This window comes from Amycolatopsis pretoriensis, from assembly GCF_900107925.1.
Classification (GTDB): Bacteria; Actinomycetota; Actinomycetes; order Mycobacteriales; family Pseudonocardiaceae; genus Amycolatopsis; species Amycolatopsis pretoriensis.
In genome coordinates, this window is record NZ_FNUJ01000005.1 from 443,404 (window position 1) to 553,752 (window position 110,349).

At 71.2% G+C, this 110,349-nt stretch carries 124 protein-coding genes and 1 pseudogene (2 of these 125 cut by a window edge); 81 read left to right on the forward strand and 44 right to left on the reverse strand.

The genetic code is table 11. The annotated features are described in order from the left end of the window. Together BLV96_RS23870 and BLV96_RS23875 are read left to right on the forward strand one after the other, a co-directional pair. Positions 1-425, forward strand: the 3' portion of a protein-coding gene (locus tag BLV96_RS23870; protein WP_086675660.1) for an SAM-dependent methyltransferase. It extends 424 nt beyond the left edge of the window; only the last 425 of its 849 coding nucleotides appear in the window; its start codon lies off the left edge, out of view; its stop codon occupies positions 423-425. Beyond that, entirely contained in the window at positions 422-1,027 is a 606-nt protein-coding gene (locus tag BLV96_RS23875; RefSeq protein WP_086675661.1) for a class I SAM-dependent methyltransferase, read from the forward strand. The genes BLV96_RS23870 and BLV96_RS23875 overlap by 4 nt, the downstream gene beginning before the upstream one ends. A 73-nt stretch (positions 1,028-1,100) precedes the next feature. Here BLV96_RS23875 and BLV96_RS23880 read toward each other — a convergent pair whose 3' ends face one another. Beyond that, positions 1,101-1,352, reverse strand: a complete 252-nt coding sequence (locus BLV96_RS23880; protein ID WP_086675662.1) for a hypothetical protein — start codon at positions 1,350-1,352, stop codon at positions 1,101-1,103. Between the two features lie 432 nt (positions 1,353-1,784). Here BLV96_RS23880 and BLV96_RS23885 point away from each other — a divergent pair, with 432 nt between their 5' ends. Next, complete coding sequence (locus BLV96_RS23885; RefSeq protein WP_086675663.1) at positions 1,785-2,039, forward strand: DUF397 domain-containing protein; 255 nt, start codon at positions 1,785-1,787, stop codon at positions 2,037-2,039. Positions 2,040-2,172: 133 nt separating this feature from the next. On the opposite strand, the gene BLV96_RS23890 is transcribed toward BLV96_RS23885, so the two are convergent. From BLV96_RS23890 to BLV96_RS23910, 5 genes are all read right to left on the reverse strand, one after another. Next, positions 2,173-2,718, reverse strand: a complete 546-nt coding sequence (locus BLV96_RS23890) for a hypothetical protein (RefSeq protein WP_086675664.1) — start codon at positions 2,716-2,718, stop codon at positions 2,173-2,175. After that, positions 2,711-3,853 (reverse strand): hypothetical protein, encoded by a 1,143-nt coding sequence (locus tag BLV96_RS23895; RefSeq protein WP_086675665.1) that lies wholly within the window; start codon positions 3,851-3,853, stop codon positions 2,711-2,713. The genes BLV96_RS23890 and BLV96_RS23895 overlap by 8 nt, the downstream gene beginning before the upstream one ends. Positions 3,854-3,867: 14 nt before the next feature. Further along, positions 3,868-4,260, reverse strand: a complete 393-nt coding sequence (locus BLV96_RS23900) for a FixH family protein (protein ID WP_086675666.1) — start codon at positions 4,258-4,260, stop codon at positions 3,868-3,870. Beyond that, a complete protein-coding gene (locus BLV96_RS23905) occupies positions 4,257-5,654 on the reverse strand; it encodes a hypothetical protein (RefSeq protein WP_208608306.1) in 1,398 nt (465 codons plus the stop codon). Before BLV96_RS23905 ends, BLV96_RS23900 begins: the two co-directional genes overlap by 4 nt. Positions 5,655-5,750: 96 nt before the next feature. After that, the gene (locus tag BLV96_RS23910) at positions 5,751-6,596 is read right to left on the reverse strand and encodes an alpha/beta fold hydrolase (protein ID WP_086675667.1); all 846 of its coding nucleotides are present in this window, start codon (positions 6,594-6,596) and stop codon (positions 5,751-5,753) included. 53 nt (positions 6,597-6,649) lie between these two features. On the opposite strand from BLV96_RS23910, the gene BLV96_RS23915 reads away from it, so the two are divergent. Continuing rightward, on the forward strand, positions 6,650-7,225 hold the full coding sequence (locus BLV96_RS23915) for a CGNR zinc finger domain-containing protein (protein WP_086675668.1): 576 nt from the start codon (positions 6,650-6,652) through the stop codon (positions 7,223-7,225). 88 nt (positions 7,226-7,313) lie between these two features. Here BLV96_RS23915 and BLV96_RS23920 read toward each other — a convergent pair whose 3' ends face one another. The 3 genes from BLV96_RS23920 to BLV96_RS23930 are packed head-to-tail and all read right to left on the reverse strand — an operon-like array spanning position 7,314 to position 10,101. After that, on the reverse strand, positions 7,314-8,183 hold the full coding sequence (locus BLV96_RS23920; protein WP_086675669.1) for an oxygenase MpaB family protein: 870 nt from the start codon (positions 8,181-8,183) through the stop codon (positions 7,314-7,316). Beyond that, positions 8,183-8,758, reverse strand: a complete 576-nt coding sequence (locus BLV96_RS23925) for a TetR/AcrR family transcriptional regulator (protein ID WP_086675670.1) — start codon at positions 8,756-8,758, stop codon at positions 8,183-8,185. Before BLV96_RS23925 ends, BLV96_RS23920 begins: the two co-directional genes overlap by 1 nt. After that, the gene (locus tag BLV96_RS23930; protein WP_086675671.1) at positions 8,725-10,101 is read right to left on the reverse strand and encodes an amidase; all 1,377 of its coding nucleotides are present in this window, start codon (positions 10,099-10,101) and stop codon (positions 8,725-8,727) included. The genes BLV96_RS23925 and BLV96_RS23930 overlap by 34 nt, the downstream gene beginning before the upstream one ends. A gap of 87 nt (positions 10,102-10,188) precedes the next feature. On the opposite strand from BLV96_RS23930, the gene BLV96_RS23935 reads away from it, so the two are divergent. Beyond that, positions 10,189-11,217: a D-cysteine desulfhydrase family protein gene (locus BLV96_RS23935; protein ID WP_086675672.1), complete on the forward strand. Its 1,029-nt coding sequence runs from the start codon at positions 10,189-10,191 to the stop codon at positions 11,215-11,217. Between the two features lie 81 nt (positions 11,218-11,298). On the opposite strand, the pseudogene BLV96_RS23940 reads toward BLV96_RS23935, so the two are convergent. Beyond that, positions 11,299-11,862: pseudogene (locus BLV96_RS23940) on the reverse strand (DUF998 domain-containing protein); the annotation flags it as partial. A gap of 35 nt (positions 11,863-11,897) precedes the next feature. Further along, entirely contained in the window at positions 11,898-12,683 is a 786-nt protein-coding gene (locus BLV96_RS23945) for a protein phosphatase 2C domain-containing protein (RefSeq protein ID WP_167379709.1), read from the reverse strand. A gap of 106 nt (positions 12,684-12,789) precedes the next feature. Between BLV96_RS23945 and BLV96_RS23950 the strand changes: the two genes are divergently transcribed. Both BLV96_RS23950 and BLV96_RS23955 read left to right on the forward strand, forming a co-directional pair. Beyond that, entirely contained in the window at positions 12,790-12,999 is a 210-nt protein-coding gene (locus tag BLV96_RS23950) for a sigma factor-like helix-turn-helix DNA-binding protein (protein ID WP_086675674.1), read from the forward strand. Then, the gene (locus BLV96_RS23955; RefSeq protein ID WP_086675675.1) at positions 12,999-13,526 is read left to right on the forward strand and encodes a Clp protease N-terminal domain-containing protein; all 528 of its coding nucleotides are present in this window, start codon (positions 12,999-13,001) and stop codon (positions 13,524-13,526) included. The genes BLV96_RS23950 and BLV96_RS23955 overlap by 1 nt, the downstream gene beginning before the upstream one ends. On the opposite strand, the gene yczE is transcribed toward BLV96_RS23955, so the two are convergent. Then, positions 13,523-14,143: a membrane protein YczE gene (gene yczE, locus BLV96_RS23960; RefSeq protein WP_086675676.1), complete on the reverse strand. Its 621-nt coding sequence runs from the start codon at positions 14,141-14,143 to the stop codon at positions 13,523-13,525. The two genes, BLV96_RS23955 and yczE, sit on opposite strands and share 4 nt — an antisense overlap. 61 nt (positions 14,144-14,204) lie before the next feature. Here yczE and yczR point away from each other — a divergent pair, with 61 nt between their 5' ends. Beyond that, positions 14,205-15,650, forward strand: a complete 1,446-nt coding sequence (gene yczR / locus BLV96_RS23965) for a MocR-like transcription factor YczR (RefSeq protein WP_167379710.1) — start codon at positions 14,205-14,207, stop codon at positions 15,648-15,650. Positions 15,651-16,148: 498 nt separating this feature from the next. On the opposite strand, the gene BLV96_RS23970 is transcribed toward yczR, so the two are convergent. Next, positions 16,149-17,387: a hypothetical protein gene (locus BLV96_RS23970; RefSeq protein ID WP_244180429.1), complete on the reverse strand. Its 1,239-nt coding sequence runs from the start codon at positions 17,385-17,387 to the stop codon at positions 16,149-16,151. 446 nt (positions 17,388-17,833) lie between these two features. After that, positions 17,834-19,000: a pyridoxal phosphate-dependent aminotransferase gene (locus tag BLV96_RS23975; RefSeq protein WP_086675679.1), complete on the reverse strand. Its 1,167-nt coding sequence runs from the start codon at positions 18,998-19,000 to the stop codon at positions 17,834-17,836. Positions 19,001-19,029: 29 nt separating this feature from the next. On the opposite strand from BLV96_RS23975, the gene BLV96_RS23980 reads away from it, so the two are divergent. Then, positions 19,030-20,328: a DUF445 domain-containing protein gene (locus BLV96_RS23980; RefSeq protein ID WP_086675680.1), complete on the forward strand. Its 1,299-nt coding sequence runs from the start codon at positions 19,030-19,032 to the stop codon at positions 20,326-20,328. A 307-nt stretch (positions 20,329-20,635) separates the two neighbouring features. Here BLV96_RS23980 and BLV96_RS23985 read toward each other — a convergent pair whose 3' ends face one another. Further along, positions 20,636-21,106, reverse strand: a complete 471-nt coding sequence (locus tag BLV96_RS23985; protein WP_086675681.1) for a CGNR zinc finger domain-containing protein — start codon at positions 21,104-21,106, stop codon at positions 20,636-20,638. A gap of 90 nt (positions 21,107-21,196) precedes the next feature. On the opposite strand from BLV96_RS23985, the gene BLV96_RS23990 reads away from it, so the two are divergent. The 3 genes from BLV96_RS23990 to BLV96_RS24000 are packed head-to-tail and all read left to right on the forward strand — an operon-like array spanning position 21,197 to position 22,548. Then, on the forward strand, positions 21,197-21,565 hold the full coding sequence (locus tag BLV96_RS23990; RefSeq protein ID WP_086675682.1) for a VOC family protein: 369 nt from the start codon (positions 21,197-21,199) through the stop codon (positions 21,563-21,565). 7 nt (positions 21,566-21,572) lie between these two features. Then, positions 21,573-21,932 carry a TFIIB-type zinc ribbon-containing protein gene (locus BLV96_RS23995; RefSeq protein ID WP_208608307.1) on the forward strand — a complete coding sequence of 120 codons (360 nt, stop codon included), beginning with the start codon at positions 21,573-21,575 and terminating at the stop codon, positions 21,930-21,932. Position 21,933: 1 nt separating this feature from the next. Next, on the forward strand, positions 21,934-22,548 hold the full coding sequence (locus BLV96_RS24000; protein ID WP_086675684.1) for a nucleoside/nucleotide kinase family protein: 615 nt from the start codon (positions 21,934-21,936) through the stop codon (positions 22,546-22,548). A gap of 33 nt (positions 22,549-22,581) precedes the next feature. Here the strand turns inward: BLV96_RS24000 and BLV96_RS24005 are convergent, their stop codons facing one another. Then, positions 22,582-23,721, reverse strand: a complete 1,140-nt coding sequence (locus tag BLV96_RS24005) for a methyltransferase domain-containing protein (RefSeq protein ID WP_086675685.1) — start codon at positions 23,719-23,721, stop codon at positions 22,582-22,584. Between the two features lie 146 nt (positions 23,722-23,867). Between BLV96_RS24005 and BLV96_RS24010 the strand changes: the two genes are divergently transcribed. From BLV96_RS24010 to BLV96_RS24035, 6 genes are all read left to right on the forward strand, one after another. Then, a complete protein-coding gene (locus tag BLV96_RS24010) occupies positions 23,868-24,293 on the forward strand; it encodes a helix-turn-helix domain-containing protein (protein WP_086675686.1) in 426 nt (141 codons plus the stop codon). After that, positions 24,290-24,979: a hypothetical protein gene (locus BLV96_RS24015; RefSeq protein WP_086675687.1), complete on the forward strand. Its 690-nt coding sequence runs from the start codon at positions 24,290-24,292 to the stop codon at positions 24,977-24,979. Before BLV96_RS24010 ends, BLV96_RS24015 begins: the two co-directional genes overlap by 4 nt. An 84-nt stretch (positions 24,980-25,063) precedes the next feature. Continuing rightward, positions 25,064-25,357, forward strand: coding sequence for a DUF2516 family protein (locus tag BLV96_RS24020; RefSeq protein ID WP_086675688.1), 294 nt, complete (start codon positions 25,064-25,066; stop codon positions 25,355-25,357). Between the two features lie 13 nt (positions 25,358-25,370). Further along, on the forward strand, positions 25,371-25,913 hold the full coding sequence (locus BLV96_RS24025; protein WP_086675689.1) for a YbaK/EbsC family protein: 543 nt from the start codon (positions 25,371-25,373) through the stop codon (positions 25,911-25,913). Further along, positions 25,910-26,917, forward strand: coding sequence for an ornithine cyclodeaminase family protein (locus BLV96_RS24030; RefSeq protein ID WP_086675690.1), 1,008 nt, complete (start codon positions 25,910-25,912; stop codon positions 26,915-26,917). Before BLV96_RS24025 ends, BLV96_RS24030 begins: the two co-directional genes overlap by 4 nt. Then, positions 26,914-28,338, forward strand: coding sequence for an aromatic amino acid lyase (locus BLV96_RS24035; protein ID WP_086675691.1), 1,425 nt, complete (start codon positions 26,914-26,916; stop codon positions 28,336-28,338). Before BLV96_RS24030 ends, BLV96_RS24035 begins: the two co-directional genes overlap by 4 nt. Here BLV96_RS24035 and BLV96_RS24040 read toward each other — a convergent pair. From BLV96_RS24040 to BLV96_RS24055, 4 genes are read right to left on the reverse strand one after another with little or no spacing between them, the layout of a single operon-like run. Continuing rightward, the gene (locus tag BLV96_RS24040) at positions 28,328-28,495 is read right to left on the reverse strand and encodes a DUF397 domain-containing protein (protein ID WP_086675692.1); all 168 of its coding nucleotides are present in this window, start codon (positions 28,493-28,495) and stop codon (positions 28,328-28,330) included. The two genes, BLV96_RS24035 and BLV96_RS24040, sit on opposite strands and share 11 nt — an antisense overlap. A gap of 15 nt (positions 28,496-28,510) precedes the next feature. Next, positions 28,511-29,347, reverse strand: a complete 837-nt coding sequence (locus tag BLV96_RS24045) for a helix-turn-helix domain-containing protein (protein ID WP_086675693.1) — start codon at positions 29,345-29,347, stop codon at positions 28,511-28,513. Between the two features lie 38 nt (positions 29,348-29,385). Next, the gene (locus BLV96_RS24050) at positions 29,386-30,099 is read right to left on the reverse strand and encodes an ABC transporter permease (protein ID WP_086675715.1); all 714 of its coding nucleotides are present in this window, start codon (positions 30,097-30,099) and stop codon (positions 29,386-29,388) included. Continuing rightward, positions 30,096-30,803 (reverse strand): ABC transporter permease, encoded by a 708-nt coding sequence (locus tag BLV96_RS24055; protein WP_086675694.1) that lies wholly within the window; start codon positions 30,801-30,803, stop codon positions 30,096-30,098. Before BLV96_RS24055 ends, BLV96_RS24050 begins: the two co-directional genes overlap by 4 nt. A gap of 139 nt (positions 30,804-30,942) precedes the next feature. Between BLV96_RS24055 and BLV96_RS24060 the strand changes: the two genes are divergently transcribed. Further along, positions 30,943-31,866, forward strand: a complete 924-nt coding sequence (locus BLV96_RS24060; protein WP_086675695.1) for an ABC transporter substrate-binding protein — start codon at positions 30,943-30,945, stop codon at positions 31,864-31,866. Here the strand turns inward: BLV96_RS24060 and BLV96_RS24065 are convergent. Further along, a complete protein-coding gene (locus tag BLV96_RS24065) occupies positions 31,863-32,639 on the reverse strand; it encodes a class I SAM-dependent methyltransferase (RefSeq protein WP_086675696.1) in 777 nt (258 codons plus the stop codon). The two genes, BLV96_RS24060 and BLV96_RS24065, sit on opposite strands and share 4 nt — an antisense overlap. A gap of 29 nt (positions 32,640-32,668) precedes the next feature. Continuing rightward, entirely contained in the window at positions 32,669-33,151 is a 483-nt protein-coding gene (locus tag BLV96_RS24070) for a MarR family transcriptional regulator (RefSeq protein WP_086675697.1), read from the reverse strand. 50 nt (positions 33,152-33,201) lie between these two features. Between BLV96_RS24070 and BLV96_RS24075 the strand changes: the two genes are divergently transcribed. Continuing rightward, on the forward strand, positions 33,202-33,636 hold the full coding sequence (locus BLV96_RS24075) for an SRPBCC family protein (RefSeq protein ID WP_086675698.1): 435 nt from the start codon (positions 33,202-33,204) through the stop codon (positions 33,634-33,636). 96 nt (positions 33,637-33,732) lie between these two features. Continuing rightward, positions 33,733-34,734 carry an NADP-dependent oxidoreductase gene (locus tag BLV96_RS24080; protein WP_086675699.1) on the forward strand — a complete coding sequence of 334 codons (1,002 nt, stop codon included), beginning with the start codon at positions 33,733-33,735 and terminating at the stop codon, positions 34,732-34,734. Here the strand turns inward: BLV96_RS24080 and BLV96_RS24085 are convergent. Further along, complete coding sequence (locus tag BLV96_RS24085) at positions 34,731-35,354, reverse strand: HAD family hydrolase (protein ID WP_086675700.1); 624 nt, start codon at positions 35,352-35,354, stop codon at positions 34,731-34,733. The genes BLV96_RS24080 and BLV96_RS24085 overlap by 4 nt on opposite strands. A 70-nt stretch (positions 35,355-35,424) precedes the next feature. On the opposite strand from BLV96_RS24085, the gene BLV96_RS24090 reads away from it, so the two are divergent. Then, entirely contained in the window at positions 35,425-35,757 is a 333-nt protein-coding gene (locus tag BLV96_RS24090; protein WP_086675701.1) for an ArsR/SmtB family transcription factor, read from the forward strand. On the opposite strand, the gene BLV96_RS24095 is transcribed toward BLV96_RS24090, so the two are convergent. Beyond that, entirely contained in the window at positions 35,726-36,340 is a 615-nt protein-coding gene (locus BLV96_RS24095; protein ID WP_086675702.1) for a pyridoxamine 5'-phosphate oxidase family protein, read from the reverse strand. The two genes, BLV96_RS24090 and BLV96_RS24095, sit on opposite strands and share 32 nt — an antisense overlap. Before the next feature lie 9 nt (positions 36,341-36,349). Beyond that, positions 36,350-36,964, reverse strand: a complete 615-nt coding sequence (locus BLV96_RS24100; protein WP_086675703.1) for a TetR/AcrR family transcriptional regulator — start codon at positions 36,962-36,964, stop codon at positions 36,350-36,352. Between the two features lie 90 nt (positions 36,965-37,054). Between BLV96_RS24100 and BLV96_RS24105 the strand changes: the two genes are divergently transcribed. After that, positions 37,055-38,104: an NAD(P)-dependent alcohol dehydrogenase gene (locus tag BLV96_RS24105; protein ID WP_086675704.1), complete on the forward strand. Its 1,050-nt coding sequence runs from the start codon at positions 37,055-37,057 to the stop codon at positions 38,102-38,104. A gap of 20 nt (positions 38,105-38,124) precedes the next feature. On the opposite strand, the gene purU is transcribed toward BLV96_RS24105, so the two are convergent. From purU to BLV96_RS24130, 5 genes are all read right to left on the reverse strand, one after another. Further along, on the reverse strand, positions 38,125-38,991 hold the full coding sequence (gene purU, locus BLV96_RS24110) for a formyltetrahydrofolate deformylase (protein ID WP_086675705.1): 867 nt from the start codon (positions 38,989-38,991) through the stop codon (positions 38,125-38,127). A 23-nt stretch (positions 38,992-39,014) separates the two neighbouring features. Then, positions 39,015-39,464 (reverse strand): maleylpyruvate isomerase N-terminal domain-containing protein, encoded by a 450-nt coding sequence (locus BLV96_RS50775; RefSeq protein ID WP_244180472.1) that lies wholly within the window; start codon positions 39,462-39,464, stop codon positions 39,015-39,017. Then, positions 39,361-40,062, reverse strand: coding sequence for a DedA family protein (locus BLV96_RS24120; RefSeq protein ID WP_086675706.1), 702 nt, complete (start codon positions 40,060-40,062; stop codon positions 39,361-39,363). The genes BLV96_RS50775 and BLV96_RS24120 overlap by 104 nt, the downstream gene beginning before the upstream one ends. A 63-nt stretch (positions 40,063-40,125) precedes the next feature. Then, entirely contained in the window at positions 40,126-40,920 is a 795-nt protein-coding gene (locus BLV96_RS24125; protein ID WP_086675707.1) for an SAM-dependent methyltransferase, read from the reverse strand. Continuing rightward, a complete protein-coding gene (locus BLV96_RS24130) occupies positions 40,899-41,405 on the reverse strand; it encodes a DUF2505 domain-containing protein (RefSeq protein ID WP_086675708.1) in 507 nt (168 codons plus the stop codon). Before BLV96_RS24130 ends, BLV96_RS24125 begins: the two co-directional genes overlap by 22 nt. 24 nt (positions 41,406-41,429) lie before the next feature. On the opposite strand from BLV96_RS24130, the gene BLV96_RS24135 reads away from it, so the two are divergent. From BLV96_RS24135 to BLV96_RS24165, 7 genes are all read left to right on the forward strand, one after another. Next, positions 41,430-42,485 carry a UDP-N-acetylmuramate dehydrogenase gene (locus BLV96_RS24135; protein ID WP_091389489.1) on the forward strand — a complete coding sequence of 352 codons (1,056 nt, stop codon included), beginning with the start codon at positions 41,430-41,432 and terminating at the stop codon, positions 42,483-42,485. Between the two features lie 159 nt (positions 42,486-42,644). After that, positions 42,645-43,820 (forward strand): L,D-transpeptidase, encoded by a 1,176-nt coding sequence (locus BLV96_RS24140; protein WP_086684664.1) that lies wholly within the window; start codon positions 42,645-42,647, stop codon positions 43,818-43,820. Between the two features lie 3 nt (positions 43,821-43,823). Then, positions 43,824-44,639, forward strand: a complete 816-nt coding sequence (locus BLV96_RS24145; protein ID WP_086684661.1) for an alpha/beta fold hydrolase — start codon at positions 43,824-43,826, stop codon at positions 44,637-44,639. A gap of 18 nt (positions 44,640-44,657) precedes the next feature. After that, entirely contained in the window at positions 44,658-45,962 is a 1,305-nt protein-coding gene (mshA, locus tag BLV96_RS24150) for a D-inositol-3-phosphate glycosyltransferase (RefSeq protein WP_208608308.1), read from the forward strand. Beyond that, positions 45,959-46,462 carry a type III secretion system chaperone family protein gene (locus tag BLV96_RS24155; RefSeq protein WP_086684658.1) on the forward strand — a complete coding sequence of 168 codons (504 nt, stop codon included), beginning with the start codon at positions 45,959-45,961 and terminating at the stop codon, positions 46,460-46,462. The genes mshA and BLV96_RS24155 overlap by 4 nt, the downstream gene beginning before the upstream one ends. A gap of 70 nt (positions 46,463-46,532) precedes the next feature. After that, positions 46,533-47,396: a DUF4349 domain-containing protein gene (locus BLV96_RS24160; RefSeq protein ID WP_086684655.1), complete on the forward strand. Its 864-nt coding sequence runs from the start codon at positions 46,533-46,535 to the stop codon at positions 47,394-47,396. A gap of 943 nt (positions 47,397-48,339) precedes the next feature. Beyond that, positions 48,340-49,089 (forward strand): phosphoglyceromutase, encoded by a 750-nt coding sequence (locus BLV96_RS24165; protein WP_086680221.1) that lies wholly within the window; start codon positions 48,340-48,342, stop codon positions 49,087-49,089. A gap of 63 nt (positions 49,090-49,152) precedes the next feature. Here the strand turns inward: BLV96_RS24165 and BLV96_RS24170 are convergent, their stop codons facing one another. Together BLV96_RS24170 and BLV96_RS24175 are read right to left on the reverse strand one after the other, a co-directional pair. Next, positions 49,153-50,028, reverse strand: coding sequence for a hypothetical protein (locus BLV96_RS24170; protein WP_086680220.1), 876 nt, complete (start codon positions 50,026-50,028; stop codon positions 49,153-49,155). Beyond that, the gene (locus tag BLV96_RS24175; protein ID WP_086680218.1) at positions 50,025-50,663 is read right to left on the reverse strand and encodes a helix-turn-helix domain-containing protein; all 639 of its coding nucleotides are present in this window, start codon (positions 50,661-50,663) and stop codon (positions 50,025-50,027) included. The genes BLV96_RS24170 and BLV96_RS24175 overlap by 4 nt, the downstream gene beginning before the upstream one ends. 67 nt (positions 50,664-50,730) lie before the next feature. Here BLV96_RS24175 and BLV96_RS24180 point away from each other — a divergent pair, with 67 nt between their 5' ends. The 8 genes from BLV96_RS24180 to proC all read left to right on the forward strand — a co-directional run bounded on the left by BLV96_RS24180 (position 50,731) and on the right by proC (position 59,541). Next, positions 50,731-51,594, forward strand: a complete 864-nt coding sequence (locus tag BLV96_RS24180) for an oxidoreductase (protein WP_086680216.1) — start codon at positions 50,731-50,733, stop codon at positions 51,592-51,594. A 145-nt stretch (positions 51,595-51,739) separates the two neighbouring features. Next, entirely contained in the window at positions 51,740-52,981 is a 1,242-nt protein-coding gene (locus BLV96_RS24185) for a sensor histidine kinase (RefSeq protein ID WP_167379711.1), read from the forward strand. Next, positions 52,978-53,667 (forward strand): response regulator transcription factor, encoded by a 690-nt coding sequence (locus tag BLV96_RS24190; protein WP_086680214.1) that lies wholly within the window; start codon positions 52,978-52,980, stop codon positions 53,665-53,667. The genes BLV96_RS24185 and BLV96_RS24190 overlap by 4 nt, the downstream gene beginning before the upstream one ends. 112 nt (positions 53,668-53,779) lie before the next feature. Continuing rightward, positions 53,780-54,763 (forward strand): Ppx/GppA family phosphatase, encoded by a 984-nt coding sequence (locus tag BLV96_RS24195; protein ID WP_086680212.1) that lies wholly within the window; start codon positions 53,780-53,782, stop codon positions 54,761-54,763. Between the two features lie 157 nt (positions 54,764-54,920). Next, entirely contained in the window at positions 54,921-56,546 is a 1,626-nt protein-coding gene (locus BLV96_RS24200; protein ID WP_091389492.1) for a hypothetical protein, read from the forward strand. 106 nt (positions 56,547-56,652) lie between these two features. Next, positions 56,653-57,465, forward strand: a complete 813-nt coding sequence (locus tag BLV96_RS24205) for a sugar phosphate isomerase/epimerase family protein (protein WP_208608309.1) — start codon at positions 56,653-56,655, stop codon at positions 57,463-57,465. Positions 57,466-57,599: 134 nt separating this feature from the next. Then, positions 57,600-58,427 carry a thioesterase family protein gene (locus tag BLV96_RS24210; RefSeq protein WP_086685241.1) on the forward strand — a complete coding sequence of 276 codons (828 nt, stop codon included), beginning with the start codon at positions 57,600-57,602 and terminating at the stop codon, positions 58,425-58,427. 304 nt (positions 58,428-58,731) lie between these two features. Beyond that, positions 58,732-59,541: a pyrroline-5-carboxylate reductase gene (gene proC / locus BLV96_RS24215; RefSeq protein ID WP_086677836.1), complete on the forward strand. Its 810-nt coding sequence runs from the start codon at positions 58,732-58,734 to the stop codon at positions 59,539-59,541. Here proC and BLV96_RS24220 read toward each other — a convergent pair. Next, positions 59,529-59,858 (reverse strand): winged helix-turn-helix transcriptional regulator, encoded by a 330-nt coding sequence (locus BLV96_RS24220; protein ID WP_086677837.1) that lies wholly within the window; start codon positions 59,856-59,858, stop codon positions 59,529-59,531. The genes proC and BLV96_RS24220 overlap by 13 nt on opposite strands. A gap of 39 nt (positions 59,859-59,897) precedes the next feature. Between BLV96_RS24220 and BLV96_RS24225 the strand changes: the two genes are divergently transcribed. From BLV96_RS24225 to BLV96_RS24245, 5 genes are all read left to right on the forward strand, one after another. Continuing rightward, entirely contained in the window at positions 59,898-60,458 is a 561-nt protein-coding gene (locus BLV96_RS24225) for a carboxymuconolactone decarboxylase family protein (RefSeq protein WP_086677838.1), read from the forward strand. Positions 60,459-60,640: 182 nt separating this feature from the next. Next, positions 60,641-60,856, forward strand: a complete 216-nt coding sequence (locus BLV96_RS24230; protein ID WP_013222402.1) for a helix-turn-helix domain-containing protein — start codon at positions 60,641-60,643, stop codon at positions 60,854-60,856. 155 nt (positions 60,857-61,011) lie between these two features. Next, complete coding sequence (locus tag BLV96_RS24235) at positions 61,012-61,113, forward strand: 30S ribosomal protein bS22 (protein WP_007030867.1); 102 nt, start codon at positions 61,012-61,014, stop codon at positions 61,111-61,113. 258 nt (positions 61,114-61,371) lie between these two features. Beyond that, positions 61,372-62,415 (forward strand): NAD-dependent epimerase/dehydratase family protein, encoded by a 1,044-nt coding sequence (locus BLV96_RS24240; RefSeq protein ID WP_086677839.1) that lies wholly within the window; start codon positions 61,372-61,374, stop codon positions 62,413-62,415. Further along, complete coding sequence (locus tag BLV96_RS24245) at positions 62,412-63,437, forward strand: lysophospholipid acyltransferase family protein (RefSeq protein WP_086677840.1); 1,026 nt, start codon at positions 62,412-62,414, stop codon at positions 63,435-63,437. Before BLV96_RS24240 ends, BLV96_RS24245 begins: the two co-directional genes overlap by 4 nt. On the opposite strand, the gene BLV96_RS24250 is transcribed toward BLV96_RS24245, so the two are convergent. The 3 genes from BLV96_RS24250 to BLV96_RS24260 all read right to left on the reverse strand — a co-directional run bounded on the left by BLV96_RS24250 (position 63,438) and on the right by BLV96_RS24260 (position 66,264). Then, positions 63,438-64,325: an HAD family hydrolase gene (locus tag BLV96_RS24250; protein WP_244180432.1), complete on the reverse strand. Its 888-nt coding sequence runs from the start codon at positions 64,323-64,325 to the stop codon at positions 63,438-63,440. A gap of 74 nt (positions 64,326-64,399) precedes the next feature. After that, the gene (locus BLV96_RS24255) at positions 64,400-65,458 is read right to left on the reverse strand and encodes a DUF5667 domain-containing protein (protein ID WP_086677841.1); all 1,059 of its coding nucleotides are present in this window, start codon (positions 65,456-65,458) and stop codon (positions 64,400-64,402) included. A gap of 113 nt (positions 65,459-65,571) precedes the next feature. After that, positions 65,572-66,264: a sigma-70 family RNA polymerase sigma factor gene (locus BLV96_RS24260; protein WP_086677842.1), complete on the reverse strand. Its 693-nt coding sequence runs from the start codon at positions 66,262-66,264 to the stop codon at positions 65,572-65,574. Positions 66,265-66,580: 316 nt separating this feature from the next. Here BLV96_RS24260 and BLV96_RS24265 point away from each other — a divergent pair, with 316 nt between their 5' ends. The 15 genes from BLV96_RS24265 (at position 66,581) to BLV96_RS24335 (ending at position 81,575) form a co-directional block, all read left to right on the forward strand. Continuing rightward, positions 66,581-68,092, forward strand: a complete 1,512-nt coding sequence (locus BLV96_RS24265; RefSeq protein ID WP_086677843.1) for a long-chain-fatty-acid--CoA ligase — start codon at positions 66,581-66,583, stop codon at positions 68,090-68,092. A 10-nt stretch (positions 68,093-68,102) separates the two neighbouring features. Then, on the forward strand, positions 68,103-68,339 hold the full coding sequence (locus tag BLV96_RS24270) for a glutaredoxin family protein (RefSeq protein ID WP_086677844.1): 237 nt from the start codon (positions 68,103-68,105) through the stop codon (positions 68,337-68,339). Positions 68,340-68,404: 65 nt separating this feature from the next. Then, positions 68,405-69,961, forward strand: coding sequence for a molybdopterin-dependent oxidoreductase (locus BLV96_RS24275; RefSeq protein WP_086677845.1), 1,557 nt, complete (start codon positions 68,405-68,407; stop codon positions 69,959-69,961). Positions 69,962-70,298: 337 nt separating this feature from the next. Next, positions 70,299-71,213: a redox-sensing transcriptional repressor Rex gene (locus tag BLV96_RS24280; protein WP_086677846.1), complete on the forward strand. Its 915-nt coding sequence runs from the start codon at positions 70,299-70,301 to the stop codon at positions 71,211-71,213. After that, positions 71,210-72,517, forward strand: coding sequence for a glutamyl-tRNA reductase (locus tag BLV96_RS24285; protein ID WP_086677847.1), 1,308 nt, complete (start codon positions 71,210-71,212; stop codon positions 72,515-72,517). Before BLV96_RS24280 ends, BLV96_RS24285 begins: the two co-directional genes overlap by 4 nt. Before the next feature lie 20 nt (positions 72,518-72,537). Further along, positions 72,538-73,467, forward strand: a complete 930-nt coding sequence (gene hemC / locus BLV96_RS24290; RefSeq protein WP_086677848.1) for a hydroxymethylbilane synthase — start codon at positions 72,538-72,540, stop codon at positions 73,465-73,467. An 87-nt stretch (positions 73,468-73,554) separates the two neighbouring features. Further along, complete coding sequence (locus BLV96_RS24295) at positions 73,555-75,087, forward strand: bifunctional uroporphyrinogen-III C-methyltransferase/uroporphyrinogen-III synthase (RefSeq protein ID WP_086677849.1); 1,533 nt, start codon at positions 73,555-73,557, stop codon at positions 75,085-75,087. A 162-nt stretch (positions 75,088-75,249) separates the two neighbouring features. After that, the gene (gene hemB, locus BLV96_RS24300) at positions 75,250-76,221 is read left to right on the forward strand and encodes a porphobilinogen synthase (protein ID WP_086677850.1); all 972 of its coding nucleotides are present in this window, start codon (positions 75,250-75,252) and stop codon (positions 76,219-76,221) included. Between the two features lie 17 nt (positions 76,222-76,238). Next, positions 76,239-76,775, forward strand: a complete 537-nt coding sequence (locus BLV96_RS24305; RefSeq protein WP_086677851.1) for a hypothetical protein — start codon at positions 76,239-76,241, stop codon at positions 76,773-76,775. Then, complete coding sequence (locus BLV96_RS24310) at positions 76,772-77,218, forward strand: hypothetical protein (RefSeq protein ID WP_086677852.1); 447 nt, start codon at positions 76,772-76,774, stop codon at positions 77,216-77,218. The genes BLV96_RS24305 and BLV96_RS24310 overlap by 4 nt, the downstream gene beginning before the upstream one ends. A 161-nt stretch (positions 77,219-77,379) precedes the next feature. Beyond that, entirely contained in the window at positions 77,380-77,718 is a 339-nt protein-coding gene (locus BLV96_RS24315; protein ID WP_086677853.1) for a hypothetical protein, read from the forward strand. A 62-nt stretch (positions 77,719-77,780) separates the two neighbouring features. Continuing rightward, entirely contained in the window at positions 77,781-79,079 is a 1,299-nt protein-coding gene (locus BLV96_RS24320) for an efflux RND transporter periplasmic adaptor subunit (protein WP_086677854.1), read from the forward strand. Further along, positions 79,076-79,795 (forward strand): ABC transporter ATP-binding protein, encoded by a 720-nt coding sequence (locus BLV96_RS24325; protein ID WP_086677855.1) that lies wholly within the window; start codon positions 79,076-79,078, stop codon positions 79,793-79,795. Before BLV96_RS24320 ends, BLV96_RS24325 begins: the two co-directional genes overlap by 4 nt. Beyond that, a complete protein-coding gene (locus BLV96_RS24330; RefSeq protein WP_086677856.1) occupies positions 79,792-80,994 on the forward strand; it encodes an ABC transporter permease in 1,203 nt (400 codons plus the stop codon). The genes BLV96_RS24325 and BLV96_RS24330 overlap by 4 nt, the downstream gene beginning before the upstream one ends. Positions 80,995-81,005: 11 nt before the next feature. Then, positions 81,006-81,575 (forward strand): DUF5666 domain-containing protein, encoded by a 570-nt coding sequence (locus BLV96_RS24335; RefSeq protein ID WP_167379713.1) that lies wholly within the window; start codon positions 81,006-81,008, stop codon positions 81,573-81,575. Here the strand turns inward: BLV96_RS24335 and BLV96_RS24340 are convergent. Next, positions 81,572-82,048 carry a TspO/MBR family protein gene (locus tag BLV96_RS24340; protein WP_086677857.1) on the reverse strand — a complete coding sequence of 159 codons (477 nt, stop codon included), beginning with the start codon at positions 82,046-82,048 and terminating at the stop codon, positions 81,572-81,574. The two genes, BLV96_RS24335 and BLV96_RS24340, sit on opposite strands and share 4 nt — an antisense overlap. Positions 82,049-82,108: 60 nt before the next feature. Here BLV96_RS24340 and hemL point away from each other — a divergent pair, with 60 nt between their 5' ends. The 7 genes from hemL to BLV96_RS24375 all read left to right on the forward strand — a co-directional run bounded on the left by hemL (position 82,109) and on the right by BLV96_RS24375 (position 89,787). Beyond that, a complete protein-coding gene (hemL, locus tag BLV96_RS24345) occupies positions 82,109-83,410 on the forward strand; it encodes a glutamate-1-semialdehyde 2,1-aminomutase (protein WP_086677858.1) in 1,302 nt (433 codons plus the stop codon). Then, positions 83,407-84,033 carry a histidine phosphatase family protein gene (locus BLV96_RS24350; protein ID WP_086677859.1) on the forward strand — a complete coding sequence of 209 codons (627 nt, stop codon included), beginning with the start codon at positions 83,407-83,409 and terminating at the stop codon, positions 84,031-84,033. Before hemL ends, BLV96_RS24350 begins: the two co-directional genes overlap by 4 nt. After that, on the forward strand, positions 84,030-84,593 hold the full coding sequence (locus BLV96_RS24355; protein WP_086677860.1) for a TlpA family protein disulfide reductase: 564 nt from the start codon (positions 84,030-84,032) through the stop codon (positions 84,591-84,593). Before BLV96_RS24350 ends, BLV96_RS24355 begins: the two co-directional genes overlap by 4 nt. Positions 84,594-84,978: 385 nt before the next feature. Then, positions 84,979-85,752, forward strand: a complete 774-nt coding sequence (locus BLV96_RS24360) for a cytochrome c biogenesis CcdA family protein (protein WP_086677861.1) — start codon at positions 84,979-84,981, stop codon at positions 85,750-85,752. Further along, positions 85,749-87,344 (forward strand): cytochrome c biogenesis protein ResB, encoded by a 1,596-nt coding sequence (resB, locus tag BLV96_RS24365; RefSeq protein ID WP_086677862.1) that lies wholly within the window; start codon positions 85,749-85,751, stop codon positions 87,342-87,344. The genes BLV96_RS24360 and resB overlap by 4 nt, the downstream gene beginning before the upstream one ends. Positions 87,345-87,347: 3 nt before the next feature. Then, positions 87,348-88,316, forward strand: a complete 969-nt coding sequence (gene ccsB, locus BLV96_RS24370; protein ID WP_086677863.1) for a c-type cytochrome biogenesis protein CcsB — start codon at positions 87,348-87,350, stop codon at positions 88,314-88,316. Positions 88,317-88,392: 76 nt separating this feature from the next. Further along, positions 88,393-89,787 carry a MinD/ParA family ATP-binding protein gene (locus tag BLV96_RS24375; RefSeq protein WP_086677864.1) on the forward strand — a complete coding sequence of 465 codons (1,395 nt, stop codon included), beginning with the start codon at positions 88,393-88,395 and terminating at the stop codon, positions 89,785-89,787. On the opposite strand, the gene BLV96_RS24380 is transcribed toward BLV96_RS24375, so the two are convergent. Both BLV96_RS24380 and BLV96_RS24385 read right to left on the reverse strand, forming a co-directional pair. Next, positions 89,784-89,966 carry a hypothetical protein gene (locus tag BLV96_RS24380; RefSeq protein WP_086677865.1) on the reverse strand — a complete coding sequence of 61 codons (183 nt, stop codon included), beginning with the start codon at positions 89,964-89,966 and terminating at the stop codon, positions 89,784-89,786. The two genes, BLV96_RS24375 and BLV96_RS24380, sit on opposite strands and share 4 nt — an antisense overlap. Positions 89,967-90,230: 264 nt before the next feature. Beyond that, the gene (locus BLV96_RS24385) at positions 90,231-90,443 is read right to left on the reverse strand and encodes a BldC family transcriptional regulator (RefSeq protein ID WP_033291096.1); all 213 of its coding nucleotides are present in this window, start codon (positions 90,441-90,443) and stop codon (positions 90,231-90,233) included. Between the two features lie 281 nt (positions 90,444-90,724). Between BLV96_RS24385 and BLV96_RS24390 the strand changes: the two genes are divergently transcribed. From BLV96_RS24390 to cds1, 3 genes are read left to right on the forward strand one after another with little or no spacing between them, the layout of a single operon-like run. Beyond that, positions 90,725-91,198: an Lrp/AsnC family transcriptional regulator gene (locus BLV96_RS24390; RefSeq protein WP_167379714.1), complete on the forward strand. Its 474-nt coding sequence runs from the start codon at positions 90,725-90,727 to the stop codon at positions 91,196-91,198. Positions 91,199-91,209: 11 nt separating this feature from the next. Further along, complete coding sequence (locus BLV96_RS24395; protein WP_086677866.1) at positions 91,210-91,497, forward strand: DUF4229 domain-containing protein; 288 nt, start codon at positions 91,210-91,212, stop codon at positions 91,495-91,497. Next, on the forward strand, positions 91,494-92,573 hold the full coding sequence (gene cds1 / locus BLV96_RS24400) for an L-cysteine desulfhydrase Cds1 (protein ID WP_086677867.1): 1,080 nt from the start codon (positions 91,494-91,496) through the stop codon (positions 92,571-92,573). Before BLV96_RS24395 ends, cds1 begins: the two co-directional genes overlap by 4 nt. Here the strand turns inward: cds1 and BLV96_RS24405 are convergent. The 4 genes from BLV96_RS24405 to BLV96_RS24415 are packed head-to-tail and all read right to left on the reverse strand — an operon-like array spanning position 92,570 to position 95,734. Next, positions 92,570-93,439 (reverse strand): 1,4-dihydroxy-2-naphthoate polyprenyltransferase, encoded by an 870-nt coding sequence (locus BLV96_RS24405; protein ID WP_086677868.1) that lies wholly within the window; start codon positions 93,437-93,439, stop codon positions 92,570-92,572. The genes cds1 and BLV96_RS24405 overlap by 4 nt on opposite strands. A 38-nt stretch (positions 93,440-93,477) precedes the next feature. Continuing rightward, positions 93,478-93,621, reverse strand: coding sequence for a hypothetical protein (locus tag BLV96_RS49970; protein WP_167379715.1), 144 nt, complete (start codon positions 93,619-93,621; stop codon positions 93,478-93,480). 51 nt (positions 93,622-93,672) lie between these two features. Further along, positions 93,673-94,809, reverse strand: coding sequence for an o-succinylbenzoate--CoA ligase (menE, locus tag BLV96_RS24410; protein WP_208608317.1), 1,137 nt, complete (start codon positions 94,807-94,809; stop codon positions 93,673-93,675). Position 94,810: 1 nt separating this feature from the next. Then, the gene (locus tag BLV96_RS24415) at positions 94,811-95,734 is read right to left on the reverse strand and encodes a 1,4-dihydroxy-2-naphthoyl-CoA synthase (protein WP_086677869.1); all 924 of its coding nucleotides are present in this window, start codon (positions 95,732-95,734) and stop codon (positions 94,811-94,813) included. A 51-nt stretch (positions 95,735-95,785) separates the two neighbouring features. Here BLV96_RS24415 and menD point away from each other — a divergent pair, with 51 nt between their 5' ends. The 3 genes from menD (at position 95,786) to BLV96_RS24430 (ending at position 99,586) form a co-directional block, all read left to right on the forward strand. Further along, on the forward strand, positions 95,786-97,462 hold the full coding sequence (gene menD, locus BLV96_RS24420) for a 2-succinyl-5-enolpyruvyl-6-hydroxy-3-cyclohexene-1-carboxylic-acid synthase (protein ID WP_167379716.1): 1,677 nt from the start codon (positions 95,786-95,788) through the stop codon (positions 97,460-97,462). A gap of 158 nt (positions 97,463-97,620) precedes the next feature. Then, on the forward strand, positions 97,621-99,132 hold the full coding sequence (locus BLV96_RS24425; RefSeq protein ID WP_086677871.1) for a M1 family metallopeptidase: 1,512 nt from the start codon (positions 97,621-97,623) through the stop codon (positions 99,130-99,132). Between the two features lie 16 nt (positions 99,133-99,148). Beyond that, positions 99,149-99,586 (forward strand): DUF3592 domain-containing protein, encoded by a 438-nt coding sequence (locus BLV96_RS24430; protein WP_086677872.1) that lies wholly within the window; start codon positions 99,149-99,151, stop codon positions 99,584-99,586. 471 nt (positions 99,587-100,057) lie between these two features. Here the strand turns inward: BLV96_RS24430 and BLV96_RS24435 are convergent, their stop codons facing one another. Further along, the gene (locus BLV96_RS24435) at positions 100,058-100,894 is read right to left on the reverse strand and encodes an inositol monophosphatase family protein (protein ID WP_086677873.1); all 837 of its coding nucleotides are present in this window, start codon (positions 100,892-100,894) and stop codon (positions 100,058-100,060) included. A gap of 177 nt (positions 100,895-101,071) precedes the next feature. On the opposite strand from BLV96_RS24435, the gene BLV96_RS24440 reads away from it, so the two are divergent. From BLV96_RS24440 to nuoF, 10 genes are all read left to right on the forward strand, one after another. Then, positions 101,072-102,142: a glycosyltransferase family 4 protein gene (locus BLV96_RS24440; RefSeq protein ID WP_279627548.1), complete on the forward strand. Its 1,071-nt coding sequence runs from the start codon at positions 101,072-101,074 to the stop codon at positions 102,140-102,142. Position 102,143: 1 nt separating this feature from the next. Beyond that, complete coding sequence (locus BLV96_RS24445; protein ID WP_086677875.1) at positions 102,144-103,247, forward strand: glycosyltransferase; 1,104 nt, start codon at positions 102,144-102,146, stop codon at positions 103,245-103,247. A gap of 23 nt (positions 103,248-103,270) precedes the next feature. Beyond that, complete coding sequence (locus tag BLV96_RS24450) at positions 103,271-103,960, forward strand: demethylmenaquinone methyltransferase (RefSeq protein WP_086677876.1); 690 nt, start codon at positions 103,271-103,273, stop codon at positions 103,958-103,960. Between the two features lie 10 nt (positions 103,961-103,970). Further along, positions 103,971-105,257 carry a geranylgeranyl reductase family protein gene (locus tag BLV96_RS24455; RefSeq protein WP_167379717.1) on the forward strand — a complete coding sequence of 429 codons (1,287 nt, stop codon included), beginning with the start codon at positions 103,971-103,973 and terminating at the stop codon, positions 105,255-105,257. Positions 105,258-105,725: 468 nt separating this feature from the next. Beyond that, positions 105,726-106,145, forward strand: a complete 420-nt coding sequence (locus BLV96_RS24460; RefSeq protein WP_003081861.1) for an NADH-quinone oxidoreductase subunit A — start codon at positions 105,726-105,728, stop codon at positions 106,143-106,145. Positions 106,146-106,149: 4 nt separating this feature from the next. Further along, positions 106,150-106,698 (forward strand): NuoB/complex I 20 kDa subunit family protein, encoded by a 549-nt coding sequence (locus BLV96_RS24465; protein ID WP_086678877.1) that lies wholly within the window; start codon positions 106,150-106,152, stop codon positions 106,696-106,698. Positions 106,699-106,702: 4 nt separating this feature from the next. Next, positions 106,703-107,452: an NADH-quinone oxidoreductase subunit C gene (locus BLV96_RS24470; protein ID WP_086678876.1), complete on the forward strand. Its 750-nt coding sequence runs from the start codon at positions 106,703-106,705 to the stop codon at positions 107,450-107,452. Then, a complete protein-coding gene (locus tag BLV96_RS24475; protein ID WP_086678875.1) occupies positions 107,449-108,828 on the forward strand; it encodes an NADH-quinone oxidoreductase subunit D in 1,380 nt (459 codons plus the stop codon). Before BLV96_RS24470 ends, BLV96_RS24475 begins: the two co-directional genes overlap by 4 nt. After that, positions 108,825-109,682 carry an NADH-quinone oxidoreductase subunit NuoE gene (nuoE, locus tag BLV96_RS24480; RefSeq protein WP_086678874.1) on the forward strand — a complete coding sequence of 286 codons (858 nt, stop codon included), beginning with the start codon at positions 108,825-108,827 and terminating at the stop codon, positions 109,680-109,682. Before BLV96_RS24475 ends, nuoE begins: the two co-directional genes overlap by 4 nt. After that, on the forward strand, positions 109,682-110,349 hold the 5' portion of the coding sequence (gene nuoF / locus BLV96_RS24485) for an NADH-quinone oxidoreductase subunit NuoF (protein ID WP_086678873.1). The gene runs 628 nt beyond the window's last position; the window shows 668 of its 1,296 coding nt (coding positions 1-668); its start codon is at positions 109,682-109,684; its stop codon lies off the right edge, out of view. The genes nuoE and nuoF overlap by 1 nt, the downstream gene beginning before the upstream one ends.

Below are 110,349 nucleotides of genomic sequence, written 5' to 3' on the forward strand. Positions count from 1 at the left end.
GGAAGCGCGCGCTCGACACCGGCGTCCTCGACCCGAACCGCCCGATCGGCCTGATCATCGTCGGCGTCCTGTACTTCCTCGGCGAGGACGAGCCGGTGGCCCAGACCATTCAGAAGTACCTGTCGCTGCTGCCGTCCGGCTCGTACTTCCTGTCCTCGCACCTCACGAGCGACGGCCTCGAGAACATGGCCGACTCCGAGAGCCGCGAGTCGATCATGGCGCAGTACAACAAGTCGAGCACGCCGCTGCACCTGCGCAGCCGCGCGGAGTTCACGACGTTCTTCGAGGGCCTGGAGCTCGTCGAGCCGGGCATCGTGTACCTGCCGGAGTGGCACCCGGAGGAGATGGAGTCCCGGGCGACGAAGAAGCTCGCGAACGACCCGGCGTTCGTCGGCCACATCTGCGGCCTCGGCCGCAAACCGTGACGGCGGCCTACGACGAGGTCGCGGTCCAGTACGCCGAGTTCGTCCGCGACCTCTGGGACGGCGACCCCCTGGACCGCGCGGCGTGGACGGCGTTCGCCGACTACGTGCGCGGCCACGGGCCGGTCGCCGATCTCGGCTGCGGGCCGGGCCACCTGACGGCGCACTTGCAGTCCCTGGGGGTCGACGCGTTCGGAGTCGACGTGTCATCTTCGATGATTTCGCTGGCGCGCGCGGCCTTTCCGGAGCTGCGGTTCGAAGTCGGGTCGATGGCGGCCCTGGACGTGCCCGACGCGTCGCTCGCGGGGATCCTGTCGTGGTACTCGGTGATCCACACGCCGCCTTCGGAGCTGCCAAGGTATTTCGCCGAATTCACCCGGACGTTGGCGCCCGGCGGTCACGTTCTGTTGGGGTGCTTCGAAGCCGGCGACGGCCCGGTGGCGGAGTTCGACCACAAGGTGACGACGGCTTACGTGTGGCCGCTGGAATCGCTGGTCTCGATGGCCGCCGAGGCGGGGCTGGTCGAGGTGGGGCGAATGTACCGCGAGCACGTCGAAGGGGAGCGGCCGTTGCGTCAGGGACGGTTGTTCCTGCGGAAACCGTAGTCCCGCAATGGCAAGAGCCCCGGTCCCATCAGGGAACCGGGGCTCTTCTGTGGTGGTGCGGCAGTTCAGGCTCTCAAGCCCGCGACCCGATCCGCCCGCGCAGCAGCGGGGTCAGGTCGATCGCGGTCTCCAGCGGGCGCGTGGTCCGGACCCCGTCCGAGTAGCGCTGCAGCGGGAGGTCCTGGTCCGTCGCCCAGGTCGTCGTCTTGCGCAGTGGTGCCTGGATCAGGCTGAAACCAAAGCGGTTCCGCAGCTCGTTCCCGATTCCCCGGCGGCCACGGTGCTCTTCTTCGCGGCGGAACAGCGAGTTCATTCGGACGGCCATCGGTTACACCCCCAGCTTTCGTCGCGGTGGCAGTGCCGGGGAAGGCGCTTCCCGGCATCGGCTTCGGACCAGCTCGTTCGTGCCGCGGTCGGCGCCCGGCCGGCGGGCGTGGCCCGCGCTGGGTGGCGCGCTGTCCTCGACGATCACGCTGATCCTCCCCCATGAGGTCCTGCGGTGGTGGTTTGTCGGTCGTCAGCCAGTGGCCTGCGTTCGGGGACCGCCCGCCGCATGCAGGCAGTCATTCACCGACGCCAGCGCCCCGGCCGATGCGATTAATCCTACTCCTGGAATAATCTTCATGTCGAGGCCGGACCTAGTTGATCACCCGCTTGGCCGTGCGGCGTACTCCATTGAGACACTGAGTAGCCGGACGCGGGTTACGTTCGACCAGGTCGCGGCCGCGCCCCCCATCGATCCTCGGAGGTACGACCCATGGCGGATTATCCGTCGTTCGCGGATTACGATCCGAACACGGCCGTGTCCCTGTTCGAAGAGGCGACCTGGGAAAAGTCCTTCGCCAGCGAGCCCAACGGCGGCAGCTGCGTCGAGGTCAACCTCGGCCGCGAGGGCCTGATCGGCGTCCGCGACACCAAGCTCGCCACCAGTCCCGTCTTCGTCTTCGACACCGCCGAATGGGAAGCGTTCCTGGTCGCCGTGAAGGCCGGGCAGTTCGACCTGCCCGCCTGAGTCCTCCCCTGTGCGGGTGATCATGATCACCCGCCCGTGCACTGAAATCGCGAAGGCCCCCTTCCCGCTCTCACGGTGAAGGAGGCCTTCGCGACGGCGCGGATACGCCTGAGTGCCGAATGTGAGGGTTATCTCACCCGATTGCCGGAAGCTCGCCGCCGCGCAGCCGGCTTCGGGTCCGGCGCCAGGCCACCACGACCAGCACCACGAGCCCGATCAACGGCAACGTGCTGATCGCCCAGCTCAGGCCCATCGGCGGCCCCGGCTGTTCGAGCACCGGCAGCGAACGCAGCTCACCGGTGCCGGACCCCGCCGGGCCGTTGACGGCAAAGCGGAACGTCCATTCACCCGGCCGCGGCATCGACCGGACGTCCAGGCCCCAGGCGTCCCGCTTGCGCGGGTGCCGGACCAGCGGCTGCTTCCGGTTCTGCCCGCCTTCGGGGTTGATCATCGTGAGCGTGCCGGACTTGTCCTCGATCCCGCCGTCGGGGATGAACGTGAAGTCCAGCGACTGCATGGCCTTCAGCGGCCAGGTGCTGAACCCGACCGTCAGCCCGTACGGCCCGGCCTGCACGTGCTCGGTGTGCACGATGTTGACCGGCTCGTAGGCGTTCGCCGGCGCCGCGGTCGCGAACAGGAGCCCGGCGACGGCCGCCAAGGCCAGAAGTGTCTTACGCATCAGCGGTTTCCCCCTTCTCCGCGGGCGCCAGCAGGCACAGCATCCCGCCGAACCGCCACCCGGCGAACCCGCCGAGCAGCCCGAACAGGCCGCTGATCACGGCCGTCGTCGTCAGGTACCAGACCGGCGGCAGGTGCGCGCCGGTGTAGAGCAGGGTGCGCTGGACCGGCAGGCTCAGCCCGATCAGCAGCCCGGCGATCCCGCCGACCAGCACGGAAACGCGGCCCGCGCGCCACCCCCGGCGCCGGCCGGCCAGGTACCCGAGCTCCATCAGCGCCGCCACCGGCAGCAGCGCCAGCGGCGTCAGCGACGGCATCTCCGGCACGCCGGAAATCGCGTCCCGCAGCGGCAGGTCGACCAGATCCGCGTACGCCTTCGCCGCCCACGGCGAGAACCACCAGAAGATCCCCTGCACGGCCAGGACGAGCGCCGCGGTGCCGGCCGCGCCCCCGGGCCGCCGCAGGAAACCCGCGCCGACCGCGACCAGCAGGACCGCCATCATCGAGCAGCCGATCGAGACGGCGTCGGCGTAGTCGTCCGGCACCTGCTGCAGCCCGAGCGCGAGCACCGGCCCGAACGTGAGCAGCACGGTCAACGACGCCAGCGTCCCGATCCGGCCCCAGCGGTGCTCGCGCGCCGCGGCGAACACCGCGGTCGTGCCGATCAGCGACACCGTGATCGCCAGCAGCAGCCCGATGTGCGGCGGCGAGTCGATGACCGCGTCGAAGCCGTAGAGCCCGTGCCACCACTGGTCCCACAGGCCGTACAGCAGGAACGTGGCCGCGCCGACGCCCGAGACCAGGTAACCCAGCGGCGCCGCGAACGTCTTGCCGAAGACGTTGACCACGCGCCCGCCGACCCGCGGGTCGACCGGCCGGCCCGCGCGCCGCGCCGCCGTCGTCAGCAGCACGACGGCGAGGCTCGCCAGGCCGACGACCGCGCTGCCCGCGTACAGGAACAGGTGCGGCAGCGTGAAGAACGTGTCCGGCCCGACGTCGCTGTGCCACTGGATGTCCCAGGTCAGCCCGACCAGTGACAACAGCGAACCGCCGAGCACGACGTTCGCCGGCAGCAACCCCGTTCGCGCCTGTTTCGCCACCGGCGTGGTGCGCACGCCGGATGCGGTGAGATCCATTCCCCCGAACCTTTCTACTTGACGAGCAACGGAAAAACGACTTGGGCGGGGCCGCCGGGACCGCGCAGCGACACCGTGATCTCCCACTGCCCGGACATCGGCAGCCCGACGCCGGTGGCGCGGAAGTGGCCGGGCCCGTCCGGGGCGGCCGGTACCGCCGGGAACGCGTGCCCCATCTGCGCCATGACCGGCGCGACCGTGACGGCCTCGGGCGCGGGCCCGGTGACGGCCACGCCGAACGTGTTGCCGCCGATGCGCGGCTCGCCGGCGGAGAACTGCACGGTGTACGGCCCCGAAACCGCCTGCTGCGTCGAGGCTTTCGCGCCGCCGCTCGGCCAGAGCAACCAGGTGGCGCCGGCCACGACGACCAGCGCGACCACGGCGATCAGCAACGTCGGGCGTTTCATCGGCCGGCTCCTGTCGTCGGGACGTCCACCACGGCGGGGATGGTGAGCACGCGGTAGCCGCGTTCGGCCTGCAGCCAGATCCGGTACCGGCCGGGCGCGGCGAAGGTGTAGGTGAAGCTGACGTCCGGGCCGTACGCGGCGACCGTCTCGTCCGGGCGGTCGAGCTGGCCCGCGACCGGCGGGATCATCGCGTGGACGTGCGCCCACGTCGGTGCCTTCGCGGCGCTTTCCCCGACGGGGCCGGTGATCGGCCCGGCGATGATGAGGTGCCCGAGCATGCCCAGCCACGGCTGGAGGTCCTGGGTCTTGAAGTGCGCCGTGATGGTGGTCGGCGTCCCGGGGGTGACGGTGAGGTCGACCGAGGTGCCGTCGACGGTCCGCGGCCCGGCGCCGGGTGGTTCGGGCGCGGGGGCGCCGGTGCCGGTCAAGTCCACAGTGGACCGGACGAGCTGGACCCCGCCGCCACGCCGGACCAGTTCGGCGGCGACCGCGTACGTGCCGGTTTCCGGATCGGTGACGCGGACGCGGTAGTCGCCGGGGCCGACGCGCACCGGGTGCAGATGGCTCATCCGCCCCGACGGCGAGACCAGGACGAGGTGCACCAGCGCGTTGTCGTGGATCAGCAGGTCGTCCACCGGGCGGCCGGTGGCGCCGTCGGTGAGGTTCAGCTCGAGCCCGCCGGGTTCCGCGTGTGCCGCGAGGTTCACCGGTGGACGCGAGTAGTCCACTGTGGACAACTGCGTGTTGGCGTACGGGTCGGTGACGTTGTCGTAGGTCGGGTCGAGCTGGCTGCCGGGCGCGGGCGGCGGGGGAGTGCTCGCCGACAGCAGCGCGCCGGTGACCGCGACGGCGATCGCGGCGACCGCACCCCCCGCCGGGACCAGCGCGAACGCCGTCCGCCTCGCCTTGACGCCGACGACCAACGCGAGCAGCAGGAACGCACCCGCGGCGACGAACCCGCCGTACGTCGCCTTCTCCCACGGCGGGACGACCCGCGCGGGGACGATGAACGGAATCGTCGCGGCCGGGCCGGTGCCGTCGCTCAGCGACAGTTCCCACGGTCCTGGCTTGTCGACTTGGAGATTTCCCGCGTACACCCCGGGTTCGGCGCCGAGTGTGACGTCGGTGCGGGCGCTCGGCACGCCGTCGGCCGCGACGGTCAGGTGCAGCGTGCCGGGCGGCGAACCCCGGTGCGTCACGACGTCGACCCGCAGCGGCGACGGCGTGACGTCGACCCGGCGGATGATCACGGTCAGTTCGCGCGCGCCGAGCGTCTGCGCGACCTGGACGTCGGTGCCGGCCGGTGCGCCGTCGGCGTGCGCGGTCCCGCCGCCGGCCGCGATCCCCAGCACGGCCAGCAGCATCAGCAACGCGAATTTCGGTTTGGTCCCCATCGTGGGTCCGAACCTAGCGACGGCCGCGGGTGGCGGGCGTCACGGCGGCGAGGGAATTCCGGTCCCCAGCGCGGGGGACCGGAGCCCCCGGGAGTCTCAGGGGCCGAGGAATTTCCGCAGGTGAGAAACCACTTCTTCCGGCTGTTCTTCGGGCAGGAAGTGTCCGCATTCGGCGAGGGCTTCGCCGGTGACGTCGTTCGCGTATTCGCGCCAGATCTCGAGCGTCGGCAGGGTGCCGAGCAGGCCGTTCGCGCCCCAGAGCGCGAGAAGTGGCTGGGTGACGCGCTTCCCGGCTTCGAAGTCGGCGTCGTCGAGTTCGGCGTCGTCCGGGAAGGAGGCGCGGTAGTCGTCGAAGCCGGCCCGCAGGGCGCCGGGCTGGGAGAACGCGCGGACGTACTCGGCTTGCGCGTCGGCGTCGAGCGCGTGGCGCTGGTAGGTCCAGCGTTCGAAGAAGTAGCCGAGGTAGGCGGCGATGTTCTGGCCGGCGAGCAGTTCCGGCAGGTCGGGCTGGAGGTGGAAGAGCCAGTGCCAGTAGGCCTTGGCGATGCCGGTGTCGAGGCGTTGCCACATCGCGCGGGTCGGGGCGATGTCCAGGACGGCGACGCGGTCGACCTGGTCGGGGCGGTCCAGGGCCCAGCGGTGGGCGACGCGGCCGCCGCGGTCGTGCCCGACGACGGCGACTCGCTCGAAGCCGAGGCGCTCGGCCAGCGCGGCGACGTCGGCGGCCATCGTGCGCTTGTCGTAGCCGGTCTTCGGCTTGTCGGTGCGGCCGTAGCCACGCAGGTCGGGGGCGATGACGGTGTGCGTCTCGGCCAGTGGTGCGAGGACCTTGTGCCAGCAGTGCGAGGTCTGCGGCCAGCCGTGGAGGAGGAACAGCGGCGGGCCCTCGCCGGCTCGCAGGTAATGCATCCGGAGTCCGTTGACGCTTTCTAACCGGTTCATAGGGTTAGAGGGTAGCTGTCCTTCTAACTGTCGGCAACGGTTAGAATGAAGGCATGGAGTGGGCATTCGACGGCGGACGGCCGTGTCTCGACCTGGTCAACACGCTGCGCGCGCGGTACGCGGCCGGGGTGGAAATGCTGACGGGACCGGACGCGCTGGCGGAATGGCTCTCGCTGGCGGGGTTCACGACGGGACCGGTGCCGGTGACGGCCGGGAACGTGCTGGCGGCAAAGGCGCTGCGGGAGGCGATCGACCGGGTGCTGCTGCCGCCCGAGGAGCCGGACAAGATGGACATCGAGCTGGTGAACAACGCGGCGGCCTCGGCCCCGGCACCGCCGCCGAGGCTGGTGCTGGTGGCCGGCCGGCTCCGCCGCGAGGTCCCGGCCCCGAAGGACCCGGTGGCGACGGCGTTCGCGGCACTGGCGGCGGACGCGATCGACTTGGCGACGAGCGACGCGGAGGTCCGGGTCTGCGCGGCGGACGACTGCGGAATCCGCTTCTGCGACGCGTCCCCGAGGCGCAACCGGCAGTGGTGCTCGATGTCCCGCTGCGGGAACCGGGCGAAGGCCCGAGCTCACTACGCGCGCACCGGTCCACAGGCAAAGCGAGATGTGGAAAACCCGGCCTAGCAGGCTCTGCGCCCCGGGTTTCCGTCGTAGGCGGCCGATACGCTGGAACCGGGGGGCGCCCCCGCGGGCCCGCACCCGCGATCGGCCTTCAGGCGCGGGGTGACGCCGAGCCGGGGCCCTGGCCGCCGATCAACCGCTCGTACACCTTCGGGTGCGCGCGCAACCACACGTTGAGCTTCCCGATCCACCGCATGTGCGCGGTCCGCAGCCCCGCCGGGATCGGTGTGGCGACAAGCCGCACGGCAGAAGCGAACCGCCTGAACCGCCGCTCGTCCCGGGAAGTCCACAGTAGACCGAGGCGTTCGCGGAACTCCGGTGGCAGCGTGGCCCGGAGCAGGAACAGCTGGATCCGGCCGTGCCACCGCCACCACGAGTCCGGCAGCCAACGCACCGGCTTCGGCACCGTCCGGATCGTCTCGAAGAGCTGCTCGATCGCCGGATTCATCGAAAACCCGGCCACCATCGAGTCGTAGTACCGCTCGAAAGCCGCCCAGTCCGGCGGCAGATCCCGCTCCCGCACCCCGAGCATCCGCCCGACGTCGCACATCTGCGCGTAGTACTCTTCAAGCTCCGAAGAGGACAGTTGACGCCCGAAAAACCGTTGCGCGTCAACCGGAACCTTCACAAGAGTTGCGTGCACCCATGCATACGCCAACGGATCCAAGGCGCTGTAACGGCGGCCCGACGCGACACCGGTGAACGACCGGTGCAAAGCACGCAACCGGGCCGCTTCGAAACGCGCGCCCGAAGCACCGCCGTAGACGTAGATCGACAGCGACGCCCCCGTCCGCATCAACCGCGTCCACGGGTCGGACGTGTAGTCCGAATGATCGCGCACCCCCGCCGCGACGACCGGGTGCGCCACCTGCAGCACCAGCACCTGGCCCGCCAGCAGCCCGTCGCGGAAGTCGCCGAAGTACTTCCACGCCGCCGTGCCGCGGACGATCGGCCGGGCCATCAAGCCCCGCGCAGCAGCATCATCAACGGCTCGGCCACCGGAGTGTCCGTCTCGCCCGTCGCCAGGCGCCGCAGCTGCAGCCCCGCGATCAGCGCGACCACCGGCCCGGCCAGCCGCCGCGGCTCCGGGACTCCCAACGCGGCCAGGATCGTCACGGCCAGCTCGTCGTACGCCGCGAAGCACCGCGAAGAAGCTTCGTGCAGCTCGGGATCCCGCGCGGACTGCAAGTACAGCTCGTGCGCGCCGAGCTCGTCGGCGCCGAACGGCAGCTGCGCGATCACGTGCTCGACCACCGACGCCGCCTGCTCGACGCTCAGCCCCTCGCAGCGGTAGCCGTCGACGATCGCGCCGAGCTTCGCCGTCTCCTCCTCGACGAACAGCAGCATCGCCTCGCGCAGCAACGCCGTCTGGCTGGGGAAGTGGTAGGTCAACGTGCCGAGCGAAACGCCGGCCGCGGCGACGATCCGGCGGTTGGTCAGCCCGCCGACACCGTGCTCGCCGACGACGGTCAGCGCGCCGCGCAGGATGGCGTCCCGGGTGCTTACCAGCTTGTCTCGGGATGCCGCTCCGGCCACCGTTCGACCTCTTCCAGTTGCGCGGCGAGCGAAACCAGCCGCTCCTCGGCGTGCGACGAGCCGAGCAGCTGGGCCCCGAGCGGGAGCCCGTCGGCCGTGAGCCCGGCCGGGACGTTGACCCCCGGCCAGCCCAGCACGTTCCACGGCCAAGCGTACGGGCACGCGGCGATCATGGCCTGGTCGGTCTCCCAGCCGGACAGCCCGTCGAACGTGCCGATCGGCGGCGGCGGGGTCGCGGTCGTCGGGGTCAGCAGGACGTCGACGCGGCCGAACACCGAGCCGATCCGCCGGTGCAGTCCCGGCTCCAGCGCGCGGGCCAGCCGCAGCGCCGGCCCGGCCAGCAGGCGGCCGTGGCCGGCGTTGCTGCGCGTGCGCTTGTCGAGCCCGGTGCGGTCGGGCACCCGCAACGTCCAGTCGCGGACGCCGGTGAGCGAGCGCGGCAGGAACGTCAGGCCGATCAGCCCGTAGTCCGGTTCGACCTCGACGATCTCGTGGCCCAGCCCGGCGAGCGACTCGGCGAGCCGGCGCACGGAAGCTTCGACGACCGGGTCGAGCCGGGTTTTGGTGGCGGTGAAGGGAATCCGCGTCGACAGCCCGATCCGCAGCCGGCCCGGTTCGCGCGCGGCGCCGGTGCGGAACGTGCTCCCGGTGTCCGCGACGACGTCCAGCAGCAGCGCGGCGTCCCCGACGGTCCGGGCGAGCGGGCCGAGCACGGTCAGGCCGTGGAACAGCTCGCTTTCGGTCGGGATCCGGCCGCGCTGGGTCTTGATGCCGACGAGCCCGGTCCACGCGGCCGGGATGCGCACCGAGCCGGCGCCGTCGGACCCGAGCGCGGCCGCGATGGCCCCCGACGCCACCGCGGCCGCGCTCCCGCCCGAAGAACCCCCGGGGGTGTGGCCGGGGTGCCACGGGTTGCGCGTCACGCCGAAGGCCGGGCCCTCGGTGAACGGCCACTGGCCCAGCTCGGGGGTGTTCGTCTTGCCGATGATGATCGCGCCGGCCGCGCGCAGCAGCGCGACAGCGGGCGCGTCGGTGGTCGCGCACGGGAACTCCCCGGCGCAGCCGAACGACGTGGGCAGGCCGGTGAGGTCGACGTCGTCCTTGATCGCGACGGGCACGCCGAGCAGCGGTTTCCGGTCGCCGGCCCGGAGCCGCTCATCCGCTTCGGCCGCTTCGGCGAGCGCCGCGTCGTCACGCAGGTGCTTGAACGCGTTGAGCGTGGGCTGGCTCGCGTGGGCGCGCCCCAAAGCCGTGGCGGTCAGCTCGGCCGAGGTGACTTCGCCGGCGGCGAGCTGCGCGGCCTGCGCGGCGAGACCGGTGAAGTCCAGGCTCGTGGCGGTCATGGGCACCTCCCGAGGGCTCTCGTTCGTTCGAACGAACGTTACCGGATACCGGCGGTTTTCGGCCACCCTTGCGGCAGACTGGGGCTCATGACGTTCGACTTCGCCGGCTTCCCCGACGCCGCCCTCGCCGCGATCCCCCGTGTCGACCTGGGCGGCTGGCCGACCCCGCTGCACGAGGCACCCCGGCTCGGCGAAGCGCTCGGCCTGCGGAACCTCTGGCTCAAGCGCGACGACGTCCACCCGCTCGGCGCCGGCGGCAACAAGCTCCGCAAGCTCGAATACCACCTCGGCGCGGCCAAGGCGGCCGGCGCCGACACCGTGATCACGTTCGGCGCGCTCCAGACCAACCACGGCCGCCAGACCGCCGCCGCGTGCGCGAAGCTCGGCCTGCGCTGCGAACTCGTCCTCACCGCGAAGGTCCCGCGCGACGGCGACGCCTACGAACGCGGCGGCAACATCCCGCTCGACAAGCTCTTCGGCGCGACCGTCCACGTCTGCGCGGACGGCGACGAAACCGGCCGCACGTACGACCGGCTCGTCGCCGAGGCGCGGAAGGAGGGCCGGAAGGTCTTCACCGTCCCGGTCGGCGGCTCCAACGACCTCGGCGCGCTCGGGTACGTCCGGGCGACGCTCGAACTCGCGAAGCAGCTCGAAGAACGCGGCATCGAGCGCGCCCACCTCGTCGTCCCGCACGCCAGCGGCGGCACCGCGGCCGGGGTGACCCTGGCCGCCGGGCTCCTCGGGCACCTCGGCGTCGGCATCGCCTGCGTCAGCCACCCGCTCGACGAAGCCACCGAGAACCTGCACGACCTCGTCGCGGGCGCGGCCAAGCTGCTCGGCGTCGAACCGCCGCCGCTCACGCACGCGAAGCTCGGCGACTCGACGCTCGGCCCCGGCTACGGCATCCCGACCGACGCGGTCTGGGACGCGCTACGGCTTTTCGGCCGCACCGAGGGCGTCGTGCTCGATCCCGTGTACACCGGCAAGGTGGCCGCCGCGCTGGTCGAATGGGCCGGCCACTTCGCCCCGGACGACCACGTGGTGTTCCTGCACACCGGCGGGATGCCCGGCCTGTACGGCTACGCCCCCGAATTCGCGGCGGCCGTCGAAGGCTGACTCGAGCCGGGTCGCGACCCGGAGCAGGGTGAGCAGCAGGACGACGTCGGCGAGCAGGAGCAGCCGCTGCGTGACGCCGATCGGGAACGCGTCCGAGATCTCCCGGAACGGCTCGACCCCGGCCTCGCTCAGCCGCACGAACACGAAGCTGATCGCGAACAGCCCGAACGCGACCGCGCTCAACCGGATCGCCGTCACGACGGCGGCGCGTTCGGGGCGGCCCCGCAACGATTCCAGCAGCGAGATCGCGGCGCCGGGCAGGCTGAGGAACGCGACCAGGCACGCGTAGAGGTGGATTTCGCCGCTCACCGGGTCGGGCGCCTCGGGGTAGCTCGCCGGGAACACCGCGGCCGCGGCCAATCCGAGCGACCACAGCGCGAGCAGCAGCCGGGTCGTGCGCGACATCGGCACCCCCGCCGCGTGCAGCGCGCCGAGCACCGCCAGCGAGCCGATGGCCAGCGACAACACGCTCGCGGCGAGCATGCCGTCGCCGCGGTCGGTCACGGTGTAGCTCGACAGCGTGTCGTACACCGGGTTCCGCGAGCTGATGATGTGCAGCACGACCGCCGTGAACAGCCCCCAGCCGATCGCGCCCAGCGCCACCAGCCGCCACGGTCTCGTGCGCTTCCCCTGTTCCGTCCCCATGCCATTCAGGTTCTCGAAGAACGGCACGGCCGTGATCAGGGAAGACCCTGAATTCCCCCGGATGCGAAGTCGATCAGCACCAGGGCTTGGTCGTCGTGGCGCTTCGGCCGCGGCCAGCGTTCGCCGTCCGGATCCTGCTTTTCGGCGGTCCGGACGGCGTCGAGCACGGCGTCCGGCCCGTCGGCGCGGGTGATCGCGAGGACTTCCCGCCAGTCGAAGAGTTCGTACTGGTCGACGCCGATGGAGACGCCGTCGCTGGCGAGCACGACGGCGTCGACCGTGGTTCTTCGCCAGCTTCGCCGGACTGCGTGCGCGGCGGCGCCCGGGTCGGCTTCGGCGACCCAGAAGCCGTCGTGGGCGTTGCGCCTCCGCCGGACGTCGGCGCCGGTCTGGAGCATGCCGCGCCTGCGCAGCCGCGCGAGCCGGTCGTCGGAGACGACGTCGACACCGAAGCCGCCGAAGCCGACGACGGGACTGTCGGCGAGCACGAGCGCGTCCACTCGGTTGTCGAGCCACCGCACGGCGGCGACCGTGCTCGACGGTGACCGCTGGGGGCGGAGGGCGTTCTCGCTGGTGACTTTGGCGATGGCGCCGGTGAGGGTGTCGGTGAGGTCGGCCTCGGGAGCCGCGCGGAGGTCGTCGGCCAGGCGCTGGGCCAGGCGTTCGGCGTACCAGCCGCCCGGGGGTTGCGAGGGGTCGGACGAGGTCGCGCCGTCGAGGAGGAGGACCGCGTTGTCCAGCACGACGACGTGGTCTTCGGTCGGGCGGGGGTGGCCGTCGGCGCCCACCCCGGCCCGCTCGGCGATCACGATCTCGGGCACCACCCGACTGTACGTCGGGCGTCGGCGACCTTCGCGCTGACGCAGGGAGTGGGCGGCCTGTCAACTCAGGTTGACAGGCCGCCCATGTCAACGTAGGTTGACAACCATGACGGAAGCGACGGACCTGGCCGCCCGGGCCGGCGACCGCGATCCCCGGGTGGGACTGCGTGCGGTCGCCGCGCTCCGGCGGCTGGTGGAACAACTGGAGGCCGTTCAGGTCCGCAGTGCGCGGATCGACGGCTGGTCGTGGCAGGAGATCGCCGCCGAGCTGGGGGTCAGCCGGCAGGCCGTGCACAAGAAGTACGGGAGGCACTGATGTTCGAGCGGTTCACGGCGGACGCGCGGCTCGCGGTCGTCGAAGCGCAGATGACGGCCCGGCAGTCCGGGTCGGTGGAAGTCGGGCCGGTGGACCTGCTGGCCGGCTTGCTCAAGACCGGGGTCCCGCTGCTCACCGAGCTGGGCGTCGCCACCGACGACCTGGCCGCCGAACTCGAACGGACGAGACGGCGGGGCGGGGTCAGCGACGCCGACGCCGAAGCGCTCACCGAGTTCGGCATCGACGTCGAGCAGATCGTGGAAAGCGTCGAGCGGACCCACGGCGAAGGCGCGCTCGCCGGGCGGCTGGGGCCGGCCAAACGCGGGCACGTCCCGTTCACGTCCCAGTCGAAGAAGACCCTGGAACTGAGCCTCAAGGAGGCCGTCCGGCTGGGCGACAAGCACCTCGGGCAGGAGCACATCCTGCTCGCGCTGGCCCAGCAGCGCGGCACCGACGACGTCCTCGCCCGGCGCGGCGCCGACTACCTGACGCTGCGCCGGGCCGTCCAGCAACGCAAAGCCGGCTAGCGCTCGCGCCAGGTCGTCAGCGGCAGCAGCGCCTGGGTCAGCGGGCCGATCGCCAGCGCGTAGAGCACGGTGCCGACGCCGACGGTCCCGCCGAGCAGGAAACCGGCGGCGACCACGGTGACCTCGATGCCGGTGCGCACCAGCCGGACCGACCAGCCGGTGCGCCCGGCGAGCCCGGTCATCAGGCCGTCGCGGGGACCCGGGCCCAGCCGGGCGCCGACGTAGGTGGCGGTCGCGACGCCGTTGAGCGCGACCCCGCCGGCCAGCAGGGCGATCTGCCACGCGAGGTCGTGCTGGTCCGGGAGGACCGCCCGCACGACGTCGACCATCACCGAGATGACCACGACGTTCGCGATCGTGCCGATCCCGGGCCGCTGGCGCAGCGGGATCCACAGCAGGAGCACGACCACCGAAATCAGGCCGGTGACCGTGCCGAAAGTCAGGCCGGTGTGCTTCAGGACGCCCTCGGCCAGCACGCTCCACGGCTCGAGGCCGAGGCCGGCGCGGGTGACGAGGGCGACGCTGGTGCCGTAGAGGGCGAGGCCGCCGAGCAGCTGGGCGCTGCGGCGGACGGGGTCGCGGGAGATCCGGACGGGCCGGAGGTCGATCTGAGCCACACTGGAACTATCCGTCCGGAGTGGCCTTGTAAACCATAGCCAATTCCAGGATATTGGCCTTATGGAAGCCGCAGTCCCACTGGGTGGACGCATCTCCGGACCGCGATTGGCCGTCATGCTGGGCTCCTGGCGGCAAGGCTCGCGGCAGGGGGCGGCCGACCTGGCCGCGGCGATCGAGCTGCAGGTGCTGGACGGCCAGCTCCCGCTCGGCACCCGGCTGCCCGCCGAGCGCGAGCTGGCCGACGCGCTCGGCGTCAGCCGGACGCTGATCGGCGCGGCCCTGGACCGGTTGCGGGAGAGCGGGTTCGTCGCGAGCCGCCGCGGGGCGGGCTCGTGGATCGCCGCGCCCGGACGCCGTCGCCGCGGCCCGCTCGCCCCGGCCGGCGACGGCTCGATCGACTTCACCCACGCGTCCTCGCCCGCCATCCCCGGCACGGCCGCGGCGGTCGACGCGGCCCGCGTCCGGCTCGCCGACCACCTCGGCGACCACGGCTACCAGGAACGCGGCCTGCTGAGCTTGCGCGAGAAGATCGCGCGGCGCTACACCGAGCGCGGGCTGCCGACGACTCCCGCGCAGGTCATGGTCACCAACGGCGCGCACCACGCGTTCGTCCTGGTCCTGCGGATGCTCGCCGGCCCCGGCGACCGCGTGCTGGTCGAGCAGCCGACGTACCCGAACGCCCTGGAGGCGATCCGGGCCGCGCACGCCATCCCGGTGCCGGTGGCCCTCGACCCGGGCGGCGGCCGCGGCTGGGACATCGCGGGCGTCGACGCGGCGCTGCGCCAGGCGTCCCCGCGGTTCGCCTACCTCGTCGTCGACTTCCAGAACCCGACTGGCCTGCGCCTGGACGCCGAAGGCCGCTCCCGGCTCGGCACCGTGCTGGCCCGCGCGCGGACGCCGGTCGTGGTGGACGAGACGCTCGTCGAGCTGGACCTGGAAGGTGACCCGCTGACCGGGCCGCCGCCGCTGGCCGCGTTCGCCGGCGACCTCGCGATCTGCGTCGGCTCGGCGTCGAAGACGCATTGGGGCGGGCTGCGGCTCGGCTGGATCCGCGCGTCCGAGGACCTGCTCGGCCGCCTGGTTTCGGCGCGCTACGCGGTCGACCTGGGCTCGCCGGTGTTCGAGCAGATCGTCCTCGGCGAGCTGCTGGACGACGACGCCGCGCTGAGCCGCCGTCGCGAGGAGCTGCGCGGCTACCGCGACGCGCTGGCCGGCGCGGTCCACCGGTACCTGCCGGACTGGACGTTCACGCTGCCGAAGGGCGGGCTCTCGCTGTGGTGCCGGATGCCGGAACCGGTCAGCTCACGGCTCGCGGTGGCGGCGGCGAGCCACGGCGTCCAGGTCGCGCCGGGCTCGCGCTTCGGCGTCCACGGCGGGTTGGAGCGCTGGATCCGGCTGCCGTTCTCGCTGCCGCCGGACCGGATCGAGGAAGCGGTCCGGCGGCTGAGCGCGGCCGAGGCGTCCGTCCGCGGCACGCCGGCGTCGCTGGACGCACCGATCGCATAAAAAACGAACCGGTGCGCTGGATGCGAGCCTGCTCCCAGGGATGGGCGGCGTTCGTGAGCATCCAGCGCACCGGTTCGTTGTTTCACACTCCCACGTCCGGGCGTGACCCCATCGGTGGGTGCCGCGGCTTCCCGGCACAGCCCCTCGACGTGCCGGGAAGCCGGCGGCTCAGACGTGCTCTTCGCGAGACGAGTCGCCGCTCGGCGCGGTGAGTGACGACTCCCGGAGCACGCCCGGTGTGGGTCCCGGCGCCACGGGGGCAGCGCGGCGCCGGGACCGGGATCCGACCCGGCCGGGCGCGGTCGGCCGGTCGGAAAGACTGTGGTTTCGCATGGCTTTCAGCCCCTGGGGTACGTCGGACGCGCGGGCGCGTCACGAGACGTGAAAGAGTCACGAATTTCGTACTGGAGCAGGGGAAACGTCACACTCTAACGGCGTGCGGTTGCGTCCTGTTGATCTTGTTTTGGACGCAGCTGTCCCCGGCTGCCCGGTTTCGGGTCAGTCGGGGGAGGTGGTCGGCAGGGCGGCTTCCCTGCCCGCGCCGTCGACCTCGTGGTCGCGGCTGGTGCCGATGAGCTTCAGCTGGGTGGTGGTGACGTCGTCGGTGTGGACGGCGAACGCGTGGCGGGCGCCGCCCGGGCCGTCGTGGCCGGGAGCCGCGGTCGGGGCCGGCGCGCTCGGGGCGCTGCTGCCACCGGGCAGGCCCGGGGTGCTGTCGCCGCCGCCGTTGCGCGCGTGGACACCGGAGTCGCGCGGCTGCTCCTGCTTGGCGGGCAGCGTGTTCTGCACCTCGACGAGGTGCACGACCGCGACCCGGGCGGTCTGCTGAGAGGTCGTCGTCGCGGTGGTTTCGGCGGGCGCGGTTTCGACGACCGCGGCGGCGGTCGCCGGCTGGGTGGCAGTGTCGGTGGTGACGCCGGGCACGGTGACCGTGACACCGCCGGAGTTCGAACTGCCGCCGAGGATCGGGTTCAGGACGTCGTCGAGCGGGAGCAGGACGGGCGCGTCCGGGTTGTCCGCGGGCGGCTGGGTGAGCGGCGCGAGAACGGTGTGGGACAGCGTGTTCGTCAGCGTGCTGACGGTGTCCAGCGTGCCGGACACGGTGGTGGTGACCGTGTTCAGCGTGCCGCCGACGACGTTCACGACGCCGCCGACGAGCCCGCCGAGCAGGCCGCCGTCGGACGCCGACGTGGTCTTCTTCGCGACGGGTTCGGTCACCGATTTGACCGTGCCGACGAGGCCGTTGAGCAGGCCGCCGGACGAGGTCGCCTTGGCGGCCGGTTCGGTCGCCGGCTCTTCGGCGGGCTGAGTGTCCTTCGTGGACTGCTCGGTCTCGGTGGTGCCGGCGTCGCTCGCGCCGGTTTCCGTCGTGTCGGCCGGCTGCGCGCAGGTGCCGGGTTCGCGGTGGCTCTTGCGGTGGTGGCCGTGCAGCAGGCCGCCGTGCTCCACAGTGGACGCGGCGGCGTGCGGGCAGCCGGCGGTCTCGGCGGCGGCCGCGGTGCTGCCGGAGAGCGCGCCGGTGAGCAGCCAGCCGGCGAGGGTCAGGCCCCCGGCGACGAGGATCTTGGCGGCGGGCCGCTGCAGCGCGGCCGCCCACGGGCGCGGCGTGCGCCCGCGCGTGCGAGAGGAATCCCGGGTGGGAAGCGGCTCACCAGCGGAAAGCCGCGGCCTCGGTTCACCCGCGGTGAGCGCAGGCCGCGCGGGAGCGCCGCGGCGTGCGTTCGCCGTGCTGCTCACCGCCACCACCACCGTCCGCGCCTGTGGCTCCAACGCTTCGCGCTCGAGTCCGTTCTTGCTGGGGTCTTTCTCCGGCCAGGTCGCAGTTCCCCCGGGGCTGCACTCTTTCTAGCACCGCTCGGGAGTCTTTCATCTCAACCGCGTTCGATCCAGCCCACAAGGCGGAACGGCCTGGCCCGGCAAGGCAACTGCGGCCGACGAGTTGATCACTCTCAGTGCCGTTCGGGGGTTTCTCTGCGGCCATTCGGACGAGTTCTGCAACTTGCACATTTGGGCGTTGACCTGATGTTTCGCGAATTCCGACCGCGAGCGGTGTCCGTTCGGTGGCGTTCGGTGGTCGTGAAAGAATTTTCGGCCAAGCGCTCGGAATGTGGAACGCCAGCCGCCGAGGTCCGTTTCGGGCCTCGCGGCACGCCGGCGGCCACCACCGAGCCGGATCTCGGTCGTCAGACCAGTTTGCGCAATCGGGTGACGCCCTCGTCGATGACGTCGTTGCGCTTGCAGAACGCGAAACGCAGCAGGTGTTTCCACTCGTCCGGGTGATCGGTGAACACCTTCACGGGCACCGCGGCCACCCCGACCCGCCCGGGCAGCTCCCACGCCAGGTCGGCGGCGTCGGTGAAGCCGAGCGGCCGCACGTCGACGCAGACGAAGTACGTGCCCGCGGTCGGCCGGACCGTGAACCCGGCGTCGGCGAGCCCGGCCGAAAGCCGGTCGCGCTTCTCCTGCAGCGACGCGCGCAGGCCGTCGACCCAGGGCAGCTCGTGGTCGAGCGCGTGCGCGACGGCCGGCTGCAGCGGCCCGCCGGAGACGAACGTGATGAACTGCTTCGCCGCTTTCACCGCCGCGACCAGCTCCGGCGTCGAGCAGACCCAGCCGATCTTCCAGCCGGTGCAGTTGAACGTCTTCCCGGCGCTGGAGATGCTCACCGTCCGCGGCCGCATGCCGGGCAGCGTGACCAGCGGGATGTGCTCGTTGCCGTCGAAGACGAGGTGCTCGTAGACCTCGTCGCAGATCGCGATCAGGTCGTGCTCGACGCAGAGCGTGGCCAGCGCCTCCAGCTCGGCGCGGGTGAAGACGGTCCCGGTCGGGTTGTGCGGCGAGTTGACCAGGATCGCCCTGGTCCGCGGGGTGACGGCGGCCCGCAGGCCCTCGACGTCGAGCCCGAACCGGCCGTCCGGGCCTTCGACGAGCCCGACGACCCGCCGCTCGGCACCCGCCATCGCGACCGCGGCGGCGTAGGAGTCGTAGTAGGGCTCGATGACGATGACCTCGTCCCCGGGCTCGGTCAGCGCGATCAGCGTCGCGGTGATGGCCTCGGTCGCGCCCGCGGTGACCAGGATCTCGGTGTCCGGGTCGTACTCGGTGCCGTAGCGCAGCCGGTGCCGCGCGATCGCGGCCCGCAGCTCCGGCCGGCCCGGCCCCGGTGGGTACTGGTTGGCCCCGCCGAACAGCGCGTTCTTGGCCGCGTCGAGCATGCCGGCCGGGCCGTCGGTGTCGGGGAAGCCCTGGCCGAGGTTGACGGCGTCGTGCTTCACGGCCAGCGCGGTCATCTCGGCGAAGATGGTCGAGGTGAACGGCCGGAGGCGGGGGACGAGAGCAGGTTCGCGCACGATCAGCCATCCTCACGGACAATGGTGATGTGGAGCAACTGACCCCCGCCAAGGTGACGCCCGCCGACCCGCCGGGCGGGCCCGCCGGCGAAGAGGAAAAGCGGCGCGCGCTGCGCAAGATGAAGCTGGTCGCGCTGTCGTTCCTGCTCGGTGCCACGCTCGTGTTCCTGCTCACGAGCTGGGCGCAGTCGGCGGGCTGGCCGGGCTGGGTCGGCTACGTGCGCGCCGCGGCCGAGGCCGGCATGGTCGGCGCGCTGGCCGACTGGTTCGCCGTCACCGCGCTGTTCCGCCACCCGCTCGGGCTGAAGATCCCGCACACGGCGATCATCCCGAACAAGAAGGACGCCCTGGGCAACAGCCTCGGCGACTTCGTCGGGTCGAACTTCCTGTCCGAGGAGGTCGTGCGCGACAAGCTCAAGCGCGTCGAGATCGCGCGCCGCCTCGGCGGGTGGCTGGCCCAGGAGGAGAACGCCGAGCGCGTGACGTCCGAGCTGGCCACGGTGGTCCGGGCGGCGGTTCGCGTGCTGCGTGACGAGGACGTCCAGGCGATCATGGAGCAGGCGGTCGCGCGGCGGATCATCGACAAGCCGTGGGGCCCGCCGCTGGGCAAGATCCTCCAGGGCGTCTTCGCCGACGGCGCGCACCACAAGCTCGTGGATCTGATGTGCGACCGCGCGTACGAGTGGGTCCGCGACAACCACACGACGATGCTGCGCGTGGTGTCCGACCGGGCGCCGAGCTGGTCGCCGAAGTTCGTCGACGAGATGCTCGCGGACAAGGTGTACGGCGAGGTGCTGTCGTTCGCGTGGGCGGTGAAGACGGACGTCAACCACCCGATGCGGCTCGCGCTGGACAAGTTCCTCGGCGAGTTCGCCCAGGACCTGCAGACCGACCCCGACGTGATGGCCCGCGCCGAGCAGGTGAAGGGCCAGATCGTGCACCACGAGGAGGTCCAGCGCCTGATCGGCTCGGCGTGGAGCACGGCGAAGGAGATGCTGCTGACGGCGGCGGAGGACCCGTCGAGCGAGCTGCGTCGCCGGGTGCGCTTGGGCTTGGTGTCGCTGGGTTCGCGGCTGGTTTCGGATGATCAGCTGCGCTCGAAGGCGGATGGCTGGGTCGAGGGCGCGGCCGCGTACCTGGTGAAGAACTACTCGCGCGAGATCACGACGATCATCACCGACACGGTCGAGCGCTGGGACGCCGAGGAGACGTCGCGGAAGATCGAGCTCCAGGTGGGGCGCGACCTGCAGTTCATCCGGATCAACGGCACGGTCGTGGGTGCGCTGGCCGGGCTGGTCATCTACGCCGTGGCGGAGCTGCTGTTCTGAGGGGCTGAGTCGTATACCACATCTGGGGGAGCCTCAAACGAGTTGTCCACAGGAAGCTGAGTTATCCCCGGGGTTATCCACAGGTTTTCACGGTGATGGCCTAATCGCTGTCCACAACGTGTGGGGGCTCGGGTGTGGGTGGCGTGGATATGTGGGGCTCGGACCTCGAGTTGTCCACAGCTGGTTGGGGGTCCGCCGCTCGGATGAGAGCCCCGGCCGCACGTCATGAACGACTCTTTCAGGGCGTCGGACGCGGTGAACGACTCTTTCATGACGTCCGAGGGTGGCCGGCGCCAGGCTTGGGGGGTCAGCCGGCCGCAGTCTCCGCCGCCCGGGCTCGCCAGCCGCGGGCCTTCTCGCGGTTGCCGCACACCCTCATCGAGCACCACGTCCGCGACCGGTTGCGGGACTCGTCGTAAAACGCCCACAGACACGTGTCCGCCGGGCAGATCTTCAGCCGGATCCAGTCGCCGCGGACCACCAGCCGGGCGCACGCCGCGAACACCGCGCCCACCACGTCGTCCGCCACCAGGGCCGGGCCGGCGTCCGTGAGGGAAATCCGCGTGCCCACGTCCAGGCTCCCGCCCGGCAACCTCGGGTCGCCGATCGCCGCGCGCAGTGCGTCCCGGGCCGCTCGGGCCTCGGGGGCCGCGTTGGGGGTCAGTGACCGGGCCACCGCCCACTCCCGCCACTGCCCGGGATCTTCGAGCAGGTCAGTGCCCTCTTCGACGTTGACCGTGTTGAGGAACTCCACGACGAGTGAGGCGTCGGTGTGCACCGAACCAGTGTACGGCGACCGGTGGTTGCCCTGGCTCGCGCTAACCCACATAATCCGATAGCTGGTTACTCGCGATCGAAGGGAGCGACGATGAGTGCGGTACCGACGCTGGGTGTGGTGGCCCTCGACTGCCCCGACCCCGTGGCGCTGGCCGGGTTCTACCGGGCCGTGCTGGAGTGGGACGAGCCCGAAGTCGCCGACGACGGCCACTGGGTCACCCTCGCCAACCCGGCCGGCGGTGCCGGGATCGCCTTCCAGCGGGTGCCCGACTACCGGCCGCCTTCGTGGCCGTCCGCGGAGAACCCGCAGCAGCTGCACCTGGACCTGAACGTCACGGACCTGGAAGCGGCGCACGAGCGCGTGCTCGGCCTGGGTGCGAAGCTGCTGGACGACGCCCCGAAGACCTTCCGCGTCTACGCCGATCCGGTGGGGCACCCCTTCTGCCTGTGCGCCTGCTGACCGATTTGTGCGTAGTCTCGCATGTGTGATTTGTCCGAAGTGTCAGAACCAGATGCGGACCGTGGACAAGAACGGCGTCCACATCGAGCAGTGCGACGGCTGTCGCGGGATCTTCCTGGACCGCGGTGAGCTCGAAGCGATCGCCGGTGCGGAGAGCTCCTTCTACGGCCACCAGCCGCCGCCCTACCGAGGTCACTCCGACTCGCCGCGGCCCTACCGCGGCGGCTACCAGGACTCGCCCAAGGCCTACCGCGGCGGCGGTTACGCGGACTCGCCGCGGCCGCACCGCGGGTACTCGGACTCGCCTCGTCCCTACGGTCACAGCGGCCACCGCAAGCGCGGCTTCCTCGAGAACCTCTTCGACTGAGGTGGGTCTCGACCTGCGGATCTGCCCGGCGTGCGGCGACCGGGCGGACCGTCCGCTCGTCGCCGGGGCCGTCCTCACGTGCCGCGAGTGCCGGCACGAGTGGCCGTTCCGCAAGCTGCCGCTGTTCGCGCTGACCGGTCCGAGCGGCGCCGGGAAGTCGACCATGGGGCCGCTGCTGGCCGAGCGGTTCGGCGGTGACGTCGTCGTGCTGGAGCAGGACATCCTCTGGATCGACGCCCTGCACGACGACGTCGCCGCGTTCCGCGCGGTCTGGCTGCGGATGGCGGCCGTGCTGCACCAGAACGGCCGCCCGGTCGTGCTGTGCGGCACGGTCGCGCCCCCGGAGTTCGAGCCGCTGCCGGAACGCGCGTTCTTCAGCGACATCCACTACCTGGCGCTGGTGAGCACGCCGGAGTCACTGGGCCGCCGGCTTCGGGCGCGCCCGGCGTGGCGGGAGTGGGACGAGCCGCGGATCGAGGAGATGCTGGAGTTCAACGACTGGCTCCAGAAGTCCGCGGACGAACTGGGTGTCGGTCTCTTCGACACCACGGACGTCTCGACGGCGGCCACGGCCGACCACGTCGAGAAGTGGATCCGCGACCGGCTGCCGGGTTGAGCCGAAGCGGCACTTTCACGTGAAAGTGCCGCTTCAGGCGAGGGGCCAGGTGCGGCCGTCCGGCTCGTCGAGCCAGAACTCCTGACGCTCTTCGGTGACCGTCACGCCGAAGCGGTCGCGGTCCGGCTTGCCCAGCTCGCACCACTCGACGTAAGCCGCTTCGACGAGTTCCCACAGCGCCCGCGGGCCGCCCTGGGCCACCTCGTCCGCGCCGCCGCGCTTGCGGTGGCGGACCCACGAGCCGTCCGGGTGGGTGAGCGAGACGCTGTCGTCCGCGGCATCCCGCACCGGCCGGACGCCGGGCAGGGCCAGCCCGGCGAAGAACTCGAACTGCTTGCGCGGCTGGAGCACCGCCGACATCGGCAGCCGCGTCTGCTCCCAGTCGTCCCGCGACGGCATCGGCAACCGGTCCGCTTCCGGCAGCCGATGCGCGCGCAGCGGCATGAACCGGCCGTCGCGCGCGAGGACGTGGCCCTGGCCGGTGCCGTCTTCGCCGGCGACGAGCCGGACCAGCCCGGCGCCGATCGGCCGGTTCAGCGTCGTCACGATCAGGCCGCCCGGCACGGTCTGCGCCAGCCACGCGGGCGGGATCGACGACACCGACGCCGTGCACAGCACCCGGTCGAACACGGTGCCGGCCGGGAAGCCGAGCGCGCCGTCGCCCTCCGCGCACGCCGGGCGGTAGCCCGCTTGCGCCAGCCGCTCGCGCGCCTCGCCGACGAGCACCGGGTCGATGTCCACTGTGGACACCTGACCGGCGCCGCAGCGGTGGCTCAGCAGGGCGGCGTTGTAGCCGGTGCCGGTGCCGATCTCGAGGACGCGCTGCCCGTCGCGGACCCGCAGCTCCTCGAGCATGATCGCCATGATCGACGGCATGCTCGACGAGCTCGTCGGCGTGCCCGCCACCGGCCCGGTGCGCCGGGCGAGCTCCCAGCGGTCCGGGTCGTCGTCCAGCTGCGTGACCAGCACGTCCCGCGAGTAGACGGTCTCCAGCCAGCCCGGGTCGTCCCGGTCGACCGCCGCCCACAGCCCGCCCGCCGGCGCGAAGAAGCGCGGCAGGAAGACGTGGCGCGGCACCGCGCGGAAGGCGGCGATCCATTCGGGCGCGTGCAGGACGTCCTCGTCGAGCAGGTGCTCGACGAGCCGCCGCCGCAGCCGGGCCGAGCGCGTCATGCGACCACGTTAGCGGTGAGGACCACCACAGCAACTGTTGCAAGCAGGGTGCTTGCAACAGCTAGCACTCGCGCGTACCGTCGAAGGTGTCGCGAGGAGGTGACCGGATGACAGAGACCGGTGGGACGCCAGGATCCGGCAGTCCCATGGAGAAGGTCGCGGACATCGCTTCCGACATCGGCGAGTACATCCGCCAGCAGCGCAACACCGCGAAGATCTCGTTGCGCCAGCTGTCGAAGCTCGCCGGCGTGTCCAACCCGTACCTGAGCCAGATCGAGCGCGGGGTCCGCAAACCCAGCGCGGAGATCCTGCAGCAGATCGCCAAGGGCCTGCGCATTTCGGCGGAAGCGCTGTACGTGCAGGCCGGGATCCTCGATCTGCCGACGGGCGGGCCGGTGGGTGACGCGATCCGCGCCGACGCCGAGCTGACCGAACGGCAGAAGCAGGTCCTGCTCGACGTCTACGAATCCTTCCGCCGGGAGAACGCCGCGGCACGGCCGGCCGCCGGGTCCGCTCCCACCCCAGGCACCACAGACACCGCGCAAGCCGCAGACACCAAGGAGTCAGCATGACCACCCCCAAGACCGAAGACGTCAAGAAGGCCGTCAACACCGCCCTCGACCAGGTCCGCACCCCGCTGCTCGCCGCGCTCGGCGCCGGCAACCTGGCCGGCCAGGCCGTCACCGACGCCGTGGCGAAGGCCCGCGAGAACGTGACCAAGGGCAGCGAGACCGCCCGCAAGAACCTGCAGGAGCTGCCGACCGACGTCGAGAGCCTCCGCGAGAAGCTGGACCCGGCCGAGCTGCGCAAGGTCATCGACGAGTACACCGAGGCCGCGCTCAAGCTGTACAACAAGCTGGCCGAGTCGGGCGAGCAGGCGTGGGACAAGTTCTCCGCGCAGCCGCAGGTCAAGAAGGCCATCGAGCAGCTCGAGGAGGCCGTGGCCACCGCGCAGGGCCAGGTCGAGGGCGTCACCAGCGAGGTCCGCGAGCGCGTCGACGGCGTGCTGGGCACCTTCACCAAGCGCACCCGCTCGGTGGGCGAGAAGACCGCCCGCAAGGTGACCGAGGTCGCCGGCGACGCCGCCGAGGCCATCGAGGAGCTGGGTGACGACGTCGCCCACGAGACCCGCTCCGCGAGCCGCAAGGTCGCGAACAAGACGGCCCCGAAGACGGCCACCCCGGCCCGCCGCACCACCGGCGGCACGACCACCAGCGCCGCCGCGAAGAAGCCGGCCGCGCCGAAGACCGACAAGTAAAGACGCCGTGAACCCTTCGGCCCCGCCACCGGACCCCGGTGGCGGGGCCGGGGTCGTTCGGGCGGTTTGCCGTAAGCTGTCGCTGTGCTGGTTGCCATCTGGATCCTCGAAGTCATCCACTGGGGCAGCGCGCTGGTCGGGCTCTTCGCCTTCGTGCACGCGCTGCTTCAGCGCGCCGACGCCTATTCCGCGGCGGACCGCAAGACGAAGCCCGTGTGGATGCTCATCACCGGTGGCGCGACGCTCGCCATGGTGCTGTTCCCCGTGATGGGGCCGGGGATGATCTTCTACGTGCCCGCGATGGCGGCGGCTCTGGTCTACATAGTGGACGTCCGGCCGAAGCTGATCGAGGTCCAGCGCGGCGGCCAGAGCTGGTAGCTAGGCTGGCGAGGTGACCTGGACCATCGCCGGGAGCCTCACCGTCGTTCCCGCACCCACGCGTACTGACCTGCTCGCCGAGCCCGTCGCCAAGGCGCTCGCCGCCCTCGTCGAACCGGATGGCGTCGGCGTTGCCGAGATCGATCCCGCGCTGGCCGATACCGCCGCCTTCTGCGAGACCTACGGTTCGCCGCTCGAAGCCTCCGCCAACTGCGTTGTCGTCGCCGGCAAGCGCGCCGGGGAAGTCCGGTTCGCGGCCGCGCTCGTGCTCGCCACCACCCGCGCCGACGTCAACGGTGTCATCAAGCGCCGCCTCGACGTGCGCAAGGCCTCCTTCGCGCCCATGGACGAAGCCGTTTCGCTCACCGGCATGGAGTACGGCGGCATCACGCCCGTCGGCCTGCCCGCCGACTGGCCGATCCTCGTCGACCAGCGGGTCGCCGACGCGCCCGAGCTCGTCATCGGCAGCGGGATCCGCGGCAGCAAGCTGCTGATCTCCGGCGCCTCGCTCGCCTCGCTGCCCGGCGCCGAGGTCATCGAGGACCTCGCCAAGTGACGTCCGTCTGGCTCCGGTACCTCACCGGTGCCGACATCGACTCGCTCGGCGTCACCGACGCCGACATCGTCGGCGCGGTCGAGGACGTGCTCGCCGACCACGGCCGCGGCCAGGTTGTCTTCGAGCCGCGTACGCACCTCGTGCCCGACAACGGCGGCAAGGGCCACTTCAACATCCTTCGCGGCCACCTCTCCGCGAAGCAGGTCAGCGGCGTGAAGGTCGTCGGTGACTTCGTGGGGAACTTCGAACGGGGCCTCCCTTCGGAAATGGCGCTGATCCTGCTGCTCGACCCGGACACGGGCATGCCGCGGGCCATCGTCGACGGCACGATGATCACCGAAGCCCGCACCGGCGCGATGACCGCCGTCGGCGCGAAGTACCTGGCGCGCCCGGACTCCCGGGTGCTCGGGCACATCGGTGCCCGCGGCACCGCCTGGTGGAACGTCGTCCTCCTCGACTCGTTGTTCGACTTCGCCGAAATCCGCGTGACCAGCAAGCGCCCGGAGTCCCGCGAGGACTTCGGCCGCCGGCTCTCCGAACGGCTCGGCAAGGACGTCCGCGTCTGCGCCACGGCCGAGGAGACCCTGGACGGCGCGGACATCCAGGTCGAGGCCTCCCGGCTGGTCGAACCCGAACCGCTGGTGCGGCGCGAGTTCCTCCGGCCGGGCACCTTCCTGGTGCCCTACGGCACGATCAGCGCCCTGGAGCTCACGCTGCTCGACGACATCGACAAGCTCGTCGTCGACGACTGGCGCGAATCGCAGTCCGGCAACCCGCGGTTCGGCGCCCTGCGCCCGCAGCTCAACGCCGGCCTCCTCACCGCGGACGGGGTCCACGCCGAGATCGGCGACGTCGTGGCCGGGAAGAAGCCGGGCCGCGAGCACGACGCCGAACGGATCCTGTTCTGGCACCGCGGACTGTCCACAACGGACGTAGCGGTGGCGAACATGATCCTCGCCCGTGCCGAGGCTTCCGGCGTCGGAACAATGTTGCCGTACCGATGATCACCGACGGAAGCGAGTTCGCCGACGGTGAACGGTTGGTTCTGGACAAAGCCCTGGTCACAGCGCTGAGGGAGCGCCGGAACGAGCTCTTGACGGCCCTCGAAAGCCGCGAAAAGCCCGTCTACGGCGTCAACACCGGCATGGGCCGGCTGGCGGGTGTCGCCCTCGACGCGCGGCAGCAGGCGGAGCACCAGCGCAACCTGCTCATCGGCCGCGCGGTCGGCGGGCCGCCGTGGCTCCCGCCCGAGGACGTCCGCGCGCTGCTTCTGGTGCGGCTGCGCGACTTCCTGCAGCCGTGGTCGGGCGTCAGCGCCGAACTGGTGCAGTTCTTGGTGGACCGTCTGAACGACGGCTTCACGCCCGCCGTCCCGCGCGGCGGGCTCGGCAGCTCGGGCGAGATCATCCCGCTGTCGCACGCCTTCCAGACGTTCCTCGGCATCGGCACGGTCCTCGATGACGGCGTCGAGACTCCCGCGGCGGACGCGCTCGCTCGCCGAGGTGCCGAGCCGTACGTGTTGGGGCCCAAGGAAGGCGCTTCGCTGCTTCAGGGTTCTCCGCTGGCCGTGATGCACGCGAACCGAGGCTGGACCGAAGCGCGGCAGCTCATCCAGCTGCAGACGCTCACCGAAGCGATGGCGATCGACGTCCTCGGCGCCCCGCGCGAGGTGTTCTCCCCGGTCATGGCGGGCGGCGACGACCACCTGCGGCGCCTGCTGGAGGCGCTGACCGGGATGGTCGGCGACGGGCCGGTGCGTTCGGAAGTCGTGCAGGCGCCGCTTTCCGTGCGGGTGGCGCCGCGGGCGCTGGCGCACGCCTCCCGCGTGAACACCGAGCTGCACGAGACCGTGACGCGCTGGCAGACGATGCCGGGGGACTCGCCGTCGTTCGTGGACGGGGACTTCCTCCCCGGGACGGCGTACCACGCGGTGGACCTCGGCCTGCGCATGGACGCGGTGACGGCCGCGCTCGCCCACCTCGGCGAGCTCTCGGTCCAGCGCACGCACCGCCTGCTCGACGAGCGCTTCAGCGGCCTCCCGCCGCAGCTCACGGCCGATCCCGGGCCGCGGGCGGGGCTCGTGCCGCTGCACAAACGGGCGGTCGGCGAGCTGCACGCGCTGCGGCGGCTCTCGACGCCCGCCACGCTCGGTTCTCTGGATACGTCGGCAGGTCAGGAGGACGTGCAAGCGTTTACGTGGGCCGCGGGGGAGCAGCTGCGGGCGGCCGCGACGCACCTGTTCGCGATCACGGCGTGCGAGCTGGTCACCGGCTCTCAGGCGCGGCACCTGGCGGCGGACGGGGTGCCGGGACTGGGCGCGGCTTACGAGTGGGTGCGGTCGGTGGTGCCGCCGGTCGAGGAGGACCGGCCGCTGGGGCCCGAGGTGGAACGGCTGATCGAAGCTTGCCGCTCGTTCAGCGGGTGATTTCGCCGATGTGGCGCCAGGTTTCGGGTGACACGGTCAGCGTGCCGGACGTCGGTGCCTTCGAGTCCCGTACCGCGACCGCGCCGGGCGTGAAGGCGACCTCGACGCAGTCACCTTGGTTACCGCCGGAGCTGTAGCTGCTCTTGCGCCACTGCACGATGGTCGCCTCCTGTCAGGTTTCCGCGATCACCCGCCGGATCAGTGCGATCGAATCCGGTTCGTCCAACGCGAGATCGGCAAGATGGCGGAAAATCAGCCTAGCAGCGTTGACGTCCTTGGACTTCTCGAACTGAAGTGAGCCGAAACCGTGCTCCACGTAAGCGATGTCGGGCTCGGCGAGCCGCGGGTAGCTGAGGATGGTGAAGCTGCCGTCCCGGCCGTTGTGGAGGCCGTGGTGGAACGGCACGACCTGCACGGTGACGTTGGGCAGCTGCGCGCGCTCGATGATGTGCTCCAGCTGCGCGCACTGCTCGTTGGGCAGCAGGTCGGCGCGCCGGAGTGCGGACTCGTCGATGATCGCGTGCAGCAGGAGGGGCGGATCGTCGGTGAGCCGGGTCTGGCGGCGCCGGCGGACGGCGACCGCGTTCTCCAAGCGGCGACCGGACATCGGGTCGCGCGTGCCGCCGAAAGCCGCGCGCATCCAGGGCTCCGTCTGCAGCAACCCGGGGATGAGACCGAGCTGGTAGGTGCGGACCTCGTCGGCATCGGCTTCGAGGGGGACGTAACCCAGGTCGTTCAGGCCGTAGCCGTGCCACCAGCCCTTCTCCCAGGCGCGGTCGTACTGGCTGATCCACTCGTCGTAGTCCGAGACGATCACGCCATAGCGATCGAGGAGCGCCAAGAAGCCGTTGTAGTCCGGCAGATGGCCCAGCTCGATCCGGCTCATCTTGTTCTTGTTGAACCGCATGGGCTCACCGGCCTCGACCTGGGTGAGCCCGGCGTCCTCACGGAGCCGTCTGAGCTTGTTCGCGAGCAGGCGCTTGCGGGCGTTGGGCTTCGGCCGATCCATGCACGGATGGTAAGGCGTGACTGCGCAGGGTGAGATTCCTACGACTCGCGGCGGGCGTTCTGCAGGGCCAGACCTCGGGGTGTGGCCAAACGGGTGATGAGCGCGAAGACGCCGTCGCAGGCCAGCGCCAGGACGACCGCCGCCAGACCGCCGGCGAAGATCTCGCCGTAGCCCGACGCTCCCAGGGCGAAACCGTCGACGATGTAGCGGCCGAGGCCGCCGCCGTCGTTGACGATCGCGCCGATCGCGACCGTCGCGATCAGCTGCAGGAACGCCACCCGCGCGCCCGCCAGGATCACCGGGGACGCCAGCGGCAGTTCCAGCCGGAACATGATCTGCCCCTCGCGGTAGCCCGTGCCGCGGGCCGCGTCGACCGTCTCCTGCTCCAGCGACACCACGCCCGCGTACGTGTTCGTGAACAGCGGTGGCATCGCCAGCGCGACCAGGGCGAGCAGCAGCGGCCAGAACGTCGTGTCGACCTCCCAGCGGCTGGCCAGGAACCAGAACAGGATGATCAAGCCGAAGCTCGGGATCGCGCGGCCGATGTTCACCGCGCTGCTCGCGAGGAACGCGCCCTTGCGGTAGTGAGCCAGCCACAGCGCCGCCGGGATCGTCAGGACGGCCGCGATCACCAGGGCCAGCAACGAAAACCGGAGGTGTTCCAGCGTCCGGTACGGGATGCCGGCCTTGTCCGTCCAGCTCCAGCGGTTGGGGTCCGCGAGCCACGCGTTCAGCTGGTCGAGGAAGCTCATCGCGCGCGCACCTTCCGCGTCCACGGCGCCAGCAGGCGCTCGCTGAACCACAGCAGGAGGTCGACGATCACCGCCAGCACCACCGACAGCACCACGCCGACGATGATCTCGGTCGGGTTGGGCGTCGCCGTCTGGATGCCCGCGCGGATGAAGTAGCCCAGGCCGCCGAGGCCGAGCATCGAGGTGACCGTGACCAGGCCGATCGTCGTCACCGCGGCGACGCGCAGCCCGGCGATCACCACCGGCAGCGCGAGCGGGAGCTCGATCTGCCAGAGCAGCCGGCCGCGCGTGTAGCCCATGCCGACCGCGGCTTCGCGCACTTCGTTGGGCACCTGGTCGACGCCGGTGACGATGTTGCGGACCAGGATCAGCAGCGTGTAGGTCGCGAGCGGGATCATCGCGGTGAGGAACGTCAGCCCGAAGAACGGCACCAGCACGGCGAACGCGCCCAGGCTCGGGATCACGTACAGCGCGCCGGTCGCGCTCAGGATGACGCCGTACGACCAGCGGTACCGCAGTGAAAGCACCGCGAGCGCGATCGAGACGACCAGTCCGACGCCGAGCGCGGCCGCGGTCAGGGAGATGTGTTCGCCGAGGCGCTGGACGATGTCGTCCGCGTTGCGGTCCACCCACTTCCACTGGAAGATCGGGGGTCCGACATCGCCACTGTCGGCGGCCAGCGGGGTCACCGCGGTCACGTGCACCTGGCGACCCTACCCCGTTTGGTGGGAGCTCATTCCGGAGTTTGGGAATTCGAGGGGTTTTCTCTCAATATGTGGGCGCTTGTCGGTGGGCGGCGCTAGGGTCCTTTCGTCTGTTCGAGTGACGAAGGAGTGGGGATTCGTGCGCTGGTTCCGGAACGCGTCCGTGGTGGCGGTGGCCCTCGCGGCGACGCTCGGCTTGGCCGCCTGTGGTGGTGGCAGCGACAGCGGTGACAAGCCCGCCGCGCAGAGCAAGGGTGGCGCGCCGATCGTCGTCGCGTCCTTCAACTTCACCGACAGCCAGATCCTCGCCGAGATCTACGCGCAGGCGCTGGAAGCCAAGGGCTATCCGGTGACGCGCAAGCTGAACCTCGGGTCGCGGGAGCTGATCTACCCGTCGCTGAAGTCCGGTGAGCTGCAGTTCATCCCGGAGTACCAGGGCGCGGCGATCACGACCGGCTTCGGCAAGGAGGCGGGCAAGACCGCGCAGGAGGAGCACGACCAGCTGGCCAAGCTGTTCGAGCCCAGCGGCGTCGGCCTGCTGAACTTCGCCGCCGCGGAGGACAAGAACACCTACATCATCAAGTCCGACCTGGCCAAGGAAAAGGGCATCGCGTCGATCAGCGACCTGAAGAAGCTCGACAAGGTCGTCATGGCGGGGCCGCCGGAGTGCGAGAAGCGGCTGCCGTGCTTCCAGGGCTTCAAGGACGTCTACAAGCTGACGAACGCGACGTTCCAGACGATCCAGGAAGCCGGGCCGCGGGTCGAGCAGCTCAAGTCGGGCGCGGTCACGGTGATCCCGGTCGACTCGGTCAGCCCGCTGACCGGCGACTCGAACTACACGGTGCTCAAGGACGACCTGAACATCGTCCCGACGGAGAACGTCGTGCCGGCGGTGAACAAGAAGGTGCTCGACGAGCGCGGCGCCGACTTCGCGACCGCGGTGAACGCCGTGAGCGCGAAGCTGACGACGGACGTGATGCGGGACCTGAACAAGCGCGTCGACTCCGACGGCGAGAAGGCCGCCGACGTCGCGAAGGACTGGCTGGCGCAGGCCGGTCTCTAAGCGGTCCCGCGCACGACCCAGGCGCTCGCCGAAAGCGGGATCGAGCCGTCCGGGTTGGTCGGCAGGCGGCTGCGCAGGAGTTCACGGATCTGGTTCCGGCGTGCCTCGGGAAGAGTCGCGAGGTACGCCGGGGCCGGGCCCTGGGCGCCGAGGAACGGCCGCCAGTAGTCGTCGAAGTTCCGGAACACCGTCGGGATCTTGATCTCGCCGACGCTCACGTCGGCGAGGCCCGCCTCCGTCCACAAGCGACCCATCGGCTCCGGGCGGCACAGCGGGAACCGGCGGCCTTCGTGCCGGTCCGCGGTCCCCGGGTCCAGCTCGGTGGCGGTGTCCCAGAAGAGGCGGATCAGCTCCATCCCCTCCGCGAGGTCCCACAGGTACGCGGCCGCGAGTCCACCCGGGACGGTCACCCGGGCGATCTCCGCCGCCGCGGCGGCCGGGTCCGGGACGAAGTTCAGCACCAGCCCCGAGACCGTCACGTCGAAGCGGTCGTCGGGGAACGGCAGCTCGCGCGCGTCGGCGACCTCGAACGTCGCTCGCGGGTCCGTCACCGACTCGCGGGCCGTTTTCAGGAAGCCTTCCGACGGGTCGACGCCCACCACCTCGGCCGGGTCGGCCGCCGTCAGGACCGCCGACGTCAGCGCGCCCGTGCCGCAGCCGACGTCGAGCCAGCGCCGGCTCGCCGGGACGTCGAGCCGGCGGACGAACGTCGCCGCGATCCGGCGGCTCCACCGGCCGATGTAGGCCTCGTACGCGTCGCCTGACTGCCACATACGCTGAGTACAGCACAGAAAACCGCTGGTCAGCCGTTAGCGAGATCACCCGTCGCGGTGTTGCCCGCTGACGTCGCGCGCCGCAGGAACCCGGCGATCAACGCCAGCTCCTCCTCGCTGTAGTCCGCGCACAGCTCGTCCATCGCGGTGTTCATGCCCGCGTAGAGCCGGAACAGCTCGCCGTTGCGGCCGCGGACCGCGCGCACCGCGACCGCTCGCCGGTCCGCCGCTTCCGGGTCGCGCTCGCGGACGATCCAGCCGCCCTTCTGCAGGCGGTCGAGGATGCCGGTCATCGTCGCCGGGTGCAGCCCCGCGCGGCGGGCCAGGGCGCTCGGGCTCAGCGGGCCGTGGTGGGCGATCAGCTCGAGGCAGTCCAGGTCGACGTCCTTGAGCGCCAGGTGGGCGCTGACCTGGTGGTTCAGCAGGGAAAGCTGGTTGCGCAGCTCGCGCAGCGACTCCTTGACCTCGACCGTCGACCGGCGCCGTCGGGTGGCGTCCGGGGTGGCGGTCATGGACGTCAGCCTACTGTGGTCACGATCGGTACCCCGGGCAAAGGAGTGAAATGGGAAAGGTCACGGCCACCGCGGAGCGCACCATCGACGCCCCGGCGGACAAGGTGCGCGCGCTCGTCGCCGACTACGCCGAAACGCGTCCGAAGCTGCTCACCGAGCACTACCGCGACTACCAGGTGACCGAGGGCGGTGTCGGCGCCGGGACCAAGGCGAGCTGGAAGCTGCAGGCGACGTCGAAGCGGGTGCGGGACGTGGCCGCGACCGTCAGCGAGCCCCGGCCGGGCACGCTGGTCGAGACCGACGCGAACTCCAGCATGGTCACCACCTGGACGGTCACCGAAGCGGGTGAACGCAGTGTCGTGAAGATCGAGACTTCGTGGGACGGTGCCGGGGGTATCGGTGGCTTCTTCGAGAAGACGTTCGCGCCCGGTGGGCTCAAGAAGATCTACGACGGCGTCTTGGGAAAGCTCGACGAGATCGTGTGACCAGTCACAATCGGAATGTGCGCCCCGGTTAGCTGGTTGACTCGGAAGGAATCCGGGGCGCTTGCCCCGCTTCGACAGAGTTGAGGAGTTTCGACGGTGACCGCAGCGACCGAAATCAGGCTGGCTTCCCGCCCGCACGGCGTCCCGACGCACGACAACTTCGACGTCGTGGACACCGAGGTCCCCACCGCGGGCGAGGGCCAGATCCTGGTGCGCAACCTGATCATGAGCGTCGACCCGGCCATGCGCGGCCGCATGCGGGACGTGAAGTCCTACGCGCCGCCGTTCGAGGTCGGTGAGGTCATGTCCGGCGGGGCGGTCGGCGAGGTCGTCGAGTCCCATGTGGACGGTGTTTCGCCGGGTGACCACGTTTTGCACCAGGCCGGCTGGCGCACCCACGCCGTCCTCGACGACAAGCGGTTCGTCAAGGTGGACGCGTCCGCCGCGCCGCTGTCGACCTACCTCGGCGTGCTCGGCATGCCGGGCCTGACCGCGTACGCGGGCCTGCTGGAGTCGGCGGAGTTCAAGCCGGGCGACACGGTGTTCGTCTCGGGCGCGGCCGGCGCGGTCGGCTCGCTCGTCGGGCAGCTCGCGAAGCTGAAGGGCGCCAAGCGCGTCATCGGCTCGGCGGGTTCGCCGGAGAAGGTCCGTCACCTGATCGACGACCTCGGCTTCGACGCCGCCTTCAACTACAAGGACGGCCCGGTCGCTTCTCAGCTCCACGAAGCGGCGCCGGAGGGCATCGACGTCTACTTCGACAACGTCGGCGGCGAGCACCTCGAAGCGGCGATCGACGCGATCAACCTGCACGGCCGGATCGCCGTCTGCGGCATGATCTCGCAGTACAACGCCACCGAGGCGACGCCGGCGCCGCGCAACCTCGCGCAGATCATCGCCAAGCGGCTCACCATCCGCGGCCTGCTGGTGCTCGACCACTGGGGCCTGCAGCAGCAGTTCGTCACCGAGATCGCGCCGCTGGTGAAGTCCGGTGAGATCAAGTACTCGGAGACGTTCGTCGACGGCATCCGCAACGCGCCGGAGGCGTTCCTCGGCCTGCTGTCGGGCGCGAACACCGGCAAGATGCTGGTCCGGCTCTAAAGCAATTCGGCAAGCTCCGGCAGGGTCGACGCGGTGTAGGTGGGCGCGGGCGAGCCGGGCAGCGGGTGGACCCCGGGACGGGTGAGCAACGCCGTCTCGAGCCCCGCGGCCTGGGCGCCCGCGATGTCCCAGTCGTGCGCCGCGATCATGACCGCTTTCTGTCCGGGGTAGGCGGCGGTGACCTGGTGGTACGGCTCGGGCGCGGGCTTGAGGCGCCCAACCTGCTCGGCCGAGAAGATCCGGTCGAGCAGCGGCGCCAGCCCGGCGTTCTGCAGCTGGGCTTCGGCGGTGGCGAGCGGCGAGTTCGTCAGGGCGACGAGGGTGTGGCCCTTTTCGTGCAGTTTCGCCAGGCCGGGCTCGACGTCCGGGTGGGCGGGCATCGACCGCAGGCCCGCGGCGACCTTCGCGAGGTCGACGTCCCGGCCGTGCCGCGCGGCGACCTTCACGGCGGCCGCGCCCGCGATGCCCGCGAAGTCCTGGTAGCCGCCGGTGGCCGTGACGGTCAGGACCGTGTGGATGGCGAGGCCGAACCACTCGCGCCGCAGCTCGGGGCCGCCGACCAGGGGATCCATGGCGGCGAGGTCGAGCAGGGTCTCGTTGACGTCGAAGACGCACAGCATGCGGGACTCCGGAGGTTCGAAGGTGCTCGTACCTCGTCGAAGGTACGACAGCTGCCGTACCATGTCCAGCATGCCTGGTGACCTGCCCACCCCGGAGCTGGCCGACGTCGACCTCGGCACGGCGCTGTCCGCCCTCGCCGACCCGCACCGCCGCGCGGTGGTGCTGGAGCTCGTGGCCGGGGACGGCGGCGAGCGGGCGTGCTCCTCGTTCCCGCTGCCGATCGCCAAATCGACCCGCACGCACCACTGGCGCGTGCTGCGCGAGGCCGGCCTGGTCCGCCAGCGCGACGCGGGCAACGGCACGTTCGTGCGGCTGCGCCGGGACGAGTTCGACGCGCGGTTCCCCGGTTTGCTGGACGTGGTCGCCGGGATCAGTACTGCTGGCTCAGCGACCTTTCGTTGAGGTCCGCGTCCAGGTCTTCCGCGGAAACCGGCAGCGCCAGCTGGTCGCGCAGGATCGTGCCCAGCGTCGGCAGGGTCGAGCGCTCCGGCCACGTCGACGGGTCCCACAGCGACGACCGCAGGAACGCCTTCGCGCAGTGCATGTAGAGCTCTTCGACCTCGACGACCACCGCGAGCTTCGGCCGCTTCCCCCGCACGACGAGGTCGTCGAAGAACGGTGCGTCCGACAGCAGCTTCGCGCGGCCGTTCACACGGAGCGTCTCGTTCATCCCCGGCACCAGGAACAACAGCCCCGCGTGCGGGTTGTCGATGATGTTCCGGAAGCTGTCGATCAGCTTGTTGCCCGGCCGGTCGGCGAGCACCAGCGTCTTCTCGTCGAGCACCAGGACCGAGCCCGCCGGGTCGCCGCGCGGTGAGACGTCGCAGCCGCCGTCCGGGGCCGAGGTGGCCAGCAGCACGAACGGCGAGTGCGCGATCAAGGTCCGCGCGTGCTCGTCGATGTGGTCGATGATCTTCCGCCGCGTGGTCGGCTTCGCTTCGCCGATCAGCTCCCGCAAGGCCTCGTGTGAGTCGATGATCCCCATGCGTCCACGCTAGCGGTGGTCACCGACAATCCGGCGGCCCGCGATCGCGACCCGCGCGGCCTCCGACGACTTCTTCACCACCAGGTCCACCGGATACCCGTGCTTCACGAAGACCCCGTCCAGCTGGAACGTGCCGTAGCCGTGGGCCTGGGTGAACAGCTGCTCCATCAGCTCCAGCGCCGTCGCCGGGTCGGGCGCGACCACCAGGCAGCGCAGGAGGAACTCGTCGGTCAGCCGCCGGGTCTGCTCGTGCAGCGTGACGTGCTCCGGGCCGTGCAGGCCCTCGGCGTAGATCACGTTCATCCCCGCCCGGCGCTCGATCAGGTAACGCGTGTACGCGCCCGCCGCCGCGGCCAAGGCGTCCACCGGGTCTTCGTGCTCGCCCGCCGCCGAAGCGACGCGCTCGGCGAGCTGGCACGCGATGTTCGCCGCGACCTCGGCCAGCAGGCTCTCCCGCGTGGGGAAGTGCCGGTAGGGCGCGCCAGGACTGACCTTCGCCCGCCGCGCGACCTCCGCGACCGAGAAGCCGGCCAGACCCTGCTCCGCGATCAGGTCCAGGGATACGCGCACGAGCTCGCCGCGGAGATCGCCGTGGTGGTACTTGCCGCCCATGACCTGGATCACATCTCTCGTTCGAAATATGTAAGAGGGCTCTTACGTAGACCATGTAAGAGGCCTCTTACGAGGCAACGGTACTTGAAGTTGGAGGGTTCCATGAGCACCACCACGCACGCCATCGCCGCTCCGGCGCCGGGCGCGCCGCTGGCGCCGACCACGATCGAGCGCCGTGACCTGCGTCCGGACGACGTGCTGATCGACATCGCCTTCGCCGGCATCTGCCACAGCGACATCCACCAGGCCCAGGAGGACTGGGGCCAGGCGATCTTCCCGATGGTCCCGGGCCACGAGATCGCCGGCGTCGTCGCCGCGGTCGGGTCGGACGTCACGAAGTACCAGGTCGGCGACCGCGTCGGCGTCGGCTGCATGGTCGACTCCTGCGGCGAGTGCGAGTACTGCCTGGCCGGCACCGAGCAGTTCTGCGTCAAGGGCAACGTCCAGACGTACAACGGCGTCGGCTTCGACGGCGAGAACACCTACGGCGGCTACAGCAACCAGATCGTCGTGAAGGACGCCTTCGTCTGCCGCATCCCGGAGGGCATCGACCTCGACGTCGCCGCGCCGCTGCTGTGCGCGGGCATCACCACCTACTCGCCGCTGCACCACTGGGGCGCCGGCCCGGGCAAGAAGGTCGCCGTGATCGGCCTCGGCGGGCTCGGCCACATGGCCGTCAAGATCGCCGCCGCCATGGGTGCCGAGGTGACCGTGCTGAGCCAGAGCCTCAAGAAGCAGGAGGACGGGCTCAAGCTCGGCGCCACGGAGTACTACGCGACCAGCGACGAAGCCACGTTCGACGTCCTGCGCGGCAAGTTCGACGTCATCCTCAACACCGTGTCGGCCAAGCTGCCGATCGACAGCTACCTCGGCCTGCTGAAGGTCGGCGGCGCGATGGTGAACGTCGGCGCGCCGGGCGAGCCGCTGAACTACAACGCGTTCTCGCTGCTGGGCGGCAACAAGGTGCTGGCCGGCTCGATGATCGGCGGCATCGCCGAGACCCAGGAGATGCTGGACTTCTGCGCGAAGCACGGCATCGGCGCGGAGATCGAGACGATCTCGGCCGACAAGGTCAACGAGGCCTACGAGCGCGTCGAGAACTCCGACGTCCGCTACCGGTTCGTCATCGACGCTTCGACCATCGGCGCGTGATCGAAGGCACGGCAACCGCGTCAGAACACGACGGTGCGGTTGCCGTGCACCAGCACGCGGTTCTCCAGGTGCCACCGGAGACCGCGGGCCAGCGTCACCTTCTCGATGTCGCGGCCCTTGCGGACCATGTCCTCGACCGAGTCGCCGTGGTCGACGCGGATGACGTCCTGGTCGATGATCGGGCCCGCGTCGAGGTCCGCCGTCACGTAGTGGCACGTCGCGCCGACCAGCTTCACGCCGCGCGTGTGGGCCTGGTGGTACGGCTTCGCGCCGATGAACGACGGCAGGAAGCTGTGGTGGATGTTGATCGCCCGGCCGGCCCACTCGCGGCACAGGTCGGCCGGGAGGATCTGCATGAACCGGGCCAGCACGACCGCGTGCGGCTCGTGCTCGTCGACGAGCTTGCGGACGTGCTCGAAGGCCTCGGCCTTGCCGTCGGCCGGGAACGGCACGTGGTGGAACGGGATCCCGTGCGCGCGCGTGATGTCGGCCAGGGACTCGTGGTTGCCGATCACCGCGGCGATGTCGACGTCCAGCTCGCCGGACGCGACCCGGCCGAGCAGGTCGTAGAGGCAGTGCCCGGCCTTCGACACGAGGACCACCGCGCGGCGCCGCTCGCCGGTGTCGCTGACCTGCCAGCTCGACTCGGCGGAGAGGTCCGCGGCCACCTCGCCGAAGCGGGCGCGCAGCTCGGCGGCGTCGAAGGGCAGTGAGTCGGCCCGGACGACCTGGCGGGTGAAGAACCAGCCGGTGTCCGGGTCGGTGTGGTAGGCCGCTTCGACGATCCAGCCGCCGTGCTCGGCGAGGAACCCGGAGATCCGGGCGATGATGCCGGTGCGGTCGGGGCAGCCGAAGGTGATGACGTAGCGGCGTTCGGGAGCGGTCACGACGGCATTCTCCCCCGCGCAGGTCAGACGGCCGGGAGCCGGTCCCCGCTGCCGCACCCGGCCGAACCCGGCAGTACGACGGCGCAAACCATGTCGTCGGCCCCCTGGGCGAACTCGGGGGACAGGCGCGCCGGCACGGGCCGGGCGAGGGCGGATTCGGCGTCGAGGCGGTGGATCGCCGTGGCGTGGGCCAATCGGCCGGTCCACGGCGATCCGGGGTCTCGCACCAGGGCTTCGCGCAGAGCGAGTCGCTGCCCATCCCACCACCCGAGCACGTCTGCCCACTCCAGTGGCGGCGACGGTGCCACCGGCCGGTCCAGGACCAGGCCGACCGCGGCGCAGTGCACGGAAGCGACGTGCGTCACCAGGTCATGGACAGTCCACTTCGGACAGTTCGGCACCCTCGCCGCCGGACCCGCCTTCAGCGCCGCCCGCTTCAGCGCGTCGGCGTGGACGTCGATCGCTTCGAGCATGGGCCGACCGTAGCCGCCTTCCCGTCTCGATGGCGAAAATTAGGCCCAGGCCGAGGCTGGACGACAGCAGCAGGCCCTTCACCGGCTCGTCGGCGAACGCGGCTCCGCCCGCCAGGCCGATCAACACGCTGTACACCGCCCAGATCGCCGCGCCGGCCAGGTCGAGCGGGACGAACCGGCGCAGCGGGTAGCCGAGGCTGCCGTTCGCGAGTGCGCTGGCCACACGGCCGCCCGGCAGGTACCGCGCCGCCACGATCAGCAGGCCGCCGTTGCGCCGCACCTGGTCACGGGCCCATTCGTAGCGCCGGTGCCCGTCGCCCCCGCGCTGCAGCCGGGCGATCGCCCGCGGCCCGGCGAGCCGGCCGACGGCGTACCCGAGGCAGTCGCCGGCCCACGCGCCGGTCGCGGCGACCACGGCGAGCAGCGTCAGGTCCGCGAGGTCGGGGCCGAGCAGCACCGCGACGGTCACGACGGTCGTCTCGCTGGGCATGAACGGCAGCAGCGCGTCCAGCCCGGACACGGCGAAGACGAGCACCCACAGCCACGGCGAACCGAGCGCGCCGCGCAGCAGCTCGGTGACGTGCCCCAGGAGTTCCACGGTTCCATGGTGATCACCGCAGGTCACTTCGGGGTGACGCAGTGGGGGTGGACCGGTGAACGTTCAGGCGGGAGCCACCGCGGACCACGGAATCGTCAGCTCGCCCGGCCGGATCCGCGGGTCCGGCACCGGCCAGCCGCGTGCGGCCAGGAGCCGGACCGTCTCCAGCCAGCGCGAGCGGACGCCGAACCCCTGGTGCGGCGCGGCCGTCGCCCAGCAGGTGTCGAGCGACGTCAGGAACGCGTGGATCCGCTCGCCCGGGACGTTCCGGTGGATCAGCGCCTTCGGCAGCCGCTCGGCGATCGTCGACGGCTTCTCCAGCCCCGCCAGCCGCATCGACAGCGTCAGCGACACCGGGCCGTCGGAGGACACGAGCACCCACGTCGACAGCCGGCCGATCTCGTCGCACGTGCCCTCGACCAGCAGGCCGCCCGGCGCCATCGAATCCAGCACCAGCGCCCACGCGCCACCGACCTCGTCCTCCGCGTACTGGCGCAGCACGTTGAACGCCCGGACCAGCACCGGCCGCGTCCCGGCCAGCTCGAACCCGCCGCGGCGGAAGTCCAGCGACGGCGGCGACGCGGCCGGCAACGCAGCAGCCACCCGCACCGGGTCCAGCTCCAGGCCCAGCACCCGGACGTCCGGCCGGACGCGCCGCAGCCACCGGGCCAGCTCGACCGTCGTCACCGGGGAAGCGCCGTACCCCAGGTCGACGACCAGCGGTGATGTGCCCGCGCGCAGCAGCCGGGTCGTCGCGGGGGAGTACGTGATCCAGCGGTCGACCCGGCGGAGGCGGTTCGGGTTGGTCGTGCCGCGGGTCGGCGCGCCGACCGGGCTCAGTTTGCTTCGGTGAGCCACTTCGCCGTGAACTCGCCTTCGCGCTCCAGCAGCTTCGTGACCTGCTCGGCGATCACGGCCTCCAGCTTCTTGCCGAACAGCGGGACCCGCATGGTCACCTCGCCGCTGGTCCGGAACACCGTCTTGCCGTCGCCGGCCAGGAGCGCCGTCCGCGCGGAGATCTCGCCGGGGACCCCGCCGACCTCGACGGTCGCGTTGCCCTGGCGGCCGGTCCCGTCGTTGCTCACGCGCCAGGTCTGCGTGCGGGTCACCATCAGGTCGCCCTTGTGCAGCGCCCGGACCGCCTGCGGGAGGTTCTCCGCCCGGATCCCCTGGCGCAGGGTGTAGCGCAGGTCCGTGCCGGACTCCTCGTACGACAGCAGCGCGGCACCGTGCCCGCCGAGCTGCTCGAGCCGCGCGCGCAGGGCGGCTTCACCGGCGACCGCCGCGTACGTCGCGGCGACGTCGGCGGAGTACTCAGCGCGGTGCTCGATCCGGGATCCCATGAGCCGGACAGTACCGTCAGACGCGTGAACACCGCCCGTACTCCCGCACCGCCGAAGCTCTCCGCGTACACGACGCTGCGCCTCGGCGGCCCCGCCCGCCGGTTCGTCAGCGCCGTGACCAGCGAAGACCTCGTCGCGGCGGTCCGCGAGGCCGACGCGGCCGGCGAGCCGGTGCTGCTGCTCGGCGGCGGCTCCAACCTGGTGGTGGCGGACGCGGGGTTCGACGGCACGCTCGTCGAGGTGGCCAACACCGGCTGGCGCCGCGACGGGGACGTCGTGGAGGTCGAGGCCGGCCAGAACTGGGACGCGTTCGTCGCCGGCCTGGTCGAAGCGGGCCTGGGCGGGCTCGAATGCCTCTCCGGCATCCCGGGCAGCGTCGGCGCGACGCCGATCCAGAACGTGGGCGCGTACGGCTGCGAAGTCGCGGAGTCGATCGTCTCGCTGGAGCTGTACGACCGCCGGACGCGCGAAGTGCGCACGCTCAAGGCCGACGAGCTCGGCTTCGCCTACCGCACCAGCGTCCTGAAGGGCACCGACAGCGGTGTCGTCCTCTCGGTCCGCTTCGAGATCCGCGAAGACGGCCTCTCCGCGCCTATCCGCTACGCCGAACTGGCGCGCACGCTCGGCGTCGAGATCGGCGCCCGCGTCCCGGCGGCCGACGCGCGCGAAGCCGTGCTGAAGCTGCGTCGCGGCAAGGGCATGGTGCTCGACGCGGACGACCACGACACGTGGAGCGCGGGCTCCTTCTTCACCAACCCGATCGTCCCGTCGGCTTCGGCCGAAGCGGTCCTCGCCCGGATCGCCGAGACCGTCGGGACGGACGCGCCGCAGTACCCCGCCGACGGCGGCGTCAAGCTGTCGGCGGCCTGGCTGATCGAGCGCGCCGGCTTCGCCAAGGGTTACCCCGGTCCGGGGAACCGCGTCTCGCTGTCGACGAAGCACACCCTCGCCCTCACCAACCGCGGCGACGCGTCGACGGACGACCTGCTGGCCCTGGCCCGCGAGATCCGCGACGGCGTTTTCGCCCGGTTCGGCGTCGAGCTGCACCCCGAACCGCTCTTGATCAACTGCGTCATTTGAGCCGAACCGGGCAACCTGGACGTGTATGGGACGTCTTTGTCGACAAACGCGTAACCACCTGATCGGATGGTCTTCACCTTTCGGGAGGTAACGTCGGGCGGGTCACCAGCGCTATGGGCGTGGGCTCGCTGGTCGGCGGGGGAAACTCGGGAGGTTTCGGTGATCGAACGGCGCACGGTCTTCAAGGCCGCTCTGGCGGCGGGGGCCGCCCTGGTCGCCGCGGCGTGTTCGAGCACGAACGACGGCACCGCGCTGCCCACCGGCGCGGCCGGTGCCGACGGCGGCGGGGCGCAGCCAGTGGCGAAGATCACGGCCGAGCCCGCCGTCAACGCCAAGGACGCTTCGGTCCTCACGCCGGTAACCGTCAAGGTCGCCGACGGCAAGCTCACCGAGTGCAAGGTAACCGCCGACGGCGGCAAGGCCGTCAAGGGCGACACCGCACCGGACGGGCTCACCTGGACCAGCTCCGAGCCGCTCGGCTACGGCAAGACCTACACCTACGCGGCCAAGGCCACCGGCAGCGACGGCAAGCCGGTCGAGCTCACCGGCACGTTCACCACGATCAACCCGGCCAAGCAGGTCCGCGCCACGCTCAACCCGGCCGACAACCAGCAGGTCGGCGTGGCCATGCCGATCAGCGTCAAGTTCGCGTCGCCGGTCAAGGACCGCAAGGCCGTCGAGAAGGCCCTGTCCGTGAAGACGGACAAGGAGATCGAGGGCGCCTGGGGCTGGCTGTCGGACAGCCAGGTCGACTACCGGCCGAAGGAGTACTGGCCGCAGAACATCACCGTGAGCGTCGAGGCGAAGCTCTACGGCGTCGAGCTCGGCGGCGGCGCGTACGGCAAGGCCGACGTCACCACGAAGTTCAAGATCGGCCGCAACCAAGTGGTCAAGGTCAACACCCCGGACCACCAGATGCACGTCTACCGGGGCGGCTCGCAGGTCAAGAGCTACCCGTGCGCGAACGGCCTGGACGCCGAGGTCGACCGCAACACCCCCAACGGCACCTACATCATCATGAGCAAGGAGCCGACGGCCGTCTTCGACAACGCCCGCTACGGCTACACGAACGTCAACAAGAAGTGGGCCTGCCGGTTCTCCAACCACGGCGAGTACATCCACGAGAACCAGGACAACGCGGCCAACATCGGGAAGAACAACAACTCCCACGGCTGCGTCAACCTCCTGGAAGCCGACGCCAAGGATTACTTCGACTCCGCGCTGGTCGGCGACCCGGTCGAGATCACCGGCTCCCAGCTGGGCGCGCCGATGGCCTCGGACGTCAAGGACTGGAACTACAGCTGGTCGGCCTGGAAGTCGCTGGGAGCGAAGTAAGCCGTGCGCACCGAAGTCGTCGGGCACGGCGGGGTCCGGCTCGGCCTGCGGGTCGAGGGAGCCGAGAACAGCAGGCCGATCGTGTTCGTGCACGGCTGGGCGCAGTCGGGCGCGTGCTGGGCGGCGCAGCTGGCCGACCCGGCGCTGACCGAGCGGTTCCGGCTGGTCGCGATGGACCTGCGCGGCCACGGCGCCTCCGACGTCCCGGCGGCCGGCTACGACGACCCGGTGGCCTGGGCCGGTGACCTCGCGGCGGTGCTCGACTTCGCCGGGCCGGGCGCGATCGTCGTCGCCTGGTCGTACGGCGGCCTGGTGCTCGCCGACCACATCCGGGTGCACGGCACCGCACGCCTGCGCGGCGTCGTGCTCGTCGGCGCCATCACCGAGATCGGCCGCGACCGGCCGGGCGGGCGCGTCGGCCCGCTGATGCGCGAGCACATGCGCGCCATGCTTTCGGACGATCCGGACATCGCGGTCCCCGCCCTGACCGAGTTCAGCCGCGGGATGGTCGCCCGTCCGGTACCCGGAACACAGGCCCAAGCCCTCCTCGGCGCTTCTTTGAGCGTGCCTCCCGCGGTGCGTTCGGCGCTGTTCCGCCGGGACGTCGGCAGCGAAGACGTGCTGGTCAGGCTGGACAAACCCACCCTGGTCGCGCACGGGACGGCCGACCGCGTGATCGAGCCGTCGACGGCCGAGCACTCCCTCGGGAAGATTCCGGGCGCTGTCGGGCGTTGGTTCCTTGACGGGGGGCATGCGCCCTTCGCCGAGTCCGCGGACGAGTTCGACGCGGTACTGCGGCAGTTCGCCGAGGAATGCTGACGCGGGAGACGTGACCAGGTGACCAGCTACACCCGGGGGTACAACGCTGCCCCTCGCCGGATCGCCGTGTTATCCGTGCACACTTCGCCGCTCGAGCAGCCGGGCACCGGCGACGCCGGCGGGATGAACGTGTACATCAGCCAGACGGCGACCGAAATGGCCCGCCGCGGCGTCGAGGTCGAGGTGTTCACCCGCGCGACGGCGTCCGGCCAGCCGCCGGTGGCCGAGCTGGCGCCGGGCGTGACCGTCCGGCACGTCCAGGCCGGGCCGTTCGAGCCGCTGGGCCGCGACGAGCTGCCCGCCCAGCTGTGCGCGTTCACCTCCGGCGTGCTGCGCACCGAGGCGTTCCACGAACCCGGGTACTACGACCTCATCCACTCGCACTACTGGCTCTCGGGCCAGGTCGGCTGGCTCGCCCGCGACCGCTGGTCGGTGCCGCTGGTGCACACCGCGCACACGCTGGCGAAGGTCAAGAACGCCGCGTTGGCCGAGGGCGACAAGCCCGAGCCGCGGCTGCGCGTGATCGGCGAGGAGCAGGTGGTCGCCGAGGCCGACCGGCTCGTCGCGAACACCGCGGTCGAGGCGCGTCAGCTCGTCGACCTCTACGACGCCGCGCCGGAGGCCGTGCACGCCGTGCCGCCGGGAGTCGACCTCGACCGCTTCACACCGGGCTCCCAGGCTGCCGCGCGCGCTTCTCTCGGTCTCGCCGACGACGACGTCGTCCTGGCGTTCGCCGGGCGGATCCAGCCGCTGAAGGCACCGGACGTCCTGCTGCACGCCGCCGCGGCCCTGCTGCGCCGGCGTCCCGAACTGGCGCCGCAGCTGGTCGTGCTGGTCGTCGGCGGGCCGTCGGGCACCGGGCTGGAGCAGCCGCAGGCCCTGCGTGAGCTGGCCGTTTCGCTCGGCATCGAGCGGCAGGTGCGGTTCCTGCCGCCGCAGCCCGGGGAAGCGCTCGCCCGCGTGTTCCGCGCCGCCGACGTCGTCGCGGTGCCCAGCTACAACGAGTCGTTCGGCCTGGTCGCGCTGGAGGCGCAGGCCTGCGGGACGCCGGTGGTCGCGGCCGAGGTCGGCGGGCTGCCGGTCGCCGTGCCGCACGGCGTGTCCGGCCTGCTGGTGCCCGGCCACGGCGCCGACGAGTGGGCGGACGCGCTGGCCGCGGTCGCCCTGCGCCCGGACCGGCGGGCCGAACTGGGTGCCAACGCCGTCGTGCACGCGCGGCGGTTCTCCTGGCGTCGCACGACGGACGCGCTCCTGGACATCTATGCTCAGGCGACGAGCGCGTTCTCCCGCGCGCTGGACCTGCGCGCGGAGGTGGCGGTGTGAGCCTGGACCAGCTGATCCAGTCTACTTTGGACTCTGCCGAGCTGAAGTACGACAAACGCGGTCCCGGCAAGTACTTCGTCACGCTGCCCGGCACGAAGAAGCTGCAGACGAACGCGTGGCTCGTCGACGGCGACCACGCGTTCTCGGTGGAGGCCTTCGTCTGCCGCCGTCCCGATGAGTCCCATGAGGACGTTTACCGGTTCCTGTTGCAGCGCAACGCGAAGCTCTACGGCGTGCACTACACAGTGGACAGTCTGGGTGACATCTACCTGGTCGGCCGGTTCGGCAAGGAGACGATGTCCGCCGACGAGCTGGACAAGGTCCTCGGCCAGGTCCTGGAGGCCGCCGACGGCGACTTCAACACGCTGCTGGAGATCGGCTTCGCGACGTCGATCAAGCGCGAGTGGGACTGGCGCGTCTCCCGCGGCGAGTCACTGGCCAACCTGCAGGCGTTCAAGCACCTCGCGGAGCCGCGCGAACCGGGCTTGACCGAGTCGTGACCCGAGCCGTGCAACGGCCCTGAACCGGACATCCGTCTCACCGCCAGTCGAAACTGGAGGGAGACGCAGGATGCGGACTCGATGGAGAGCGGGGCTTGCGGGCGTCGCGGTGCTTGTCGCCCTGGCCGGGTGTTCGGCGGCGGAGAACGGGGCTTCGTCCACGGCGGACAGCGGGGGTTCCGGGCGGGTGCCCGCCGCGCCGCAGCAGGGGACCGGGGGAAAGGCCGATTCGAAGGTCGCGGCTCCGCAGCCTGGGGCTACCGAGCGGAAGTTGTCCCGCAGTGCTCGGTTGGAGTTGACCGCTACCAAGGTTGTCGATGTTGTCGCTCAGGCTCGGGGGATCGCGCTGGGTGCTGGGGGTTACACCGGGCAGGAGAGTACGGGGGATCAGTCGGCGACTTTGTCGCTGGCCGTGCCCGCGGAGCGGTTGGATCCGGTGCTGGATCAGCTGTCGCATCTGGGGTCTTCGCTGGTCAAGCGGGAGTTGAACACCCAGGATGTGACTGAGCAGGTTGTTGATGTCGAGGCGCGGTTGACGACTCAGCGGAAGTCTGTTGAGCGGATTCGTGCCTTGCTTTCGCAGGCCACTTCGGTGTCGGACATCACTTCTATCGAGAGTGAGCTGACGAGCCGAGAGGCGACTTTGGAGTCGCTTGAGCAGCAGCGGAACTCGCTTGCTGGGAGTGTCGCCATGGCGACTGTTTCGATGAGCATTCGGAGTGTTGCTGCTCCGGCTCCGCCTTCGGAAGACCGGAGCGGGTTTCTCGGGGGACTGGCTGGTGGGTGGGACGCGTTCTTGACCTTCGGGGGCGGGCTGCTCACCGTTTTGGGGGCCGTGGCGCCGTTCTTGCTGATCGTGGGGCCGTTGGCTTGGGGCGCTTGGTGGCTGAACCGGCGTCGGCGGGCTTCGCGGCCTTCGCCTGTTGAGAGCTGAGTTTCCCCCCGCTCCTCGTCCTTTGATTGTTCAACACCGGAAACCCGGCCTCAAGGGCGCCTTCGGCGTCGCTTCGCGATGAGCTTCGCTCACCCTTGACCCCGGTTTTCCGGTGCTGACTGCGGCTGGGACGAGGGGCGGGGGAGGTGTAGGGCGGTCCCCTGTGGGGCGGCTGCTGTGCGGCGGGCGGGCTGCCGTAAGGCGGGCGGCCCCTGTCGGGCAGGCCCCTGCGGGGCAGGCCTCTTCAAGGTGCGCCCCTGCGGGGCGGACCTCTGTAGGGCGGCTGCTGTGTGGCGGGCGGGCCGCCTTAAGGCGGGTGGGCCCCTGTAGGGCGGGCCCTGCGGGGGCGGGCCTCTTCAAGGTTCGCCCTGCGGGGGGCCCTCCTCACCAGGCAAAACCCCGCCACACCCTGGGGGCGTGCCCTGTTCCAGTCTATCGGCGAGGGGCTTCACGAAGGGGTGGTGCCGCGAATCTGTGGATAGCCGGAGCCGTTGTGGACAACTCGGCCCGGACACCTGAGCGGGGCAGGCGGGACGGCTCGAGGGAGGGGGGAGTCGCGATCTCGAGCCGCCCCGCTGAAGTTCCCGCCGATCAAGGACCCGGTGACGAGGGGGGTGTCATCGGGGCCGGCGGGCCGCGGCTCGGCAGGGGGGAGACGAGCCGCGGTCGGAGCCCGAAACCGGCCGGGGAGTGCGTGGAATCCGGCCGCTCGGGACGTAAGCAAACCTGTCAGATCTCGACCTGTAATCACAAGACTACTCACTAGTCCGTTCGAGTGGACTTCGCGCGCGGCGATAACGGTGTGCAGTTTGACGCGGGGATTTTGCGCGTTGTTGGCAGTCGGACTTGTCGAAGGGTGAGGTGTTACTCCGTGGTAACACACTCTGTGTAGGACGTGAGGTCACCAGTCGGTCAGCTGGTCCGTCATGGCAGGCTGGGACCCATGGCCGAGATTGGGACTTTGGTGCTGCTGCGGCACGGGCAGAGCACGTGGAACGCGGAAAACCTGTTCACCGGCTGGGTGGACGTGCCGTTGTCGGAACAGGGCGAAGGCGAAGCCCGCCAGGGCGGGCAGCTGCTCGCCGACTCGGGGCTGCTGCCGGACGTCGTGCACACCTCGCTGCTGCGTCGCGCCATCTCCACCGCGAACATCGCGCTGGACGCCGCCGACCGGCACTGGATCCCCGTGAAGCGCGACTGGCGCCTCAACGAGCGCCACTACGGCGCCCTGCAGGGCAAGAACAAGAAGCAGACCCTCGACGAGTTCGGCGAGGAGCAGTTCATGCTCTGGCGCCGCTCCTACGACACCCCGCCGCCCGCTATCGACCCCAAGGACGAGTGGAGCCAGGCCGGCGACCCCCGGTACGCCAACCTCGGCGACTCGGCCCCGCTGACCGAGTGCCTCAAGGACGTCGTCGAACGGCTGCTGCCCTACTGGGAGTCCGAGATCGTTCCCGACCTGCGCGCGGGCAAGACCGTGCTCGTCGCCGCGCACGGCAACTCGCTGCGTGCGCTCGTCAAGCACCTCGACGGGATCTCCGACGCCGACATCGCCGGCCTCAACATCCCCACCGGCATCCCGCTGCGCTACGACCTGACCGCCGACCTCAAGCCGGTCAAGGCCGGGGGCGAGTACCTCGACCCCGAGGCCGCCAAGGAAGCCGCCGCCGCGGTCGCCAACCAGGGCCGCTGAAGCCCAAGTCCGTGAATGGCACATTGAGGGACGCTAAGTCCCTCAATGTGCCATTCACGGCTTTCAGGAGGCGGTGACCGTCCTGACCGCGGTTGCCTTCCAGCCCGGGCCGACGCGGAGCAAGTCCAGCTCCGTGGTGAACGGGCGGTCGGCGGCGCCGGTCGGGCCGGTCACCTTCAGCGTCGTGAAGAACAGCACCGTCGCCGTTCCGCCGGTCAGCGCGGTGACGCCGGCCAGCGGGTCCGGCCCGAGGACGACCTTCGTGCCGCTCTGGCGGATCGCCTCGACGTAGGTCGCCTTCTTCGCGCGGTAGTCGCTCAGCAACGGCTCGGCGACTACCGCTTCGGCCCGCGCGTAGGAGCCTTCCGGGTCGCCGCTGTCGGTCGCCAGCAGCGCCGCGGCGGCCGCCCGGGCCCCGGCCAGCGCCGAGTCGCGCAGGCCGGCGAGGGTGCCGTCGTCCGGGTGCGGTGCGGGCGAGGGCTGCGCCGGGTTGATCGCGGTGTCCGAGATCCGCCAGCGCCCGGCGGATTCGAGGGCGGTGAACGCGACCGTCGCCAGGCCCTTCGACGTCCCGTTGACCTGCTCCAGCACCGCCAGCTCGCGGATCCGGCCGCCGGTCAGCTCCAGCGCCGCGTTCCGCACCACGCGGGTGGTCAGGTGGACCGGCTGCGGGCTCTTCCGGATCGTGTCGAACAGCTTCGTGAGCTGGTCCTTCGCCGCCCCGGTGACGTTCGCGGCCACGGCCTGGTCGAACGCCGCCGGGTTCGCCGAGTCGTAGCTGAACACCGCTTCCGCGGCCTTCCCGACCGCGTCGAGCGCGGCGGCCGTGCCGGGGCCGTTGACCAGCGCGAGGTTGCCGGTCAGCGGCGCCGCCGTGCCGGAGACGGCCGAGGAGCACGCCGACGTCAGGAGAACGAGCGCCAGCAGCGCTCGCTTCACAGGAGCCCGGCTTCGCGCGCCCGCGCTCCGGCCTGGAACCTCGACGACGCGCCGAGGACGTCCATCAGCTCCGCCACCCGCCGCCGGTAGGTCCGCAGGCCGACGCCGAGGGCACGCGCCGCCGTCTCGTCCTTGCAGCCGGACGCCAGCTGCTCGAGGATCTCCCGCGCGCCCAGCTCGGTGAACCGGGCCTGGTACGCCTCGAGGTCGGTGCCGCCGGCCCAGGCCGCCTCGAACAGCGACTGGATGCCCTGGACCAGCTCCGGGCTGCTGACGACGGTGTAGCTGCGGACCCCGCCGACGTGGTCGCCGGCCACGATCGCGATCCGGCGGTCCAGCAGGATCGTCTCGTTGACCTCGCGCTCGGTGATCCGGATGCGCGCGCCGTGCGTCGCCATGAACCGCAGGTGCCCGGCCAGTGCCGGGTCGAACAGGACCGCGGGCAGGTACATCTTGCGCACCGACGTCGTGCGCACGGCCTGCTCGCGTTCCGGCGCGGTCGGGTGCGCGACGGACCAGGTATGCAGGTCGCGGGCCGCGCACGAGATCTCCGTCGCGGTCGCGAACAGGTGGGCCGTGCGCTCGAACAGCTCGGCCTCGCCGCGCACCACGACGACGTCACTGACTCTCTCCACGCATTCCAGTGTGGCAGCAAGATGCCAAACGCGGTGGTCGCGCAGGGTGCGCCGGAAAGCTGGAGCCATGACCACGAACACCACCCTCCCCGCCGCCGCGGCGGGCACCTGGCAGCTCGGCTCCTTCGAAGTCAACCGGCTCGGCTTCGGCGCGATGCGCCTGATGTCCACTTCGGACGGTGGCATCCGCGCCCGCGAGACGTCGATCGCCGTGCTGCGCCGCGCGGTCGAGCTCGGCGTGAACCACATCGACACCGCCGTCTTCTACTTCGCCGGCCCGCGCTCGGCGAACGAGCTGATCAACACCGCGCTCGCGCCCTACGACGACCTGACGATCACCACCAAGGTCGGCCCGGGCCGCGACTTCACCGGCGCGTTCTACACCGCCCGGCCCGACCAGCTGCGGGCCCAGGTCGAAGAGAACCTCCGCGAGCTGGGTCTGGACCACCTCGACGTCGCCAACTACCGGATCGGTGAAGGTCTGGACCGCGGCGAAGGTTCGCTCGCCGACGGTTTCGGCGCGCTCGCCGAGCTGCGCGAGGAAGGCCTGATCCGCGAGCTGGGCATCTCCAACGTCGCGCCGCACCACCTGACCGAGGCCCTCGCGATCGCGCCGGTCGTCTGCGTCCAGAACCAGTACGGCCTCACCGCGCGCCGCGAAGACGACGAGATCGTCCGGATGTGCGCCGAACACGGCATCGCCTTCGTCCCGTTCTTCGCCGTCGCGAGCGGGACGGGCGAGGACGCGCGCGTCGCCGAGGTCGCCCGCCGGCACGACGCCACCCCGGCCCAGGTGCGGCTCGCGTGGACCCTCCACCAAGGACCGCACGTGCTCGCCATCCCGGGCACCGGCGACGTCGCGCACCTCGAGCAGAACGTCGCCGCGGCGGCTCTGGAGCTCACCGCCGAAGATCTCGAAACCCTCGGGTGATTCACCCGGAATGTCTCGCCGCGGAATCGATCGGGTGAACGCAGCCTGAAGCACCGGCGAACATGTCCTCGCCAGGTGTCGCGGTGCTCACGACTAGGCGGACAACGCTAGGCCGAAGGGCCACTTCTCAGCTTACGATCGGCCTGTGACCACGCCTGTTTCCCTCGCACTGGCCATCGGGGCACTGGTGGCCGGTGCGGTGGTCGGCTACCTCCTCGCACGGGCGCGATCCCGCCGCGAAGACGCCCGGCCGCCGGGCCCGACCGTCGCCGAGCTCCTCGAACGGCTGGTCCGCTCGTCCCACAACGGCGTCGTCGTCCTCAACAAGTTCGGCGACATGGTGCTGCACAACCCGCGCGCGTACGAGCTGGGCCTGGTGAAGGTCAACCAGGCCGACCCGCGGGCGCGCAAGGCCGCCGAGCAGGTCGTCGAGACCGACGAGCCGCTGGAAATCGATCTCTCGCCGCTCGAAGCGCGCGGCCGGCAGCCGGAGGCGGTGCTCGGCCAGGTCCGGCCGCTCGGCGACGGCTTCACCGTCGTCGAGGCCGTCGACCACTCCGAGGCCATCCGGCTGGAGGCCGTGCGCCGCGACTTCGTCGCCAACGTCAGCCACGAGCTCAAGACCCCGGTCGGCGCGATCGCGCTGCTCACCGAGGCCGTGCTCGACGCCGCCGAGGACGTCGAGGAGGTCCGCCGCTTCGGCGGCAAGATCCTCCGTGAGTCCACGCGCCTGGGCCAGCTCGTCACCGAGCTGATCGCGCTGTCGCGGCTGCAAGGCGCCGAGCGGCTGCCGGACCTCAACGTCGTCGAGGTCGACGCCGTCGTCCGCGAGGCGCTCGGCCGCACGACGCTCTCGGCCGAGTCGGCCGACATCCGGATCACCAGCGACACCCCCAGTGGCCTGCTCATCGAGGGCGACCGGACGCTGCTGGTCACCGCGCTGTCGAACCTGCTGGAGAACGCCGTCGCGTACTCGCCGGCCGGCAGCCCGGTGTCGATCAGCAGGCGGCTCGCCGACGGGATGGTCGAGGTCGCCGTCACCGACCGCGGCATCGGCATCGCCGAGGACGAGCAGCAGCGCGTGTTCGAGCGCTTCTACCGCGCCGACAAGGCCCGCTCGCGCGCCACCGGCGGCACCGGGCTGGGCCTGGCGATCGTCAAGCACGTCGCGGCCAACCACGGCGGCTCGGTCGGGCTGTGGAGCCGGCCGGGCACCGGCTCGACGTTCACGCTGCGCATCCCCGCGCACGTCAGCCCCGAACCGGCTCCCGAGCCGGCGCGGGCCGCCAAGACCTCGCCGGCACCACGGCAGGAGAAGACCCCCGAGCGCACCCCGAGGCTCGTGGTTACCGGGCAGGACAGCCCAGATCATGGAGGAAACCTGTGACCAGGGTTCTCATCGTCGAGGACGAGGAGTCGTTCGCCGACCCCCTCGCCTTCCTGCTGCGCAAGGAAGGGTTCACCGCGGCCGTCGCCGGGACGGGCCAGGCCGCGCTGGAGGAGTTCGACCGCAACGGCGCCGACATCGTGCTGCTCGACCTGATGCTGCCGGGGATGAGCGGCACCGACGTCTGCAAGCAACTGCGCCAGCGTTCGGCCGTCCCGGTGATCATGGTGACGGCGCGCGACAGCGAGATCGACAAGGTCGTCGGCCTGGAGCTCGGCGCGGACGACTACGTGACGAAGCCGTACTCGGCGCGCGAGCTGATCGCGCGGGTCCGGGCGGTGCTCCGCCGCGGCGGCGAGCCGGGCACGGACGGCGAGCTGGCCCCGCTGGTGCTTTCGGCGGGCCCGGTCCGGATGGACGTCGAGCGGCACGTGGTGACGGTGGACGGCGCGGAGGTGTCGCTGCCGCTCAAGGAGTTCGACCTGCTGGAGTACCTGCTGCGCAACGTCGGCCGGGTGCTGACCCGGGGGCAGCTGATCGACCGGGTGTGGGGCGCGGACTACGTGGGCGACACGAAGACGCTGGACGTCCACGTGAAGCGGTTGCGGTCGAAGATCGAACCGGACCCGGGCTCGCCGCGGCACCTGGTGACGGTCCGGGGCCTGGGCTACAAGTTCGAGACGTAAGTCCCTTTTGGGCGGTACCGCTCCGCGTGGAGGCGCGCCGGGGCGGTACCGCACCGAGTGTTTTCGGTTACAAGTTCGAGACCTGACGCTGGGGCCGGTACCCTGGACCCCCGTGCGCCTAGGGGTACTCGACGTCGGTTCCAACACCGTCCACCTGCTCGTGGTCGACGCCCACCGTGGCGCCCACCCGACGCCGATGCATTCCGAGAAGTCCGTGCTCCGCCTGGCCGAGCAGCTCACCCCGAGCGGCGAGCTCAGCAAGGCCGGCGCCGACGACCTCGTCACCGCCGTCGAATCCGCGAAGGACGCCGCCGCGCGGCTCGGCTGCCAGGAAGTCATGGCCTTCGCCACTTCCGCCGTCCGCGAAGCGAAGAACTCCGCCAAGGTCCTCGCCCGCGTCGCCGACAAGACCGGCGTCGACCTGCAGGTCCTCTCCGGTACCGACGAAGCCCGGCTCACCTTCCTCGCCGTCCGGCGGTGGTACGGCTGGTCCGCCGGCCAGCTGCTCGTGCTCGACATCGGCGGCGGCTCGCTGGAGGTCGCGATGGGCCGCGACGAAGAGCCCGTCCTGGCCGAATCGCTGCCGCTGGGCGCGGGCCGCACCACGCGCACCCGCTTCAAGCACGACCCGCCGACGCGCTCCGAGCTCGTCGCCACGTCCGCGTGGCTCGACGACCAGCTCACCGACCTCACGCGGAAGGTCACCAAATGGGGTGAACCCGACCGCGTCGTCGCGACGTCGAAGACGTTCCGGTCGCTCGCCCGGCTGACCGGCGCCGCCCCCTCGGCGGCGGGCCCGCGCGTGCGACGTACGCTCTCGGACACCGCGTTGCGCCAGCTCCTGGCCTTCATCTCGCGGATGCCGTCGGCCGATCTCGCGCAGCTCGAAGGCGTCAGCTCGAGCCGGTCGCACCAGCTCGTGGCGGGCGCGCTCGTCGCGCAGGCCACGATGCGGGCGCTCGGTTTGGCCGAACTCGAGATCTGCCCGTGGGCTCTGCGAGAGGGTGTCATCCTGCGGCGGCTGGACCATTCGAACGGCGCGGATGAGACTGGAGCCGCCCTCGTGGCGCGCTTCGGCGCACAGGAGGACCGGTGAAAGCACGCGGCTGGACTTCCCGGACGGACAACGGGCACGGTGGAGAGGTGACGGACATGCAGAGGTCGGCGTACAGCGCGCGCGACGCCGCCGGCGTGCCGTCAGGTACCGCTTCGCCGAGTGCCGAGAACCCAGAGCGCGCAGGGGACGACCAGGTATGACGGACCAGACCGGAGGCGACCAGCCGCAGAAGACCGTGGCCGAGCTGCTCGCCCAGCACGGTGCCCAGGTCGACGGCGGTCGCCGTCGCCGCCGCCGCGCGGCCGATGACGACGACGAGCCCGCCACCCCGGAGACCCCGGGGCCGACGGGTTCGCACCGCCGTCCGGGCGTGGGCGACACCGGCCCGCAGGCGATCATCGACCGGGTCGCCGGCGAGGGCACGCCGCCCCCGCCGAACCGGCCCACCGGACGGCGTCGCGCCGAACCGCCCGCCCCGCCGCCGCCCGCGCCCCGCGCGGTCCCGCAGGACTCGCAGCCGCGGCCGGTCCCGCCGCCCCCGCCCGCGCGGCCCGCGCCCGGCGGCGCCGAGTCCGGCCAGTACGCGCGCCCGCCGCAGCAGGAGCCGACCCAGTTCACCCGGCCGCCACAGGAGTCCGGGCAGTTCTCGCGCCCGCAGGAGTCGGCGCAGCTACCCGTGCCGCCGCGCGCGCCGCGGCGCCAGCCGCCGCCCCCGCAGCCGTCGCAGCAGCTGCCGACCCCGCCGCCGCAGCAGTCCCAGCAGCTGCCGACGCCGCCGGCGGCCGACGAGACCCGCGGGGCCGTCCCGCCGGTCCGGCGCCGGCCCGCGCCGCCCTCGCAGCAGCTGCCGGTCCCGCCGCCGCAGCAGTCCCAGCAGCTGCCCACGCCGCCGCCGTCCGGCGGGCCCCTGTCGGCCCGGCTCGACGGCCTCAACGGCACCCCGGACGCCGACGTCGACGTCCCGCCGCCCCCGATGGCCGGCGGCACGTTCTCGACGCCGCCGGCCGCGCCCGGCCGGCCGCGCCGGGGCCCGGCGCGCCGCCCGCAGCCGCAGCAGGAGGCCTACACCGAGCAGTTCGACGCGGTCGCGCACGAGCAGCCCCCGCCGCCGCCCGCCCCGCCGGCGAAGCCCGACGAGCCGGTGCCGCCGGGCGGGCTCGCGAACTGGCGCAAGCGCCGCCAGAAGGAGCAGCTGGAGGACACCGAGATCGGCGTCATGCCGGTGGTGCCCACCGAGTCCCCGGACGACGGCTACCCCGAGGACGACTTCGAGCCCGACGGCTTCGCACCGGAGAGCAGCGGCTACCAGGCCGCGTACGACGCCGGGCCGCCCACCGGGGCGTACCCGCCGCCGATGCCGTTCGCGCCCGGCGACCGGGCGTCGCGGGCGCCGATCCCGGACGACCTGGCGCCGTACGAGCGCGAGTTCGCCGACGGCTACCCCGACGGCGGCCCGGACTTCGAGCAGGACGACTACGGCTACGAGCAGGCCGACGGCTACGAGGACGACGAGTACGACGACGCGCCCGAGCCGGCCGCCGAGCCGGAGCCCACGGCCTCGCCGGGTAAGGCGTGGCTGGCCCTGGCCGGCCAGCTGGCGATGGGTGTCGTCGGCGGCGCGGCCGTGTGGCTCGGCTTCAACTGGCTGTGGGTGAACATCCCGGCCGCCGCGCTGGTGGCGGCGCTGCTGGTGGTCGTCGCGCTGGTCTGGATCGTGCGGAAGATCCGCCGCGCCGAAGACCTGCAGACGACGGTGCTCGCGGTGCTGGTCGGCCTGGTCGTGACGGTCTCGCCGGCGGCGTTGCTGCTCGTCGGCCGCTGACGTGTGCGGAAGGGCACCTTCCTCGCGTGTGACGCGAGGAAGGTGCCCTTCACTCCGTCACATGTGATGAAGGTGCCCTTCAGCCGTCGTCAGGTGACGAGGCAGGATGGCGCGCGTGACAGACGAGCAGCCGGTCCCCCTCGGGCTCAGCACGGCGTCCGTGTGGCCCCTCAAGGCCGGGACCGCCTTCGAGCTCGCCGCCGAGCTCGGCTACGACGGCGTCGAGGTCATGGTGTGGGCCGACGCGGTCAGCCAGGACGTCAGCGCCCTGCGCCGGTGGTCGCGCCGGACCGGGGTGCCGGTGCTGTCGATCCACTCGCCGTCACTGCTGATCACCCAGCGGATCTGGTCGCCCGACCCGGTCGTGCGGCTGCGGATGTCCGTCGAGGCCGCGCAGGAGCTCGGCGCGCGGACCGTCGTCGTGCACCCGCCGTTCCGGTGGCAGCGGCGCTACGGCGACGCCTTCGGCGATCTCGTCGACGAGCTGGAGGAGTCCAGCGGGATCGAAATCGCCGTCGAGAACATGTTCAAGGTGCGCCCGCCGGGTGGTTCGAAGAATTCGCGCGTCTCCGCGTTCCGGCCGTCGATCGACCCGACGGACGTCGGTTTCCGGCACTACACGCTCGACCTGTCCCACACAGCGGCAGCCCGGATGGACGCCCTCGCGCTGGCCGAGCGGATGGGCGAAGGGCTCTCACACGTCCATCTGGCGGACGGCACCGGCCTCCCGAAGGACGAACACCTGGTGCCCGGGCGGGGTGGCCAGCCCTGCGCCGAACTGCTGGAGAAGCTGGTCAGCAGCGGTTTCGGCGGCCAGATCGTGCTGGAGATCAACACGCGGCACGCCGTCACCGGCGCCGAACGGGTCCGTGATCTGGCGGAGGCATTGCTGTTCGCGCGATTCCACCTCGGGCAGTAATTGCGCACGTTCACCACGGACACGACTAGTCCCGGGTCCATTTACCCGGGTCGAACACGTAAAGTTCGGACCGTGAAACCGTCGCGCTCGTTGATCGTCACCTGCCCGGATTTGCCCATTGGCACGGCGCGTTCGTGAGCGGAACGGACGGCACCGCCGTGTCCTTCGACACGGCGAGTGCGGCGCGGTCGCTGGGGGACGGCACCTTCACCGCGGTGCTGCGTGCGGAGTGGGCCATCGGCTCGCACCCGCACGGGGGTTTCCTGCTGGCCCTGCTGGCCCGCGCGGCGATCGCCGCCCTCCACGAGCGCGGTGAGCCGCACGCGGAGCCGCTGGTGGTCAGCGCGGAGTTCCTGCACGCGCCCGCGCTGGGCCCGGTGCTGCTCCGCACGGACGTCCGCAAGGTCGGCCGCCGCGCGACGGTGGTCGAGGTCCGCCTGGAGCAGCGCGGCCGCAGCTGCGTCGAGGCGCGCGTGACGACCGGCCGGCTGCCGCTGCGGCGGCCGGAGTGGACGGACGTGCCGTCGATGCCGGCCGAGCCGTCCCCGGGCGCGATCGCGATGGCGGAGAGCACGGAGGGGCCGTTCAACCTGGCCAAGGGGTGCGAGGTCCGGCTGGACCCGGCGACGGCGGGCTACCTGGCCGGGCGCACGGGCGAGCCGCCGCGGATGCGGTTGTGGGTGCGGCCGCGGCACGGGCTGGTGGACCCGTACTTCACGCTGCTGGCGTCGGACGTGAACCCGCCGGTGGTGATGAACCTGGGACGCATCGGCTGGGCCCCGACGGTCCAGTTGACGGCGTTGCTGCGGACCCGGCCGGCGCCGGGGTGGCTGCGGGTGGTGGTGGAGTCCCGGTCGGTGCACGAGTCGTGGTTCGACTCGGACGCCACGGTGGTGGACTCCCAGGGGCGGCTGGTGTGCCAGGCCCGGCAGCTGGGGCTCGCCCCGGCTCCGGGCGGCTGAGGCTCGTCCGGCGGGCCACCGGACCTCCGCCCGCGCCCCGGCACTGGAGCGGAGACCTTCGGCATGTCATGAACGACCCTTTCATCGCGTCTGGCGCGCTGAAAGGGTCGTTCATCGCGGGCGGGGTGCGGGCGCGGCCAGCCGGGCGGGGGCTCCGGCCGGCGTCGCGAATGACTCATTCGGGTCTTCGGAGGTCTGGAATGAGTCATTCGGGACCGGGAGCGCCCGGCGGCACCCAAGGGCGGGGACCTCCGCCCGCGCCCCGGCACCAGGCTCCTGAGGCGCGTTTGGCACGCTTTACGCCATGACGGTCATCGCGGTGCTGGGTGCGGGAAAGATCGGCGAGGCGTTGCTCTCGGGGCTTCTGCACGGCGGCCACGAGCCGGGCGACCTGCTCTTCACCGAGCGGTACCCGGCGCGCGTCGAAGAGCTCACCGCGCGCTACGGCATCCAGGGCGTCGAAGTCGAGGACGCCGCCAAACGGGCCGATGTCCTCGTCGTCGCCGTGAAGCCGCAGGACATCGAGCCCGTGCTCGATGAGCTCGCGCCGCTGCTCGGGCCGAACTCGCTCGTCGTCTCGCTGTGCGCCGGCCTGCCCACCTCGCTCTACGAGCGGCGGCTCGCGGACGGTGTGCCCGTCGTGCGGGTCATGCCGAACACGCCGATGCTGGTCAACGAGGCCATGAGCGCCATCTCCGCCGGCCGGCACGCCACCGCCGAGCACCTCGCCGTCGTGCGGGACCTGCTCTCGCACGTCGGGCAGGTCGTCGAGGTGCCCGAGGCGCAGCAGGACGCCGTGACCGCCCTCTCCGGCTCCGGGCCGGCCTACTTCTTCTACCTGGTCGAGGCCATGATCGACGCCGGGATCCTGCTCGGCCTGCCGCGCGCGCTCGCCGGGCAGCTGATCATCCAGTCGGCCGTCGGGGCGGCGAAGATGCTCGCCGAGTCCGAGGAGCACCCCGTGCTGCTGCGCGAGGCCGTGACGTCGCCCGCCGGGACGACCATCAACGCCATCCGCGAGCTGGAGAAGCACGGCGTCCGCGCCGCGCTGCTCGCCGCCATCGAGGCCGCGAAGGACCGGTCCGTGGAGCTGGGCAAGGCTCACGAAGGCTGACGCGGCCGCCAGTCCGCCGCCCACGCGTCGAGCTGGACGAGCGTCCCGAACAACGAACGACCCTGCTCGGTGAGGGTGTAGCCCTCGGCGTGGCCGACCAGGTCCGCCTCGCCGAGTTCACGCAGCCGCGTGGCCAGCACGCTCGACGACACCCCGTCGCAGCGCTGCTGGAGCACGCGGAACGTCAACGGCTCGTCGTCGCGCAGCTCCCAGAGGATCCGCAGCGTCCACCGCCGGCCGAGCAGGTCGAGTAGCGCCATGATCGGGCGGCCCGTCGTCGAACCGCGGACCGGGTGGCCAGGGAGTGGCGTCGTCATTGCTTTCCTTTCCGAAGCGCCGATGTTAGCGTGTCCGATATGCCTCTGAAATCGAAGCAGCCGCGGATCGCGCCCCTGAAGCCGCCGTTCGACGCCGAGACCGCCGAAGCGCTCGACCGGCTGGGCCCGCCGATCGCGCTCTTCCGCGTCTGGGCCCGCCGTCCGGAGCTGGCCAAAGGGGTCGCGGGCTGGGGGCGGTACTACTTCTCGCGGGAGTCGGCCCTGACCGTCCGGCAGCGCGAGCTGGTCATCGACCGCACGACCGCGCTCTGCGGCGCCGACTACGAGTGGGGCGTCCACATCGCGACCTTCGCCGAGAAGGCCGGCCTCCGAGAAGAACAGATCCGCTCGCTCGCCGCCGGCAGCCCGGATGACGTCTGCTGGGACGCGGGGGACCGCGCGATCCTGAAGGCCGTCGACGAACTCCACGTCACCCACGACCTGGCGGACGGTACCTGGGCGGATCTCGAAACCGCCGTCGGCGAGGACGGTGTCCTCGATCTGCTGCTCGTCTGCGGGTGGTACCACGCGATCTCGTTCACCGTCCGGGCCCTGCGGCTGCCCCTCGAACCCGGTACCGCGCGCCCGGATTCGCCGTAATGGGCGATTCCCGCGGTCTTGCACGCGCGGGTGGCTGTGCGTTAGCGCTGGTAGGAGCCCATCTCGGTGACAGGCGTCGCATTAGTCCCACCAGTCCCGCTACTCTCGATAGAGCACGTGCGTGTCGATACCACAGGTGGGGAAGCCTCGTGGCGCGACACGTGTCGAAGGACGCGGTAAACATGTCGCCGAACAAGAAGGAGGATCTGCCGGCTGTCGGGCAGGTCCAGTTCCTGACGGTCGCCGAGGTGGCCACGCTGATGCGGGTCTCCAAGATGACCGTCTACCGTCTCGTGCACTCGGGTGAGCTGCCCGCCGTCAGGGTCGGGAAGTCCTTCCGGGTGCCGGAAAAAGCAGTGCACGAGTACCTCCAGGGCGCGTACTACGACGTGGGGTGATCCACGCCGCGGCCGGCGGCACGTCGCCTTACGACGTGCCCGCCGACCGGTGCGCACCGGGTGCCGGGTAACCTGGAAAACCGCTCGTGCCTGTGCGCTCCACCCGTTGGACGCTGCGCCGGGCAGCGTGACCGACGACGACCTAAGGAGCGCCCATGGGCTCTGTGATCAAGAAGCGCCGCAAGCGCATGTCGAAGAAGAAGCACCGCAAGCTGCTTCGCCGCACGCGAGTGCAGCGTCGTAAGGCCGGCAAGTAAGACCCAGCCGTGCGTAGCCGTGGCCCGTCCAGTCTCTGGACGGGCCACGTCCATGTGGTGGGCCGGTTCCCCCCGTTCGAGTGAGGCGTTCGTCGCTTTCCGAGGGGAAAGCGGTTAATAGCACGTAAGACGCCCCGGGCCTACCCCTGAAGAGCGGTAACATCTCAACGGTGTCCGCGCGATGCTTCCAGTGAGTGCAGGCCCGCGCACTCCGGGTGATCGTCCACCCCCACCACGCCCTACGCCGCAGGGAGTCGCATGCCGTCGAACATCGTGCTCGTCACCGGGGTAGCCGGCGAACTGGGCGGGAAACTGCTCGCCCGGCTGGGCAACAACCCCGATTTCGAGCGGGTCATCGGCGTCGACACGGTGGCGCCGGACAAGACGGTGCTGCAGCGCATGGGCCACGCCGAGTTCGTCCGCGCGGACATCCGGAACCCGCTGATCGCCAAGGTGATCAGCACGGCCGAAGTGGACACTGTCGTGCACGCGTCGTGCACCGCGCACCCCGCCGGGCCGGGGCGCCGCACCGCCATCAAGGAAGTCAACGTCATCGGCACCATGCGGCTGCTCGCCGCGTGCCAGCGCTCGCCGCTGGTCAAGAAGCTGGTGGTCAAGTCGACGGCGGCGGTCTACGGCGCCGGCGCCCGCTCGCAGGCGGTGTTCACCGAGGACTCCGAGCTGATCCCGACGTCGTCCAGCGGGTACGCGAAGGACGCCGTCGAGATGGAGGGGTACGTGCGCGGCCTGGTCCGGCGCCGGCCCGACATCACCACGACGTTGTTCCGCTTCGCCAACATCATCGGCCCCGAGACCGACACCGTCCTTTCGCGCTACTTCGCGCTGCCGGTCGTGCCGACGGTCTTCGGCTACGACGCCCGCATCCAGCTGCTGCACTCTTCGGACGCGCTGGCCGTGCTGGAACGCGCGACCCTGACCGACAAACCCGGCGTGTTCAACGTCGGCTCGGAGGGGGTACTCACCCTCTCGCAGGCGATCCGGCGAGCGGGCCGGGTCGAGCTGCCGATGCCGCGGAGCGTGGTGCCGTCGGTGGGCAAGGTCCTGCGCGGCGCCCGCGTCGTGGACTTTTCCGCCGACCAGGTCCGGCTGCTGAACTTCGGCCGGGTCGTCGACATCGCGAAGCTGAAGGACGAGTTCGGCTACATCCCGCGGTGGACGACGCGTGAGGCGTTCGACGACTACATCGCCGGACGCGGGTTGAGGCCGGTGCTCGACGGCGGCAAGCTGGCGGGCCTGGCCGGCAAGGTGCTCGTCGCCGCGGCGACGGGGCAGTCCCGATGAGCAGGCCGTACGACCTGGGAAGCGAGGCGGAGACGGTGGGCGGTGCCGAAGCGCAGGTCATCCCGCTGCACGGACCGGGCCGGGAGAAGCCGGCCGCTCAGCCGGGCGGCCGCCGGGAAGAAGCCGCGCGGGTCGACGCACCCGTCGTCGCCTTCCCCGGCGCCGAGCGGGAGGAGACACCCGAGCCGCTCTCCGACGCCGCGCGCTCGGCGCTCGGCTTCATCCGCGACCGGCTGACCGGCGACTACACGGTCGACGAGTTCGGCTTCGACGCCGAGCTGACCGACGCGGTGTTCCTCCCGCCGCTGCGCGCGCTGTACAAGAAGTGGTTCCGCGTCGACACCCACGGCGTCGAGAACCTGCCGCTCGAAGGCGGCGCGCTCCTGGTGTCCAACCACTCCGGCACGATCCCGCTCGACTCGCTGATGACGGCGGTCGCCGTCCACGACGAGACGGGCGGCCGGCACCTGCGCGGCCTCGGCGCGGACCTGGTGTTCCAGGTGCCGCTGGTGGGGTCGTTCGCCCGCAAGTCCGGCCAGACGCTCGCCTGCAACGCGGACGCGGAACGCCTCCTGCGCGGCGGTGAGCTGGTCGGCGTGTGGCCCGAGGGGTTCAAGGGGGTCGGCAAGCCGTTCTCGTCCCGGTACAAGCTGCAGCGCTTCGGCCGCGGCGGGTTCGTGTCGGCGGCCCTGCGCGCGGGCGTCCCGATCATCCCGGTGTCGGTGATCGGCGCGGAGGAGATCTACCCGAAGCTGGGCGACATCAAGGTCCTGGCGCGGATGCTCGGGCTGCCGTACTTCCCGGTGACGCCGTTCTTCCCGATGTTCGGGCTGCTGGGCGCGATCCCGCTGCCGACGAAGTGGAGCATCGAGTTCGGGACGCCGATCGCAACGGATTCCTACGGCCCGGAGGCGGTGGAGGACCCGATGCTGGTGTTCCAGCTGACGGATCAGGTGCGGGAGTCGATCCAGCAGACGCTGTACCAGCGGCTTTCGCAGCGGAAGTCGGTCTTCCGGGGCTGATCAGCGGCGGCGGTAGGCCATTCCCGCCGCCACCGCGCCGGCCAGCGCCCCGGCGCCCAGGACTGAGGGGACGCCGATCTTCGCGGCCTTGCGGCCGGTCCGGAAGTCGCGGATCTCCCAGCCGCGCGCCCGGGCCACGTCCCGCAACCCGCCGTCCGGGTTCACCGCCACCGCGGTGCCCACCGCCGACAGCATCGGGATGTCGTTGGCCGAGTCCGAATACGCCGTGCAACGCTTGAGGTTCAGTCCCTCGCGGGACGCCAGCGCCCGCACCGCGTGGGCCTTCGCGCGGCCGTGGAGGAGGTCGCCGACCAGGCGGCCCGTGTACACACCGTCGCGGGTTTCGGCCACCGTTCCCAGCGCGCCGGTCAGTCCGAGCCGGCGGGAGATGATCGCCGCCAGCTCGATCGGGGTTGCCGTCACCAGCCAGACGCGCTGGCCCGCGTCCAGGTGCATCTGGGCCAGCGCGCGCGTGCCGGACCAGATCTTGTCCGCCATCAGCTCGTCGTAGATCTCTTCGCTGATCGACGTCAGCTCGGCCACCGTGCGTCCGGCCACAAAGGACAGTGCGCGCTCGCGGTGGGTCTTGATGTCTTCCTTGTTCTCGCGGCCGCCGAGGCGGAACTTGACCTGGCCCCAGACGAAACCGGCCAGGTCCGACGACGTGAAGAACTTGCGCGCCGCCAGCCCGCGGGCGAAGTAGAAGATCGACGCGCCCATCATCATCGTGTTGTCGACGTCGAAGAACGCGGCCGCGGTCAGGTCCGGCGGGGCGGGCGGGGCCGGGGGCTCGGACAGGGCGTGCGCGGCCTCGGCCGACGCCTCGCCCGCCAGCGCGGCGAGCCGTTCGAGCTCCTGACTTCTGTCCTTGCCACGCCAAGCTGACACGTACACCGCCTCCACGTCTCCTTCGCACAGCGTAGCGAGCCGCCCACGGCTTCGTCGCAGGTGTGGCCCGGACCTCAGCCGATCACGATGGGCGGCAGACCCGGCAGCAGCGGCGGGATCGAAATCAGCGGCGGCGACGGCGTGGTCGAGGTCACCGGCGGCGGCTGCGTGGTCGTCGGCACCTGGCCGTACACCGGCGGCGGCGTGACCCCGCCGGTCGGCGCGGGCAGGCCCGGCGTCGACGCGGCGTTCGACGGCGGCAGCTGCGTGCCGGTCGCCACCGGGGCGGTGCTCTCGGTGGACGACTGGGGCGACGAAGACGTCGGCTCGCCACCGGACGACGGTGCCGGCCGCTGCGTGCACTCGCCGGTCGCCGGGATCAGGCCCAGGTCGTCGGACGACCCGGTGGTGATCTGGTAGCAGTTCATCCGCGCCGCCAGGCCGCTCGTGCGCTCCTGGACCTTGCCGAGCAGGTCGCGGACTTCGCCGAGCACGGGAGCCGCGCCGGCCGGCAGCGCCGCGAGCCGCGCCTCCTGGTTGCGGGCCCACAGCCGGACGTCGGACAGCGCCTGCGCGCCACCGCCGTCGCTGGTCGCCACGGTCGCCATCTGGGCGACGCCGGCCTTCAGATCGGCCGCGAAGTCGTCGTAGGCCGTCCGGTAGTCGGCGTCGCTCGCGCCTTCCGAAGCCAGCTCGCCCAGCTCGGTGACGCGGTTGGTCGCGAACTCCAGGTGCTTGCGGGCCTTGGCCTCGTCACCGAAGGTCAGGCCCAGCGCCGTCGACTCCCCGGCGCGCTTGACGCCGTAGAGCGGGTCGCCCGGCAGCGCGTTGCGGGAAAGCACCAGCGTCAGCCCGGAGAGGACGAGGAAGAGGAAGAGCGCGGCGGCCACCAGGTCGGCGGTCCGCGGCCGCCACCTCCGACCGGGGGTGGCCACCGCCGTCTCCAGGCGGCCCGCGATCTCCGCGCGGATCCGCTGCCGGGTTTCCAGGTCCGGGGCCCCGGCCGCCCCGAGTTCGCGCAGGGCGCCGACGAGAGCCAGCTCGTCGGCGAACTCGCCGTCCCGGCGTACCGGGGACGGCTCCAGGGCACGCGCGAACCGATCGATCTCGGCTCGCTCACGCGCAAACCTCACTGCGCAGCTCCATCTCGGGCCTTGACCGGTCCTGACACCGGTCTGGCAGGAGTAACGATTAAGAAGCCGCCAGGGTTACCGGATCCGGTCGACGGACCGAAAAGTTCGCGGGATCAGCGCAATCCGGTGGGCAGAAGTTGTGCCAATCGGCGTACGGCGCGGTGCTGGAGCGCCTTGATCGCACCCTCGTTGCGGTTCATGATCTGCGCCGTCTCCGCCACCGACAGGCCCTGCAGGAACCGCAGGATGATGCATTCCCGCTGGTCATCGCCCAGTTCGGCGACGCAGCGCAGCAGCTCGGTGCGGGTCGCGCGGCTGATCGCCTCCTGCTCGGGACCGGCCTGGACGCTCGCGCCGACGCTGAACGGCGCCGAACCCGGCTCGGTCACCTCGTCGGTGACGACCTCGAGGCGGAACCGGCTCGACTTCACGTGGTCGAGCACGAGGTTGCGGGCGATGGTGACGAACCAGGCGCCGACGTCACGCCCCTGGTAGCTCACCGACGTGATCCGGCGCAGCGCGCGCAGGAACGTCTCGCTGGTGACGTCCTCGGCCAGGTCGCGGTCGCCGAGCCGGAACAGCACGTACCGGTAGACGACGTCGACGTAGCGGTCATAGAGCCGGCCGAACGCGGAGGTGTCGCCCTCCTGCGCGGCGCGCACGAGGTCCCACGCCTCGGCCTTCGCCGCTTCGGCGCGTTCGTCGTCGGACGCCTGCCTGCTCACCGGCACGGACGCCGAGCGTCCGAACACGCGCTCGGCGAACATGAAGACGGGCCCGCGGCTCACGGCGGTCGGCACGGTCATCGGGCGGCACCTCCGGCGGCGAAGCTGGCCCAGCAGCGGGCCACGGTACCCCCGGAACCCCGGCGAGCAGGGGCCGGCCGGCTCGCGTGCCCCACGACTTCGTGGGCAAGCAAGTTCGTCACGGCGACTCCCTCTCTCCGGTCGTAGCGGTGATCAACACCACCCCACGACGCAGTGCAGCATACGTGTAGTTACCGCGAAGTAGGTAGTGGCTCCGGGGTTGTGCAGACGCGACGCTCGCGGTCAGCACCCATGACGTCGCTCCGAATGACAGACTTGCAACGGTTTGGGCCGGGCGAGGAGAGGTGGATCGCGCGTGAGTGCTCCAGAGGGGACGCAGCCGGGGGTCGGCGGGCTGCTCACACGGGCCGCGACGACGTGGCCGGACCACCCGGCCGTGCGCGAGACCGGCACCGGGCGCGGCCTGTCCTACCGCGAGCTCGAGGCCGTGGTCCAGGCGCAGGCCGGGCGGCTCGCGGACGCGGGTGTCGAGCCCGGCGACCGGGTCGCGCTGCGGCTGCCGACGTCGGTGGACTTCGTGGTCGCGTTCTTCGGCGCTCTGCGCGCCGGCGCGATCGTCGTGCCGCTCTCGCCGCAGGCGCCGGGACCCGAGCTCGAGAAGCTCCTCGAGCACAGCGGTGCCAAGGTTGTCATCACGCGCGACGCCGACGAGGAGCTCCCCGACGGCGTGACGGGTCTCACTCCGGAATCCGACCCGGATGGAGCAGTCGAATCCGTCGATGCGGGCCGCGCGGGCGAGGACATCGCCGTCGTCTCCTACACCTCGGGCACCACCGGACCGCCCCGCGGCGTGATGCTGTCGCACCGCGCGCTGCTGGCGAACCTGGCGCAGATCAGCGGTGTCGAGGGCGCGCTGGAGCACGACGACCGCGTGCTGATCACCATCCCGCTCTTCCACGTCTACGGCCTCGGCCCCGGCCTGCTGCACGCGGTCGAGGTCGGCGCGACCGCCGTCCTGTCCGAACGCTTCGAGGCGCAGCGGACGCTGGACGACTGCGCCGAGCACGGCGTCACGACGATCACCGGCGTCCCGACGATGTACACGGAGTTCGCCGCGCTCGGCACCGATGAGCTGCGCGCGAAGCTGACGACCGTCCGGCGGATGACCTCGGGAGCCGCGCCGCTGCACCCCAAGGTGCTCGGCGCGATCCGCGAGGCCACCGGCCTGGACGTCTTCGAGGGCTACGGGCTCACCGAGTGCGCGCCCGTGGTGACGTCGACGCTGGTCACGGGCTACCCGAAGCCGGGTTCGGTCGGGCGGCCGCTGCCCGGGATCGAGCTGCGGCTGGTCGACAGCGACGGCACCGACCAGGCCGTGCCGCTCGACCCGGACGACGTCGACGACGTCTTCGAGGCCGAGGGCGAGACCGGCCTGGTGTCGATCCGCGGCGCCAACCTGTTCTCCGGCTACTGGCCCGACGGCGGCCACGGCCCGGACGCCGACGGCTGGTTCCGCACCGGCGACGTCGGCTACCTCGACGTCGACGGCGACCTGCACCTGGTCGACCGGGCCAACGACCTGATCATCGTCAACGGCTTCAACGTCTTCCCGCACGAGGTCGAGGAGGTCATCGGGCAGCTGCCCGAGGTGACCGAAGCCGCGGTCGTCGGGGTCGTGGACGAGCGAAGCGGCGAAGCGGTGAAGGCGTTCGTGGTGCCGACGGCCGGGGCGTCGCTGTCGGAGCAGCAGGTCGTCGACCACTGCGCGGCCCACCTCGCGGGGTACAAGGTGCCGCACGCGGTCGAGTTCGCCGAGTCGCTGCCGCATTCGGCGACCGGCAAGCTGCGCCGCGTCCGGTTGCGGTAGGACTGACGGCATGGCGCACGAAGTGACGGTCATGGGCCGCGACGGCTGCCACCTCTGCGAGGTCGCGGAGGCGGAGGTCGCCCGGATCTGCGGCGAGCTGGGGGTCCCCTGGCGCGCGGAGGACGTCGACACGGACCCGGAGTGGCGCGCGGAGTACGGCGACCGCGTCCCGGTCATCCTGGTCGACGGCGCCGAGCACGGGTACTGGCGCGTCGAGGAGGACCGGCTGCGGAAGGCGCTCGGCTGAAGCCGTAACCGGCTCGTAAGGGGGATCGAGCAGCCGCTTCACGCTTCCGCTCCGAAGATGGAGGCGTGAGCACTCTGCAGGAAGCGCCGCCCGAAGCGCCCCGGCGGCTTTCGCTGCCCGTCGCGACCCTCATCGGGCTGCTCGCGCTGGCCGCGGCCCTCGGTGTCGGGCACCTGGTCGCCGGGTTCGTCGGCTACACGGCCTCGCCGTTCATCGCGGTGGCCAACTACGTCATCGACCACAGCCCGACCCCGATCGTGAAGTGGGCCGAGCGGACGCTGGGCACGTGGGACAAGCCGGTCCTCAAGCTCGGGCTGGCCGTCGTGCTCGTGCTGTTCGCGCTGCTGGCCGGGCAGCTCTCGCGCCGGACACCCCGCGCCGGGCAGGTCCTCGTCTTCGTGCTCGGCGCCGCCGGCGTCGCGACCGTGTACGCGCGCAGCGACCTCGGGCAGGTCTCGCTGCTCGCCCCGGTCGCCGCGCTCGTCGCCGGGCTGGTGGTGTTCACTCAGCTCCACCGGCTGGCGCTGCCGCCGGACGTCGTCCACGACCGCGGGTTCGACCGGCGGAAGTTCCTCCGGGCCGGCGTCGGGGTCGTCGCGGGCTCGGGGGTAGCCGCCGTCGTCGGGCAGGTGGCCGGGACCAGCTCGAACGCCGAGGACTCGCGGGCCGCCGTCGGGCCGCTCGTCCCCGCGCGGACCGCGCCGGCACTGCCCGCGGACGCCGACTTCGCGAAGCTCGGCTCACCGCCGTTCATCACGCCGAACGGCGACTTCTACCGCATCGACACCGCGCTGGTCGTCCCGCAGATCCGCACCGAGGACTGGAGCCTGAAGATCCACGGGATGGTCGATCGCGAGGTGACCTTCTCCTACGCCGACATCCGCAACCGGCCGCTGGTCGAGCGGCGCGTCACGCTGACGTGCGTGTCCAACGAGGTCGGCGGCCCGCTGATCTCGAACGCGACCTGGCTCGGCGTCGACCTCGTCGACCTGCTCGACGAGGCGGGCGTGCACGCGAGCGCCGAGCAGATGTACGCGACCAGCGTCGACGGCTGGACGTGCGGCACCCCGGCGAACGTGGCGCTGGACCCGCAGCGCGGCGCGATGCTGGCGATCGGCATGAACGGCGAGCCGCTGCCGATCGAGCACGGCTTCCCGGCGCGGATCGTGATCCCGGGGTTGTACGGGTACGTGTCCGCGACGAAGTGGGTCGAGTCGCTGGAGTTCGCGAAGTGGGACGACCGGCAGGCGTACTGGCTCAGCCGCGGCTGGGCCGAGCAGGCGCCGATCAAGACGGAGTCCCGCATCGACACCCCGACCGGCTTCGCGAAGGTCAGCGCGGGCAAGGTCCGGCTGGCCGGGACGGCGTGGGCGCAGCACACGGGCATCGCGAAGGTCGAGGTCCGGCTGGACCAGGGCGCGTGGCAGCCCGCGGTGCTGTCGGCCGAGGTGAGCAAGGACACCTGGCGCATGTGGTGGATCGAGCTGGACGTGCCGAAGGGGACGCACCAGGCGTTCGTCCGGGCGACCGACCAGGACGGCTACACGCAGACGGAGAACCGCGCGGACCCGGTCCCGGACGGTGCGACCGGCTGGCACTCGGTGAGCCTCGACGCGAGCTGACGGCGACCAGCCCGCCGAAGCCGTTCACCGCGCCCGGTGGCCCGCCTGCCGCGCCGCCGGTGCGGGTCCGCGATCACGCCCGGCGCGCGCCGGTGGGCGGAAGTGCCTGGCGGGCAAGGATTCTGACACCGCGTCATGATCGTGGCCACCCCTGAACCGCCTCCGACCAGTGACTTTGTGCGTGCGTTCACAAGTGGTCTACCGTAGGACCATCGCCCCCGGGCGGTCCGCATCGAACCGGACCTCGTGCCCTGGGTCAAGACACAGTTCGGAACGGCCGTGGCGATGGCCGCCGGGCGCACAGCTTCATTTCGGACAGCGGGCAGGAGACGACGGCGTGGTGACACAGCGGGGGAGGCGCGACGCGGCGGACTCCCCGGGCCGGGCCCCGCGCCGGCCACGCCGGCCGGCCACCCCGGACGCCGACAACGCCCCCACCGCCGAAATGCCGGCCGTCCCGGCCGGGCGCAACGGGGATGCCCCCGAGGCCGTCCGGGCGAAGTCCATCCCGGAAGCCGCCGTCGCCCGCCTCGCCGTCTACCTCCGGGTGCTGTCCGGGATGTCGGAACAGGGCGCGACGACCGTTTCGAGCGAAGAGCTCTCGCAAGCCGCCGGGGTCAATTCCGCGAAATTGCGCAAAGACCTCTCCTACCTCGGGTCGTACGGCACCCGCGGCGTCGGCTACGAGGTCAGCGTCCTGGTCAGCCAGATCGAGCGCATCCTGGGCCTGACCCGGCAGCACAAGGTGGCCGTGGTCGGGATCGGCAACCTCGGGCACGCGCTGGCCAACTACGGCGGCTTCCCGGGGCGCGGTTTCCCGGTCGAGGCCCTGTTCGACCTGGACGCGGACCTGATCGGCGTGCCCGTCGGCGGCCTCCCCGTGTCGCACATGGACGACATCCCGCGGATCTGCGCCGAACGCGGCATCTCCATCGGCGTGATCGCCACCCCGCCCACCGCCGCGCAATCGGTGTGTGACCGGCTGGTCGCGGGCGGTGTCCAGTGCATCCTCAACTTCGCCCCCGTCGTGTTGCAGGTTCCTGCTCACATCGAGGTCCGCAAAGTGGATTTGGCCGTGGAGCTGCAGATACTCTCGTTCCACGTGGCCCGCCGCGCGGATGACGCCGCCGGCAATCAGGGCAATTCCGGATTACCCGGTGCGGGCCTGCCGTCCGACAATGGGTCTGTCGGCAAGGGCGGCCGGAACGGTTCGGGTCCGGACGGCGGACGGGAAGTGGTGGTGCGCTCATGAGCGTGTTGGCGGTCGGTCTCTCGCACCGGAGTGCGGAGCTGAGCACGCTCGAACGCGTCGCGATCCCCGCGCCGGAGATCGGCAAGGTGCTCGACGAACTGCAGCAGGCCGAGCACGTCAGTGAGGTCATGCTCGTCTCGACGTGCAACCGGATCGAGGTCTACGCGGTCGTCGAGACCTTCCACGGCGGCCTCGACGACGTCACCCGCGTGCTGTCCCGCCAGGCCGGGATGGAAACCGCCGAGCTCTACGACAGCCTGTACGTGCACTACGCCGGCGCCGCGGTCGAGCACCTCTTCTCGGTCACCTCGGGCCTGGACTCGATGGTCGTCGGCGAGACGCAGATCCTCGGCCAGATCCGGTCCGCCTACGCCACCGCGCGCGAGGCCGGCACCGTCGGCCGCACGCTGCACGAGCTGATCCAGACCACGCTGCGCGTCGGCAAGCGCGTCCACTCCGAGACCGGGCTCGACCAGCTCGGCGCGTCGGTCGTGTCCGAGGCGCTCGCCGCGGCCGGGGACGTCGCCGGCAAGCACGCCGTCATCGTCGGCGCCGGCTCGATGGGCGCGCTGAGCGCGTCCCAGCTGCGCAAGGCCGGGATCGGCGAGATCACCGTCGCCAACCGCACCGACGCCCGCGCCCGCCGGCTCGCCGCGAACGTCACCGAGCAGGGCGTGCCGGCCCGCGCGATCCCGCTGTCGCACGTCGCCGACGCCGTCCGCGACGCCGACGTCGTTATCTGCTGCACCGGCGCCCAGGACGCCGTCTTCACGCGAGAGCACGTGCTGCCGCGCGGCGGTCGCGCCCTGGTCGTCTGCGACCTCGGCCTGCCCCGCGACGTCGACCCCGAGGTCGGCGAGCTCGCCGACACCCGCGTCGTCGACCTGGCCACCGTGCAGCGCCGGATGCGCGAAGCCGGCACCCCGACCACCGAACGCCAGACGGCCAAGGCGACCGGGATCGTCCTCGACGAGGTCCGCGACTACCTCGCCGGGCAGCGCAGCGCCGAGGTGACCCCGACCGTGACGGCGTTGCGCCGCCGCGCCGCCGAGGTCGTCGACGCCGAGCTGCTCCGGCTGGACAACCGCCTGCCCGAACTGGACGGCGCGGTCCGCGAAGAGGTCGGCCGCACGGTCCGCCGGGTGGTCGACAAGCTGCTGCACGCGCCGACGGTGCGGGTCAAGCAGCTGGCCGCCGAGACGGCCGACACCGACTACGCGAACGCGTTGCGAGAACTGTTCTGCCTCGACCCGCAGGCACCCGCCGCGGTGGCGAGCCCGAAGCCCCCACCAGAGAAGAAGTAGCAGTGACCAGAGTCATTCGCATGGGTACGCGCGGTTCGAAGCTCGCGCTCACCCAGACCGGGACCGTCGCCGACGCCCTGCGCGCCACCGGCGTCGAGGTCGAGATCGTCAAGGTGACCACCCCCGGTGACAAGTCGATGGCGCCGATCGCGACGATCGGCGTCGGCGTCTTCACCTCCGCGCTGCGGGAAGCCCTGCTGCGCGGCGATGTCGACGTCATCGTCCACTCGTACAAGGACCTGCCGACCGCGCCGGAGCCGGGCATCACGCTCGCCGCCGTGCCGCCGCGCGAGGACCCGCGGGACGCCCTGATCGCGCGCGACGGGCTGACCCTGGGCGAGCTGCCGCCGGGTTCGACGGTGGGCACGGGCGCCGCCCGGCGGACCGCGCAGCTGCGTGCGCTGGGTCTCGGTTTGGAAATCGTGCCGATTCGCGGCAATATCGACACCCGCATGCGCAAGGTGACCGACGGCGAGCTCGATGCCGTGGTGCTCGCGCGTGCCGGACTGGCCAGGGTCGGTCTGGTCGAGGCGATCACCGAGACCCTCGACCCGATCCAGATGCTGCCGGCGCCCGCCCAGGGCGCGCTGGCGGTGGAGTGCCGGTCCGCGGACGTGGACATCGAGCAGCTGCTCGCGTCCACAGTGGACGACGAGGGCACGCGGGTCGCGGTGACGGCCGAGCGGGCCCTGCTGGCCGCGCTCGAGGCGGGGTGCAGCGCGCCGGTGGGCGCGCTCGCCGAGATCGTCGAAGATCTCGACGCCGACGGCAAGGTCGTGGAACGGATCTCGCTGCGCGGCACCGCCGCGGTCGACGGCGAGAACGGCGCGGTGGACATGGTCCGGGCCTCCGCGCTGGCCGACAAGGACCAGGCCGCCCAGCTGGGCAAGGACCTGGCCGCCGAGCTGCTGGACCTCGGAGCCGGAGCCCTCTCCGGACCCGCTCAGTAGCGCTCTCGCGAGCGCTTCCGAAAAGACGTGTAGGAGACCTGCGTCCGTGCGATCCCGCACGGCCGCCGCAAGAGGAGAAACGCACAGATGACCCCCGCGCGAAAGACCACCGGGCGCGTAGCGTTCGTGGGCTCCGGCCCCGGCGACGCCGGCCTGCTCACGGTCCGTGCCCAGGAGCTGCTGACCAAGGCCGAGGTCGTGGTGACCGACCCCGACGTCCCCCAGGCGGTGCTGGCCATGGCCGCCGAGGGCGCCGAGGTCCGGCCCGCCGTCGGCGAGGCCGCCGAGGTCGCCAAGGACCTCACCGCCGAGGCCAAGGCCGGCCGGCTCGTGCTGCGCCTGGTGGCGGGCGACCCGCTGACCACCCCGGCCGTGGTGGCCGAGGTGCAGGCGGTCGCGCGCACGAGCGCCGTGTTCGACGTCATCCCGGGTGTGTCGCCGGCCGCGGCCGTCCCGGCGTACGCGGGCGTCGCGCTGGGCGGCACGCACACCGAGGTCGACGTCCGCGGCGACGTCGACTGGGCGGCCCTGGCCGCCTCGCCCGGCCCGCTGGTGCTGCACGCGTCGTCGGCGCACCTGGCCGAGGCCGCTTCGGCCCTGACCGGCAACGGCGTCCCGTCGTCCACCCCGGTCGCGGTCACCGCCAACGGCACCATCAACACCCAGCGCACCCTCGACACCACGCTCGAGAAGGTCGCCAACGACGCGGGCGAGCTCGTCGGGCCGCTGATCGTCACGATCGGCCAGGCCGCCGGGCACCGCTCGAAGCTGTCGTGGTGGGAGTCGCGCGCGCTGTACGGCTGGAAGGTCCTGGTGCCGCGCACCAAGGAGCAGGCCGGCGAGATGGCCGAGCGCCTGCGCGGCCACGGCGCGACGTCGCACGAGGTGCCGACGATTTCGGTCGAGCCGCCCCGCAGCCCGGCGCAGATGGAGCGGTCGGTCAAGGGCCTGGTCGACGGCCGCTACCAGTGGATCGTCTTCACCTCCACCAACGCGGTCCGCGCGGTGTGGGAGAAGTTCGAGGAGTTCGGGCTCGACGCCCGCGCGTTCTCCGGCGTGAAGATCGCCTGCGTCGGCGAATCGACCGCGGCGAAGGTGCGCTCGTTCGGCATCATCCCGGAGCTGGTCCCGTCGGGCGAGCAGTCGTCGGAAGGCCTGCTGGCCGAGTTCCCGCCGTACGACGACGTGCTCGACCCGGTCGACCGCGTGCTGCTGCCGCGGGCTGACATCGCCACCGAGACGCTGTCGGCCGGCCTGCGCGACCGCGGCTGGGAGATCGACGACGTGACGGCCTACCGGACCGTCCGGGCCGCCCCGCCGCCCGCCGAGACCCGCGAGATGATCAAGACCGGCGGCTTCGACGCGGTCTGCTTCACCTCGTCCTCGACCGTGCGGAACCTCGTCGGCATCGCCGGCAAGCCGCACACCCGCACGCTGGTCGCGTGCATCGGCCCGAAGACCGCGGAGACCGCGGTCGAGTTCGGGCTCCGGGTCGACGTCCAGCCGGAGAAGGCCGACGTGCCGCACCTGGTGGACGCTCTCGCCGAGCACGCTGCCCGGCTGCGCGCCGAGGGTGCGCTGCCGCCGCCGCGCAAGGCGAAGCGGGCCCGCCGCTCCTGAAGTCCGACGTACTGAACGACTCGTTCATGTCGCCTGATGACATGAACGAGTCGTTCAGTGCATTCGGGCCCGCGTGTCGCCGACCGCCCGCTGACCGGTCCCGGCGGGCCGCTGAGCACCCTTACGGAACTCCGCCGAGCAGGGCGGGGGTAACTTGGAGGGGTGTTCCCAGAGCATCGTCCCCGCAGGCTCCGCACCACCCCGGCCATGCGCAGGCTGGTGGGTGAGACGACGCTGCGGCCACGCCAGCTGATCCTCCCGATGTTCGTCGCCGAAGGCCTCGACCAGCCGAAGGCGATCGCGAGCATGCCCGGCGTCTTCCAGCACACCCGGGACACGCTGCGGAAGGCCGCCGTCGACGCGGTCAACGCCGGCGTCGGCGGGCTGATGCTGTTCGGCGTCCCGGCCACGCGCGACGCCGAGGGTTCCGGCGCGGTCGACGAGAACGGCATCCTCAACGTCGCGCTGCGCGACCTGCGCCACGAGCTGGGCGACGCCACCGTGCTGATGGCCGACACCTGCCTCGACGAGTTCACCGACCACGGCCACTGCGGCGTCCTGGACGCCGACGGCGGGGTCGACAACGACGCCACCCTGCGCCTCTACGCCGAGATGGCCGTCGCGCAGGCCGAAGCCGGGGCGCACGTGCTCGGGCCGTCCGGGATGATGGACGGCCAGATCGGCGTCATCCGCCGCGCGCTCGACGAGGTCGGGCACAGCGACAAGGCGATCCTCGCCTACTCCGCGAAGTACGCCAGCGCGTTCTACGGCCCCTTCCGCGAGGCCGTCGACTCGCAGCTCAAGGGCGACCGCAAGACCTACCAGCAGGACCCGGGCAACGGCCGTGAGGCGCTGCGCGAGATCGAGCTGGACCTCGCCGAGGGCGCGGACATGGTCATGGTCAAGCCCGCGCTGTCCTATTTGGACGTCATCAAGGCGGCCGCCGACATCTCCCCGGTCCCGGTGGCGGCGTACAACATCTCGGGCGAGTACGCGATGGTCGAGGCCGCCGCGGCGAACGGCTGGCTGGACCGCGAACGGACCGTCCTCGAGGTGCTTACTTCGATCCGCCGCGCGGGTGCCGACCTGATCCTCACGTACTGGGCCGCCGAGGCCGCTGCCTGGCTGGACTGACGTATTAGAGTCCCCCCGTGGACGACAAAGAGGACCTGACGGGTCTGACCGACGACGAACGGCGCAAACTGGGCCGCTCGCCGGACCCGCTGCTGCCGGGCCAGGTCGCGACGCAGGTGGCCCCGCCCGGACCCGTGCGGGTGTCCTTCTGGTTCTGGGTCGCCGGCGGTCTCGTGCTGATCGGCGGCCAGGTGCTCACCCTGGTCCTCAAGCAGCAGCTGATCGACCAGCTGATCAAGCAGAACCGCGAGGCGGGCCGCCAGTTCGACGCGGCGGCGGTGGCGAGCGGCACCACCACGCTGGTCTGGGTGCTGTTCGTCGGGGCGGTGGTGTTCGCACTGCTGATGGCGCTGTTCGCGTACAAGGCCCGCGAAGGCACCCGCTCGGCGCGCACGGTGCTGACGTGGCTCGCGATCGCGTGCGTGCTGTTCCAGTTCGCGCTGTTCAGCAACGTGCCGTCGGTCGTCGCGGCGCTGCTGTTCGTGATCGCGCTGGTCCTGATGTACCTGCCGTCGGTGCGCGACTTCTTCCCGAAGGCCGGCAGCAAGCCGTGAGCGACCGGCTCTACGCGGAGTCCGGCGTGAGCTGGGCCGCCCTCGTGTGGGGCCCGGTGTTCGCGCTGCTCGGCGCGTTGGCGGAGCTGGTCACGGGCGGGCCGGTGCACGTGGTGGGCTGGCTGATGGTCGGGTTCGGGCTGTGCGTGATCACGGTGCCGTGGGTGTACGCGCGCCGCCGGTTCCTCTCGCTGGAAGTGACGACGACGCAGCTGCGCCAGGGTCGCGAGAAGGTCCCGGCGGACCAGCTGGCCTCGGTGACGGACGTGGGGGTCCCGGTGGGGGCGCGGGTGCTGGGCGGCGGCTGGACGGTGCCGCGCAAGTACGACTCGCTCCCGGTCGAGCTGGCGGACGGCACGGTGGTCTTGGCGTGGGCGAAGGACGTCGAAGCCCTGCAGGACGCGCTGGACCGGCTCGTGCGGGCGACGCCGAAGGAAGCATGAGCCGCCTCGCCGTGGCTGAAGGGCACCTTCAGTGCATCTGATGCGAGGAAGGTGCCCTTCAGTGCGTCTGACGTAGGGAAGGTGCCCTTCAGCCGCAGGCTGGGACGCGCTGGACCGGCTCGTGCGGGCGACGCCGAAGGAAGCATGAGAAAATCGCTTCCGTGATCGACCTCCCGCAGCCCACCGGGGCCGAGCTCTGGCCGCCAAAAGAAGCCGGCCCGCAGGCCCGGCTGCACAAGCCGTGGCGGATGCTCGTCGCCGTCGTGGAAGTCGTGCTCGCCGTCGCCGCCGGGTGGGCCGCCTACGCCCTCTGGCACGGCGGCCGCGCCGTCGTCGTCACGCGGACCGATGACGGTGCCGTTCTCGAGTCGCACCGGTACTTCGGGGGCATGCTCGCCGCCGCCATCGGGCTCGGCACCGTGGCCGCGATCCTGCTGGTCGACGCCGTGCGTCAGCTGTTGCTCGCCGTGCGTGCGCGGCACCGCGCGCCGAAGGCCTGATACACAGCTCCCGCACAGGGAACGAACAGTCAATTGCTAAGCAGCGGCAGCACTGTTGCCGCATGACGCGCGTGCGTGCCTCGAAGGCATGGGTGATCAACGGTGCTCTGGTCGTACTGCTGGCCGGAGCGGCTTTCGGGATATACCAGGCATTCAGCCCCGAACCGAGCACGGCGCAGGCGCAGACGCGCAGCACCCAGGTGCGCCGCGCGACGGTCACCGAGACCATCTCCGCCGCCGGGACCCTCGCCAGCAGCTACACCGGCGCGGCGAACTTCTCGACGGCCGGCAAGGTCACCTCGATCGACGTGAAGGTCGGCGACGTCGTCAGCGCCGGGCAGAAGCTCGCCACCGTCGACAGCACGCAGGCAGCGAAGCAGCTTCAGGTCGCGAAGGCGAACCTCGCGGTCGCACAGGACAGCCTGGACTCCGCCGAGGACGCCGAAGACACCCCGGCGACCAGCCAGAACGGCCAGAACTCCCAGAACAGCACGCAGTCCGCGGCCAACAACGTCACCTCGGCGCAGGCGAAGCTCGACCAGGCGCAGCTCGACGTCCAGACCGCGCAGGAGAGCCTCGACAACACCACGCTCTACGCGCCCGGCGCCGGCACGGTCACCGCGGTCAACGGCACCGTCGGGCAGCAGTCCTCCAGCGGCTCGGCGAGCAGCTCCCAGTCGACGTCGAGCAGCAGTGGCAGTGGTCAGGGCGGGCAAGGCTCGTCCACCAGCTCCGCGGCGAGCGCCAGCAGCAGTTCCAGCAGCGGCTTCATCACCATCACGAACATGACCGGCCTGGTCGTGAACACCTCGGTCGCCGAGATCGACGTCAGCAAGGTCAAGACCGGCCAGAAGGCCACCGTCACGTTGAACGCGCTGCCGGACAAGCCGATCCAGGCCACCGTCTCGAGCATCAACCTGACCCCGACGACCAGCGGCAGCGTCGTCTCCTACGGCGCACAGCTCGCGCTGACCGACCCGCCGGACGGGCTACGGCCCGGCCAGTCGGCGAGCGTCGTGATCACCGTCGCCTCCGCCGAGAACGCGCTGAGCGTGCCGGCCGCGGCCGTGACGACCGCCGGCAACACCAACATCGTCACCGTGCAGGAGAACGGCCAGAACGTGCCGCGCCAGGTGCAGGTCGGCATCCGCGGCGAGTCGACCGTCCAGATCACGTCCGGGCTGACCGAGGGCGAGAACGTCGTGCTCACCGGGGCCTCGTCGACCACCGGCACCGGCCGGACCGGCACCGGGACCGGCGGCACCGGTGGGTTCCCGGGCGGCGGGACCGGCGGGTTCCCCGGCGGCGGCCAGCGCGGCACCGGCACGGGCGCCGGCGGTGGCTTCGGCGGCCGCGGGTGAACCCGGCGCACGCGAAGCCGGTGATCGCGGTCTCCGGGCTGCGCAAGACCTACGGCGCCGGCGAGACGGCGGTGCACGCCCTGCGCGGGGTCGACCTCACCGTGTGGCCCGGCGAGTACGTCGCGATCATGGGCGCGTCGGGCTCGGGCAAGTCGACGCTGCTGAACATGCTCGGCTGCCTCGACGTCCCGACGTCCGGCCAGTACCTCCTGGACGGCTTCGGCGTCGGCAGGCTGAACGAACGGCAATTGGCGTTGCTGCGCAACCGGAAGATCGGGTTCATCTTCCAGTCGTTCAACCTGGTGCCGCGGACGTCCGCACTGTCCAATGTGGAATTACCACTGGTCTACAGTGGACTGCGCCGGGCCGAACGCCGGCGCCGCGCGCTCGCCGCGCTCGACATGGTCGGGCTGTCCGACCGCGCCAAGCACCTGCCGAGCGAGCTGTCCGGCGGCCAGATCCAGCGCGTCGCCGTGGCCCGCGCCCTGGTCACCGGCCCGGCGATGCTGCTGGCCGACGAGCCGACCGGCAACCTCGACCGCCGCAGCACCGAAGACGTCCTCGGCGTGTTCGACCGGCTCAACCGGCTCGGGCGCACCATCGTCGTCATCACGCACGAGGACGAGGTCGCCGAGCACGCGCGGCGCGTGGTGCGGGTCGACGACGGCCTCATCGTGTCGGACGAGATCACCCGCGCGGTCGGAGCGCTCACGTGAACTTCCTCGAAATCCTGCGCTTCGCCGTCCGCGGGCTCACCGCGAACAAGCTGCGCTCGGCGCTCACCACGCTCGGCATCACCATCGGCGTCGCCGCGGTGATCCTGCTCGTCGCGGTCGGCAACGGCGCGTCGGCGGCCATCGCGGCCAGCATCCAGGGTCTCGGCACCAACGTCGTCAACGTCTCCCCGGCGCGCGGCGGCGGGCAGGGCGCCTCGGCGCGGCCGCTGACCGTCCAGGACGCGCACGCGCTCGTCGACCCGGTCGGCGCGCCGGACGTCAAGGCCGCGTCGCCGGTGGTGAACACCACGGCGACCGCCACCTACGGGCAGACGTCGTACGACATTTCCAGCGTCGCCGGTACCGAACCGGCGTACTTCACGACGACCAACCGCGACCTCGCCCAGGGTCAGCTGTTCACCAGCGAGGACGTCTCGGCCGCGCGCAAGGTCGTCGTCCTCGGCCCGACGACGGCGGAGTCGATCTTCGGCACGGCGGACCCGGTCGGCAAGAACGTGCTGCTCAACAGCATCCAGTTCACCGTGATCGGCGTGCTGCAGGCCAAGGGCAGCACCGGGCTGCAGAACGCCGACGACGTCGCGATCGCGCCGATCTCGGCCGTCCAGAACTCCCTGGCCGGCTACGGCAGCCTCAGCCAGATCGCGGTCCAGGCCACCAGCGCGGACTCGGTGTCGCTGGCCCAGTCGGAGATCACCGCGATCCTCAACGCCCGCCACGGCATCCGGCTCGGCGGCACCGCCGACTACCAGATCCAGAACTCCGAGCAGCTGCTCGCGACCCGGACGTCGGCGACCGAGACGTTCACCGTCCTGCTGGCCGCGGTCGCGGCGATCTCGCTGCTGGTCGGCGGCATCGGCGTCACCAACATCATGCTGGTGACCGTGACCGAGCGGATCCGCGAAATCGGCATCCGCAAGGCCATCGGCGCCCCGCGCGCGGCCATCCTCGGCCAGTTCCTCGCCGAAGCGACCATGCTCAGCCTGTTCGGCGGGCTGCTCGGCGTCGCGATCGGGATCGTCGGCAGCCGGTTCACCATCTCCGGGATCAAACCGGTCGTGGTGCCCTCGTCGATCCTGCTCGCCTTCGCGGTGTCCGCCCTGATCGGGCTGTTCTTCGGCAGCTTCCCGGCGAACCGGGCCGCCAAGCTGCGGCCGATCGACGCCCTGCGTCACGAATAAGGAGCCTTCGCATGACCACGAAACCGCCACTTTCACGTGAAAGTGCCGACCAGGGGGCGGAGCTTTCACGTGAAAGCTCCGCCGAGGAGATCGTCGCCAGCCCGGCGGTCGAGGGTGATCTCAACGCCGAAATGCGCCGGGCCGCGAAGCCCTTCTCGCGCACGACGCTGGTGCTGGCCGGGCTCGTCGTCCTCGCGATCGCGTTCGGCGGCGGCGCCTGGACGCACGCGGCGTTCGGCTCGTCGTCAACCTCGACGCCCACCCGGCCGAGCGGCGCCCAGGGCGGGACCCAAGGCGGGACCGGCCAGACCGGCGGCACCGGCCAAGGCGGCTTCCGCGGCGCGGGCGGCGGCCGCGGCACCACCGGCACGGTCGACCACGTCGACGGCACCACCGTCTACGTGAAGACCGCGCAGGGCCAGGACGTCAAGGTGTCCACATCGGACTCGACCACGGTCGGCGTCACCCAGCAGGGCAAGCTTTCGGACCTCAAACCGGGCGCGACGGTCACCGTCCAGGGCCAGGCGGGCGAGGACGGCACGGTGACCGCGCAGGCCATCACCCAGCAGGCGGCGCGCTAGTTGAGCGCGACGATCGCGGTGTTCAGCGCCGTCGCGTAGAGGATCCAGGCGAGGTAGGGCACCAGCAGCGCGGCGGCGGCCTTCGACCGGCGGGCGAACAGGACGATCGTGACGACCACCACGACGTCCAGCACGACGATGTCGACGAGCGCCGCCTTCGCCGCGCCGCCCTCGAAGAACAGCGGCGTCCACAGGAGGTTGGCCAGCAGGCCGATGCCGTAGGCGGCGAACCCGCGGGTCTCGCCGTCGGTGCGCCAGTACAGCCACCCGGCCAGCGCGATCGTGCCGTACAGCACCGTCCACACCGGACCGAACCAGGTCGCCGGCGCCGCCCACGACGGCTGCTCGAGCCGCGCGTAGACGTCCTTCGCCGAGGTCGCGGCCAGTGCGGCGACCACGGCCACCACGGCGACGACGCCGAAGAAGCCGGCCAGCACCAGCCACGGGTTGCGCTGCGGGACGCGATCGGTCACCGGCTGTTCCCCTCCCGGGCGGCGTCCGGCCATCTTAGGGGGATTTGGGAGTATGGAGAGGTGAGCACTGGAACCGAGCAGTCCAAGGCGTGGTTCGACCGCGCGAAGGCGGCCATCCCGGGCGGGGTGAACTCGCCGGTCCGGGCGTTCAACTCCGTGGGCGGCACCCCGCGCTTCATGGTCCGCGGCGAGGGCCCCCACCTGTGGGACGCCGACGGCAACCGCTACGTCGACCTGGTGTCGTCCTGGGGTCCGATGATCCTGGGCCACGCGCACCCGCACGTCGTCGAGGCGGCGCGCAAGGCGGCGACGTCCGGGCTGTCGTTCGGCACGCCGACGATCGGCGAGGTCGAGCTGGCCGAGGAGATCGTCAACCGCGTCGAGCCGGTCGAGCAGGTGCGCCTGGTCAACTCGGGCACCGAGGCGACGATGAGCGCGATCCGGCTGGCCCGGGGCTTCACCGGCCGGTCGAAGATCGTGAAGTTCGCCGGGTGTTACCACGGTCACGTCGACGCGCTGCTCGCCCAGGCCGGCTCCGGCGTCGCGACGCTCGGGCTGCCGACGTCGCCGGGTGTCACCGGCGCCCAGGCCGCGGACACGCTGGTGCTGCCCTACAACGACCTCGACGCCGTCCGGCAGTCCTTTGTGGACAACCCGGGCGAGATCGCCGCGGTGATCACCGAGGCCGCGGCCGGCAACATGGGTGCGATCGCGCCCGACGAGGGCTTCAACGCGGGCCTGCGCGACCTGGCCCACGAGCACGGCGCGCTGCTCGTCATGGACGAGGTGATGACCGGGTTCCGTGTCTCGAGCGCGGGCTGGTTCGGCCTCGAAGGCGTGGCCGGCGACCTCTACACGTTCGGCAAGGTGATGTCCGGCGGGCTGCCGGCCGCGGCCTTCGGCGGCCGCGCCGACGTGATGGCGAAGCTCGCCCCGGGCGGGCCGGTCTACCAGGCCGGGACGCTGTCCGGGAACCCCGTCGCGGTGGCCACGGGCCTGGCGACGCTGCGCGCGGCCGACCACGCCGTGTACGCGGCGCTGGACGCCAACTCGAAGCGGCTCGGCGACCTCTTCCGCCGCGAGCTCAGCAACGCCGGCGTTGCGAACAACGTCCAGTACGCGGGCAACTTGGTAAGCGTGTTCTTCGGCGAAGCGCCCGTACGCGACTACGCGGGCGCGCAGGCGTCCGAGACGTGGCGCTACCCGGCGTTCTTCCACGCGCTGCTCGACGCGGGCGTGTACGGGCCGCCCAGCGCGTACGAGGCCTGGTTCGTCAACGCGGCCATGGACGACGAAGCGTTCTCGGTGATCGAAGCGGCCCTGCCCGCGGCGGCGCGCGCGGCGGCGGAGGCGGTCAAGTGACCACCGTCGTCCACATGCTTCGCCACGGCGAAGTGCACAACCCCGAGAAGATCCTCTACGGCCGGCTGCCCGGCTACCGGCTGTCCGAGCGCGGGCAGCGGCAGGCGCTGACGGTCGCCGAGGCCGTCGCGGGCCACGACCTGGTGCACGTCGTCGCGTCGCCGCTGCAGCGCGCGCAGGAGACAGCTGGGCCGATTGCCGCGGCGCACCGCCTCGACATCGCGACCGATGAAGGGCTGATCGAGGCGGGAAACCAGTTCGAGGGCCTGCACGTGGCGGTCGGCGACGGCGCGCTGCGGGAGCCCCGGCACTGGCCGAAGCTGGTGAACCCGTTCAAGCCGTCGTGGGGCGAGCCGTACATCGAGATCGCGCACCGGATGCTCGGCGCGGTGCACCGCGCCCGCTCCGCCGCGGAGGGTCACGAGGCGCTCTGCGTGTCGCACCAGCTGCCGATCTGGACGTTGCGCCGGTTCCTCGAGGGCAAGCGCCTGTGGCACGACCCGCGGCGCCGCCAGTGCTCGCTGGCGTCGCTGACCTCGCTGGTCTTCGACGGCGACGAGCTGCGCGAGATCGTCTACAGCGAGCCCGCCGGGACGACCGACCCGAAGGTGACCGGGGCATGAAACGGGTCTTCTTGGCGGCCGTCGCGCTGCTGGCCTTGGCCGGGTGCAGCAGCGGCAAGGACGCGGTGGTGCAGGGGAGCAGCTTCAGCTTCGTCTCCCCGGGCGGCAAGGTCGACATCACGTACGACCTCGCCCAGCGCCAGACCGCGCCGGTGCTGGCCGGGGAAGACCTGATGAACGAGGGCAAGCAGCTGTCGCTCGCGGACTACCCGGGCAAGGTCGTGGTGCTCAACCTCTGGGGCCAGTGGTGCGGGCCGTGCCGCACGGAGGTGCCGGAGATGGAGGCGGTGGCCAAGCAGGGCGTCCAGGTGGTCGGCATCGACGTCCGCGACCCGGCGCGCGAGGTGGCGCAGGACTTCGTGCGGGACCGGAAGCTGACGTACCCGTCGATCTACGACCCGGACGGGCGGGTGCTGCTCAAGCTGAGCGGCTACCCGCGCAACATCATCCCGTCGACGATCGTGCTGGACAAGCAGCACCGGGTGGCGGCGGTGTTCCTGCGTCCGGTGCTGGCCCAGGACCTGCTCCCGGTGACCCAGAGGTTGGCAGCCGAAGCCTGATCGCGATCGAGGGAGTTCCCGGTCTTTCCCCGGCAGCCGGCCGCACGCTGCGCCTTTGACTGAACACGAGCAACAAAACAGGTGCACGCGAACCTGTCCGGCGCCCGCTACGGGCCCAAGGTGGAGTGGGGTTCGCCGCCGGCGAACCCCACTTCCAACCGGCAGCCGGCGGCATGATCGGCACCCAACCAGACCCCTCCCCCCACCCCGATCGGAAGCCAGAACACGCACTCCCGTCCGTAGTCACAATCGGGCTTCGGGTGGTGGCCCACCACACGAGTGGCCGCCGGAACGGGTGGGACCAAGGTCCTGAACTGCTGTGACCGAGGTCCTGTGAACCGGCCCCGGAGTTCTCACCGGGACCTCACTGCCTACCCTCAACGGGGTGAACTCCGTGACCGAGCTGGCGATCTCCGGACCGCTGCTGCTCGCCGCGGGCGTCGCGCTGCTGGCCGGGACGATCTCCTTCGCCTCGCCCTGCGTCGTGCCGCTCGTGCCGGGGTACCTCGCGTACCTCGCCGCGCTCGTCGGCGCGGACGCTCCCGCGGTCAGCGTGGACGAGGAGCGCAAGAAGGGCCGGTGGGCTGTTGTCGGCGCCGCCTTGCTCTTCGTGCTCGGGTTCACCGTCGTCTTCGTCGCCACGCTGGGCACCCTGGTCTGGCTGACCGCCACGCTCACCCTCAACCAGGACGTGCTCCAGCGCGTCGGCGGGGTCCTGACCATCGCGATGGCGCTCGTTTTCCTCGGCTGGATCCCGGGCCTGCAGCGCGAGGTGCGCTCGCACCGCGTCCCCGGTGGCGGGATCTGGGGCGCGCCGCTGCTCGGCGCGGTCTTCGGGCTCGGCTGGACGCCGTGCATCGGCCCGACGCTCTCGGCCGTCACCACCCTGGCCAGCGCGACCGGCGGCGCCGCGGCCCGCGGTTACCTGCTGATCGCCGTCTACTGCCTCGGCCTCGGGGTGCCGTTCCTGCTCATCGCGCTCGGCGCCCGCTGGGCCGTGCGCGCCACCGACTGGGTGCGCCGCCACGGCCGTCAGGTGCAGATCTTCGGCGGCGTGCTGCTGATGATCGTCGGCATCCTGCTGGTCACCGGCGTGTGGGGAGATCTGATGGGCTGGCTCCGCAACGAGCTCGCGGGCAACCTGGAGCTGCCGCTGTGACGACCACCGAAGCGCCCCCGAAGACCCCGCAAGGTCCGACGCCCGCGAAGCGCACCTTCGCCTTCGTCCGCAACACCTGGCGCGGCCTGACGTCGATGCGCACCGCGCTCGTCCTGCTCTTCCTGCTCGCCCTGGCCGCCCTGCCCGGCGCGCTCCTGCCGCAGCGGAAGCTCAACGCCCCCAAGGTCGACGAGTACATCGCCGCGCACGGCTGGTGGGGCACCCTGCTCGACAAGCTCGAGTTCTACGACGTCTACTCCAGCATCTGGTTTTCGGCCATCTACCTGCTGCTGATGATCTCGCTGGTCGGCTGCCTGACCCCGCGCAGCTTCGACTACGTCAAGGCGATGCGCGCGAAGCCCGTGCTGACCCCGCGCAACCTCGCGCGGATGCCGCACTACCGGCTGGGCCGCGGCAAGTCCGACGTCAATGCCGAACTTGCCGCCGTCCACAAGCAACTGTCCGGCTGGCGCCGCGTCGAGCGCGAAGAGGCCGACGGCGTCCGCACGATCTCCGCCGAACGCGGGTTCCTGCGCGAGACCGGCAACCTGCTCTTCCACTTCAGCATGCTCGGCCTGATCGTGTTCTTCGCGCTCGGCAAGCTCTTCGGCTACGAGGGCCAGGTCATCGTCCAGGCCGACGGCAGCTCGTTCTGCAACTCCGGCATCTACAACTACGACTCCTTCAACGCGGGCCTGCGCGTCGACGGCACCGACCTCGACCCGTTCTGCGTGAAGGTCAACGACTTCACCGTGCGCTACACCCCGGCCGGCGAGCCGGAGTACTACCACTCGAACATCGAGTACCAGTCCGGCCCGGACCTGGAGACGAACACCTGGCGGCCGTACGGCCTCGAGGTCAACTCGCCGCTGCGCACCGCCGGCGACCGCGTCTACCTGCTCGGCCAGGGCAACTCGCCGCAGTTCACGGTGACCTTCCCGGACGGGGAGAAGCGCACCCAGAACACCCAGTGGCGCACGGTCGACCCGACCACGATGCTCGCCGAGGGCGCGACGAAGTTCGACCAGCCCGGCATCACCGACGAGGTCCAGCGGCGCACGCGCCAGCTGGCCATCACCGGCCTGCTCGCGCCGACGGCGTTCCTGCACGGCAACGTGCTGACGTCCTCGGCGCCGGAGACGAAGGACCCCCAGGTCGCCGTCGACATCATGCGCGGCGACCTCGGCCTGGACGCCGGGCGCGGCCAGTCGGTGTTCGAGATCGACCAGTCGCTCGTCGACGACGGCCGGCTGAAGAAGATCGCCCGCGAAAACCTGAAGGTCGGCCAGGAGATCAAGCTGGACGACGGCACGAAGATCCGCTTCGACGGCGTCAACCACTGGGTTTCCCTGCAGGTCTCGCACGACCCGACGCAGGGGTTCGTGCTCGGCTTCGCCATCGCGATGTTCCTCGGCCTCGGCGCGTCCCTGCTGGTCAAGCGCCGTCGGCTGTGGGTGCGGGTGAAGCCGGGGACCGAAGACGACCCGGGTACCGTGATCGAGGTCGCCGGACTGGCCCGCACCGACCAGGCCGGGTACGGCGAAGAGTTCCACAAGATCAGTGAACGCCTGATCAGTGGTCAGAAGGGCTGAGGCATGCCGATCAACGAGACGCTGTCGCAGTACAGCGACTGGCTGTACACCACCGCCGCGGCGATCTACGTCGTCGCGCTGATGATGACGCTGGTCGAGCAGGGCTTCGGCGCCAAGGGCCGGCTCGCCACCGAGCGGGCCAAGCTGCGGGCGCGCGAGCTCGTCGGCGCCGGCGGGCCGCCGGTCGAGGAGGTCCAGGCCGCGCAGCGCACGTCCGGGCGCCCCGAGCGGATCGGCAAGATGGGCGCGTCGCTGCTCGTGCTCGGCGCGCTGCTGCAGCTGTCGGCGATCGTGCTGCGCGGGCTCGCCGTGCACCGCGCGCCGTGGGGCAACATGTACGAGTACGGCATGGCGGTCACCTTCATCACGGTGGTCACCTGGATCGTCGTGATGTGGAAGTTCCCGGTCCGCCACCTGACCGGCTTCCTGCTGCTGCCCGTCGTGATCCTGATGTTCATCAACGGCACGCTGCTGTACACGACCGCGGCGCCGGTGCAGCCCGCGCTGCAGTCGTACTGGCTGGTCATCCACGTCTCCGCGGCCATCATCGGCTCCGGCGTCTTCCTGGTGCCGGGTGTCGCGAGCGTTCTTTACCTCTTCCGCGCGGCCTACGAGAAGGACGAGACGAAGTTCGCCCGGTTCGCCTCGAAGCTTCCCGCGGCCGACGTCCTCGACCGGATCGCCTACCGGACGACGATCTTCGCCTTCCCGGTCTTCACCTTCGGCGTGCTCTGCGGCGCCGTCTGGGCCGAGTCGGCCTGGGGCCGGTTCTGGGGCTGGGACCCCAAGGAGACCGTCGCGTTCATCGCCTGGGTCATCTACGCGGCCTACCTGCACTCGCGGGCGACCGCGGGCTGGCGCGGGGCCCGCGCCGCGGCGATCAACATCGTGGGGTTCGCCGCGATGATCTTCAACCTGTTCTTCGTGAACCTGGTCACCGCGGGCTTGCACTCGTACGCCGGGGTGGGCTGAGCAGGCCGCGAGTCCGCCGACTACCGTCGTCACCAGGGGGCGTGATGTCGGGCGGAGTGCGCGGAGGTTTACACCGGTGACCGGACCCAGCGAAGAATCGGCTCCTGGCCACCCCGAACAGGCCGAACAGCAGCCCGCGGCGGCTGAACCGAGCCTGTTCGCCGAAGACCGGACGGACTCGCACCCGCATCCGGAGCCGCCGGCCGCGCTCGACGCGCAGCCGACGCAGGCCGTCGCGCCGCCGCCCAACCCGGCGGTGTCGGGACCGCACCAGGTCAATCCGGCGGTGTCCGGGCCCCACCAGGTGCCGAACCCGGCCGTGTCGGGACCGCACCAGGTCAACCCCGCCGTCTCCGGGCCGCACCAGGTGAACCCGGCGGTGTCCGGGCCGCACCAGGTGCCCCAGGGCTACGGCTACGACCAGAACCTGCCGCCGCTGCAGCCGCAGTACACGCAGGCCCAGTACCAGCAGCAGCAGGCGTCCGGGCTCCCGCAGCCCCAGGGCGGCCGGCACGCGGCACCGCAGCAGCCGGGCCACGGCCACGACCTCTCGACCGCGCACCTGGTCAAGCAGGTCAAGCGGCCCCCGCAGTCGGGCTGGCGCAAGGCCGTCTACGTCGGCTCCGGCAAGCTGATCAACCCCGGCGAGAGCCCGGCGGACACCCAGCGCCGCGACCTGATCGCGCGCGTCAACCAGCCGCTGCGCGGGTGCTACAAGATCGCGATGCTGTCGCTGAAGGGCGGCGTCGGCAAGACGACCGTGACGACGACGCTCGGGGCGACGTTCGCCTCCCTGCGCGGCGACCGCGTGGTGGCCGTGGACGCGAACCCCGACCGCGGCACGCTGTCGCAGAAGCTCCCGCTGGAGACGACGGCGACGGTCCGCCACCTCCTGCGCGACGCGGCCCGGATCACGCGCTACAGCGACGTCCGGTCGTACACGTCCCAGGGCGCCAGCCGGCTGGAGATCCTCGCGAGCGAGCAGGACCCGGCCGTCTCCGAGGCGTTCTCCGAGGAGGACTACCGGCGCACGGTCAACCTGCTCGAGCACTTCTACAACATCGTGCTCACCGACTGCGGCACCGGCCTGATGCACTCGGCGATGAAGGGCGTCCTGGACGTCGCGGACGCGCTGGTGGTCGTGTCGTCGGGCTCGGTCGACGGCGCCCGCAGCGCCTCGGCGACCCTCGACTGGCTCGAGGCGCACGGGTACGGCGAGCTGGTCAAGCGCTCGGTGGCGGTGATCAACTCGGTCCGCCCGAAGGGTGGCTCGGTCGACCTCGACAAGCTGTCGGCCCACTTCGGGGCGAAGGTCCGCGCGGTCTGCAAGATCCCGTTCGACCCGCACCTGGAAGAGGGCGCGGAGATCGAGCTGGACCGCTTGACCGGGGACACGCGCCTGGCGTTGCTGGACCTGGCGGCCACGGTGGCCGACGGTTTCGCCACCCCGCTTTCGCAGGGTTACCGCTAGCCCTCCTCGTCCCGGCGCTTGCGCTGCTGTTCGGCCAGCTGGCGCAGGAAGTCGGGATCGTCGTCCGGAGCGATCGGAGCGCGGCGCGGCGGCGAAGTGACCATCCGCTGACCGGCGAACGACCGCCACAGGAGCAGGGCGACGACCAGCGCGCCGACCGCCGCGAGCAGAGCGAGCATGCCGGATCCTTCCGTGTGGGTCCCCCGAGGTTAACCCGTCGGACGGGGTTTCGGCCCGAACCCGTCGGGTGGGGGTGACGACCGGAACAAGGTTGTCCCTCAACCGAACACGGCTGTGGGGCGCGGATGGTTCGCCGCTCGGGTGTCTTGAATGAGTCATTCAAGACCGGCGCGGGCCCGCACCTCACCCGGGCCCGGAAACGACGAAGGGCCGCGCGGACCGGGGAAATCCCTGGTCCGTCGCGGCTCCGCGCCGGAACTCCTTCAGACCTTGCGGGCCGGTTCGCTGGCGTCCGTGGTCAGCTCCGCGAGGAGCTCGTTCACCTCGGACTCCCGGAACCGCCGGTGCCCGCCCGGGGTCCGGATCGAGCCGATCCGGCCCGCCGTCGCCCATCGGGTGACCGTCTTGGGGTCCACCCGGAACAGTGCTGCCACCTCGCCAGGGGTGAGCAGGCGTCCGCCCATCGTCGCGGTCATTTTCCGCCTCCTTAACGACCTCACTGCTATACCGGAGGCAATCCGGGCCCTTCTGGCCCGTCGCGCCGGGGTAGCCAACACGGCAATCGTTGCACTTCACCCGTCGGGTACTCGAACGGTTGTCCAAGAGTAAAGAGCCCTTAAAGGTCAAAACGGACAGCTTGCTTACGTTCTGCAACTAATATTCCGGTGACCTGACGTGCGGAGACGCGAATCGCCTGGGTCACCGGCCGCGAGACGTGGTCTCAATGGGGGATTGTCCAACCGCATAGAGTGATCTCGTGGATCAGTTGGACCGGAAGATCATCGCGGCGTTGCGCATCAACGGACGGGCCACTTACGCCGACCTCGGGCGGGCCGTCGGCCTCTCCGCGTCGTCGGTGCACGAGCGGGTGGGCAAGCTGGAAGCCGCCGGCGTGATCACCGGCTACCACGCGGTCGTGGACCCGAGCTCGGTCGGCCTCGGCGTCACCGCCCTCGTCGGCATCCATCCCACCGACACCGCCACCGAAGACGACGTCGCCGACGCGCTCGCCGAGCTCGACGAGGTCGAGAGCTGCTACGCGGTGGCGGGCGACGAAGCTTTCGTGGTGAAAGTGCGCGTGGCGACCGTCGACGACCTCGAGCGCGCTCTCGGCCGGCTCCGGCGCATCCCCGGCGTCGGGCGGACGAACACGACCGTGGTGCTCTCGACGCGCTTCGAAGGCCGTCCGAACAACGCGGGCCTGCAGAAGGACCGCTCGGGCGGGGCGTAGCCTGCGTTGGTGTGAGCGACGAGAAGGCCGGCACCCTGCCGCGTGACCTGACGCTGTACCTCCTGGCGCGGTTCGTGCTGGTCGGGGTGATCGCCTGGGCGCTGAGCCTCATCGGCGTGCCCCTGCTGGTCGCGCTGCTCGTCGGCCTGGTCGTCGGGCTGCCGCTGGGCCTGCTGCTGTTCCGCCCGCTGAACGCCCGCGTCACGGCCGGCCTGGCGAAGCGCAACGAGAAGCGCGCCCGGGCCCGTGCCGAGCTCCGCGCCCAGCTGCGCGGCGACGCTCCCGGGCAAGCCGAATGAACCATGCGCGCAGCTGGGTCCGCGAGGCCGTCCGGATCATCGAGGCCGACGCGAACCGCAGCGCCGACACCCACCTGCACGTCTTCCCGCTGCCCCCGGAGTGGGGCATCGACCTGTACCTCAAGGACGAGTCCGTCCACCCGACCGGCTCGCTGAAGCACCGGCTGGCCCGCTCGCTGTTCCTCTACGGGCTCGTCAACGGCCAGATCGGCCCGGACACGGTGCTCGTCGAGGCGTCCAGCGGGTCGACGGCGGTGTCCGAGGCCTACTTCGCCCGCATGCTCGGCCTGCGCTTCATCACGGTCGTGCCGCGGAAGACGTCGAAGGAGAAGATCGCGCTCATCGAGTTCTACGGCGGTGAGTGCCACTACGTCGACGAAGCCCCGGCGATGTACCCGGAGGCGGAGCGGCTCGCGGCCGAGAGCGGCGGGCACTACCTCGACCAGTTCACCTACGCCGAGCGCGCGACGGACTGGCGCGGCAACAACAACATCGCCGAGTCGGTCTTCGCGCAGATGCGCTCGGAGCGGCACCCGATCCCGACGTGGATCGTGGTCGGTGCGGGCACGGGCGGCACGAGCGCGACGTTCGGCCGGTACGTCCGCTACAAGCGCCACACGACGAAGATCTGCGTCGCCGACCCGGAGAACTCGTCGTTCTACGGGGCGTGGGAGACGGGCGCGCTCGACTACGCGACCGGCATGCCCTCGCGGATCGAAGGCATCGGCCGCCCGCGCTGCGAACCGTCGTTCGTGCCCGGCGTCATCGACGAGATGTTCCGGATCCCGGACGCCGGGTCCCTGGCGGCCATCCGGCTGCTGCGCGAGCGGACCGGGCACTGGGCGGGCGGCTCGACCGGCACCAACCTCAACGGCGCGTTCCGGCTCATCTCGCGGATGGTCGAGGACGGCCAGGCGGGCAGCGTCGTGACGCTGCTCTGCGACGGCGGCGAGCGGTACGCGCACACGTACTACAACGACGAGTGGATCGAGGCCCAGGGGATGGACCTGGCGCCGCACACGGCGTTGTTCGAGGAGTTCCTGGCGACCGGGAAGTTCTTCGCCCCGGAGGGCTAGAAGCTCAGTGCGACGGCGGCGAGCACGGCCCAGGCGAGCATCGCCAGGCCGGTGTCGCGCAACGCCGGGATCAGCGCCCGGCCCTGCTGCCCGCCGCCGACCGCGCGGACCGACTTCAGTAGCAGCGGCGCCGTCACCAGCGTGATCAGGACCAGCGGCCGGAAGACGCCGAGCACGATGCTCAGCACGTACGGCACCGCGAGCAGGACCAGGTACAGCCGTCGCGTGCCGGAGTCGCCGAGACGGGTGGCCAGGGTGCGCTTGCCGGACTCGATGTCGGTCGGGATGTCACGCAGGTTGTTGGCCGTCAGGACCGCCGTGGAGAAGCTGCCGACGGCGACCGCGCACGCCAGCGCGGCCCAGCTGACCCGGCCCGCCTGCACGTACACCGTGCCCAGCACGCCGGCCAGGCCGAAGAAGACGAACACGGCGATCTCGCCGAAACCGTAGTACCCGTAGGGCTTCTTGCCGCCGGTGTAGAACCAGGCGCCGAGGATGCACAGCGCGCCCATCACCAGCAGCCACCAGTGCCCGCTGCTGACGACGAGCACGAGCCCCAGCACCCCGGCCAAGCCCAGCGAAACCAGCGCGGCGGCCAGCACGGCCTTCGGCTTGGCGACCCCCGAACCGACCAGCCGCAGCGGGCCGACGCGGTTCTCGTCGGTGCCGCGGATGCCGTCGGAGTAGTCGTTGGCGTAGTTGACGCCGACGATGAGCGAGAGGGAGACGAGCAGCGCCAGCGCCGAGCGCCACCACGAGAACGCGTCCAGCGCGATCGCCGCGCCGACGCCCGCCACCACCGGGGCCACCGCGTTCGGCAGCGTCCGGGGCCGCGCCCCCTCGATCCACTCGTTCACTGTCGCCATGGGCGTCATTCAACGCCATGTCGATCAGTGCCCGGCGGTCAGTCCGTGGTCGGCAGCTGCCAGGTGAGCTGGCCGCTGTTGGGGTCGGCTCCGGGGCCGTCGGCCAGGGCCGCACCGGCCGGCAGGAGGATCCCCAAAGCGACAGCTGTGCCGATCAGAGCGGTGCGAATCCAGCGTGTCATGGTGCGTAGCCAAGCGGGTGCACGGCGTACGTGTCAACGAAGTGCGGCCATTCAGCCGCGCAAACCCGACTCAAGTCGCTGTTTCACGGCCGCGCGGTCGATCTTTCCCGGACCGCGAAGTGGCAGGTCAGCGGCGTATTCGACGCGTTTCGGGGTTGCCGCCGCACCGAGTTCGGCCCGGACCGCCGCGCGCAGTTCGTCCGCTTCGCGCGGTCCACCTTCCGGGACGACGAGCGCCACGACGGCCTCGCCCCACTCCTGGTCCGGCAGGCCGACGACGCACGCGTCGCGGACGCCCGGCTGGGCGGTCAGCACGCGCTCGATCGCGTTCGCCGAGACCTTCACGCCGCCGGTGTTGATCATGTCGTCGGCGCGGCCGAGGACCTCGACGCGGCCGTCGTCGTGACGAACCCCACGGTCGGACGTCGTGAACCAGCCGCCGTCGAACGACTCCGCCGTCAGCTCCGGCTGCCGCCGGTAGCCGTGGGCGAGGACGTCGCCGGCGATGCGGATCCGGTCGCCCTCGACGTCGACGCGGACGCCGTCGAGGGGAAAGCCGTCGTAGACGCAGCCGCTCGCCGTCTCGCTCATGCCGTACGCGGGCACGATCCGGACCCCGGCGTCGGCCGCGCGCTCGCGCAGGGCCGCCGACGTCGCCGCCGCGCCGACCACGATCGCGTCGAACGTCTTCGCCGCGGCCAGGCCGGCGCCGCCGTCGTCGTCGAGCAGCCGGACCAGCTGGGTCGGTACCAGCGCCGTGTACCGCGGGCCGCCGGTGAGCTTCGCCGCCGCGGCCGCGAAGTCGTCCGGGCGGAAGCCGGTGCCGGTCAGGAACGTCGGCTCGGTGCCCGCCAGCAGCGACCGGACCAGTACCTGCAGCCCGCCGATGTAGTGCGCCGGCGTCGCCAGGAGCCAGTGGCCGGGGCCGCCGAGACGGACGTGCGTGGCCTCGGCGGACGCGGTCAGCGCGCGGGCCGAGAGCAGCACGCCCTTGGGCGCGCCGGTCGAGCCCGAAGTGGCGATGACCACGGCGGTGTCCGGCTCGGCGGGCTCGTCCGGCGCCATCGCGTCACGCAGCGCCGGGTCGGTGAACGGCAGCACGGCCGGGCCGCCGTCCAGCGCGGCCGCGAGGGCTTCCTTGAGCGCGACCAGCGCGGACGGCGATCCGTCGAGGTGGTGAGGGCGCAGCTCAGTAGTAATAGGGGACGTCCTTGAAGTCGGGGTCGCGCTTCTGGAGGAACGCGTCACGGCCTTCGACGGCCTCGTCCTGCATGTACGCCAGGCGGGTGGTCTCGCCGGCGAACAGCTGCTGGCCGACCATGCCGTCGTCGGTGAGGTTGAACGCGTACTTGAGCATCCGCTGCGCCGTCGGCGACTTGCGGGTGATCTCCCACGCCCAGGTCAAGGCTTCTTTTTCCAGGTCGGCGTGCGGGACGACGGCGTTGACCGCGCCCATCGCGTGCATCTGCTCGGCGGAGTACTCGCGGCCGAGGAAGAAGATCTCGCGGGCGAACTTCTGGCCGACCATCTTCGCCAGGTAGGCCGAGCCGTAGCCGCCGTCGAACGAGCCGACGTCGGCGTCGGTCTGCTTGAACTTCGCGTGCTCGGCCGAGGCGAGCGTGAGATCGCACACGACGTGCAGGGAGTGCCCGCCGCCCGCGGCCCAGCCCGGCACGACCGCGATCACGGGTTTCGGCAGGAACCGGATCAGCCGCTGGACCTCGAGGATGTGCAGCCGGCCGGCCCGCGCGGGGTCCACCGTGTCGGAGGTCTCGCCGCTCGCGTACTGATAGCCGGAGCGTCCGCGAATACGCTGGTCACCACCGGAGCAGAACGCCCACCCGCCGTCCTTGGGCGAGGGGCCGTTGCCGGTGAGCAGGACGCAGCCGACGTCCGAGCTCATCCGGGCGTGGTCGAGCGCCCGGTAGAGCTCGTCGACGGTGTGCGGCCGGAAGGCGTTGCGGACCTCCGGACGGTCGAACGCGATGCGCACCACGCGCTTGCCGCCGCGGTTCTCAGCGGAACGGTGGTAGGTGATGTCGGTGAAGGCGAAACCTTCGACCTCGGTCCACGCGGCGGGGTCGAACAGCTCGGAAACTCGGGCGTCATCCACGTTTGGGAGAATAGGACCTGTGGACATGTGCGATGAGTCTGGAGCCTGCCGGTGAACCCTTCCACCGCGCAGGCCAGGGTGATCGTCGACGAACTCGTCCGCAACACCGTTTCGCACGTCGTCCTCTGCCCGGGCTCCCGCAACGCGCCGCTGTCGATCGCGCTGTATGACGCGGCGGCGGCCGGGAAGCTCCAGCTCCACGTCCGCATCGACGAGCGCGGGGCCGCGTTCCTCGCGCTCGGCATCGCCGCGCGCACCGGCAGACCGGTGGCCGTGCTCTGCACGTCCGGCACCGCGGCCGCGAACTTCCACCCCGCCGTCCTGGAAGCCGACCGCGCCGGGGTCCCGCTGATCGTGCTGACCGCCGACCGGCCGCCCGAGCTGCGCGCGGCCGGGGCGTCGCAGGTCATCGACCAGCACCAGCTCTACGGGGACGCCGCCCGCTACTTCGACGAGCTGGCCGTCGCCGAGCGGCGGGCCGGTCAGAACTCGTACTGGCGCAGCCAGATCTGCCGGGCGTGGAACGCCGCCTACGGCGAGTGGCGTTGCGGCCCGGTCCACCTGAACATCCCGTTCCGCGAGCCTTTGGTGCCGGACCTGGACGACGACGGCGAGTGGTACGAGTCGCTGGACGGCCGTCCCGACGGCTCCCGCTGGACCGAGCTGCCCGACTTCGGCGCGCTGCCGTCGTTCGTCGTGCCCTCGGCGCGGCACGGCCTGGTCATCGCGTGCGACACCGGCGTCCAGGCGGCCAGCGAGTGGGCCGAGCAGCACGGCTGGCCGGTCGTGTCGGAGACGGGCGGGCTCGGCCTGTCGGGCGGCACGGCGATCTCGTCCGGCGCGTGGCTGCTCGGCGTCGAGGAGTTCATCGCGAAGCACAAGCCGGAGCAGGTGCTCTGCCTCGGCCGGCCGACGGTGTTCCGGCAGATCCAGAAGGTGATCTCGGACCCGTCGGTCGAGGTCCTGCTGGTGCGCCCGGACTCGGACTGGCCGGCGCCCGCGCACAACGTCCGGCAGGTCGGGCAGTGGTTCGACGAGCCGACCAAGCCGGCCGACCCGGAGTGGCTGGCGAGCTGGCGCCGGGCGGACGCGGCGGCGTCGTCGGCGGTCGCGTCGGTGCTGGACGCGGAGGCGTGGCCGTCCGGGCTGCGCGTCGCGTCGGAGCTGGTGGACGCGCTGCCGGCGGACTCGCTGCTGGTGGTCGGCTCGTCCAACCCGACCCGGGACGTCGCGCTGGCCGGCCGGCTGCGCCCGGACGTCCTGGTGCACCGCAACCGCGGGGTCGCGGGCATCGACGGCACGGTCTCGACGGCGATCGGCGCGGCGTACGTCCACCGCGGGCCGTCGTACGCGCTGCTGGGCGACCTGACGTTCTTGCACGACGCGTCGGGCCTGCTGACCGGCCCGGCCGAGCAGCGCCCCGATCTGACGATCGTGGTCTGCAACGACGACGGCGGCGGGATCTTCTCGCTGCTGGAGCAGGGTGCGCCTGAGCACGCGGCGAGCTTCGAGCGGGTCTTCGGCACGCCACACGGCGCCGACCTGGGCGCGTTGTGCGCCGGCTACCGCGTCCCGCACGTCGTCGCGGAGACGCTGACGGAGTTCCGCGCGGCCCTGCGGCCGGCGCCGGGGCTGCGGGTCGTGGAGGTGCGGGTGGACCGGTCGCGGCACCGCGACCTGCACGGCCGGTTGCGGTCCGCGGTCAGCGCGGCCGTCTCGGCGGTCTGATCCCGGAGCTTTCACGTGAAAGCTCCGCCTCGGGGCCGCCGGTCAACCGCTTTCCGGGTGTGATTCCAGCAGGCAAGATCCTCCCTTCGGCCGTTCCTGGGTGCTTCCTGGCTGGCTACGTTCGAGCGCGCTGAACCTCACCCGTTGGAGGGATTCGAATGCGTGCAAGAACGCGCACCGGCTTCGGTGCGCTCGCGGCCGGCGTCGTCTCGGTGCTGCTCGCCGGCACCGCTTCCGCGGCCCCCGCGCCGGGCGCTCCCGGTGCCGGCGACCCCTACTACCCGAACGCCGGCAACGGCGGCACGGACGTGCTCCACTACGACATCCGCCTGACCTACCAGCCGGCGACCGACGTCCTCGCGGGCACGACGACGCTGCTGCTCACCGCCACGCAGGACCTCTCGCGGTTCGATCTCGACTTCGCGCTGAAGGCGTCGAGCGTGCGCGTGAACAACCGGCCCGCGCAGTTCGCGAACCAGACCGGCAACGGCGAGCTCGTCGTCACCCCGGCGCAGCCGCTGCTCAAGGGGCAGACCGCGACCGTCGTCGTCGCCTACTCGGACACGCCGTCGACCGAGACGGTGGACGGCATCAACGCCTGGAAGAAGGGCTCGTTCGGCGCGCTCGGCATCGACGAGCCGCAGAGCTCGGCGTGGTGGTTCCCGGCCAACGACCACCCGACCGACAAGGCGACCTACGACGTCACGATCGAGGCCCCGGACGACAACGTCGCCATCTCCAACGGCTCGCTCGTGCGCACGACGAAGAGCCGCGCCGGCTGGACCCGCTGGCAGTGGCGCAGCACGAAGCCGCAGGCCACGTACCTGACGTCGTTCATCGTCGGCAAGTACGAGCTCAACCAGTCGACGACGCCGGACGGCAAGCCATTCATCACGGCGTACGGCAGCGACCTGGGCGACTCGCTGTACGCGGCGAAGGCCAGCGTCGAGCGCACGCCGGAGATCGACGAGTTCCTGGCGACCCAGTTCGGCCCGTTCCCGTTCGAGGCCGAGGGCGGCGTCGTCACCAGCGGCATCACGTTCTCCCTGGAGAACCAGACGCGGCCGACGTACGGCGCCCGGAACTTCCGCGCGGGTTCGAACACGACGTTGATCGCGCACGAGAACGCCCATCAGTGGTTCGGGGACAACGTCTCGTTGGGCCGGTGGAGCGACATCTGGCTCAACGAGGGCTTCGCGTCGTACGCGGAGTGGCTGTGGTCGGAGCACGAGGGCGAGGGGACGGTCGCGGAGCTGGCGCAGTACACGTACGACTCGAACCCGGCTGATGGCGACCTGTGGAAGGTCGTGCCGGCTGACCCTGGTGCCGACAACCAGTTCGACAACGCCGTTTACGACCGGGGTGCGCTCGCCCTGCAGGCGCTGCGGACCGCTGTCGGTGACTCGGCGTTCTTCAAGATCCTTCAGACCTGGCAGGTGCAGAAGGCCGGGTCGTCCGGGCGGATCCTGGAGTTCATCGCGCTGGCCGAGAAGATCTCGGGGAAGCCGCTGCACGATCTGTTCCAGACTTGGCTGTACACGGCTGGTAAGCCGTCCGTGGGCCCGAACGGGGCTGCTGTTGCGGCTCGCTTCGCTGCCCCCGTGAAACCGCTTTCGTACGACCAGATCCAGGCGAACCACCGGAACCTCGCCGCGGAACACGCGGGGTAGCCGCTACGCTCGCGGCGTGAGCACGAGAGGTGAGCGGGTGAGGCGCGTCGGGTGGTGGGCTGCCCTCGGCGTTGCCTCGCTCCTCACCGTCATGTGCGTTTGCCTGCTCTTCGCGGCCATTCGCAACGATGGTGCTATCTCTGCCCAGCTGGGGACGGCTAACGCGACGGTCGACTCGGTCGCCTTCGACCGCACGATCATCCACTTCGAGACGCCGGATGGGATTGTGCACAGTCCGGCCAATGGGGTCCTCTACCCGGATGGGTTGGCTGCTGGGCAGCTTGTTCGGATCGAGTACGACGCTTCTGATCCCGAGTTGGCTCGGGTTGCTGGGCGGTCTGCCACTTTGACTTTGCTGCCGTTGGGGAGCTTTGTGTTCTTCACTTGGCTGGTGGCTGGGCCGTTGCTTTGGTGGATTCGGCGGGTTGACAAGCGGGCTTTGGTTGCTGTTTGACCTGGGGTTTTGTTGTCTTCCCCGCTCCTCGTCTTTGATTGTTCAACACCGGAGACCCGGCCTCAAGGGCGCCTTCGGCGTCGCTTCGCGATGAGCTTCGCTCACCCTTGACCCCGGGTCTCCGGTGCTGACTGATGCTGGGACGAGGTTCGGGGGAGGTCTAGGGCTGTTCTTGGTTAAGTTGTGTGGTCGGGCTGCGGTTACGCGTGCTCGATTTGGCAGGTCAGCTCACGTTTGGTGCCTCGCGCCCGCCTTCGGCGGGTACCCGCGTGAGTTTGGCCTAGCCCGGCCCTCTCGGCGGTCGCCCGCCTTCGGCGGGCACCCGCGAGAGTCGAGCCGGCCTCGCCTTCGGCGGGCAGCCGCGTGAGTCGACTCAGCTCGCCGTCGGCGCCCCCGCCCGCCTTCGGCGGACACTCGCGTGAGTCGGCCCGCCCCGCACTTCGGCGCTCACCCCTCGGCGGGCGGGACCGCTCAGCCCGCGTGGGCCGTCTCCTGCCACCAGCCCAACACCTCGTCCGCCACCCCCGGGGCCGCCACCAGCAGCCCGTCCGTCGGCAACGCTGTGTCCTCGCCGTGCTTGTCCAACACCACCGCGCCCGCCTCGATCGCCATTGCCACCGAGCCCGCCACGTCCCACTCGTGGTAGCTGTGCAGCACCGCCGCCGCCGCGTGGCCCAGTGCCACCTGCGCTATCGACAACGCCGCCGAGCCCAGCACCCGGACACCCGCGTGCGCCGCCGCTGCTCGCTCGATGAAGCCGCCCATTCCCGGCCATGGTCCGCGGCGGGCGAACTCCGTGCACACCAGTGCTCCCGCTGTTGCGCAGCGGTCCACCAGCTGGACCGGCTTGCCGTTCGCTCGGGCTCCTCGGCCGCGTGCGGCCGCGTAGATCTGGGCTCGGTACGGGTCCGCCACCACCCCCACCACCGGGCCGGCCACGTCCACCAGCGCCAAGCTGTACGCGCACCAGGGCACTCCCGCCACGTAGTTCGCCGTTCCGTCGACCGAGTCGACCACCCAGCGGTACTCCGCGACGTCCGCTCCGTGGTCCGCGCCGAACTCGTGGCCGACCACCGGGATGCCCGGGAACTCCGCCGTCAGCACGCGCCTGGTGTGGCGCTCCAGGATGCGGTCGGTGTCGGTGACCCAGTCGAAGGGCGAGTCGAGCGTCGACGGGTGGGCGCCGCGGCCGGCGGTCGCGGTGATCACGTCGGTGGCGTCGTTGGCCAGCCGCCCGGCCACTTCGAGCGCCCTCGACAGCAGGCCGGGCTCGACGGGCCGCGGCGGCCGGGAGGACAAGAGGGTCATGCCTGCTTAGTCTGGGCCCCGCTGGTTTCCGGGACACGACCTTGAGATGACATGTCGTAGCCGATCTGTTCCGGCAGCGTTGGCCGCCGTGTCACACGAGCGCCAGGAACGGGTGCGATCGTCCAAGACGTGCGAGTCGCCATAGTCACCGAAAGTTTCCTGCCCCAGGTGAACGGCGTGACCAACTCCGTCCTGCGGGTCGTCGAGCACCTGCGCGAACGCGCCCACGACGTGCTGATCATCGCCCCCGGGCCCGGCCCGGACTCCTACCGCGGCGCCCCGGTCGTGCGGATCCCCGCGCTGGACTTCCCCGGGGTCAACTCCCTGCCGATCGGCGTGCCCACGCGCACCGTGCTGAACGCGCTCGCCGCGTTCGGGCCGGACGTCGTGCACCTGGCCTCGCCGTTCGTCGTCGGCGCGCGCGGGCTGGCCGCCGCCCGGCGGCTGCGGGTGCCGTCCATCGCCGTCTACCAGACCGACATCGCCGGGTTCGCCCAGGCGTACGGCTTCGGCATCGCCGCGCGCGCCGCGTGGCGGTGGGTGCGGCGGCTGCACTCGCGGGCCGACCGGACGCTGGCCCCGTCGACCGACGCCGTCGAGCAACTCGAGCTGCACGGCGTCCCGCGCGTGCACCGGTGGGCGCGGGGTGTCGACATCGAGCGGTTCTCCCCGGACCACGCCGACGCCGCCCTGCGGGCCGAGCTGGCGCCGAACGGTGAGCTGCTCGTCGGGTTCGTCGGGCGGCTGGCGCCCGAGAAGGAGGTCGACCGGCTGGCCGCGCTCGCCGGCGTGCCCGGGATCCGGGTGGTCGTCGTCGGCGACGGCCCCGAACTCGAAAACCTGAAGGAACAGCTGCCCGGAGCGGCCTTCCTCGGCGCGAAGTACGGCGACGAGCTCTCGAAGGCGTACGCGAGCTTCGACGTCTTCGTCCACACCGGCCCGCACGAGACGTTCTGCCAGGCGGTGCAGGAGGCGATGGCGTCCGGGCTGCCGGTGCTCGCGCCGGCCGCGGGCGGCCCCAAGGACCTCGTCCTGCCCGGCCGCACCGGCTACCTGTTGCCCGCCGACCGCGAGGGCTTCGGGCCCGCGCTCGTCGAGAAGGTCGACGCCCTGCGCGACGCCGCGTTGCGCGCGCGGCTCGGCGAGAAGGCGCGCAAGGTCGTGCTGGGCCGCACCTGGCCCGCCGTCTGCCACGAGCTGCTCGGGCACTACGAAGCCGTGCGGGGCCGGGCCGCCCGCGCGGCCTGACATGCACATCGTCCAGCTCGCGAACTTCTACGGGCCGCGCTCGGGCGGGCTGCGCACGGCGCTGCACCACCTCGGCGCCGGCTACGTCGCGAGCGGCCACGCCGTGACGCTCGTCGTGCCCGGCACCCGCTACGCCGACGAGGTCCTGCCGACCGGTGTGCGCCGGTTCTCCCTGCCGGCCCCGAAGATCCCCGGCACCGGCGGCTACCGCGCCGTCGACCCCCACCGCGTCCGCGCGGTCCTGCGAAGACTCGAACCCGACCGGCTGGAGGTGTCGGACCGGTTGACGCTGCGGGGGATGGGTGGCTGGGCGCGGCGGCACGGCGTCCCGAGCACGGTCATCTCCCACGAGCGCCTCGACCGGCTGCTGGAGCAGTTCCTGCTGCCCGAGCCGGTGGCGCGCCGCGTCGCCGACGTCGCCAACCGGCGGATGGCGGCGAGCTACGACACGGTCGTCTGCACGACGGCGTTCGCGCGCGCGGAGTTCGACCGGATCGCCGCGCCGAACGTCCACCGCGTGCCGCTCGGGGTCGACCTGGCGACGTTCCGGCCGGCCATGCGTGACACCGGCTGGCGCACCGACCTGGCGTCCGGGGCAGACGCCCTGATCGTCCACTGTGGACGTCTGTCGCCGGAGAAGCACGTGGAGCGCAGCGTGGACACCGTCGCGGAGCTGACGGAGGCGGGCGCGAAGGTCCGGCTGGTCGTGGCCGGCGACGGGCCGCGCCGACGTGCGCTCGAACGCCGGGCGCGGGGGCTGCCGGTGACGTTCCTCGGGTTCCTGTCCGGCCGTGGCGACGTCGCGAGGCTGCTGGCCAGCGCGGACGTCTCCCTGGCGCCGGGGCCGCACGAAACCTTCGGGCTGGCCGCGCTGGAGGCCCTGGCTTCGGGGACACCGGTGGTGGTGTCGGCGTCGTCGGCGCTGCGGGAGATCGTCCGGCCGGGCTGTGGCGCGGCGGTGGACGACCACGCGCCCGCGTTCGCCACCGCCGTGACGAACCTCCTGGACAGCCCGGAGGACGCGCGGCGTGCGGCGGCGCGGGCGAGGGCCGAGGAGTTCACCTGGCCCGCGGCGGTGGCCGGGATGCTGGCGACGTTCCATTGAACGAACCCGACTAATCTCGACTCATGTCACGCGCAAGCCTGGACAAGGACCCGCACGAGGTCGCCGCGATGTTCGACGGCGTCGCGGACGGGTACGACCGGGCGAACTCGTTCATGACCTTCGGCTTCGACCGGCGCTGGCGCACCACCACCGCCCGCGTGCTCGACGCCCGCCGCGGCGAGAAGGTCCTGGACCTCGCCGCCGGCACCGGCGTGTCCACCGTCGAGTACGCCCGCGGGGGCGCCTGGTGCCTGGCCGCGGACTTCTCGTTCGGCATGCTCCGCGCCGGCAAGCACCGCAACGTGCCGATGGTTGCGGCCGACGCGCTCAACCTGCCGTTCGCCGACGAGAGCTTCGACGCCGTGACGATCTCCCTCGCGCTGCGCAACTTCGTCGACACGAAGGCCGCGCTCACCGAGATCGCCCGGGTGGTCAAGCCCGGCGGCCGGCTGGTGATCTGCGAGGTCTCGACGCCGCCGTTCGCCCCGATCCGGTTCATACACCGGCGGTTCATGCTGAAGCTGCTCACCTGGGTGGGCAAGCGGACGTCGTCCAACCCCGAGGCGTACTCCTACCTGGCCGAATCGATGCTGGCCTGGCCCGACCAGCGCACGCTCGGCGAGATCATCGCGAGCGCGGGCTGGACCGACGTCGAGTGGTTGAACCTCACATTCGGCGTCGTGGCGATCCACCGCGCGCGCAAGCCTGCCTAAACTCGCGCGTATGAGCCGTCGTACCGCAGACCAGGACGCCGAAGTCATCGTCGTCGGCGCCGGGCCCGCCGGATCCACCGTCGCGACCTATCTGGCGAGGGCGGGCGTCGACGTCCTGCTGCTGGAGAAGACCGAGTTCCCGCGCGAGAAGGTCTGCGGCGACGGCCTGACCCCGCGTGGCGTCAAGCAGCTGATCGACCTGGGCATCGACACGAGCGAGGACGCCGGCTGGGTGCACAGCCGCGGCCTGCGGATCCTCACCGGCGACCTGACCTTGGAGCTCGACTGGCCGGACCTGACGAGCTACCCGCCGTACGGCGTTTCCCGCACCCGTCACGACTTCGACGACCTCCTCGCGAAGCTCGCGGTGAAGGCGGGCGCGCGCCTCTACGAGCGCACCACCGTCACCAGCGCGATCACGAACGCGAGCGGGCGTGTGGTCGGCGTCGAGGCGAAGGTCGGGCCGGAGCGGACGCCGGTGAAGTACTACGCGCCGCTCGTCCTGGCCTGCGACGGCGTGTCCGCGCGGCTCGCGCTCAGCGTCGGCATCCAGAAGAACGAGAAGCGCCCGATGGGCGTCGCGGTGCGCCAGTACTACAAGAGCCCGCGCCACGACGACCCGTTCATCGAGGGCCACCTCGAGCTGTGGGACCGCTCCGACCCGCGCGACCCGAAGCTGCTGCCGGGCTACGGCTGGGCGTTCCCGCTCGGCGACGGCACGGTCAACGTCGGCCTCGGCATGCTGTCGACGTCGGCCTCGTTCCGGAACACCGACTACCGCGCGCTGCTGCGCCAGTGGCTCGACGGGACGCCGGAGGAGTGGGGCTACCGCGAGGAGAACGCGATCGGCAAGGTCGGCGGCGCCGGCCTCCCGATGGGCTTCAACCGCACCCCGCACTACCGCGACGGCCTGCTGCTGCTGGGCGACGCGGGCGGCATGGTCAGCCCGTTCAACGGCGAGGGCATCTCGGCGGCGATGGAGTCCGCGCAGATCGCGGCGGAGGTCGTCGTGCAAGCGCTTGCGCGGCGCGAGGGCCCCTCCCGGGAACGCGCCTTGGAGGCGTACCCGCGGGCGGTCCGCGAGCTGATGGGCGGCTACTACCAGCTGGGCAACGTGTTCGCGAAGATCATCGGCAAGCCGAAGATCATGCACGCGTGCACGAAGTACGGGCTGCGCATCAACAAGCTGCTGCCGCTGGTCTACAAGGGCCTGTCGGGCTGCTACGACGCCAAGGGCGGCGACGGCGTCGACCGCCTGATCTCGGCGCTGGCGAAGGCCGCTCCCAGCCCCCGCTGACGCTTCTCACCAGGGCGGCACTTTCACGTGAAAGTGCCGCCCTGCTCGCGCGCGGACACACGAGTGGACTAGCAAGTTGGCCGTGCGGTCAGTGGGATCGGTCACACGTCGCTGCCTGGATTGTCCGGCCATCGAGCGATCTGACGAGCTTTCGCGCAGGTCGCGCGCGGGCCGTCATCGGGCCGTGACAACGTTGGCGGCAGAAGTTAGGGCACCCTTATAACATGGGGGCCTAGGGACAAGAGTGTGAGTCGCGTCCTAGACTCCCCCCATGCTTTGTGAATCCCTTCACATCCGCGACGAGTGGCTTGTGAACTATTTCACAAGCAGAGCTCGGTCCAGCCACGGGCCGTAAGGAGACCCTGACCCTCGGCGGTGTGACCCAGGTCCCTTAGGGTGCCGACGAGGCCAAGCGGTTCCCCACCACACGCACAACCGCATCGGCGCGGAAAGGATGGCGAAGACCCCGTGCTGACGTTGCTGACCCGAACCGACACGGTGCAGCTGGCGCAAGAGGCCCCCAGCCTGAAGCCCTACCTGCCCATCGTGATCTTGTTCGTCCTGGCGCTCGGTTTCGCCGTGCTGTCGGTCCTGCTGGGCCCGCTCGTCGGCCCCAGCCGGTACAACAAGGCCAAGCTCTCCGCCTACGAGTGCGGCATCGAGCCGTCCCCGCAGCCGCTCGTCGGCGCCGGGCGGATGCCGGTCGCGTACTACATCACCGCGATGCTGTTCATCCTGTTCGACATCGAGATGGTCTTCCTCTACCCGTTCGCCGTGCAGGCGAACGCGCTGGGCACGTTCGGCCTGGTGGAGATCCTGCTGTTCATCGCGACGGTCGGCTTCGCGTACGCCTACGTGTGGCGGCGCGGCGGCCTGGATTGGAACTAGACCCATGGGCCTCGAAGAGAAACTCCCCAACGGCATCCTGCTGGCCAGCCTCGAAGGCCTCGTCAACTGGGCGCGCAAGAACTCGCTGTGGCCCGCGACCTTCGGCCTCGCCTGCTGCGCGATCGAAATGATGACGGTCGGCGGTTCCCGCTACGACATCGCCCGCTTCGGCATGGAGCGCTTCAGCGCGACGCCGCGGCAGGCCGACCTGATGATCGTCGCCGGGCGCGTCACGCAGAAGATGGCCCCGGTCCTGCGCCAGATCTACGACCAGATGGCCGAGCCGCGCTGGGTGCTCGCGATGGGCGTCTGCGCCTCCTCCGGCGGAATGTTCAACAACTACGCCGTGGTCCAGGGTGTCGACCACATCGTGCCGGTCGACATGTACCTGCCCGGTTGCCCGCCGCGGCCGGAGATGCTGCTGGACGCGATCCTCAAGCTGCACGCCAAGATCCAGGACGAGCCGATCAACGCCCGCCGCGCCGCCATCCGCGCCGCCAGCGGGGCGCGCACCGAGCTCGTCGCGTCGTCGATCAAGTACGCGAAGAAGTAGAGCGATGACTGAGAACCCCCAACCCGGCGAAGAGCAGTCGAGCGCCGAGCGAGCCGAGACCGGCCTGACGGCGAAGGGGCCGGGCGCGGCCGAACCGGTCGTCACCGGCCGCGAACGCCAGGGCATGTTCGGTGTCCACGGCACCGGCGACACCTCCGGCTACGGCGGCGTCCGGCTCCCGGCCTACAGCCCCGCGCCGGCCGAGCGCCCGTACGGCGGCTGGTTCGACCAGTTCGCCGACGAGTTCTACGCGGCGCTGGCCGACCACAAGATCCCCGCCGAGTCGATCCTGCAGACGACGGTCGACCGCGGCGAGATCACCTTCTACGTCGACCGCGAGAAGCTGGCGGAGATCGCGAAGGTCCTGCGCGACGACGGCGGTCTGCGCTTCGAGCTGCTGTCCTCGGTGTCCGGTGTGGACTACGGCGTCGACGTCCCGCAGCGGCTGCACTCGGTGTACCACTTCACGTCGCTGACCTACCGCCGCCGGATCCGCCTCGAGGTCACCCTCGACGTCGAGGACCCGCACGTGCCGTCGCTGGTCGGGATCTACCCGACGGCGGACTGGCAGGAGCGCGAGACCTGGGACATGTTCGGCATCGTCTACGACGGTCACCCGGCCCTGACCCGCATCCTCATGCCGGACGACTGGGACGGCCACCCCCAGCGCAAGGACTACCCGCTCGGCGGGATCCCGGTCGAATACAAGGGCGCGGAGATCCCGCCGCCGGACCAGCGGAGGTCGTACTCGTGAGCACCGAGAACCTGTCCGACGTCACCACGGGCACGTCGACCACCGAGACCGGCAGCGACAGCACCGACGACGTCAACTACGCCGATTCCCGTGACACCACCGAAGGCCGCGTCTACTCGGTCTCCGGCGGCGACTGGGACGACGTCATCGCCGACGCGGCGCACGACGAGCGCATGGTCATCAACATGGGCCCGCAGCACCCGTCGACGCACGGCGTGCTCCGGCTCGTGTTGGAGATGGAGGGCGAGACCGTCACGCAGCTGCGGTCGGTCATCGGCTACCTCCACACCGGCATCGAGAAGAACTGCGAGTACCGGACCTGGACCCAGGGCGTCACCTTCGTGACGCGCATGGACTACCTGGCCCCGCTTTCGACGGAGATGGCGTACTGCCTCGGCGTCGAGAAGCTGCTGCAGATCGAGGCCCCGCGCCGCGCGCAGCTGCTGCGCGTGCTGCTGCTGGAGATCAACCGGATCGGCTCGCACCTGGTCTACATCGCCACCGGCGGCATGGAGCTCGGCGCCACCACCGCGATGACGCTCGGTTTCCGCGAGCGCGAAGAGGTGCTGCACCTGCTGGAGCACCTGACCGGCCTGCGGATGAACCACGCGTTCATCCGCCCCGGCGGCCTCGCGCAGGACATGCCGGCGGACTACCGCGAGAAGGTCACCGAGTTCGTCAAGACGATGAAGCAGCGCCTTCCGCTGTACGACAAGCTGTTCACCGGTCAGCCGATCTGGCGCAACCGGCTGAAGGGCGTCGGCTACCTGCCGGTCGACGCGTGCCTCGCGCTCGGCGTCACCGGCCCGGTGCTGCGGTCCGCCGGCCTCCCGTGGGACCTGCGCAAGACCGAGCCGTACTCCTGCTACGACGAGTTCGACTTCGACGTGCCCGTGGACAACGGCGCCGACTGCTGGTCGCGCTACCTGATCCGCGTCCACGAGATGCACGAGAGCCTCAAGATCATCGAGCAGTGCCTCGAGAAGCTCGAGCCGGGCCCGGTCATGGTCGAGGACAAGAAGATCGCGTGGCCCGCGCAGCTGTCCATCGGCAGCGACGGCATGGGCAACTCGCTCGAGCACGTCAAGAAGATCATGGGCCAGTCGATGGAGTCCCTGATCCACCACTTCAAGCTGGTCACCGAGGGCTTCAAGGTGCCGGCCGGGCAGGTCTACACCTCGGTCGAGTCGCCGCGCGGCGAGCTGGGCGCGCACCTGGTGTCCGACGGCGGCACCCGGCCGCTGCGGGTCCACGTGCGCGAACCGAGCTTCGTGAACCTGCAGTCGATGCCCGCAATGGCCGAAGGCGGCCTGGTCGCGGACGTGATCGCCGCGATCGCCTCGATCGACCCCGTCATGGGGGGAGTGGACCGATGACCACAGCAGTTCCCGAGCCGGGCTCGAAGGACGCCGCGACGACGTACGCGGCGGCCGGCCCGGACACCGATGTCGTCGCCATCGCGCCGGACCCGGCCGTGGCGGCCGGCATCATCACCGAGACGCCCCTCGAGGACATCTTCGACGCGGACATCCACGCGAAGGCCCAGGAGCTCATCGCGCGCTACCCGCAGTCCCGCTCGGCGCTGCTGCCGATGCTGCACCTCGTGCAGTCAGTGCAGGGGTACGTCAGCCAGGAGGGCATCGCGTTCTGCGCGAAGCAGCTCGACCTGTCCGACGCCGAGGTCAGCGCGGTCGCGACGTTCTACACGATGTACAAGCGCAAGCCGTGCGGCGAGCACCTCGTGAGCGTCTGCACCAACACGCTCTGCGCGGCCATGGGCGGCGACGCGATCTACAAGCGCCTCCAGACGCACCTGGGTTCCGAGGACGCCCCGCTGGGGCACAACGAAACCGCGGGCACGCCGAACGAGCCGGGCTCGATCACCCTCGAGCACGCCGAGTGCCTCGCGGCCTGCGACCTCGCACCGGTCATCCAGGTCGACTACGAGTACTTCGACAACCAGACCGAGGACAAGGCCGTCGCGCTCGTCGACGCGCTGCAGGCGGGCAAGAAGCCGGCCCCGACGCGCGGCGCGCCGCTGTCGAGCTTCAAGAGCGCCGAGCTGCAGCTCGCCGGGTTCTTCCCGGAGAACGAGTCGGCCTACCGCCGGGACGTCGACGGCCCGTCGCAGGCCGTCGAGACGCTGCGGGGCGCGAAGCTCGCGCAGGACCGCGGCTGGGTCGCCCCGGTGGCTCAGGACGTTCCCCTGCCGGAAGTGGAGAAGAAGTAATGGCTGACCCCATCACTCCGGTCCTCACGAAGCGCTGGCTGTCCCCGAACTCCTGGCAGATCGGGACGTACGAGGCACTCGAGGGCTACACCGCCGTCCGCAAGGCCCTGGCCGGGACGCCGGAGCAGCTCGTCCAGCTGGTCAAGGACTCCGGCCTGCGCGGCCGCGGCGGCGCGGGCTTCCCGGCCGGCATCAAGTGGTCGTTCATGCCGCCGAACTTCGACAAGCCGCACTACCTGGTGATCAACGCCGACGAGGGCGAACCCGGGACGTGCAAGGACATCCCGCTGATGATGGCGGACCCGCACTCGCTCATCGAGGGCTGCATCATCGCCTCGTACGCGATGCGGTCCAACCACTGCTTCATCTACGTCCGCGGCGAGGCGCTGCACTGCATCCGCCGCCTCAACGCGGCCGTGCGCGAAGCCGAAGCAGCGGGCTACCTGGGCGAGAACATCCTCGGCTCCGGCTTCGACCTCAAGATCACCGTGCACGCCGGTGCGGGCGCGTACATCTGCGGCGAAGAGACGGCGCTGCTCGACTCGCTGGAAGGCCGTCGTGGCCAGCCGCGGCTCAAGCCGCCGTTCCCCGCGGCCGCCGGCCTCTACGCCGCGCCGACCACGGTCAACAACGTCGAGACCATCGCGAGCGCGCCGTTCATCGTCAA

Bases quoted from the DNA above. Each gene is read 5' to 3' on its own strand.
- BLV96_RS23880 (WP_086675662.1), bottom strand. From the start codon at position 1,352: ATGGCCGTCCGAATGAACTCGCTGTTCCGCCGCGAAGAAGAGCACCGT.
- BLV96_RS23885 (WP_086675663.1), top strand. From the start codon at position 1,785: ATGGCGGATTATCCGTCGTTCGCGGATTACGATCCGAACACGGCCGTG.
- BLV96_RS23890 (WP_086675664.1), bottom strand. From the start codon at position 2,718: ATGCGTAAGACACTTCTGGCCTTGGCGGCCGTCGCCGGGCTCCTGTTC.
- BLV96_RS23895 (WP_086675665.1), bottom strand. From the start codon at position 3,853: ATGGATCTCACCGCATCCGGCGTGCGCACCACGCCGGTGGCGAAACAG.
- BLV96_RS23900 (WP_086675666.1), bottom strand. From the start codon at position 4,260: ATGAAACGCCCGACGTTGCTGATCGCCGTGGTCGCGCTGGTCGTCGTG.
- BLV96_RS23905 (WP_208608306.1), bottom strand. From the start codon at position 5,654: ATGGGGACCAAACCGAAATTCGCGTTGCTGATGCTGCTGGCCGTGCTG.
- BLV96_RS23910 (WP_086675667.1), bottom strand. From the start codon at position 6,596: ATGAACCGGTTAGAAAGCGTCAACGGACTCCGGATGCATTACCTGCGA.
- BLV96_RS23915 (WP_086675668.1), top strand. From the start codon at position 6,650: ATGGAGTGGGCATTCGACGGCGGACGGCCGTGTCTCGACCTGGTCAAC.
- BLV96_RS23920 (WP_086675669.1), bottom strand. From the start codon at position 8,183: ATGGCCCGGCCGATCGTCCGCGGCACGGCGGCGTGGAAGTACTTCGGC.
- BLV96_RS23930 (WP_086675671.1), bottom strand. From the start codon at position 10,101: ATGACCGCCACGAGCCTGGACTTCACCGGTCTCGCCGCGCAGGCCGCG.
- BLV96_RS23935 (WP_086675672.1), top strand. From the start codon at position 10,189: ATGACGTTCGACTTCGCCGGCTTCCCCGACGCCGCCCTCGCCGCGATC.
- BLV96_RS23950 (WP_086675674.1), top strand. From the start codon at position 12,790: ATGACGGAAGCGACGGACCTGGCCGCCCGGGCCGGCGACCGCGATCCC.
- BLV96_RS23955 (WP_086675675.1), top strand. From the start codon at position 12,999: ATGTTCGAGCGGTTCACGGCGGACGCGCGGCTCGCGGTCGTCGAAGCG.
- yczR (WP_167379710.1), top strand. From the start codon at position 14,205: ATGGAAGCCGCAGTCCCACTGGGTGGACGCATCTCCGGACCGCGATTG.
- BLV96_RS23990 (WP_086675682.1), top strand. From the start codon at position 21,197: ATGAGTGCGGTACCGACGCTGGGTGTGGTGGCCCTCGACTGCCCCGAC.
- BLV96_RS24005 (WP_086675685.1), bottom strand. From the start codon at position 23,721: ATGACGCGCTCGGCCCGGCTGCGGCGGCGGCTCGTCGAGCACCTGCTC.
- BLV96_RS24010 (WP_086675686.1), top strand. From the start codon at position 23,868: ATGGAGAAGGTCGCGGACATCGCTTCCGACATCGGCGAGTACATCCGC.
- BLV96_RS24015 (WP_086675687.1), top strand. From the start codon at position 24,290: ATGACCACCCCCAAGACCGAAGACGTCAAGAAGGCCGTCAACACCGCC.
- BLV96_RS24035 (WP_086675691.1), top strand. From the start codon at position 26,914: ATGATCACCGACGGAAGCGAGTTCGCCGACGGTGAACGGTTGGTTCTG.
- BLV96_RS24045 (WP_086675693.1), bottom strand. From the start codon at position 29,347: ATGGATCGGCCGAAGCCCAACGCCCGCAAGCGCCTGCTCGCGAACAAG.
- BLV96_RS24050 (WP_086675715.1), bottom strand. From the start codon at position 30,099: ATGAGCTTCCTCGACCAGCTGAACGCGTGGCTCGCGGACCCCAACCGC.
- BLV96_RS24065 (WP_086675696.1), bottom strand. From the start codon at position 32,639: ATGTGGCAGTCAGGCGACGCGTACGAGGCCTACATCGGCCGGTGGAGC.
- BLV96_RS24070 (WP_086675697.1), bottom strand. From the start codon at position 33,151: ATGACCGCCACCCCGGACGCCACCCGACGGCGCCGGTCGACGGTCGAG.
- BLV96_RS24075 (WP_086675698.1), top strand. From the start codon at position 33,202: ATGGGAAAGGTCACGGCCACCGCGGAGCGCACCATCGACGCCCCGGCG.
- BLV96_RS24085 (WP_086675700.1), bottom strand. From the start codon at position 35,354: ATGCTGTGCGTCTTCGACGTCAACGAGACCCTGCTCGACCTCGCCGCC.
- BLV96_RS24090 (WP_086675701.1), top strand. From the start codon at position 35,425: ATGCCTGGTGACCTGCCCACCCCGGAGCTGGCCGACGTCGACCTCGGC.
- BLV96_RS24095 (WP_086675702.1), bottom strand. From the start codon at position 36,340: ATGGGGATCATCGACTCACACGAGGCCTTGCGGGAGCTGATCGGCGAA.
- BLV96_RS24105 (WP_086675704.1), top strand. From the start codon at position 37,055: ATGAGCACCACCACGCACGCCATCGCCGCTCCGGCGCCGGGCGCGCCG.
- BLV96_RS50775 (WP_244180472.1), bottom strand. From the start codon at position 39,464: ATGCTCGAAGCGATCGACGTCCACGCCGACGCGCTGAAGCGGGCGGCG.
- BLV96_RS24130 (WP_086675708.1), bottom strand. From the start codon at position 41,405: ATGGGATCCCGGATCGAGCACCGCGCTGAGTACTCCGCCGACGTCGCC.
- BLV96_RS24160 (WP_086684655.1), top strand. From the start codon at position 46,533: ATGCGGACTCGATGGAGAGCGGGGCTTGCGGGCGTCGCGGTGCTTGTC.
- BLV96_RS24165 (WP_086680221.1), top strand. From the start codon at position 48,340: ATGGCCGAGATTGGGACTTTGGTGCTGCTGCGGCACGGGCAGAGCACG.
- BLV96_RS24180 (WP_086680216.1), top strand. From the start codon at position 50,731: ATGACCACGAACACCACCCTCCCCGCCGCCGCGGCGGGCACCTGGCAG.
- BLV96_RS24200 (WP_091389492.1), top strand. From the start codon at position 54,921: ATGACGGACCAGACCGGAGGCGACCAGCCGCAGAAGACCGTGGCCGAG.
- BLV96_RS24205 (WP_208608309.1), top strand. From the start codon at position 56,653: ATGGCGCGCGTGACAGACGAGCAGCCGGTCCCCCTCGGGCTCAGCACG.
- proC (WP_086677836.1), top strand. From the start codon at position 58,732: ATGACGGTCATCGCGGTGCTGGGTGCGGGAAAGATCGGCGAGGCGTTG.
- BLV96_RS24220 (WP_086677837.1), bottom strand. From the start codon at position 59,858: ATGACGACGCCACTCCCTGGCCACCCGGTCCGCGGTTCGACGACGGGC.
- BLV96_RS24225 (WP_086677838.1), top strand. From the start codon at position 59,898: ATGCCTCTGAAATCGAAGCAGCCGCGGATCGCGCCCCTGAAGCCGCCG.
- BLV96_RS24230 (WP_013222402.1), top strand. From the start codon at position 60,641: ATGTCGCCGAACAAGAAGGAGGATCTGCCGGCTGTCGGGCAGGTCCAG.
- BLV96_RS24235 (WP_007030867.1), top strand. From the start codon at position 61,012: ATGGGCTCTGTGATCAAGAAGCGCCGCAAGCGCATGTCGAAGAAGAAG.
- BLV96_RS24240 (WP_086677839.1), top strand. From the start codon at position 61,372: ATGCCGTCGAACATCGTGCTCGTCACCGGGGTAGCCGGCGAACTGGGC.
- BLV96_RS24245 (WP_086677840.1), top strand. From the start codon at position 62,412: ATGAGCAGGCCGTACGACCTGGGAAGCGAGGCGGAGACGGTGGGCGGT.
- BLV96_RS24260 (WP_086677842.1), bottom strand. From the start codon at position 66,264: ATGACCGTGCCGACCGCCGTGAGCCGCGGGCCCGTCTTCATGTTCGCC.
- BLV96_RS24270 (WP_086677844.1), top strand. From the start codon at position 68,103: ATGGCGCACGAAGTGACGGTCATGGGCCGCGACGGCTGCCACCTCTGC.
- BLV96_RS24285 (WP_086677847.1), top strand. From the start codon at position 71,210: ATGAGCGTGTTGGCGGTCGGTCTCTCGCACCGGAGTGCGGAGCTGAGC.
- hemC (WP_086677848.1), top strand. From the start codon at position 72,538: ATGGGTACGCGCGGTTCGAAGCTCGCGCTCACCCAGACCGGGACCGTC.
- BLV96_RS24295 (WP_086677849.1), top strand. From the start codon at position 73,555: ATGACCCCCGCGCGAAAGACCACCGGGCGCGTAGCGTTCGTGGGCTCC.
- BLV96_RS24320 (WP_086677854.1), top strand. From the start codon at position 77,781: ATGACGCGCGTGCGTGCCTCGAAGGCATGGGTGATCAACGGTGCTCTG.
- BLV96_RS24335 (WP_167379713.1), top strand. From the start codon at position 81,006: ATGACCACGAAACCGCCACTTTCACGTGAAAGTGCCGACCAGGGGGCG.
- BLV96_RS24355 (WP_086677860.1), top strand. From the start codon at position 84,030: ATGAAACGGGTCTTCTTGGCGGCCGTCGCGCTGCTGGCCTTGGCCGGG.
- ccsB (WP_086677863.1), top strand. From the start codon at position 87,348: ATGCCGATCAACGAGACGCTGTCGCAGTACAGCGACTGGCTGTACACC.
- BLV96_RS24380 (WP_086677865.1), bottom strand. From the start codon at position 89,966: ATGCTCGCTCTGCTCGCGGCGGTCGGCGCGCTGGTCGTCGCCCTGCTC.
- BLV96_RS24385 (WP_033291096.1), bottom strand. From the start codon at position 90,443: ATGACCGCGACGATGGGCGGACGCCTGCTCACCCCTGGCGAGGTGGCA.
- cds1 (WP_086677867.1), top strand. From the start codon at position 91,494: ATGAACCATGCGCGCAGCTGGGTCCGCGAGGCCGTCCGGATCATCGAG.
- BLV96_RS24405 (WP_086677868.1), bottom strand. From the start codon at position 93,439: ATGGCGACAGTGAACGAGTGGATCGAGGGGGCGCGGCCCCGGACGCTG.
- BLV96_RS49970 (WP_167379715.1), bottom strand. From the start codon at position 93,621: ATGACACGCTGGATTCGCACCGCTCTGATCGGCACAGCTGTCGCTTTG.
- BLV96_RS24425 (WP_086677871.1), top strand. From the start codon at position 97,621: ATGCGTGCAAGAACGCGCACCGGCTTCGGTGCGCTCGCGGCCGGCGTC.
- BLV96_RS24435 (WP_086677873.1), bottom strand. From the start codon at position 100,894: ATGACCCTCTTGTCCTCCCGGCCGCCGCGGCCCGTCGAGCCCGGCCTG.
- BLV96_RS24445 (WP_086677875.1), top strand. From the start codon at position 102,144: ATGCACATCGTCCAGCTCGCGAACTTCTACGGGCCGCGCTCGGGCGGG.
- BLV96_RS24450 (WP_086677876.1), top strand. From the start codon at position 103,271: ATGTCACGCGCAAGCCTGGACAAGGACCCGCACGAGGTCGCCGCGATG.
- BLV96_RS24455 (WP_167379717.1), top strand. From the start codon at position 103,971: ATGAGCCGTCGTACCGCAGACCAGGACGCCGAAGTCATCGTCGTCGGC.
- BLV96_RS24465 (WP_086678877.1), top strand. From the start codon at position 106,150: ATGGGCCTCGAAGAGAAACTCCCCAACGGCATCCTGCTGGCCAGCCTC.
- BLV96_RS24470 (WP_086678876.1), top strand. From the start codon at position 106,703: ATGACTGAGAACCCCCAACCCGGCGAAGAGCAGTCGAGCGCCGAGCGA.
- nuoE (WP_086678874.1), top strand. From the start codon at position 108,825: ATGACCACAGCAGTTCCCGAGCCGGGCTCGAAGGACGCCGCGACGACG.